Genomic DNA, 113156 nt, shown 5'->3' with positions numbered 1-113156 from the left:
TTGATTTTCACGATGCTGCTTCCTTAGGTCGGTTCGACCGGATGATGCGGGTTGGACGTGACGGTTTTTCTGCATGCAGAAAAAAGGCCAGCCCATGATGGCGAGCCGCTCTGAATCGCGCGCCGTGGCGTTTGGTCGCACCCGTGCAGCGCCTCACCTGACAAATGCCGAAACCGGTCTACATTGAAAAGCCACTATCCAAAAGACAGGGTTTCGCTTATCCTTTAGCTGTATATAGATACAGTAGTCGAAATCGACAACCAATGTGAAGGCATGTGAGGTGGTGAATGGCCGTCGAAGTGGTATACCGCAGCAGCCGAGATCTGGAGCGCTTGTTCATGGATAAAGCCGAAGCTGACCGTCATGACAAAATGCTCGAACTGGCCGAACTGCTGGCTGAAGTGTTGCAAAAAGCCGTTCCGTCCCTGACCGAGCAGCAAGTGGAAGAAGCCGGGATCTACATGGCGAAGAATCGCGATGTGTTCGCCAAGGCGTTCAAGAGCCAGCCGGACGCCCTGTCCGAACTGCTCAGCGCACCGGTTGAAGTCGCACAACCTGTTGCAGCGGTCGAGGCCGTTGAGGCCGTGGAGCCGATCACCCCGGCCAAGCCTGCCAAGGCCCCCAAAGCCGCCAAGTAAGCAAAGCCAAAATTGAACAGGCCCTGAGTCAAATGACCCAGGGCCTTTTTCATGCCTGTGGAAAACTCATCCGATTCACCAGTACAACACTTTCTCTGCCAACTCATCGGCCACCCGTGCGGGGGAGCGTTTTTCTGCCTGGGCGTGGGCGAACACTTCGGTCAGGCGCGAACTGATTTTCGACAGGTGTGCGGTGATGGTCGACAGTTCTTCGCCGCGATGCTTGAGCGACACGTAAATCAGCCCGCCGGCGTTGATCACGTAATCCGGCGCATACAGGATGCCGCGGCGTTCCAGTTGGTCGGCGATATCCAGATGCGTCAGCTGATTGTTCGCCGAACCGGCCACCGCCGAGCAGCGCAATTGCGACACGGTATGGCTGTTGAGCACACCGCCCAGCCCGCAAGGCGCGAGGATGTCGCAAGGTGTGCTGAGCAGCGCATCGTTGGCAATCGGGTGCGCGCCGAGTTGCTCCATGGCCAGTTGCACCTTGCCGTGATCGATGTCGCTGACCAGCAGTTCGGCACCGGCGGCGTGCAGTTGTTCGGCCAATGCATAGCCGACATTGCCCAGGCCCTGGATAGCCACGCGCAGACCTTCGAGGTTATCGCTGCCGAGCCGGGCCATGGCGGTGCTGCGGATGCCGGTGAATACCCCCATTGCCGCGTGTGGCGCAGGGTCGCCCGCCGAGGTGGTGCTGGTGACGTGTTGGGTTTGCTGGGCGATGCAATCCATGTCCGCCACGGAAGTGCCGCTGTCGATGGCGGTGATGTAGCGGCCTTCGAGTTGTTCGATGCAGCGTCCGAACGCTTCGAACAGTGCCGCGCGGTTTTCCACATGGGCCGGACGCACGATCACCGCCACGCCACCACCCTGGGCCAGGCCGGCCAGCGCGGCTTTGTAGCTCATGCCTTGGGCCAGGCGCACAGCGTCTTCGACCGCTGATTCGTCGCTGGGGTAGGCAAGGTAACGACAACCACCCAGGGCAGGCCCCAGACGGCTGTTATGAATGGCAATGACCGCCTTCAACCCGGTGACCGAGTCAACGCTCAGATGCAGCGATTCAAGGCGGGTGCTTTGCATGAGAGCGAACATCGTAAGGCTCCCGAATCACTTCTTGTAGTCGCCAGTATAGGCTTGCGCCCAAAAATTGCAGAAGCGCACCGGAATAAGAACGGCCCCGATGCAGGCTTTCGGAAATAACCTGTGATCGCCCTTGTGCGGCACTGGACGAATGCCGGAGAGGGGGCTAAAACGAGGCATTGCCCGGAGATTTTGATGACCCCGCGCCAATCGTTCTTCGCCTGCCTGCAACGTTCACCGCCCGCGCTGTTCGAGGCGGCACTGTGGATTGCGGCCGAGCACGACAGCGAGGTGGAGCCGCAAGCACAGTTGGCCAATTTCCGGGCGTTGCAACAACGGGTCAGCGGCGGCTTGCCGATGCTGCCGGTCAGTGAACTGGCCCAGCCGCTGCTGCGGCGCTTGAATGACCTTGGCTTCGCCCAGGACGACTTCACACCCTTGCGCCCGCAAGTGGCACTGCTGGACAAAGTACTGGAGCGCCGACGAGGGCAACCCTTGACGCTGGGGCTGATTGCGCTGGAGTTGGCCAGGGGCCTGGAGATTCCCATGGTCGGGGTCAACTTCCCCGGACATTTCCTGCTGCGGGTACCGGGCGCCGATCATTTGCTCGACCCCTGCGGCGGCCGCCGGCTTTATCCGAACGATTGTCGGGAACTGCTGCACCGCCAGTATGGCCCGAACATGAAGCTCAGCGCCGAACACCTGGTAACCGCCGAGCCGGCGCAGATGCTGCAACGGCTGTCGCGCAACCTGCGCCAGTTGTACCTGTCCCACGACGATTGCATCAATGCCCTGATCGACGCCGAGCGCGTCCTGGAACTGGGCAATGCCACTGCCGCCGACTATCTGGCCCGGGCCAGCCTGTACCAACGGCTGGACTGCCCGAACGCCGAGCGTTTTGACCTGGAGCATGCGCTGCTGCTCAGCGAAGATCCGATCCAGCGGATTCGCCTGACGGAACGGTTGGGGCATTTGCCGCCGAACGCCATCGTTCACTGATCACAAATCATTGTGGGAGCGAGCCTGCTCGCGAAGAGGGAGTGTCAGTCAAATCAATGTGACTGACATACCGCTATCGCGAGCAGGCTCGCACATTGGGATAGTGTGAGTTGTTATGGCGTGTCTGGCTGGTTCGCCGGATGCGCCTTGATGAAAGCCGGGTGCGTCGCCGCCAATGCCGCCACTCGCCGGATGCGTGGATAAGCTTCAAGGGAAACATTGAAACGCTCGGCCGCGTACAACTGAGGGATCAGGTAGACGTCCGCCAGTCCAGGCTCGGGGCCGAAGCAATAACCGTCATCACCGATCAGCTGCTCCACCGTGGCCAGCCCTTGGCCGATCCAGTGACCGATCCACTCCACCACCTGCGGTTCGTCGTGACCCAACTGACGCAGCCGATTGAGCACGCTGACGTTGTGCAGCGGGTGCACATCGCAGCCGATCACTGCCGCCACGCCGCGCTCGTGAGCACGGGCAGCCAGGTCCCCGGACAGCAGTGGCACCTGTGGATAACGTTCCTCCAGGTACTCGATGATCGCAGGAGACTGGATCAGCAACTCACCTTCATCGGTGCGCAAGGCCGGCACACGGCCCTGCGGGTTGATGCCCAGATAAGGCGGCTGTCGATGCTCGCCGCCCTGCGGTGCGATCAGGTTGACCGGCAAGGATTGATAATCCAGGCCCTTGAGCGCCAACGCGATACGCACCCGGTACGACGAAGTCGAACGGTAGTAGGTATAGAGTTCCATGCCCCGCTCCTGTTAGCGCGCCGGCAGCACTTTGCCGCGGCATTCGCCGAAACCGATGGAGGCAAAACCGTCGCGGCGGCAACGGCCGCGCAGGATGATTTCGTCACCGTCCTCAAGGAATTTACGCACCTCGCCCGAGGCCAGTTCGATCGGTTTTTTACCGCCTTCGGTGATTTCCAGCAGGCTGCCGAACTGACCGCTCTCCGGTCCCGACAAGGTGCCCGAGCCGAACAAGTCACCGGCCTGCAACTGGCAGCCGTTGACGCTGTGGTGCGCGACCATTTGCGCCACGGTCCAGTACATGTGCCCTGTGTTGCTCAGGGTCAGGCGATGGGCTGGCAGGTTCTGTTCGCGCATGGCCTCGGTGAGCAGCAACACTTCCAGTTCGATGTCGAATGCGCCAGCGGCCTGATCGCGCTTGTCGAGCAGGTACGGCAGCGGCTGCGGATCGCCTTGTGGACGCTCAGGCTGGGCACGACGGAACGGCTCCAGCGCTTCGGCGGTGACCACCCACGGCGAGATGCTGGTGATGAAGCTTTTCGAAAGGAACGGCCCCAAAGGCTGGTATTCCCAGGCCTGGATGTCCCGTGCCGACCAGTCGTTGAGCAGGCAGAAACCGGCGATGTGGTCGGCGGCGTCGCCAATGGCAATCGAGTCGCCCATTTCATTGCCCTGGCCGATCCAGATGCCCAGCTCCAGTTCGTAGTCCAGCCGCGCGCAAGGGCCAAAGGTCGGCTCGGTATGACCGGCCGGCAAGGTCTGGCCTTTCGGGCGACGTACATCGGTACCGGACGGGCGAATGGTCGACGCACGACCGTGGTAGCCAATCGGTACGTACTTGTAGTTCGGCAGCAACGGGTTGTCGGGACGGAACAGTTTGCCAACGTTCTGCGCGTGCTCGATGCCAACGTAGAAGTCGGTGTAATCGTTGATTTTCGCCGGCAGGTGCATCTCGCAATCCGCCGCCAGCGGCAGCAGTTTTGCGCCCTGGGCTTCGATCTTGCCGTGCAGGGTGCTGCCCTCGGCGAACAGTTCCAGCAAACGCTCGCGCAAGGCGACGCGAGCTTCGCGGCCCAGTTCGAAGAACGCATTCAGCTGACCGCCACGGGTCGCTTCGACCGCTGTTTTCGCGGCGCCATCGAACAACTCGGCCTCAAGGGCCGCTTGCAGGTCAAAGATATGTTCGCCAATGGCCACGCCACAACGCGGTGCCGAGCCGTTGAGACTGAACACGCCCAGCGGCAGGTTTTGCAGGGGGAAATCCGCATGGTCGTTGGCGGATGCAACCCAGCTGCGAGTGATGGAAGTCTGCGTCATGGGTTATCTCCGGGTCGGGTCGAAAGTGGCGGGCAGCGTAGCCCAGCAGGCGTCGTAAGTGTTTTGCAGTTGCGGGCAATCGAGGGCGAAACGGCTTGGGCGCAACACCTGGCTGGTCTCGAACATGAACGCCATGGTGTTGTCGATTTTCGCCGGCTTGAGGTCAACGTTGATCGCTTTGGTGCAAGTCTCTCCATCGGGGCCGTGGGCGCTCATGCAGCTGTGCAACGAAGCACCGCCGGGCACGAAGCCTTCGGCCTTGGCGTCGTATTCGCCCTGGATCAACCCCATGAATTCGTTCATCAGGTTGCGATGGAACCAAGGTGGACGGAAGGTGTTCTCCGCCACCATCCAGCGTGGCGGGAAGATCACGAAGTCGAGGTTGGCCAGGCCGTGGACGCTGGTAGGCGAGGTCAGCACGGTGAAGATCGACGGATCGGGGTGATCGAAACTGACGGTGCCGATGGTGTTGAAACGGCGCAGGTCATATTTGTACGGCACGTTATTACCGTGCCAGGCAACCACGTTGAGCGGCGAATGATTGAGCTCACAGGCCCACAACTCGCCGAGGAACTTCTGCACCAGCGAGGTGGATTGTTTCAGGTTTTCGTAGGCCGCCACCGGAGTCAGGAAGTCCCGCGGATTGGCCAGGCCATTGCTGCCAATCGGCCCCAGGTCCGGCAGACGCAGCGGCGCACCATGGTTTTCGGCGACGTAACCACGGGCTTGCGGGTCGAGCAGTTCGATGCGGAATTTAAGGCCGCGAGGCAGTACGGCAATTTCCAGCGGTTCCAGTTCAAGCACGCCGAGTTCGGTGGCAACGCGCAGGCGCCCCAGTTCAGGCACCAGCAACATCTCGCCGTCAGCATTGAAGAACACGCGCTCCATGGAACGGTTGGCGCGGTAGTTGTAGATGCTGATCCCGGCCGGTTTTTCTGCGCCCGAGTTGGCGGCCATGCTTACCAGTCCGTCGATGAAATCGGTCGGCTCGGCGGGAATCTCCAGCGGGTTCCAGCGCAGGCGGTTGGGAGTCACTTCTCCCAGCGGACCGCCGGCGAGTTGCCGATCCAGTTTGACGAATGCTGGATGATTGGCCGACGGCTGAATGCGGTACATCCAGGTCCGCCGCGCTTCGCTGCGCGCCATGGTGAAGGCCGTGCCGGAGAACAGTTCGGTGTAAAGGCCGTACGGGGCTTTTTGCGGGGAGTTCTGGCCGACAGGCAGTGCGCCGGGCAACGCTTCGCTGCTGAATTCGTTGCCGAAGCCTGACAAGTAGGCCAGCGCTGGCGTCGTTGAATCGGGGTTCATGGAGCCTCCTGAACAGGGAGTCGGCAGTGGCCGCTCGCTCTGTTGCAGAGGTCGAGGCGCGCCTGGGTTATTTTTATCGTAATTTGATTACGCATAACGTAATTTGATTGGTATTGACCGTCAAGCTATAAAGACGCCCATTCGTCCCGGGATCCCTGCCACCATGGAAAAAACCAGCGACAACAACGGTAAACAGAAAGTCCGCTCGGCCGAGGTTGGCACCGACATCCTCAAGGCTCTGGCCGAACTGTCGCCCTCGACTTCGCTGTCACGCCTGGCCGAACACGTGCAGATGCCGGCGAGCAAGGTTCACCGCTATTTGCAGGCCTTGATCGCCAGCGGATTCGCCGAACAGAACGCCGCCACCAACCATTACGGCCTGGGCCGCGAAGCCTTGCGCGTAGGGCTGGCGGCACTCAACAGCATGGACGTGCTGAAAGTCGCCGCCCTGCCCCTGGCCGAATTGCGCGATGACTTGAACGAAACCTGTTTTCTGGCGGTGTGGGGCAATCAGGGCGCGACCGTGGTGCATATCGAACCGGCGGTGCGTGCGGTGACGGTGGTGACACAACTGGGCTCGGTGTTGCCTTTGCTCAGTTCTTCGACGGGACTGGTGTTTGGCGCCTACCTGCCGAAACGCGAAACCGAGGATCTGCGCGTGCAGGAATTGCAGTCCCACGCAGCCCACGCGCTGGCAGACGATCAGGCCTATGCGGCCCAGTGCGAACAAATCCGCGCACGCGGTTTGCACCATGTACATGGTTTGCTGCTGCCAGGGGTGGATGCCTTGTCGGCACCGGTGTTCAACGCGATGGGCAGAGTGGTTGCCGTGCTGACGGTGGTGGGGCCGACATCGTTGTTCCATGCCGATGAAAACGGTCCGGCGGCGCAGCGCCTGTTATCCGCCAGCCATGCGGTCAGCTGGCGCATGGGTTTTGAACCCGCCGTATCCGCAACCTGATTGCGGCAACTGTGCCAACCACGGGGTTGGCACAACTACTTTGATAGAACCACCAATCAGCTCAGTAAATCCCGGGCAATTGCTGCACCCATTTCATTGAGCTCATCAAGTTTCACACCATCGAAACGATATTTCTGGTCAAACGTGTACGGCTCGGAAAAGATCCCCAAATTCTCACTGGCGAATTTTGGAACTTCACCATCCTGTAACTTAAGAAAAAATGCCGAGACCAGTGACTGAGAGTAAGTAACCGTCGAATCGTTAGCCGACGCAATTGCATTGACATATACCTTATCGACATCAATTCCGCGACCGCCGAGCCTTGCGTGCAGCTTGGCCCGCACCAACTCCTTTGTCAGTTGTTCCATACCTTAAAACTCCATAATTGAATGGGCTACGAAAGTCCCTGAATATCAGATCAGGAAATCCGGAGCAATTTCGATCACCAGGTCACTGATTTCCTTGATCGTGAGTTGCGGATGCAAATCAGATTCCCTGGAACTGTAGGCGATCGAATAAACGCCCAGCCCTTCACCGTGATAGTAAGGAATTTCATTATGTTGAAAATAAGCAAAGATATCTTCGGCCAGACTTCGGGATTGAAGTATCTTTCGCCCTCCCGGCTCCGTCACAAAACTGGTCAAGTACACGTTATCAATATTGATTTCCGGGATCTGGTACTTTAACGCTGCGTGGACCTGCTCGATGCCAGAAACCTTGATCGAGCGTTTTGAAAGGTTGATTGAGGGCGCATCGGTCAACCAACGGACGGTATCCATTACTATTCTTTCAAACTCTATCAGATCCAGCCCTTTAACCTGATGCTCCGGCTTGTAAGAAAACCTCAGATTGAAGACACCGTTGATCCCCTGAACATAAGTTGGAGAAATCTCTTTCTCAACCCACGCCAGCGTCTCATCGAATAACGTCCTGGACTCGCTGACATCAGTGCCAAGAATATCAACCAGCGTATTCAGATAGGTCTTGTGCGGGTTGATCCCGAGTTTCCCCAGGCGTTCAACCAACAGCACCTCGACTGCGAAATCCGCACGAATACGCTTCAATCGCGAAATCTTACTATAAGAAAAAAAACTGTCACCCATACAGACTTCCTGTCACGTTAAATAGCCGAGCATCCTGCTCGACCTTGTCGTTAAATGTACTGACAACGCAACCAATTGCTTATTTGTCAGCGCCGACGACCATACTAATCAACACGGTTATTTATGCACACAATCGTATGTTTTAATTCGTTTCAAAACCAAAACAAACAACTACCAAATCTGCATTATCAACCCCAACTTCTTCGCCATGGCAACTGCCTGTGTACGCCGCTCCACACCCAACTTGCTGTGAATGCGCCGGGCATGGGTTTTCATCGTATGCAACGAAATGAACAGCTGCTCGGCAATTTGCTGATTGGAATTACCCTGGGCAATCAGGCCGAGCACTTCCAGCTCCCGACTGCTCAGCAGGCTGGCATCCAGGGCCAGCGCGGTCACCGTCTCCTCGCCTTGTAAACGACAGATCAGATTCGGCTGGCGCAAGTTCAAATCACGCAATGCCTGTTGCCCCTGGCAACGCATCACCAACGCCAGACCGGCCTCCAGTGATGCGTGGGCCATTTCCGGCTCGCCCGTCAGGTCCGCCACTTCGCAGATGGCCAATTGCAAGTCCGTTTCCAGCGCCAGCATGGCGTTTTGTTGCGCGTGCCCGAGTAACGCCTTGAGCCGATCCAATGGATGTTGCGCCAGTTGCAGTTGAGTCTCGGCCAACACCAACGGGTATTCGATACGCGCATTCAGCTGCAGCGTGGCCGGCGGTGCCTGGCGCGCGTGGGCCCCGCGATAATGACGCAAGACCCGGGTCAGCGCTTCCAAGGCCAACTCCGGGCGCCCTTGCTGCAACCAGAAATGGCTGCTGATTTGCAGCAGCACCCCGCGATACACCGTGTCGGGGATCTGCCATTGCTGCATCAACAGTTCAGCCTCGCGCAGACGATCAAACGCACCGGGTTGATGCTGTTGATCGAGTTGCCGATAAAGGTGCTCTCGCCCCAACTGACCACCTGCTTGCCGGCGCGGACCGTGCCCGGCAAATCGGCGAGGGAGTAGTTGTGATAGACGAAAGCGTCGAGGATTTGCCCGTCTGAAGACTTGGCGCCTTCTTTGCGATTGTGATCGCTGATGTCCTTGAACGGGCGGCTTTCATCCTTCAGTTCAAAGTCGTACCAATACTTGCCACGCACGAACACACCGGTGTCGCCGTACTTCAGTTCGAGGTCGTGAATACCCTTGAAGATCTTCGAGAAGGTTTCACCCTTCTTGAAATTCAATCGCCCGTCGTCGCCGGTCGAGGACTGGCCGGAACCGCCGTTGACGGTGCCCACCAGGGCGTTATCCGCATCACGCATGCCCCAGCTCGCGCCGACCGACAGCGAGGAGTCGAACGTCCCCTCGATTTCCCCGATGTTGAACGAAATGGCCTGTGTCTGGGCACAGCAACCCAAGGCGACCGCAGCCGCCAGTGCCTGCGGTGTGAAGATGGCGCGCATTGTTGTTTTTGTCATGCGTCTTCCCCGGTGAGTGACAGAAGGCCTCACCCTACTGCCGGGCATCGGGGTCGATAAGCGCACCAAGGAGGTATTCGTGGTGTACCTCTAAAGGATGACTGGTACAGGGTCATCACCCAGACGACGAGCACCCGAATCCTGACTGTTGCCGGGGTTGCAACAGTGCATGTCCGTAATTGGTATTTTTCCAACGACACCAAGGGCTTATTCTTACTTGGCTGTCACGGTAAACCACCGCAGGCACGAAGTACCGGTCTGCGCCGTGATGAAAGATTTCAGATGAATTGAGGATTCGGTTCATCGCCCCGTGTTCACTGACGTTGATTTGTAGCTCCTGATCCAACGTCTTACCTTGGCCGCTGCGTTTGCAGCGGCCTTTTTTATGGTTCTTCACGCAATCCCGGGAAACTGTAGGAGCCAGCTTGCTGGCGATGGACTCAAGTACGCCGCGTTTATCCGGTTCACACGCGTTATCGTTATCGACCATCGCTGGCAAGCCAGCTCCTACAAAGGAGCGTGCCCAGGCTTTTTTTTGGTTCTTCACGGAATCCCGGGAAACACAGAAACAAGAACGCCGATTTGATTGATGATGTTCGTGCGAGCAAACACATCTAACAAACCGGCGTTCTTATGCGTGATATTAATACTTTCCTTCCCTTTTGGGAGGGCTTTTCTGTCGTTACGATCAAGCCCGATGGCGATGCTCTACAGATCGACCTGACGCCCCACGCCACCCAATTCCCCTCTTGTGGCGGCTGCCAAAAACCGTGCTCAACCACGCATGAGTACTGCCAGCGAGTCATCCGTGATCTGCCCATTCTCGGCCGTGCGGTGCGCCTCAGCGTTTTGCTCCGACGTGTCGGGTGTCGCGACTGTGGCAAACGCATGGAAGCGGTCAGTTGGCTGGATCGCTATGCCCGCATGACGCGCCGCCTGGCCGATGCGGTCATTCAAGCCTGCGAACGCCTGCCCACGCTGCACGTGGCTCAACTGTTCGGGCTGCATTGGGACAGCGTTCGTCTGCTGGAGCGTCGAGCCTTGCAAGCGGCGTTGAGTGTTTTGCCAAAGGCGCAGCCACGGCGCTTGGTCATGGATGAATTCGCGCTGTTCAAAGGTCATCGTTACGCCAGCGTGGTGCTGGACGCCGATACCCGGCGAGTGCTGTGGATCGGCGAAGGTCGCAGTCGTGCGGCGATCAGGCCATTCTTCGAGGAACTGGGGCCAGAGGGTTGCGCTCGCATCGAAGCGGTGGCGATGGACATGAACACCGCCTTTGACCTGGAGGTTCGTCAGCACTGCCCAAAGGCGCGCGTGGTCTACGACCTTTTTCATGTGGTGGCCAAATATGGCCGGGAGGTGATTGATCGAGTCCGCGTCGATGAAGCTAATCGGCTACGTCATGACAAGCCTGCCCGAAAGGTCATCAAGCAAGCGCGATGGCTGTTGCTGCGCAACCCGCAGAACCTGAAAACGCCGGAGCAACAGGTCCGTTTGGAGGATCTGCTGGCGGCCAACCAAGCGTTGATGACGGTCTATTTGATGAAGGCTGAACTCAAAACGCTTTGGACTCCGAGCACCGCCTGGGGCTGGCGATCAGCCTGGCAGCAATGGCTGCGCCATGCGCATGAAAGTGACATACCGCCTCTAATCCAGTTTGCCAAACGACTGAAGGGTTACTGGCGGGGCATCGTCAGCCGGGTTCGTTGGCCGATGCATACGGGCCAGTTGGAAGGCATCAACAATCGAATCAAGGTCATCAAGCGCATGGCGTACGGTTACCGGGACAGCGAATTCTTTTTCATGAAGATCAAGAGCGTCTTTCCCGGTAATCCGTGAAGAACCTTTTTTATGGGCGATGGTTTTTGGTGAGTAACAGCCGTCGGTCAGCAACCCCTGAGCATCCTCACAAAACTTCGGATACCTACATTTCTTTCAGAAAGTACCTACAAGCATAGGTAAACACCAAAAGCACTCCAGCCAGTAAGTTGAACAGCAAGTCGGCGCACGACTTTTATCTTCGTCCGGCTTCAAACTTACTTATTGCGAGTGCAACCATGAAACCCATCAACTACAACCAGTATCGCTCAACCCGAAGTTTCAACAGTCGAATACGCTTTCTGATTCTTCACTACACGGCCGCTAACTTTTCAAGTTCTGTCAGTGCCCTGACCGGCCCGAGTGTCAGCGCGCACTATCTGATTCCAGATATCACTGACCCCAGTTACCTGAAAGCCGGCCATACCGTGCAGGAAGTTTTCAGCCTGGTGGATGAAACCTATCGCGCGTGGCACGCAGGTGTCAGTCAGTGGGGTAACCGCAGCAATCTGAATGACACATCCATCGGCATTGAAGTCGTCAACCTGGCGACCGACAACAAAGGCGACTTCACCTTTCCGCCGTATCACCCCGAGCAGATCGCTGCGATTGAACAACTGGCGCTGAATATCCTCAAGCGCTACCCGGATATCACACCGACGCAGGTTTTGGGCCACTCCGATGTTTCAATCGGCCGCAAAAGTGACCCGGGGCCGATGTTTCCCTGGCAGGCGCTGTACTTGAAAGGCGTCGGCGCCTGGTTCGATGAAACCACTCGGAACGAGTATCTGCGTAAATACAACACATCGGGCGTTCCAGCCCGAAGCGAATTGCTGGGGTTGTTCAAATCCTATGGATACGATGTTTCGGGGGCGTCAACGGAAGGCGGTTTTCAACAGTTGGTGCGGGCATTCCAGATGCATTTTCGCCCGGATAACTTCGATGGAAAAATGGACGTGCAAACAGCCGCCAATCTGAAGGCCCTGGTAGTCAAATACTTTCCCGGTTGATCGGTAACAAATGGCTCCCAGCCGACAAATGCAACAACCGGCAAGGTCAATCAATGTGACCTTGCCGGCGCTATCAGAGCGTATACCTCTGCAAATTCCCCATCATTTCCTTCAACGCCTCGATGTTGTCCTTCGGATGCGCCGCACCTTCGAAATCACAGATCTGCTGCCAGTGCGCCGCCACGTCTTCCGGGGAGAAACCTGTCCGTGGATCGAACCCGGCACCGAGGCTGCGCTCCCAGCGGACCTTGCCCATCCAGCCGCCACCGACTTCGAACAGACCGGAGGTTTCCTGGCAGTTCTCGCTGGCCAGGTAAACCACCAGCGGGCTGACCAGTTCCGGCTTGAGCTGTTCGAAGACTTGCGGCGGGATCAAGCCTTCGGTCATGCGCGTGCCGCCGGTGGGGGCGATGGCATTGACCAGGATATTGTTCTTGCGGCCTTCGATGGCCAAGGTGCGGGTCAGACCATAGAGACCGAGCTTGGCCATGCCGTAGTTGGACTGGCCGAAGTTGCCATAGATGCCCGAGGTCGACGCGGTGAAAATAACCCGGCCATAGTTTTGCTCGCGCATGTGCGGCCAGGCGGCGCGGGTGACTTTGTAGGCACCTTCGACGTGGACGCGGTAAACCAGGTCCCAGTCGGCGTCATCCATTTTGTGGAAGGTCTTGTCACGCAGGATCCCGGCGTTGTTGACCACCACGTCGACGCGACCGAAGACGTCCAGGGCGTGCTGGACCAGTTTGCCACCGTCAGTGACCGAGTCGTGGTTGGCCTCGGCGATGCCGCCAGCCTCGCGAATGTCCGCGACAACGCGGTCGGCAGCCGAGGCGTTGGCGCCCTCGCCCTGGGCCGTGCCGCCAAGATCGTTGACCAGCACCCTGGCGCCCTGTTTGGCGAACAGCAGTGCATGCGCCCGTCCCAGGCCGCCACCGGCTCCGGTGATGATCACGACTTTATCTTCGAAGCGCACAGACTCATTCATCGGGGGGACTCCAGCAGGCCAGGGGACAGTGAGTCCGAGTTTCAGGCACGGCGCAGCAGGTCACAATGAACAGGGGGAGGCTGAATGGTGGGCGATAAGGCTGGGGGATGATTGATAGGGAAATGGTCACAAAAAAAACACTGCAGGTTGAACGCTGCGAATCAGGAGCAGGCCACCTTGCGCGGCGGCAAGAGCAATTGATCGCGAAACGCCAGGTAGTGCTTGAGCACCTCGCAGGGCGCTTCGATCTGTGGGTAGTGGCCAATGTCAGGCAACACCACCGTGTCCGCCTCCGGGATCAGCTCCCGGTAACGCTCGACCATGTGCGCGCCGGAGATCGGATCGACCCCGCCATCGATCACTCGCAGCGGCACTTCACCGCGTTGCATCGCGCTCACCCAGCGGTTGCGCCAGACGCGTCGCTCCGGGATGTAGGCGATCAATTTGTGCATGATCCTTGGCCCGCTATGACTTTCGACCAGGCTCCAGAAATCATCCATCTGGCTTTCACTGGGACGGGTTTGCGGACCGAAAATCTGCCGAAAGCTTCTCACCAGGCCATCACGGCTGAAGGCGCGGCCAATCATCCAGCCCAAAGGACTGAGCAAGAGTTTTTGCATCAGTACCGGGCGGTGGGTTTCCGGAAACAACCCGCCGTTGAGAAACACACAACTGGCCAGCTCCACCCGCGACTCGTAATGCCGGGCCAGCAGTTCCTGGGCCACGCTGTCGCCGTAATCGTGGGCGAACAGGTGCACCGGCTGCTCGACATTCAGGTGTTCAAGCAGTGCCTGTTGCAGATCCGCTTGTTCCAGCAGGCTGTATTCATGATTCGCCGGTTTGGCCGAATCGCCGAAGCCCAGCATGTCGCAAGCGATCACGCGAAAACGCTGGGTCAATGGCTGCCACAGGTAATGCCAGTCCCAACTGGCGGACGGAAAGCCGTGAATGAGCAGCAGTGGCTCACCCTGCCCTGCTGTCCAGTAACGGATGCTCTGGTCACGAAAAATGAACGTCTGGCTGCGCTTGCGCCAGACACACAGAGGGATCTCGGCGAGTTCCATTAGAGTTTATAACCCGGGTCCAGTTTATCGAGTTTACGCAGCAGCGCCGGCCAGGCCAGCGCTCCGCCCATTCCTTGAGCACTTCTGGTGACACCCGCGATCATGGCTTTGGCGCCAGCCAGAATCTGCGGTTCGATGGCGATCAGTTCAGCGGCACCGTTTTGCGCCATGACCTGAATGTCGCAAGCACGCTGAAAGGTGAACATCATCAGGAACGTATCGGCGATGGTGCTGCCGCAGGTCAGCAGACCGTGGTTATGCAACATCAGGAAATTGTTTTCACCGAGGTCGGCCTGCAGCCGCACTTTCTCTTCATGGTTGAGCGCCACGCCTTCATAGGCGTGGTAGGCCAGGCTGGAAAGCACGAACAACGACTGTTGGCTGATCGGCAAAACGCCCTGCTTCTGTGCCGACACCGCAACCCCCGAAGCCGTGTGGGTGTGGAGCACGCAGACGACATCGTGACGAACTTCATGCACGGCGCTGTGGATGGTGTAACCCGCCGGATTGATCTCGTAAGGACTGTCCATCAGCTTGTTGCCGGCCTGATCCACCTTGACCAGGCTCGATGCGGTCATTTCGTGAAACATCAACCCGAACGGGTTGATCAGAAAATCTTCGGTGCCGGGCACTTTGGCGGAGATATGGGTGAAGATCAGGTCATCCCAGCCATGTTGGGCGACCAGGCGGTAACAGGCCGCCAGGTCGACGCGGGTCTGCCACTCGGTAGCACTGACCTGGTCTTTGACACTGTGTGGCGATTGGACGGGAGCGACAGTCACGGCAAGGAACCTCGGTGTTTTTATGATGGAGTGTTTCCTATGTTTACCGAGTCTAGTCAGCCCTTGAGGTTCGTGTAGTTGCATTGGCAGCCAGCTTGATGGCCGAGCGAGTCAGCCGCCGTGCTGCCCTGGATCCATGTCAAATGACCGGCGCCCGCGAGGGTCTGACAGGCAGCTTTTACCGCACTGTCAGAACCCTGACTGGCATGGGTGCCATGGCAACGATCATGCGCGCAGTGCGTTGATCAGGTCCGCCAGCCATGGCTCGGCGTCCGTTTCGGGGGTCACAGTTTCACTGGCATCCAGGCGCAGCATTGGCAGTACTTCGCGAATGCCCAGTTCACCGAACAGTTCACGCATCTGCTCGCCGCCGCCACAAAAAGTATCGCCATAACTCGCATCGCCCAATCCGATCACCGCGCCTGGCAAACCGCGCCAGGCCACTGGCAATTGGTCACGAATGGTCGAATACAGCGGTTGCAGGTTGTCCGGCAACTCACCCATGCCGGTGGTCGAGGTCACCGCCAGAAAGGCTTCGGGGCCAAACGCCTGGACATCGGCGAGGGTCGCACGCGGGTTGTGCCAGGTTTCGAAACCGGCGGCTTTCAACAGGCTGGCGGCGTGGCGGGCGACTTCTTCGGCCGTGCCGTATACCGAGCCGGAAATGATGGCGACTTTCATCAATCTGATCCTGAATCCGAGTAAAAGACCCGGATATTAACAGCACGGTCGTGATTGTTCTTTTAGAATGCAATCGACAATCAATCAGGAAAGGATACTCCGATGATTAACGCACAACTGCTGCAAATGGTGATCAACGCCTCCAACGACGGTATCGTGATTGCCGAAAAGGAAGGTGATCAGGACAAAATCCTCATCTACGTCAACCCCGCGTTCGAACGCCTGACGGGGTACTCCAGCGAAGAAATTCTCTATCAGGATTGCCGCTTCCTGCAGTCGGGGGACCGCGACCAGGAAGCCCTGCCGCTGATTCGCGACGCCTTGAACGGTGAAGGATGCTGCCGGGAAATACTGCGAAACTACCGCAAGGACGGCACACCATTCTGGAACGAGCTGTCCCTTTCAACGGTGAAAAATCCGGCGGACGGGCAAACCTACTTTGTCGGTGTGCAGAAAGACGTCACCGTGCAGGTCAAGGCGCAACAGCGCGTGGCTCAGTTGGAGGGGCAGTTGGCTGAACTCCAGGCCGAGCTTGCCGCGTTCAAGGCGACGAACGGTAAAAACAAAATTCAGAATTAATGGTCAGTAACTACAATCACCAATGACTTTGTAACTCTATCTTTCGAGCTGGCCATGCAACGCGACGCGCTCCTGACCCAGGATGAGCTGGATTTCATCCAGGCCATGCAACACAACCCGCAACTCAATGTGCGGGACGCGACGTCGAGCCTGCTCGTCAACGGTGGGTCGCAAATCCGTGACCTGCTCACCCGCTTGGCGGCCCATGAGCAGGTCACCATTCAAGCCAGCTTCGAAAACCAGCAAATGACCTTCCCCCTGCACTTGGTGGAAGACGAGTTTCATGCGCTGCATTTGCGCCTCGGTGTGCCGAGCATCTATGAAGACGGGCCGATGGCCCGGCCTTGGCGCTTGGTTCTGGATGAACCGGTAGCGCTGGAAAACGCCAAGGGACAACCCGGCACCCTGTGGGTACACGAAGTGTCGTGCAAAGGGGTTCTGCTGGAGGTTCGCAACAAGACCAAGCCGCCAAAGCATTTCGCCTTGTGGTTCAGTCCGTCAGGCTATGAGCGGATTGCCTTGCGTGGCACTTTCGAGAAAGAAAACGAACAGGGTTTCTTTGCCTATCAGCTGAGCCAGAACGATACGGATGAAACCGAGCGACTGCGCCAGTTCATCCTGCAACAGCATCGGTTGACGCATCCAGCGCTGCATCTCTGAACTTCAAGTATCCAGATTACCCGCCAGGAACTGCTTCAGACGCTGGCCCATGACCTCCCCTGCATTGCCCAGGCAACCGATCGATGACCCGGCCAGGCTCTCCTGTGCCAGGTCGCAAGCATCACCGGCCAACAACAATCGGCACTCCAGACTCATGGCCAGACGATTCAAGCGCCGTGGCAACTCGGCAGTCGGCGCATGATTGGAAAACAGCACCAACGCCAAGGGCTTGATTCTTTCACACGTCAGCGCCAGCTCCTCGAACGGCTGGCCCATGTTCAGCACGCGAACAGCCACTGGCCCGGAACTCAGGAACAGGGCGGCGACCAGCAGCTCCAGCTCCCGGCATTGGCCAACCAGGGCACAGATGACCACACGACGCGGCTGTTTGTCGCGCAGCAACAACAGACGCTGCACCACCCGGGAACGCAGAAAACCATCCAGGAACAGCCACTCGCTGGTTCCACCGAACTGGTCCTGGCGTTGCAACAACTGCTTCCAGACGGGGATCAGAATGTCCTGGAACACCACCGGCAGGGAGTAACTGGAAAAGACTTGCCCGTAGACCTGCTCGAGCCGAATGTCGTCAAACCCGTTGACCGCCGCAAGGACCTGCTGCTGCCACTGCGCGTAATCGGCTTCCACGAGGCTGTTGGGGATGATGTGCGACAACCCCTGGAGTGGCTCGGTCCTGGCCAGGATCTTGCCGATCCTGCTGACCGCAACACCGCGCTCGATCCAGCCGAGGATGCTACGGACACGCTCAATATCGGACATCGAATACAGTCGATGCCCGCTATCGGTGCGTGTTGGAACAATCAGGCCGTATCGTCGTTCCCAGGCTCGAAGCGTGACCGGGTTGACACCTGTCAGTCGCGCCACCTCGCGAATGGGAAAGAGTTCTTCCTGTTCAAGAGAGACGGCCTGCGCGGAGCCTGAAGCGACGTCTGTAAGTATGGGCATCCTGTTGAAACATCTCTGTATCGTCCGAGCGTTATTCTAACGCCCCTGCCCCGTAAAGTTTCCGTAAAAAAATTCCATGCCACGAATGAGCGAAAAACGTCGCAGACGCGATTGACTGAATCAGGAATAATCCTCGCTTGTTTCGAGTCTCAGCCCACCACCCCGGCGCTGTGCCTGGCGAAGTTCCTATCCGGAGCGACGCAAGTGCCTTACGGAGATACACAATGTCTACCCCACCCGTCACGCTGATGGTTGCGCGCCGCGTTGCCAATGGACGCTATCAAGACCTGATCGCCTGGTTGCGCGAAGGCGAACAACTGGCCACCGACTTTCCCGGCTACCTCGGCTCCGGCGTGCTTGCTCCGCCGCCCGGCGATGACGAATTCCAGATTATCTTCCGCTTCGCCGACGAGCAGACCCTGCACGCCTGGGAGCATTCAGCTTCGCGCAGCGCGTGGCTCGGACGCGGCAGCGACCTGTTCGCCCACCCGACAGAACATCGGGTCAGCGGTATCGAAGGTTGGTTCGGTGCCGTCGGTCAACGCCCGCCGCGCTGGAAACAGGCCGTGGCGATCTGGCTGGCGTTCTTTCCGGTTTCGCTGCTGTTCAACTTTGTGCTGGGGCCGCTGTTGAGTGAAATGGCGCTACTGCCCCGTGTGTTCATCAGCACCCTGTGCCTGACGCCGCTGATGGTTTACCTGTTCATTCCGTTGTCGACCCGTGTGCTGGCAAATTGGCTGAACAGTGCGCCAGCGCGACCCCTGCCCGCAGAGCCCACCGTCCAAAATCGCTGATAACCCCTGTGGGAGCGGGCCCGTTTTGCACAATAGGTAGAGCGCTCCCATCGCTGGTATAGTTTTGCTCTCACCGCGATGCGAGCCGTTCATGACTTCTTCCGCAGCCCCTATCCTCATTACCGGCGCAGGCCAGCGTGTCGGCCTGCACTGCGCCCGACGATTGCTGGAAGATGGCCATCGGGTGATTTTCAGCTACCGCAGCGAGCGTCCCGGCGTACAAGCCCTGCGCGATCTGGGGGCCACCGCGGTGTTCGCGGACTTCGCCAGCGAGACCGGGATCCTCGCCTTCATCAGCGAACTGAAAACCCACACCGACTGTTTACGGGCGATTGTCCACAACGCCTCCGAATGGCTGGCCGAAACGCCGGACACCGACGCAGCAGCATTCACCCGTATGTTCAGCGTGCACATGCTGGCGCCCTACTTGATCAACCTGCATTGCGCCGACCTGTTGCAACGCTCAAGCCCCGCCGACATCGTGCACATCAGCGATGATGTGACCCGCAAGGGCAGCAGCAAGCACATCGGCTATTGCGCCAGCAAAGCCGGACTCGACAGCCTGACCCTGTCCTTCGCCGCCAGGTACGCGCCGGCCATCAAGGTCAACGGGATCGCGCCAGCCCTGCTACTGTTCAACCCTGAAGACGACGCGGCCTACCGCGCCAAAGTGCTGGCAAAATCCGCACTGGGTATCGAGCCCGGCAGCGAAGTGATCTACCAGAGCCTGCGCTATCTGCTCGACAACCCTTATGTCACTGGCACCACCCTGACCGTCAACGGCGGAAGGCACATCAAATAAGTGCCCCGCGAGGATTTTCCATGACGTTATCCCTGCCCCAGAATTATCGAGAGATCCTCATCGGTCTCGGCGAAAACCCCGACCGCGAGGGTTTGCTCGATACGCCGACGCGTGCAGCCAAAGCCATGCAGTACCTTTGCCATGGTTACGAGCAAAGTGTCGAAGAGATCGTCAATGGCGCGCTGTTCGCCTCCGACAACGATGAGATGGTGATCGTCGACAACATTGAGCTGTACTCGCTTTGCGAACACCACATGCTGCCCTTCATCGGCAAGGCGCATGTGGCTTACATTCCAACCGGCAAGGTGCTGGGCCTGTCAAAGATTGCGCGGCTGGTGGACATGTTCGCCAGGCGCCTGCAAATCCAGGAAAACCTCACCCGGCAAATCGCCGACGCCGTGCAACAAGTGACCGGCGCGGCCGGCGTCGCAGTGGTCATCGAAGCGCAGCACATGTGCATGATGATGCGCGGCGTCGAAAAACAGAATTCGACCATGAACACCTCGGTGATGCTCGGCGCCTTCCGCGAGTCGAGCAACACCCGCCAGGAGTTCCTGCAATTGATTGGACGGAGCAAGTAGCAATGCCACAACTTCAACCAGGCATGGCACGCATCCGGGTCAAAGACCTGTGCCTGCGTACCTTCATCGGTATCAATGAAGATGAAATCCTCAACAAGCAGGATGTGTTGATCAACCTGACCATTCTGTACGCAGCCCAGGAAGCGGTCCGGGACAACGACATCGATCACGCGTTGAACTACCGGACCATTACCAAGGCGATCATCGCCCATGTGGAAGGCAACCGCTTTGCGCTGCTCGAACGCCTGACCCAGGAAATTCTCGACCTGGTGATGGCCAACGCATCGGTGCTCTACGCCGAGGTCGAGGTCGACAAGCCCCACGCGCTGCGATTCGCCGAGTCGGTGTCGATTACACTCGCGGCAAGCCGCTAAGCTTCAAGCTTCAAGCTTCAAGCTTCAAGCGGTAAGCTACAGGTCACCGAACATCCATCTTGCAGCTTGAGGCTTGCAGCTTGAAGCTGTCTCAGAGAGACCTATGACCGATCAACAACGACTGGAACTCGAAGCCGCCGCCTTTCGCCGGCTGGTGGCCCATCTGGACAGCCGCAAGGATGTGCAGAACATCGACCTGATGAACCTCTCGGGTTTTTGCCGCAACTGCCTGTCCAAGTGGTACAAGGCCGCGGCCGACGACCGCCAGATCGAGGTCAGCCTCGACGAAGCCCGCGAAGTGGTTTACGGCATGCCGTACGCCGAATGGAAAGCCCAATATCAGCAAGAAGCCAGCGCCGACCAGCAAGCGGCGTTCGCCAAAGGAAAACCCAATGAGTGATTTGAACACCCTGCGCGCCAGCCTCAAGACCGGCGAACACGCCTTCGCCGACACACTCGCGTTCATCGCCGCCGGTTACGACTACCAGCCTCAGGCCTTCAACAACGGTGGTGTGGAAAGCGCGGCAGGGCAGAACGAAGGCTCGTGCAAGACCCTGGGTCTGGCGCTGCTCGAAGGCTTGAGCGATGAAGAAGCCCTGCTGGCTTTCGGCGAGCATTACCGCTCGGTGCTGGCGACGCCTGAAGGCAGCGACCACGGCAACATTCGGGCGCTGATTGCCCATGGCCTGGCTGGTGTGAATTTCACCCAACAGCCGCTGACCCGCCGCTGATTTAAATTGTAGGAGCAGCCGGTCGACGCACGACTGCTCGCGAAAAACTCAAGAGCACTGCTGGGCCTCTGGTTTACGCGTAATCGTTCACCACCATCGCGAGCAGGCTCGCTCCTACAGGTTCTGCGTTCACCGCGCGGAACTGATCAGAAACACATCCAGACTTTTAAGATTGACCCGGCAACTTTATTTCGTTTGCCCCGTACCACCGCTCACGGCTTAGATAAAAAGAAGTCCTCCTTTTTCCGAGCCGGTCATTCATGCGCAGCGAAACCATCAGCCAGTCGATCAACATCGTTCACCCTGTCACGCTCAGCCACGGCAAGAATGCCGAGGTCTGGGACACCGATGGCAAACGCTACATCGACTTTGTCGGCGGCATCGGCGTGCTGAACCTCGGCCATTGCCATCCGCGCATCGTCGAGGCCATTCGCGAACAGGCCACCCGACTGACCCACTACGCGTTCAACGCTGCACCCCATGTGCCTTACCTCGAACTGATGGATCGCCTCAGCGCGTTCATGCCGGTGGGTTACCCGGTCAGCGGCATGCTCACCAACAGCGGCGCGGAAGCGGCGGAAAACGCCCTGAAGATTGTCCGCGGGGCCACCGGACGCAGCGCGGTCATCGCCTTCGACGGCGCCTTCCACGGCCGCACGCTGGCCACCCTCAACCTCAATGGCAAAGTCGCACCCTACAAACAGAAAGTAGGCGTGCTACCGGGGCCGGTGTTTCACCTGCCCTTCCCCAGCCAGGACAACGGCGTCACCTGTACCGAGGCCCTCAAAGCCATGGAGCGCCTGTTCAGCGTCGAGATTGATGTTGAAGACGTCGCCTGTTTTATCGTCGAACCGGTGCAGGGCGAAGCGGGCTTTCTGGCCATGGAGGTCGAGTTCGCCCAAGCGCTGCGCAAGTTCTGCGACGACAAGGGCATTGTCCTGATCGCCGATGAAATCCAGTCCGGTTTCGGCCGTACTGGCCAGCGCTTCGCGTTCTCGCGACTGGGCATCGAGCCGGACCTGATCCTGCTCGGTAAAAGCATCGCCGGCGGCGTGCCACTGGGTGCGGTGGTCGGGCGCAAGTCGCTGCTCGACAACTTGCCCAAGGGCGGACTCGGTGGCACTTACTCCGGCAATCCCATCGCCTGCGCAGCGGCACTGGCAACCCTGGACGAAATGACCGATACCAACCTGCATGCCTGGGGCACCCAACAGGAAGAAGCGATTGTCGGCCGCCATGCAACCTGGCGTGCGAACAACCTGACGCCGTACCTGGGACGCCTGACCGGTGTCGGTGCCATGCGTGGTATCGAGCTGATCAACGCCGATGGCTCGCCCGCACCGGCTCAATTGACCCAACTGCTGGCCATGGCGCGGGATGCGGGTCTGCTGCTGATGCCCAGTGGCAAATCTCGTCATATCATCCGCCTGCTGGCGCCGTTGACCATTGAGGCTGCGGTGCTGGAGGAAGGGCTGGATATTCTTGAGGCGTGCCTGGCAAAACTGATTTGAACGCACAATCCCTGTAGGAGCGAGCCTGCTCCGGGCGGCGTTCCGACGATGGCGATTTTTCATTCAACATTGATGTCGACTGAATCACCGCAATCGCGAGCAGGCTCGCTCCTACAAGGTCATCGCATTTTTCGAAGGCACAAAAAAACCGACCGAAGCCGGTTTTTTCATTTCGACGAAAGCAGAATCAAGCGTTCTGCAGATCGTCGAGGTAACGCTCGGCATCCAGTGCCGCCATGCAACCGGCGCCAGCGGAGGTGATGGCCTGACGGTACACGTGGTCAGCCACGTCACCGGCGGCGAAGATACCTTCGAGGTTGGTGGCAGTGGCGTTGCCGTCACGGCCGCCCTGCACAACCAGGTAGCCGTCCTTCAGGGTCAACTGGCCTTCGAACAACGAAGTGTTCGGAGTGTGGCCGATGGCGATGAACACGCCGTCGACTTTCACTTCGTCGAAGCTGCCGTCGTTGTTCTTCAGGCGGGCACCGGTCACGCCCATGTTGTCGCCCAGCACTTCGTCCAGGGTCGCGTTCAGCTTCAGCTCGATCTTGCCTTCGGCAACGCGGGCATTCAGCTTGTCGATCAGGATCTTCTCGGCGCGGAAAGTCTCGCGACGGTGGATCAAGGTCACCTTGCTGGCGATGTTGGCCAGGTACAGGGCTTCTTCAACAGCGGTGTTGCCGCCGCCGACCACGGCAACCGGCTTGTTGCGGTAGAAGAAACCGTCGCAGGTCGCGCAGGCCGAAACGCCTTTGCCCATGAACGTTTCTTCGGACGGCAGGCCCAGGTAACGAGCGCTGGCGCCGGTGGCGATGATCAGGGCATCGCAGGTGTAGGTCGCGCTGTCACCGGTCAGGGTGTACGGCTTGGCAGCGAAGTCGACAGCATTGATGTGATCAAACACGATCTCGGTTTCAAAGCGCTCGGCGTGCTCGCGCATCCGCTCCATCAGCGCCGGACCGGTCAGGCCGTGGACGTCGCCCGGCCAGTTGTCGACTTCGGTGGTGGTGGTCAGTTGACCGCCGGCTTGCATGCCGGTGATCAGCAGTGGCTTGAGGTTGGCACGGGCGGCATAGACTGCGGCGCTGTAACCGGCAGGGCCGGAACCGAGAATAATCACTCGCGAATGACGGACTTCAGACATGACCTGCTCCTGTTGACCGGCCCGGAATACCTGGCGCGGAACGCCGGATTGCCGGCTGGAATAAAAAAGAACGGTTGAAAGCACTTGGGGAAGGCTTGAACCCGACCGTCCTGTAAAAAGATTGGGTGCAGCGTATCGAGGGGGCGAAGATTAAGGAAATACGGTTTAACAATCCAGCTCATAGGTGGTCTCTATGCCATCTGACCGACGATATCGACGTCTTTGTTACAGTGAATGTCGATACCACTGCCGCGCTTTCGCCTGTGAAGCAAAGCCGGTAAGGTCGGCGCGTTTTCCCTCTGCTCGGAGCCTCTTATGCCCGCCCCTGTTCTGTCCGGCCCGCAATACCTGCGCGAAGGCCTCAAGCTGGTGCTGAGCCCCAGCCTGCGTTTGTTTGTGCTGTTGCCGCTGGCGATCAACCTGGTGCTGTTCGTCGGATTGATCTACCTGGCCGGTCATCAATTCAGCCTGTGGGTCGACACCTTGATGCCGTCCCTTCCCCACTGGTTGAGCTTTCTCAGCTACATCCTCTGGCCATTGTTCGTGGTGCTGGTGGTGTTGATGGTGTTCTTCACCTTCACCATGCTCGCCAACGTCATTGCCGCGCCATTCAACGGCTTCCTCGCGGAGAAAGTCGAAGTGGTGGTGCGCGGCACCGATGACTTCCCGGCCTTCAGCTGGGGCGAGCTGATCGCGATGATCCCGCGCACCCTGTCCCGGGAAATGCGCAAGCTCGGCTACTTCCTGCCCCGGGCAATCGGGCTGTTCATCCTCTCGTTCATCCCGGTGGTGAACATCATCGCCGCGCCGCTGTGGCTGTTGTTCGGGGTGTGGATGATGGCGATCCAGTACATCGACTACCCGGCGGACAACCACAAGCTGGGCTGGAACGAGATGCTCGCCTGGCTGCGGCAGAAGCGCTGGCAGAGCATGAGCTTCGGCGGCAGCGTGTACCTGGTGCTGCTGATCCCGGTGGTCAACATCCTGATGATGCCGGCGGCCGTGGCCGGGGCGACGCTGTTCTGGGTGCGTGAACGCGGCGCGGAAAACCTGGTGACCCAGCGCTAAGTCACAAATCCATCATCCTGACGTCACACTGACGACATGGCCCCGGTCGACACTGGGGTCATGACGACAGCTCTGCATATCACCCTGATCACCGAAACCTTCCCACCGGAAATCAACGGCGTGGCCAATACCCTGGGTCGCTTGTGCGACGGTTTACGCGCACGCGGGCATCAAGTGGAGCTGGTGCGACCGCGTCAGGGCTGCGATCAGCAGTTGGGCAGCGACGATGAATTGCTGCTGTGCCGCGGCTGGCCACTGCCGGGCTATCCCGGCCTGCAATGGGGTCAGTCGTCGATGCACAAACTGCTGCGGCGCTGGACGCGTCACCGCCCGGATGTGCTCTACATCGCCACCGAGGGCCCGCTGGGTCTCTCTGCGTTGCGTGCGGCACGGCGACTGGGGATTTCCGTGGTCAGCGGTTTCCACACCAATTTCCAGCAGTACTCCAATCAGTACGGGCTAGGTTTACTCACGCGCCTGCTGACTCACTACCTGCGCTGGTTCCACAACCGCTCGACCATGACCCTGGTGCCCAGCGTCAGCCAGCGCATGGAACTGGAGCGACGCCATTTCGAGCGACTGGCGTTGCTATCCCGAGGGGTCGACAGCGAATTGTTTCACCCGGCCAAACGCTTGAATGCCCTGCGTGAGCAATGGGGACTGGCCGAGGCAGACATCGCCGTCATTCATGTCGGACGCCTGGCCCCGGAAAAGAATCTCGGCCTGCTCAAGCGCACCTTCAATACCCTCAAGGCGAGTTATCCCCAGCGCATGCTGAAACTGATCGTGGTCGGCGACGGCCCGCAGCGCCAGGAACTGGAAAACGAAATGCCCGAGGCGATTTTCTGCGGCGCCCAACGGGGTGAAGCCCTGGCGTGTCACTACGCCTCGGGTGACGTGTTTCTGTTTCCGAGCCTGACTGAAACCTTCGGCAATGTGGTGCTTGAAGCACTCGCCTCGGGGCTCGGCGTGGTGGCCTACGATCAGGCGGCGGCGGCCCAGCATATTCGTCATGGCTACAACGGCGTGCTGGCGATGCCAGGGGATGAAGAAGCGTTCTGCGATGCAGCGGCATGGCTGCTGGAGGAAAGGGAAGCCTTGCGTAATGTGAGGCTCAATGCGCGCCAGCATGCCAGTCGCCAGGGTTGGGCGACGATTATCGAACAGTTCGAGGGACAGTTGCGCGGGGCGTGTGCCGGGGAGATGGTGGTGCCGAATACACCGATTGTTCCCTGATTTTGCAGTGTTCTTGAGTCAGTCTTCGCGGGCAAGCCCGCTCCCACATTGGTTCTGTGTCGTACACAAATCCCCTGTGGAAGCGAGCCTGCTCGCGATAGCGTCAGCCCAGTCGCCGCTTAAACCAGCGTCATCAACGCCTCACGGCTGAACGGCAGAATGTCTTCCTCACGGCCGTCGCGCACTTTCTGCGCCCAGTCCGGGTCCACCAGCAAGGCACGACCGACCGCCACCAGGTCGAACTCGTCGTTGTTCAGGCGCTCCAGTAGTTTTTCCAGGCTGGCCGGCTGCGCGACCTTGTCGGTGTTGACCATGAATTGCAGGAACTCGCCATCCAGGCCGACGCTGCCCACGGTGATGGTCGGTTTGCCGGTGAGTTGGCGGGTCCAGCCGGCAAGGTTCAGCTCGGAACCGTCGAACTCCGGCTCCCAGAAGCGGCGGGTCGAACAGTGGAAAATATCCACGCCCGCGTCGGCCAACGGCTTGAGGAACTCGCCCAAGGCTTCCGGGGTTTGCACCAGACGTGCGGTGTAGTCCTGCTGCTTCCACTGGGAGAAACGGAAGATGATCGGGAAACCTTCACCGACCGCGGCACGCACGGCCTGAATCAATTCAATGGCGAAGCGCGAACGGTTGGCCAGGTTGCCGCCGTATTCGTCGGTGCGCTGGTTGCTGCCTTCCCAGAAGAACTGGTCAATCAGGTAACCGTGGGCACCGTGGATTTCCACGCCGTCCATGCCGATGCTCTGGGCATCCTTGGCGGCCTGGGCGAACGCGGCGATCACATCCTGGATGTCTTGTTTGGTCATGCCGTGCACCACGACCTGACCTTCCTTCACTTTTTCCGACGGGCCATAACCCGGCACGCTGGCGTCCGGCTCGGTGCCGATACGGCGCACGCTGCCCACGTGCCACAGCTGCGGAACGATCTTGCCGCCTTCGGCGTGAACGGCGTCGACGACTTTCTTCCAGCCGGCCAGGGCCGCTTCACCGTAGAAATGCGGAACGTTTGGATAACCATTGGACGCCTTGTGACCGACGGTGGTGCCTTCGGTGATGATCAGGCCGACGCCCGCAGCGGCGCGACGACGGTAGTATTCGATCACTTTGGAATTAGGCACGCCGCCCGGGGAAAAGGAACGGGTCATCGGCGCCATGACGACGCGGGTTGGCAGTTCGAGGGTGCCGAGGTGGAACGGTTTGAACAGGGCTTTGACGGGCATGGGACGCTCCACGGGAAGTAACTTTATGACGGTGATAATATGGAGTGAGCGTCGCTTTGAACAGCACTATTGATTGCAGTGATTAAGGACCAAAAGATAGGAAATATTGTAGGAGCGAGCTCGCTCGCGATGGACTGGAGAACGCCGCGCCGTATCAGGCTTGCAGCGTTATCGTTGACGTCCATCGCGAGCAGGCTCGCTCCTACAGGGGGGAATCAGCTCAGCGCTTTTTCAATCGCGTGAACGATGGTCGGATCATCCGGCGCCGTACGTGGCGAGAACCGAGCCAGTACACGGCCGTCCTTGCCCAGCAGGAACTTCTCGAAGTTCCAGGTGATGTCGCCGGGAAATTCCGCGCCCTCGCCCGCCAGCAAGCGGTACAACTGATGACGATCATGCCCGTTGACTTCCAGTTTGCTGGACAACGGAAACGTCACGCCATAGTTGAGGCTGCAGAAATCCTTGATCTCTTGTTCGGTCCCCGGTTCCTGCCCGGCAAACTGGTTGCACGGCAAGCCCAGCACGCTGAAGCCTTTGGTCTTGTATTGCTGATAGAGGTTTTCCAGCGCCGCGTACTGCGGGGTCAAGCCGCATTTGGAGGCGACGTTGACCACCAGTACGACTTGGCCTTTGAAAGGCGCCAGAGGTAGCTCCTGTCCATCCAGGGCTGTCAATTTAAGGTCGTGAAAAGCACTCATGGCGTACTCCAGATTCCCGTGTTCTTCTCGAAACAGCCACTTGGCGGTGTCGTCAGGGACAGCCGCAGACTAAAAAGGCGCCCACAGGGCGCCTCTCCAGTTATCTGAGCTTAGCGCAGAAATCAGTGGTGATGGCCACCTTCGCCATGGACGTGACCATGAGCGATTTCTTCCTGGCTGGCGTCACGGATGTCGATGATCTTGACCTGGAAATTCAGGCGCTGACCGGCCAACGGGTGGTTGCCGTCAACGGTGACGTCGTCGCCGTCCAGATCACGGATGGTCACGATCTGCATCTGGCCGTCCGGAGCGGAAGCGTGGAACTGCATGCCCACTTCCAGCTCGTCGACGCCTTCGAACATGCTGCGGCTCAGGGTGCTGACCAGTTCGGCAGCGTATTCGCCGTAAGCGTCTTCCGGTTCAACGGCTACGGTCAGCTCGTCGCCGACAGCCTTGCCTTCCAGAGCCTTTTCCAGGCCCGGGATGATGTTGCCTGCGCCTTGCAGGTAGACCAGCGGCGCGCCGCCGGCGGAGCTGTCGATGACCTCACCAGCGTCGTTGGTCAGGGTATAGTCGATGGAGACAGCCTTATTGGCGGCGATCAGCATGGGGCGAGACCTTTTGCATAAGAAGATTGAAAGGCCAAGTTTAGCGAAGCAATCGTCCGAAAGCGAACACAACCCGGACAGACGGGATTCGACGATCACAGGCTTCCATCAGGACGAGGACGGCCACTGGGTGGCCGAGCTTTCCTGCGGCCACACCCAACACCTGCGGCACCAGCCGCCATGGCAATCACGCGCCTGGGTCATGGACCCTGCGCAGCGCCAGGAAAAAATAGGCCAACCCTTTGATTGTGGTTGGTGCGCACAAGGCTCGGTTAGCGATAACCTTGGCGACTGAATTTCGGTAGATCGTCAGATATAGATGATCGCCTTTGCCATGCTCCTTCAGAGAATCCGCATGCAAACTTTTTTTATCGCGCCCACCGATTTTGGCGTGGGTCTGACCTCCATCAGCCTTGGGCTGGTGCGTACCCTTGAGCGGGCCGGGCTCAAGGTCGGCTTTTTCAAGCCGATTGCCCAACCACATCCGGGCGACACGGGCCCGGAGCGTTCCACCGAACTGGTGGCGCGTACCCACGGCTTGAAACCGCCTCAGCCGCTGGGCCTGGCCCATGTCGAGCGCATGCTCGGCGACGGTCAGCTCGATGAATTGCTCGAAGAAATCATCGCCCTTTATCAGCAGGCGGCCATCGGCAAGGACGTACTGATCGTCGAAGGCATGGTGCCGACCCGCAGCGCCAGTTACGCCGCGCGGGTCAACCTGCACCTGGCCAAGAGCCTCGACGCCGAGGTGATCCTGGTCTCGGCACCGGAAAATGAAGTGCTGACCGAACTCTCCGGCCGCGTCGAGTTGCAGGCGCAATTGTTCGGCGGCCCGAAGGACCCGAAAGTCCTCGGCGTGATCCTCAACAAGGTCAAGACCGACGAAAGCATGGAAGCCTTCGCCACCCGCCTGAAGGAGCATTCGCCGTTGCTGCGCAGCGGCGATTTCCGCTTGCTCGGCTGCATTCCGTTCCAGCCGGAACTGAACGCCCCGCGCACCCGCGACGTCGCCGACCTGATGGGTGCGCAAGTGCTCAACGCCGGCGATTACGAAACCCGGCGCATGACCAAGATCATCATTTGCGCCCGCACCATGCGCAACACCGTGGAGTTGCTCAAGCCCGGCGTGCTGGTGGTGACCCCCGGCGACCGCGACGACATCATCCTCGCCGTCAGCCTCGCGGCCTTGAACGGCGTGCCGCTGGCCGGCCTGCTGCTGACCAGCGACACCCTGCCCGACCCACGCATCATGGATCTTTGCCGCGGCGCCCTGCAGGCCGGGTTGCCGGTGTTGTCGGTGAGTACCGGCTCCTATGACACCGCCAACCTGCTCAATGGCCTGAACAAGGAAATCCCCATCGACGACCGCGAGCGCGCCGAAATCATCACCGATTTCATCGCCGGCCATCTCGATGCCAACTGGTTGCATCAGCGCTGCGGCACGCCACGGGAGATGCGCCTGTCGCCAGCGGTTTTCCGCTATCAATTGATCCAGCGCGCCCAGGCGGCCAACAAGCGCATCGTGCTGCCCGAAGGCAGCGAGCCGCTGACCGTACAGGCCGCCGCGATCTGCCAGGCCCGTGGCATCGCTCGCTGTGTGTTGCTGGCCAAGCCCGAGGACGTGCAGGCCGTCGCCCGCGCACAGGGCATCGAGTTGCCACCGGGACTGGAAATCATCGATCCGGACTCGATCCGCGAACGCTATGTCGAGCCGATGGTCGCGCTGCGCAAAAGCAAAAGCCTCAACGCGCCGATGGCCGAGCAACAACTGGAAGACACCGTGGTGATCGGCACCATGATGCTGGCCCTGGATGAAGTCGACGGCCTCGTGTCGGGCGTGATCAACACCACCGCCAACACCATCCGCCCGGCCCTGCAGCTGATTAAAACGGCGCCGGGCTGCACCCTGGTGTCGTCGGTGTTCTTCATGCTGTTCCCGGAAGAGGTGCTGGTCTACGGCGACTGCGTGATGAACCCGCATCCGAGCGCCAGCGAACTGGCCGAGATCGCCCTGCAAAGCGCTGACTCGGCCGCCGCCTTCGGCATCACGCCACGGGTGGCGATGATCAGCTACTCCAGCGGCGAGTCGGCCAGCGGCGAAGAAGTCGAGAAGGTCCGCGAAGCAACCCTGCTCGCCCACGAACAACAGCACTCGCTGCTGATCGACGGCCCCTTGCAGTACGACGCCGCGGCCAACGAAAGCGTGGCCAGGCAATTGGCGCCGAACAGTCAGGTGGCCGGTCGTGCCACGGTGTACGTGTTCCCCGACCTCAACACCGGCAACACCACCCACAAAGCCGTGCAGCGCAGCGCCGACTGCGTCAGCCTCGGGCCGATGCTGCAAGGCCTGCGCAAACCGGTGAACGATTTGCCACGCGGCGCGCAGGTCGATGACATCGTCTACACCATCGCCCTGACCGCGATCCAAGCCGCCAACCGACCTATGGATGTGTAGATGCTGGACTTCCTACCTGCTCCGCTGCGGGGCGTGATCGCCTCGCTGCTGTTGGCACTGAACACGATTCTGCTCTGCTCGTTCCTGTTCTGCGTGGCGCTCGTCAAGGTACTGCCGTTCGCCCTCACCCAGCGCCTCGCGGGCTGGCTGATGAGCCATACCCACGAAGCCTGGATCAGCCTCAACAAAGGCTGGATGAACCTGGTACGCCGCACGCGCTGGCACATCAGCGGCCTGCAAGGCCTCGACTATCAACACTCGTACCTGATCACCAGCAACCACCAGAGCTGGGTGGACATCCTGGTGCTGCAATACGTGCTCAACCGGCGCATTCAGCCGCTGAAGTTCTTTCTCAAGCAGGAGCTGATCTGGGTTCCGGTGATCGGTCTGGCGTGGTGGGCGTTGGGCTTTCCGTTCATGAAGCGCTACTCCAAGGCCTATCTGGAGAAGCACCCGGAGAAGAAAGGCAAGGACCTGGAAACCACCCGCAAGACCTGTGCGAAATTTCGCGACAACCCGGTGGGCATTTTCAACTTCGTCGAAGGCACGCGCTTCACCGAGGGCAAGCATGCCCAGCAGCAGTCACCGTTCAAGTATTTGCTCAAGGCAAAGGCCGGTGGCATTGCCTTTGTGCTGGATGCGATGGGCGAGCAGCTTGAATCCCTGGTCAACGTGACCATCCACTACCCAGCCGGGCGTCCTGGTTTTTGGGATTTGTTGTGCGGGAACGTTGCGGACGTCGTGGTGCACTTTGAAGACCTGAAGATTCCGCCGCAGTTCATTGGCAAAAACTACGACCAGGACGGCGAGTACCGCCTGCAGTTTCAGGGCTGGATCAACCAGTTGTGGCAGGACAAGGATGCGTTGCTGGAACAGATGCATCGCGAGTATCCAAAGCAACACTGACCCCCTGTGGGAGCGAGCTTGCTCGCGATTGCTGGCTGGCATTCTATATCGATGTCGACTGATCCGCCGCTATCGCGAGCAAGCTCGCTCCCACAGGTTCAGTGTTTGTTTTGACTGATTTCCAGACACAAAAAAACCCGCCGATGATCACTCATCGGCGGTTTTTTTATTACTGGCTAACGCTTAGATCGCACCACGCTCACGCAGCAGGCCCAGCACTTGCTTGACGCCTTACTCCACCGAAACCGAACTCAATTCCACGCGGCAAAGCTGACGATCACCCACACACCAGCGCACTCCTAAGTCCAGCCTGACCCAGGCTTAGCTCTCAAGACTGAAAAGTACGTATTAAATTTTTACTGAAAATCGGAAGACAAAAACAAAGAACAGATATCTATATATGGGTACCGCTACACATAACCATCGCTCCCTCCAGTGCAGCATCCATACTCATCGCCGTTATCGTCTGCGCCAGCATTTCCATTACCAAACTCAAGGGGACCAATGGTAACTGTTGGAACTATCTCGGGAGGAGGAACCGGAAGCACCGGATTTGTGGGCGGAACAAAACCCCCACCCCCACTATTTTCACTGACTGTAGAAAATGCCGAAGGCACCAACTCCCCGGTCTCAGACGACCAATTGAATGAAAGCATATGATTATTGTATGACGCTCCCATGATATCTCTATGCACGAGTTTCATATCGGGCGCCCAGACATAATCAGCGTAGCTATCCGCAGGGTTATCCCTAAAGAAGTCCGCAGCATTTAGCGAGAGACTTTCAAACACTTTTGACTGGTGAATAGAATACAGACCAGCCCCTATCGAAAAAAAACTTGCACCCGCAACAACTACAAACGGTGCGGCTGCCAAAACAGCCATGGTGGCGATTACACCTGCTACATTCCCCACAAGACTTATAACATCGCCTTTTTCAAACCCCGCACCATCCCTGATATCCACACCTATTTTTAGAAAGGTAATGGTACCCGCAACTACATTGGCAGGCATACTCACAATCGGCACATATGGACCTGCTAGCTTGGTGACTGACGTCACGCTGGCTATTACAGCACCCGTTTGCGCAGCTTGGTTTAACAACACCATCCCGGTTGCGTTAACCAAGAACTGGTCTGATATCGCAGTTGCACCTGAACCTACAGTCACTCCATCGCTTACGACGCCTACAAATATCTCGGCTTTCCCAGCCATATATCACCCCTTTATCACAGTTTTAAACGCAAGTGTCATTCTCACCTGATCACACTTCACGGAAGGTGATCGTGCAGAGTGTGGAATTCGCCCATCGAATATAACTACTCGACGAGATTTCGGTAGTACAGCCTTAATAATGTTTTCTTTCGTGTCATCATAGAAAACGAGCTCGCCGCCCCAGGAGGTTGGCCAGTGCTCGTTACCGAAAATAATGACAGTCAGCCCTGGATGAGTCTTGTTATCGCGATGAATAATGGTGTCCTGCCCAAACGTCTGGCCATTTGCATAAACACCTAACAATGTAATATCAAAATCATGTAAGTTCGAAACACGCTCCCAAAAACCGATCAGAAAGCGCCACGATTCATTGTCACTCAATTCCTCCAGGCAGGATTGGCGCTCCGGACGGCCTTTACCCGCTATGAATACGTGCCAACACGGTCTAACGAAAGGAAGCACCTCATAATTCGGCCAGTTGTATCTCCAGACAGCACCTTTAAGCTGAAGATTTATACCAACCTCTTCGCTTGCTGTGAGAAAATCGTCAATTACATATATCTCACCCTCAATCTTCTCTATTTTCATACGCTTTCCTTTTCGCCACAACTCTACTCCAAACACCGTTCCGAAAAATTATCAAAACAAAATATAGCGATGATACAGCCCACCAAATAGCCACTAAGTAGCTTCCACCATTGCTATACCTCGCCCAACCCACTATATCCTTACGACTAATAATTACACTGGTATCAAAATCATAAACCCACCAAACAAACGGATCCCTTCGCTCTGAGTCAATAGCAACCCAAAGCTTTCTTGACTTATTCAAATCCAAATACCGTATATCACTACTACGAGCAACAATAGTGTAATTGTACGCATCATCACCCAGCCCAACTGTCAGATACAAATATGATTCATTCCTTGACTGCGAAACACCCCTATAAATATAAGCACTCTCCAAAACAAGATTTTTTGGCAACGGAGGAACATCCCTTACTTGGCGAAGCATATAAACCGAGGCAAGAACCAGACAAAAAAACATGACCACACAAAAAACAACCTCACCCAAGCTAGCAACATATCCTGGAGGGAAAATTTTAGTACGCATACACCCCCACAAAAATTTACCAACGGCGACTCATCTGACACTTGATCCAATCGACTTCTTTCTGCGCAATATGTGGCGTAATTTTCAAGCAAATCAAAACCACTAACGCGCACAGCAAATGCAGCACGGCTATTTCCAGTATCTATTCATGCGCAGTCGATTCATTAAAACTCAGACGACTTCAGCCTCGCATCTACTAAAGACAATATCCCTCAATGCAAATAAATATAACTTACCCATTTCCGATATCCCTGTAGTCCCTTTCCCAAGCGCTAAAGCCGCTGGCAATTCACACCTAATTGCCGAATGCTTTCGCGGCGCGCATTGGGAATATCCAGCCAGCAAGTGAGTTGGTTGCAAGGGTCTCATCGCGATCCGACTTGTCCGCGAAAGCGTCGGAACAGACACAAAAAAGCCCGCAGACAATCACTTGTCTGCGGGCTTTTCCTTGCAGCTTGAAGCTAGAAGCTTGCCGCTGCTATTGCCTTAGATCGCACCACGCTCACGCAGCAGAGCCAGCACTTGCTTGACGCTTTCCTCCAGCGACACGGACTGGGTGTCGATCACCAGGTCGGCATCCAGCGGCACGTCGTACGGGAAGGAGTCGCCCGGGATGTTATCCCCGGCTGCCGCGTACAAACCTTGCGGATCACGCTCGGCGCAGACCGTCGGCGAAGCCTGGACGTAGACCGTCAGCAGACGGTCCTTGCCGATCAGTTCCCGGGCCTGTTCACGACCTTCGGCACTCGGGGCAACGAACGCAGCGAGGGTCAGCAGACCAGCTTCGTTGAACTGACGCGCAACGTGCGCGGCACGACGCCAGTTCTCGGTACGCCCGGCGCGATCCTGTGGCAGACCTTTGTTCAGGTCGTGACGCAGGTTCTGGCCATCGAGTACGAACACCGCACGGCCCAGGTCGAACAACTTGCGTTCAACCGCATACGCCAGGGTGCTTTTGCCCGCGCCCGACAAGCCGCTGAACAACACGGTGGCCGGTTGCTGGCCGAAGCGCTGTGCGCGCTCTTCGGTGGCGACGTGGGCCAGTTTGCCGTGGTGCGTGCTGGTGCCATGGGCCAAAGGCTGGGCGACGATCATGCCCGCGCCAACGGTGCCGTTGGTCAAGCGGTCGATGATGATGAAGGCGCCGGTGGTGCGGTTGCTGTCGTAACCGTCGAGGGCAATTGGCGCATCGAGCGCGATCTTGACCTTGCCGATTTCGTTCAGCTGCAACGCGCTGGCCGGACCTTCTTCCAGGGTGTTGACGTCGACCTTGTTGACGATGCTGGCGATGGAGCCCGGCACGTAACTGGTGGCGCGTTTGATGTCGTATTTCTTGCCCGGCAGCATCGGCTCTTCAGCCATCCACACCAGCATCGCTTCGAAGCTGTCGGTCACCGGCGGCACGTTGTCGGCGTGAACCAACAGATCGCCACGGGAGATATCGATTTCGTCTTCCATGGTCAGCGTGACAGCCTGACCAGGACCTGCGTGCTCCAGCTCACCTTCGAAGGTGACGATGGACTTCACGCGGCTGCTCTTGCCCGACGGCAGCACCACGACTTCGTCGCCTTTCTTGACGATGCCGCTGGCCAGGGTACCGGCGAAGCCACGGAAATTCAGGTTCGGACGGTTGACGTACTGCACCGGGAAACGCAGGTCGGTGAAGTTGCGATCGCCCGCCACTTCAACGGTCTCGAGGATTTCCATCAGCGACTGGCCGGTGTACCACGGCGAACGCTCGGACTTGTTCACCACGTTGTCGCCCTTCAAAGCCGACATCGGCACGAAGTGCATCGTGGTGGGCTTCATCTTCAAGCCTTCGGCAAACTGCAGGTAATCGGCCTTGATCGACTCGAACACGCCCTGGTCGAAGTCCTTGAGGTCCATCTTGTTGATGGCCACGACGATGTGCTTGATGCCCAGCAACGAGGCGATAAAGCTGTGGCGACGGGTCTGGGTCTGCACGCCGTAACGGGCGTCGACCAGGATGATCGCCAGGTCACAGGTGGAGGCACCGGTGGCCATGTTGCGGGTGTACTGCTCATGGCCGGGAGTGTCGGCGATGATGAATTTGCGCTTGGCGGTGGAGAAGTAGCGGTACGCGACATCGATGGTGATGCCCTGCTCACGCTCTGCCTGCAGGCCGTCGACCAGCAATGCCAGGTCGATGTCTTCGCCGGTGGTGCCGACTTTTTTCGAGTCGCGGGTGATCGCTTCCAGGTGATCTTCGTAGATCATCTTGGAGTCGTGCAGCAGGCGCCCGATCAGGGTGCTCTTGCCGTCGTCGACGTTACCGCAGGTCAGAAAGCGCAGCAGCTCTTTACGTTCGTGCTGGCCCAGGTAGGCGAGGATGTCCTCGCTGATCAAATCAGATTGATGCGACATGACAGCCCCTTAGAAATAACCTTGACGTTTTTTGTCTTCCATCGAGCCTGCACCATCGTGGTCGATGACACGGCCCTGGCGCTCGGAAGTTCGCGTCAGGAGCATTTCCTGAATGATGTCCGTGAGGCTTTCGGCCTCGGACTCCACCGCGCCCGTCAATGGGTAGCAACCAAGGGTACGGAAACGCACTTTCTTTTTGACGATGCGCGCTTTGTCTTCATCGCTCAGGTGTTCGAGGATGCGCTCGTCGTCGATCATGATCAGCGTGCCGTTCTTCTCGATGACTTCACGCTCGGCGGCGAAGTACAGCGGAACGATCGGGATGCCTTCAAGGTAGATGTACTGCCAGATGTCCAGCTCGGTCCAGTTCGACAGCGGGAAGACGCGGATCGACTCGCCCTTGTTGACCTTGCCGTTGTAGACGTTCCACAGCTCGGGACGCTGGTTTTTCGGATCCCAGCGGTGCTTGCTGTCGCGGAACGAGTACACCCGCTCTTTGGCGCGGGATTTCTCTTCATCGCGACGGGCGCCGCCGAATGCTGCGTCGAAACCATACTTGTCGAGTGCCTGCTTCAGGCCCTCGGTCTTCATGATGTCGGTGTGCTTGGCGCTGCCGTGGGTGAACGGGTTGATGTCCTGCGCCACGCCGTCCGGGTTGACGTGGGTGATCAGGTCGAGGCCCAGCTCGGCGACCATCTTGTCGCGGAAGCTGTACATCTCCTTGAATTTCCAGCGAGTGTCGACGTGCATCACCGGAAACGGCAGCTTGCCCGGGAAGAACGCCTTGCGTGCCAGATGCAGCATCACGGCGGAGTCTTTACCGATGGAGTACAGCATCACCGGGTTGTCGAACTCGGCGGCCACCTCGCGGATGATGTGGATGCTTTCCGCCTCCAGCTGTTTCAGATGCGTCAGTTTGTCGACCATGGCTACTCACGAAAGCTTTCTTATGAACGGCCAGCGGGCCGTGTTCGAGCGGGGATCCTAGCACAGCGACCTCTTCTAATCAGGACACCAACTAGATCGAAAGAGCATATGAATATGCCCCCGCGTTTGGGCGAAACGCGTTCCCCTGTAGGAGCGAGCATGCTCGCGATGGTCGTCAACGATAACGCTGGGAGCCTGACACCCCGCGGTGTTCTCAGGTTCATCGCGAGCGAGCTCGCTCCTACAGGGATGGCGTTTCGTCAGATCGGATTCGGGCAATCGATGAAGATGTGCTCCAGCGCAAAGCGCCGCGCCAGATAATCCCCCAGCGCCTGAACGCCGTAGCGCTCGGTGGCATGATGACCGGCGGCAATGAAGCTGATGTCGTTTTCCCGGGCACTGTGGAAAGTTTGCTCGGAAGCCTCGCCACTGAGGTACAGATCGACGCCGGCCAGAATGGCCTGATCGATGTAACCCTGGCCACCACCGGTGCACCAGCCGACGCGGCGGACCATGGCACTGCCTTCGATCAACAGCGGCTCACGCCCCATCACTTCCTGGACGCGGCGGGCGAAATCCCGGGGCATCATCGGCTCGTTCAGCGAGCCGACCAGGCCGACAATCTTCAGGTTGCCCGGGTCCAGCGGACCTTCGACGGTGATGTCGAGTTGCCGCGCGAGCTGCACGTTATTGCCGACGTCCGGGTGCAGGTCCAGCGGCAGGTGATAGGACAACAGGCTGATATCGTGCTTGAGCAGGGTCTTCAGGCGGCGCTGCTTCATGCCGGTGATGCACGGGTTCTCGCCTTTCCAGAAGTAGCCATGGTGCACCAGCACCAGATCGGCATTGGCCTCCACGGCCGCATCGAGCAAGGCCTGGCTGGCGGTGACCCCACTGACAATGCGCATCACTTGCGGCCGCCCCTCGACCTGCAGGCCGTTGGGGCAATAATCGGCGATTCTGGCGCTGTTGAGGTAGCGGTCGGCTTCTTCGACCAGGGTGCTCAGGGCGACGGCCATGAAAGACTCCTAAATATCCCGTTCAGAGGCGCGTGCGGCCTCGTATAATGCGCGTCATTATGAGCGGTCTCATACCGCCTGCAACTCTCTCAGGAACTGCTTAATGCTCAAGGCGCTGCGTTTTTCCGGCTGGCCGCTGTTGGCTGGCGTGCTTGTCGCTCTTTTGATTATCCAGCGTTACCCGCAGTGGGTCGGGCTCCCGAGCCTCGACGTGAATCTGCAACAAGCGCCGCAAACCACCAGCATGCAGCAGGGCCCGGTGTCTTATGCCGAAGCGGTATCCACCGCTGCGCCGTCGGTGGTGAACCTGTACACCACCAAAGTCATCAACAAACCCAACCATCCGTTGTTCGAAGATCCGCAGTTCCGTCGTTTCTTCGGCGATAACTCGCCCAAGCAGAAACGCATGGAGTCGAGCCTCGGTTCCGGCGTGATCATGAGCCCGGAAGGCTACATCCTGACCAACAACCACGTGACCAGTGGCGCCGACCAGATCGTGGTAGCGCTCAAGGACGGCCGGGAAACCCTGGCACGGGTGATCGGCAGCGACCCGGAGACTGACCTCGCGGTTCTGAAAATCGACCTGAAAAACCTGCCGTCGATCACCGTGGGCCGTTCCGACAACATCCGCATCGGCGACGTCGCGCTGGCCATCGGCAACCCGTTCGGCGTCGGCCAGACCGTGACCATGGGCATCATCAGCGCCACCGGGCGCAATCAATTGGGCCTGAACAACTACGAAGACTTCATCCAGACCGATGCAGCGATCAACCCGGGTAACTCAGGCGGTGCGCTGGTGGATGCCATCGGCAACCTGACCGGCATCAACACGGCGATCTTCTCCAAGTCCGGGGGCTCCCAGGGCATTGGTTTCGCGATCCCGGTGAAGCTGGCGATGGAAGTGATGAAGTCGATCATCGAGCACGGCCAGGTTATTCGTGGCTGGCTGGGTATCGAAGTGCAGCCGCTGACCCAGGAACTGGCCGAGTCGTTCGGCTTGTCCGGGCGCCCTGGCATTGTCGTGGCGGGGATTTTCCGCGATGGTCCGGCACAGAAGGCCGGCCTGCAACTGGGTGATGTGATTCTTGCCATCGATGGCGAACCGGCCGGTGATGGCCGTCGCTCGATGAATCAGGTGGCGCGGATCAAGCCGACCGACAAGGTCGCGATCCAGGTGATGCGCAACGGCAAGGAGCTCAAGTTGACGGCGGAAGTCGGCCTGCGTCCGCCGCCGGCTCCGGTCAAGGATAAAGAAGAAGAGTAAGCCGCTGAGACAAGCCCCTGTAGGAGCAAGCTCGCTCCTACACGGGTCAGCGGTGGTTTAGAGGTCGCCGAGGCCGTCGATCAGCGCCTGATTCTGCTCTGGCGTGCCGATGGAGATCCGCAGGAACTGGGCGATCCGCTGCTGCTTGAAGTGCCGGACGATCACGCCTTGCTCGCGCAACTTCGCCGCAAGCCCCGCCGCATCGTGCCGGGGGTGACGGGCGAAAATGAAGTTCGCCGCCGATGGCAGCACTTCAAAACCTTTCTCCTTTAGCTGTGCAACGACCTTCTCGCGATTCTCGATCACCAACCGGCAGGTCTTGTCGAAATACTCGCGATCCTCGAACGCCGCGGCAGCACCGACATTCGCCATGCGATCCAGCGGATAGGAGTTGAAGCTGTTCTTGATCCGCTCCAGCGCCTCGATCAGGTCCGGATGGCCGACCGCCAGACCCACCCGCAGACCGGCCAGGGAACGGGACTTGGACAGGGTCTGGGTCACCAGCAGGTTTGGATAACGATCGACCAGAGTGATTGCCGTCTCGCCGCCGAAATCGATGTAGGCCTCGTCGACCACCACCACCGAATCCGGGCTGGCCTTGAGAATCTGCTCCACCGCCTCCAGCGCCAACAGGCAACCGGTCGGGGCGTTCGGGTTGGGGAAAATGATCCCGCCGTTCGGCCTGGCATAGTCCGCCGGGTTGATCTGGAATTGCTCGTCCAGCGGCACCGCGTCGAAGGTGATGCCGTACAACCCGCAGTAGACCGGGTAGAAGCTGTAGCTGATGTCCGGGAACAGCAGCGGCTGATCGTGCTGCAGCAAACCGTGGAAGATGTGCGCCAGTACTTCATCGGAACCGTTGCCGAGGAACACCTGATTGCCTTGCACGCCGTAGTACCTGGCAACGGCTTGCTTGAGCAGGTCGCTGTTCGGGTCCGGGTACAGACGCAGGTTGTCATTGAGTTCGGTTTGCATCGCCGCGAGGGCTTTTGGCGATGGGCCGTACGGGTTTTCGTTGGTGTTGAGCTTCACCAATTTCGCCAGTTTCGGCTGTTCGCCCGGCACGTAAGGCACCAGATTTTTGACGAACGGGCTCCAGAATTTACTCATGTTCATTTCACCTGCTTGTCGTCAACGATGCGGTATTCGGCGCTGCGGGCATGGGCGGTCAGCGACTCACCTCGGGCCAGCACGGCAGCGGTTTTGCCCAACTCGGAAGCGCCCTGCTCGGAACAGAAAATGATCGACGAACGTTTCTGGAAGTCGTACACACCCAGCGGCGAGGAGAAACGGGCGGTGCCGGAAGTCGGCAACACGTGGTTGGGGCCTGCGCAATAGTCGCCCAGGGCTTCGGAGGTGTGACGGCCCATGAAGATCGCGCCGGCGTGGCGGATCTGCGGCAGCCAGGCTTGTGGATCGGCAACGGACAATTCGAGGTGCTCCGGCGCGATGCGGTTGGCCACTTCGATGGCTTGCTCCATGTCGCGAACCTTGATCAGTGCACCACGGCCATTGATCGAGGTTTCGATGATCGCGGCGCGCTCCATGGTCGGCATCAGCTTGGCGATGCTGGCGGCGACCTTGTCGAGGAACTCGGCGTCGGGGCTTACCAGAATCGCCTGGGCGTCTTCGTCGTGCTCGGCCTGGGAGAACAGGTCCATGGCGATCCAGTCCGGATCGGTCTGGCCGTCGCACACCACGAGGATCTCTGAGGGACCGGCGATCATGTCGATACCGACCTGGCCAAACACGTGGCGCTTGGCGGTGGCGACATAGATGTTGCCCGGGCCGACCACTTTATCGACCTTCGGCACGCTTTCAGTGCCGTAAGCCAATGCGGCAACGGCTTGAGCGCCACCGATGGTGAACACGCGGTCGACACCGGCGATGCAGGCAGCGGCCAGCACCAGCTCGTTGATTTCACCGCGCGGGGTCGGCACCACCATGACCACTTCGGTGACGCCGGCGACCTTGGCTGGAATCGCGTTCATCAACACCGACGACGGGTACGACGCCTTGCCGCCTGGCACGTACAGACCGGCGCGGTCCAGCGGCGTGACTTTCTGGCCCAGCACCGTGCCGTCGGCCTCGGTGTAGCTCCAGGAATCCTGCTTCTGTTTTTCGTGGTAGCTGCGCACGCGGGCGGCGGCAACTTCCAGGGCTTCACGCTGAGGCACGGAGATGCGGGTCAGCGCCAGCTCCAGACGCTCGCGCGGCAGGATCAGGTCGGCCATGGACTTCACGTCCAGGCCGTCGAACTGGCGGGTAAAGTCCACTAGTGCCGCGTCGCCGCGCTCACGCACGGCCTTGATGATGTCCAGCACCCGCTGATTGACCGAGTCGTCAGACACACTTTCCCAGCTCAGCAGATGATCCAGATGATGCGCGAAATCCGGGTCAGCAGCGTTGAGTCGGCGAATTGCAGTCGGTGCGGTCATAGCGAGAGCCTCATAGGAATGGCAAAAACTCAGGCGCCCGAAGGTGCGCTGACGTTTAACAACGATCGCGTTGGTACTGTGGTCGTGCCAGGCAAGGCGCGGGACGAAGGTAAGGGTTGTTTCCTTACCGAGTCCCGCAACGCAGCATGGCGCGGGCACAGTGCCAACCCGCAGGGCCTTGCTCCAAAAGGCAGGACACTGCGCGATCTTTATTTCTGAGTAATTTTTTCTACTACTGAAAATTGCCTTTTGGAGTAAGGCGCGGTCGTTATTAAACGTCAGCGCACCTTCCCCTGTCAGTCGTTTCCGCTTGGGCACCTGAGAATTCTGGCTATGAGGCGGATAGACGGGCGCGACTTAACGTCGCGCAGGTGAATCAGCCGCGGTGTCGAGACTCCACTGCCTTGCGCAGGGTGTCGATCAACGCCTGGATACGGGCGTGCTGCATCTTCATCGAAGCTTTGTTGACGATCAGCCGGGAGCTGATGGCAGCAATGAAATCCTGTGGCTCCAGGCCGTTGGCCCGCAGCGTGTTACCGGTGTCGACCACGTCGATGATCTTGTCGGCAAGGCCGATCAGCGGTGCCAGCTCCATCGAGCCGTACAGCTTGATGATGTCGACCTGACGACCCTGTTCAGCGTAATAACGCTTGGCAACGTTGACGAACTTGGTGGCGATGCGCAGACGACCCTTGGGCTCGACCGCACCGACCTTGCCGGCCGTCATCAACTTGCACTGGGCAATTTGCAGGTCCAGTGGCTCGTACAGGCCCTGGCCGCCATATTCCATCAGCACATCTTTACCGGCGACACCGAGGTCGGCAGCACCATGTTCGACATAGGTCGGCACATCGGTGGCACGCACGATCAGCAGGCGTACATCTTCCTGGGTCGTGGGAATGATCAGCTTGCGGCTCTTGTCCGGATTCTCGGTCGGCACGATGCCCGCTTCAGCCAGAAGCGGCAGGGTGTCGTCAAGGATGCGGCCCTTGGACAGTGCGATGGTCAACATGGGAAACGTCAGTCCTTATCAAGGTACTCATGCCCGGTCGCAAATGGCGCCGGACACACATCGAGCCGAAAACGGCTCGACTTCAACAAATCAACGGGCACGTCCTTATGCCCATGCAGCAGGTACTAGCCCGGAACGCGACGGATCTTGGCGCCCAGCATCTGCAGTTTTTCTTCGATGCACTCGTAGCCACGGTCTATGTGGTAGATGCGGTCGATCAGCGTGTCGCCGTCGGCGATCAGGGCCGAGATCACCAGGCTGGCCGAAGCACGCAGGTCGGTCGCCATCACTGGCGCGCCCTTGAGTTTCTCGGTGCCGGTGACGATGGCGGTGTTGCCTTCAACCTGGATCTTGGCGCCCATGCGGTGCAGCTCGTAGACGTGCATGAAGCGGTTTTCGAAGATCGTCTCGATCACAGCACCGGTGCCTTCGGCAATGGCGTTGAGGGAGATGAACTGCGCCTGCATGTCGGTCGGGAACGCCGGGTACGGAGCGGTCCGCACGTTGACGGCTTTCGGACGCTTACCGTGCATGTTCAGCTCGATCCAGTCTTCGCCGCAGGTGATTTCGGCACCGGACTCACGGAGCTTTTCCAGAACGGCTTCGAGGATGGTCGGATCGGTGTCCTTGACCTTCACGCGGCCGCCGGTCACTGCAGCGGCAACCAGGTAGGTACCGGTTTCGATACGGTCCGGCATCACCTTGTAAGTGGTGGTGTGCAGACGCTCGACGCCATCGATGGTGATGGTATCGGTGCCGGCGCCGGAAACCTTGGCACCCATGGCGTTCAGGAAGTTCGCCAGGTCGACCACTTCAGGCTCGCGCGCGGCGTTAGCCAGGACGCTGCGGCCTTTGGCCAGCGCTGCGGCCATCATGATGTTTTCGGTACCGGTCACACTGACGGTATCGAAGAAGAAGTGCGCACCGCGCAGGCCGCCTTCAGGCGCCTTGGCCTTGATGTAGCCGCCTTCTACGTCGATGACTGCACCCATGGCTTCCAGGCCACGGATGTGCAGGTCAACCGGACGCGAACCGATGGCGCAACCGCCAGGCAAGGCGACTTCGGCTTCACCGAAACGGGCAACCATCGGACCGAGCACCAGAATCGACGCACGCATGGTTTTAACCAGCTCGTACGGTGCGACCAGGGTCTTGATGGTGCGCGGATCGATTTCGACGGAGAGTTTTTCGTCGATCACCGGCTCGATGCCCATGCGGCCGAACAGCTCGATCATGGTGGTGATGTCGTGCAGGTGCGGCAGGTTGGCCACGGTCACCGGGCCATCGCACAGCAAGGTGGCAGCCAGGATCGGCAGGGCGGAGTTCTTTGCCCCGGAGATGCGGATCTCGCCATCAAGACGAGGACCGCCAGTAATAATCAATTTATCCATAAGAATCTCGACGCCCTTGGGCTCAGGTGCGCTCGGCCCAGGCCGCGCTGCTGAAAAATTTCATAGTGACCGCATGGATGCTGCCATCGACGATCCACGGGTTCAAATGGGCATAGACCTGCTGCTGACGCTTGACCGGGCTCAATGCCGCCAGTTCATCGCTAATCACGTTCAGCTGGAAATTGCAGCCTTCGCCCTCGACTTCTACTTTCGTTCCGGGCAGCTTTCCTTCAAGAAAGCTCTTAACTTCGTTGGCCTGCATGCTCAACCTCAATCGGCGCCCTGTGCGCGCGGGTCGGACATCATACAAAAAAGCCCCGCGCCTGCGAACCCCGCCAAGCAGGACTCGGACGGGGGGCTTCTTTATAGATGCGGGTTAGGGATGCGCCAACAGCTCGGTCATCTCGCTGACCTGAGCGATTTCACGCATGTCTTCCGGCATCCCACGGATGCTCAGGGCCTTGCCGGCCGCCTGCGCATCGCGGATGAAACACAGCAGCAACGACAAACCGACACTGCTGGACTTGGTCACCGCCGAGCAATCGACCACCAGCGCCGCAGCCTTGCAGGCCTTGATCAGCGCCTTGCCCTGTTCACGCAGGCCAGGGCCGGTGCGGTAATCCAGCACGCCACTGAGTCGCAGCTCGCCCGCTTCGTCCATCTGGACTGCCGACTCACTCATTGGGTTGACTGCCCTGGTTTCTTGTCAGTGGCTTCCTTGGCCTTGGCGACTTCCCCGGCCCAACCATTGATGGTCTTGTCCAGGTCGTTGCCATTGCGCTGCATCGCATCGGCGAACTGATCGCGGAACAGCTTGCCGATGTTGATGCCGTTGATGATGACGTTACGCAGTTTCCACTCGCCGTTGATCTTTTCCAGCGTGTAGGACACTGGATAGATCGCGCCGCTGCTGCCCTTGACGGTCATGCCAACGCTGGTACGGTCGCCCGACTCGTCTTTGGCCGGATCAACGGTGATGCCCTGGTTGTTGTACTCCAGCAAGGCATTGCCATAGAACTGGAACAGACCCTTCTTGAAGTTTTCTTCGAAGGTCTTCATCTGCGCCGGGGATGCTTTCTTCGAGTATTTGACCGTCATGATGCTCTTGGAAATACCCTCGGCATCCACAACCGGCCCGACGATGGTGTTCAGCGCCGCATAAAAGTCTTTCGGATCCTGCTTGTACTTTTCTTTATTGGCCGCCAGATCGGCCAGCATCCGATTAGTGGTGTCCTGTACCAAATCGTGCGCCGAAGGCGCTGCCACGGCGTTGGCTAGCAGCGGCAGCGCCGCGAGCAATACCAAAAGGCCACGTCGCAAGATAGAGATCATTTAACAGTTCCTCATTTAGCTTCTTTGCTAACGGTATTGAGCAGGAATTTACCGATCAGGTCTTCGAGCACCAGCGATGACTGCGTGTCATGGATGGTTCCACCATCCTTGAGCAGGGTGTCTTCCCCGCCCACGCTGATACCGATGTACTTCTCGCCCAACAGGCCAGCGGTCAGGATAGATGCAGTAGAGTCCGCAGGCAGATTATCAATGCGTTTTTCCAGCTGCATGGTCACCCGACCGGTGAAACTGTCGCGATCCAGATCGATGGCCGTGACCTTGCCGATGGTCACACCGGCCATGGTCACCTTTGCTCTGACCGTCAAACCGGCGATATTGTCGAAGTAGGCGTAAAGTTTATACGTGTCGGTGCTCGGAGTCGGGGACAGGCCACTGACCCGCAACGCCAACAAGAGCAAAGCCAGGATGCCAGCCAGCAAGAAAAGGCCGACACCGATTTCCAGGGTGCGGTTTTGCATCAGAAATCTCCAAACATCAAGGCGGTCAGAATAAAGTCCAGGCCGAGTACTGCCAACGAGGCATACACAACGGTCTTGGTAGTGGCACGACTGATCCCCTCGGAAGTGGGTTCGCAGTCATAGCCTTGGAATACGGCGATCCAGGTCACGACAAAGGCAAAGACGATACTTTTGATGATCCCGTTGAGCACATCGTCAGTGAACGTCACGCTGTTCTGCATGTTCGACCAGTAGGAGCCTTCATAGACCCCCAGCCAGTCGACAGCTACCCACGAGCCGCCCCAGATACCCACGACGCTGAAAATCATCGCCAGCACCGGCAGGGAAATGAAACCGGCCCACAAGCGTGGCGCGATAATGTACTTGAGCGGGTCGACCCCGATCATTTCCAGGCTGGACAACTGCTCGGTGGACTTCATGTTGCCGATTTCGGCGGTCAACGCCGAACCTGCGCGCCCGGCGAACAGCAAGGCAGTCACCACCGGCCCCAGTTCACGCAGCAGCGTCAGCGCCACCATCTGCCCGACAGCCTGCTCTGAACCATAGCTGGAAAGAATGTTGAAGCCCTGCAGCGCCAGCACCATGCCGATGAATACCCCGGAGACCACGATGATCACCAGGGACATCACGCCCACCGAATGCAACTGCTTGATCAGCAGCCCGAAACCGCCACCGATGCTGCCCCGGCCGAGCAAGGCATGGAACAGGAACAAGCTCGAACGCCCGAACACCGCCAACACATCGATGCCGGCCTGGCCAAAGCGGCGAACGCGCTCTACTAATGAAATTCTGCGCATCAGCGCTTCCCCAGAAGATCTGCGCGGTAATCCGTCGCTGGAAAGTGGTACGGAACCGGGCCGTCGGGTTCACCGGTCATGAACTGACGAATGCGCGGTTCATCCGAGTTCATCAACTCGTCCGGCGTGCCCTGCCCCAATACCTGACCATCGCCCACCACATAAATATAATCGGCAATGCTCGCGGTCTCGGCCAAGTCGTGGGATACCACGATGCTGGTGATGCCCAGCGCATCGTTGAGCAAACGAATCAGGCGCACCAGAACGCCCATTGCGATGGGGTCCTGGCCGACAAAGGGCTCGTCGTACATGAGGATCTGTGGATCGAGCGCGATCGCTCGGGCCAGTGCAACACGGCGCTTCATGCCGCCGGAAAGCTCGTCGGGCATCAGTTCAATGGCACCGCGCAAGCCCACGGCCTGCAGCTTGAGCAGGACGATGTCGCGGATCATTTCTTCCGGCAGCTGCGTGTGAACCCGCAGCGGAAAAGCGACGTTCTCGAAGACATCGAGGTCGGTAAACAGTGCGCCGCTCTGAAACAGCACGCCCATATGCTTGCGCGCATCGAACAGGTCGCTGCGCGACAGCTTTGGCAGGTTCTGACCGTTGACCCAGACTTCGCCCTTGGTGGGCCGCAACTGGGCGCCCATCAGACGCAAAAGCGTGGTCTTGCCACACCCGGAAGGCCCCATGATGCCGGTGACCTTGCCGCGCGGGATACGGATATCGACATTATTGAAAATGCTGCGCGCACCGCGCTTGAAGGACAGTCCCTTCAGCTCGACCGCGTAGGCGTTATCGGCACTCATCTAAACTCCTTGCGATGCAGCCTCTCACTCGGACGCCTGGCTTTCTGACGAAAGCACATACCTCCCGGGCAGGCCGAACTGGCGGCGAACTATATCACTGCAAAGGCTGCGCGCCCAAGGCCAAAGCCAGGCCATGTTCAACTGCATGAAAGGTTGAAAGCCCCGTTTAGAAGGTTTCCGGGGACAAGGATGACAATGCGCGACGAACTAGCGTGAGGGATTCGATCATAACCGCTATAATCGCCGCCTTTTCATCAGGCTATACGATTTCTGACATGAGCCAATCCAGCGACCTGATTCAATCAGCACAACGCACCATCCGCCTCGAGGTAGAAGCCGTGCAAGGCTTGCTACCCCACATCGACGCAGATTTCGTACGCGCTTGCGAGATGATTCTGGCCAGCAAAGGCCGCGTGGTCGTGGTCGGCATGGGCAAGTCGGGGCACATCGGCAACAAGATTGCCGCGACCCTGGCCAGCACCGGCACCACGGCATTTTTTGTGCACCCCGCTGAAGCCAGCCACGGTGACATGGGCATGATTACCCGCGACGACATCATTCTGGCGCTCTCGAATTCCGGCTCCACCAATGAAATCGTGACCCTGCTGCCACTGATCAAGCGCCTGGGCATTCAGTTGATCAGCGTGACCGGCAATCCTGACTCCGCGCTGGCCAAGGCCGCCGAGGTCAACCTGAATGTTCACGTCGAACACGAAGCCTGCCCGTTGAACCTGGCACCCACCTCGTCGACCACCGCCGCCCTGGTGATGGGCGACGCCCTGGCAGTCGCGTTGCTGGAAGCCCGTGGCTTTACCGCCGAAGACTTCGCCTTTTCCCACCCCGGTGGCGCCTTGGGCCGACGCCTGCTGCTGAAAGTGGAAAATGTCATGCACGCCGGGCAAGAGTTGCCGCAAGTACAGCGTGGCACCCTGCTGAAGGACGCACTAATGGAAATGACCCGCAAAGGCCTGGGCATGACCGTGGTCCTGGAAGCCGATGGAAAGCTGGCCGGGATCTTTACCGACGGTGACTTGCGTCGCACGCTGGACCGTAGCATCGACATCCATAGCGCTACCATCGACCAGGTCATGACTGCACACGGCAAGACTGCCCGCGCCGAAATGCTCGCCGCCGAAGCGCTGAAAATCATGGAAGATCATAAAATCAACGCGCTGGTCGTGGTCGACCGTGAAGACCGCCCGGTCGGCGCCTTGAACATGCACGACTTGCTTCGCGCGGGAGTAATGTAATGAGTGCAGACCTGCTGCAACGCGGCAAACAGATCAAGCTGGCTGTGTTCGATGTCGACGGCGTGCTGACCGACGGGCGCCTGTACTTCCTCGAAGACGGCAGCGAATTCAAGACGTTCAACACACTCGACGGCCAGGGCATCAAGATGCTGATGGCCGCCGGCGTGCAGACCGCCATCATCAGTGGCCGCAAGACTCCAGTGGTCGAGCGGCGAGCCAAAAACCTCGGCATCCCGCATCTCTATCAGGGTCGCGAGGATAAACTGGTGGTACTCGACGAACTGCTGGCCCAACTCAACCTGAGCTATGAACAGGTGGCCTACCTCGGCGATGACCTGCCGGACCTGCCGGTGATTCGTCGCGTAGGCCTGGGCATGGCCGTGGCCAATGCCGCCAGTTTCGTGCGTGAACACGCCCACGGCATCACCCTCGCCCGTGGCGGCGAAGGTGCCGCTCGCGAATTCTGCGAACTGATCCTGCGTGCCCAGGACCGCCTCGACGCGGCCAATGCGGCGTACCTGTGAGCCCATTATGCTGAGCAAAAAGTTTCGCAACACCCTGATGTACAGTTGCATCGCGGCGATATTCGCCGCGGCTGGCTACTGGAACATCAGCCCGGAACGCTTCCTCGACAAGCCGGTAACGCCGATCGATGAAAGCATGATCGACTATTACGCCATCAACGCCCACAGCGTGCAGTACCTGCCGGACGGCAAGCTGCAATATGATCTGGTGTCCGACAAGGTCGAGCACCTGAAAGCGACCGAGGTGACATTGCTGACCAACCCCGACCTGAATGTGTTCCGCGGCACTGAATTCCCGTGGCACGTCCAGAGCTTGCACGGCGAGGTCAACCCTGATGGCACACAGGTCGAACTGATCGATGACGTGCGCATCACGCGCTTCGACGAGAAAAACCGTAAAACCCTGATCACCAGCACCCGTATGACCGTGTTCCCGCAGCAGCAATATGCGCAGACAGAGCAAGACGTTAGAATCGACGGCGCTGGCGGTGTATCGACTGGCAAGGGAATGAAGGCGTATTTGAAAGAAAGCAGGATACACCTGCTATCGAACGTAAGAGGACAGTATGAGGCTCGTTAAAACCCTCCCGATTTTGCTCAGTCTGGGCGCAGCACTGGGAAGCGTGAGCGCCTGGGCTCTGCCGGAAGATCAACAGCAGCCTATCCGCATTCAGGCCGACGATGCCCAACTGGACGACAAGCAAGGTATTGCTACCTATAAGGGTGACGTGATCATCACCCAAGGCTCGATGAAGGTGACAGGCAACACCGTTACCATCACCCGCACCCCGACTGGCGACATCGACGTAGTGACCTCGGTGGGCAACCTGGCGTACTTCGAGCAATTGCAAACGGCTGGCGATACCAAGCCTGTTCAGGGCTGGGGCGTGACGATCCAGTATCACGCCGCGCAAAATCGCGTCGTACTGATCGACAAGGCCAAAGTTGTCGACAAGGACAACAACGTCACCCAAGGCGAAAAAATCGTCTACGACACGGTCAAGAAGCTCGCCAGCGCCGGTCGCGCCACGGGCAGCAAGGTCACCGAGGCGCGTCCGCGCATCGACATGGTGATCCAGCCGAAAAAGAAAACCGACGAGCAAAAGGCCCAGTAATGGCAACTCTGAAAGCTCAGCATCTGGCCAAGAGCTACAAGAGCCGCCAGGTCGTGCGCGACGTCAGCCTGTCCATCGACAGCGGCCAGATCGTCGGCCTGCTTGGCCCAAACGGCGCCGGCAAGACCACCTGCTTCTACATGATCGTCGGCCTGGTGCAAGCCGACCAGGGCCGCGTCCTGATCGATGACCTGGACGTCAGCCACCAGCCAATGCACGGTCGCGCAAAGGCCGGTATCGGCTACCTGCCGCAAGAAGCATCGATCTTCCGCAAACTGTCGGTGGCCGACAACATCATGGCCATCCTCGAGACCCGCAAGGAACTCGACAAGGCCGGTCGTCGCAAGGAGCTGGAAAGCCTGCTGCAGGAATTCCACATCAGCCACATCCGCGACAACCTCGGCATGAGCCTGTCCGGTGGCGAGCGCCGTCGCGTGGAAATCGCCCGCGCCCTGGCCACCAACCCGAAATTCATCCTCCTCGACGAACCCTTCGCCGGCGTGGACCCAATTTCGGTCGGCGACATCAAGCAGATCATTCACCACCTCAAGGCCAAAGGCATTGGCGTGCTGATCACCGACCACAACGTCCGTGAAACCCTGGATATCTGTGAAACCGCCTATATCGTCAACGACGGTCAACTGATCGCCGAAGGCGACGCTGAAACCATCCTGGCCAACGACCTGGTGAAGGAAGTGTACCTGGGCCACGAATTCCGCTTGTAAGACACCGAGGTGCCAGAGCAGTCGACGAGCGCTTGTCTCGATAAAAAATCAACTCTTTTTTATTGTTAAAGCGCTCTAGGCAAACACGACACTTCAAAGATGTTCGGGAGCCAGCTGGAGCATCCTGTCAACAAAACTTTGCAGATTTTTATTGTTACAGCGCTCTAGGCAAACACGACGCTTCAAAGATGTTCGGGAGGCCAGCCGGAGTAACCTGTCAACAAAACTTTGCAGGTTTTTATTGTTACAGCGCTCTAGGCAAACACTTCAGTTTCAGGCATATAATTTGCTTATGATTGGCGCCCCGGCGCCCTGTAGTGGATGGCGCATGTGCGCCGGCGAATAAGGTGTTAAGCCCCTGCCATGAAACCATCGCTAGTCTTGAGAATGGGCCAGCAGCTGACGATGACACCGCAGCTGCAACAGGCCATCCGCCTGCTCCAATTGTCGACCCTGGACCTGCAACAGGAAATCCAGGAGGCCCTGGAGTCCAATCCGATGCTCGAACGCCAGGAAGAAGGCGACGACTTCGACAATTCCGACCCCTTGGCCGACAACGCCGAACAAAAGCCCAACACTGAAATCCAGGAGCCCTCCTACCAGGAAAGCGCCCCGACGGTTGATAACCTCGATGAAGGTGACTGGAACGAGCGCATCCCCAACGAACTTCCCGTCGACACCGCGTGGGAGGACGTTTACCAGACCAGCGCCAGCAGCCTGCCCAGCAATGATGATGACGAGTGGGACTTCACCACCCGCACCTCGGCCGGCGAAAGCCTGCAGAGCCACTTGCTGTGGCAACTGAACCTGGCCCCGATGTCCGACACCGATCGCCTGATCGCCGTGACCCTGATCGACTGCATCAACAATCAGGGCTACCTGGACGAAACCCTCGAGGAAATCCTCGAAGCCTTCGACCCGGAGCTGGACATCGAACTGGACGAAATCGAGGCCGTCCTGCACCGCATCCAGCAGTTCGAGCCCGCCGGCATCGGCGCCCGCAACCTGGGCGAATGCCTGCTGCTGCAATTGCGCCAGTTGCCTGCCAAGACCCCTTGGCTGGCCGAGGCCAAGCGCCTGGTCACCGATTATATCGACCTGCTTGGCAGCCGCGACTACAGCCAGTTGATGCGCCGCATGAAGCTCAAGGAAGATGAACTGCGCCAGGTCATCGAGCTGGTCCAGAGCCTCAACCCGCGCCCGGGCTCGCAGATCGAGTCCACCGAAGCCGAGTACGTCGTTCCTGACGTCATCGTGCGCAAGGACAACGAGCGCTGGCTGGTGGAGCTGAATCAGGAGTCGGTGCCACGGCTGCGGGTCAACGCCCAGTACGCCGGTTTCGTGCGCCGCGCCGACACCAGCGCCGACAACACCTTCATGCGCAATCAGTTGCAGGAGGCCCGCTGGTTCATCAAGAGCCTGCAAAGCCGCAATGAAACCCTGATGAAGGTTGCCACCCAGATCGTCGAGCATCAACGCGGCTTTCTGGAGTACGGCGACGAAGCCATGAAGCCGCTGGTCCTGCATGACATCGCCGAGGCGGTCGGCATGCATGAGTCGACGATTTCACGGGTGACCACCCAGAAGTTCATGCACACCCCCCGGGGCATTTACGAACTGAAGTACTTTTTCTCCAGTCACGTAAGCACCTCCGAAGGCGGCGAATGCTCGTCCACGGCGATCCGGGCGATCATCAAAAAACTGGTTGCCGCGGAAAATCAGAAAAAGCCGTTGAGTGACAGCAAGATCGCTGGTTTACTGGAGGCACAAGGCATTCAGGTGGCTCGCCGCACCGTCGCCAAGTACCGCGAATCCCTCGGGATCGCGCCTTCGAGCGAACGCAAGCGGTTGATGTAGAGCCACGCCACAGCGTTCCAGTGGTAGATCATCTGATCTACCGCTTTATGCACTGGCAACGAAGGAGAAGCTGTATGCAAGTCAACATCAGTGGACACCAACTGGAAGTGACCGAACCTCTTCGCACCTACATCGGCGAAAAACTCGAACGATTGGAGCGACATTTCGACAAGATCACTAATGTGCAGGTCACGATGACCGTCGAAAAGCTGAAGCAGAAAATCGAAGCCACGCTGCATATTCCCGGGAATGAAGTGGTCGCAAACGCGGAACATACTGATATGTACGCCGCGATCGACGCACTCACCGACAAGCTGGATAAACAACTCAAAAAGCATAAGGAAAAGACCCAGAGCCTCCTCCAGGGCGCAACCGGTCGTTAACACTCCCAACCCATGATCCGACTTGAAAGTATCCTGACCCCCGGCCGTTCCCTGGTGAACGTGCCGGGAGGCAGTAAAAAGAAAGCCCTCGAACAAATTGCCAATCTGATCGCCCGCGAAGTGCCGGCCCTGGAGATGCAAGATGTCTTCGAGGCACTGATTGCCCGTGAAAAACTCGGCTCCACCGGTTTTGGCAATGGCATCGCTATTCCACATTGCCGTCTCAAAGGCTGTGTTTCGCCCATCAGTGCATTGATGCACCTGGACGCCCCTATCGATTTCGACGCCATCGACGGCGCGCCGGTTGACCTGCTGTTCGTACTGCTGGTCCCGGAAGCCGCCACCGATGCGCACCTTGAGCTGCTGCGACAGATCGCCAGCATGCTCGACCGCAAGGAAGTACGTGAAAAACTGCGTAATGCTGCAAGCAACGAAGCCCTGTATCAGGTTGTCCTGAACGAGCAAAACGGTCAGTAATCATGCGCTTGATCATCGTCAGTGGCCGTTCCGGCTCAGGTAAAAGTACCGCCCTCAACGTTCTTGAGGACAACGGCTACTACTGCATCGACAACCTGCCTGCCGGCCTGCTGCCGGAGCTGGCCGAACGTGCCTTGATTCATACCGAGCTGTTACAGCCGCTGGTCGCCGTTTCCATTGACGCGCGCAACCTGCCCAGCCACCTGTCACGCTTCCCCGACCTGCTCGAAGAGGTCCGCAACCGCCACATCCAGTGCGATGTCCTGTACCTGGACGCCGACGAAGAAACCCTGCTCAAGCGCTTCTCGGAAACCCGCCGACGTCACCCCCTGACCAACGCCAACCGCTCGCTGGCCGAAGCCATCAGCGTCGAGAGCGACCTGCTCGGGCCGATTGCCGACCTCGCCGATCTCAAGATCAACACCACCAGCCTGAACCTGTACCAACTGCGCGACGCCATCAAGCTGCGTCTGTTGAATCAGCCCGAGCCGGGCACTGCGTTCCTGGTGGAATCCTTCGGGTTCAAGCGTGGCATGCCGGTGGACGCCGACCTGGTGTTCGATGTGCGCTGCCTGCCCAACCCTTACTGGAAACCGGAATTGCGCGAGCAATCCGGGCTCGATCAACCGGTTGCCGAATATCTGGCGGCCCAGCCGGATGTCGAAGAGATGTTCCAGGACATTTCCACATACCTGCTAAAGTGGCTGCCTCGTTTTGCCGCCAGCAACCGCGCCTACGTCACCATTGCCATTGGCTGCACTGGCGGACATCACCGTTCCGTCTACCTGACCGAGCGTCTGGGGCAGGCGCTGCAAAAAACCCTGAAGAACGTCCAGGTTCGCCACCGCGACCTCAGCTAAAGGATTCACACCGCGATGCCTGCTCTGGAAATCGAAATCATCAACAAACTGGGCCTGCATGCTCGCGCTTCTGCAAAATTCGTTGGGGTGGCGGGTCAGTTCCCGTGCCAGATCCGGGCCGGTCGTACACCAGAGTCCATGGTCGATGGCAAAAGCATCATGGCGATGATGATGCTGGCCGCCGGCAAAGGCACCACGATCCACTTGAGCACAGAAGGCGAGCAGGAACAGGAAGCGCTGAATGCGCTGGTGGCGTTGATCAACAACTTCTTCGACGAAGGCGAGTAACAGTCACGGCTTTGTGGCGAGGGGGCTTGTCGGAACGCCGCATCGCCCTGTTCGGCTGCGTAGCAGTCGTAAATCCGACGAACACAGCATCCACGTTGAATCTCGATTGCAGTTTTTGGGGCGGCTTCGCCACCCAGCGGGGGCAAGCTCCCTCGCCACAAAGGCTCTTTGCCACAAATCAAGCCAGCGCCGTATCCATCACCATCATCAAACAGAACCCCATCAGCAGCCCAAGGCTGGCAAGCTGGTCATGACCATTGCCGCGCGATTCGGGACAAGGTCAATAAAAAAGGCGCGCCCCCATTGAGTAGCGCGCCTTTTTGTACAGCGGCCCTGGCTTAGCTGCCCGCCACCGTCATCCGTTCGATCAGCACCGAACCGGTGCGAATGTTGCTGCGCAACTCAAGATCGTTACCCACGGCAACGATCTGCTTGAACATGTCGCGCATGTTGCCGGCAATGGTCACTTCCTGGACCGCGAACTGGATTTCGCCGTTCTCGACCCAGTAACCCGCTGCACCGCGGGAGTAATCACCGGTCACCATGTTCAGGCCTTGGCCCATCAACTCTGTCACCAGCAAACCGCGGCCCATGCGGCGCAGCAAGGCGGCCTGGTCTTCATCGCCATGGGTGACGAACAGGTTGTGCACGCCCCCGGCATTGGCGGTGCTCGGCATGCCGAGCTTGCGACCGGAGTAGGTGCCGAGGATGTACGACACCAACTCGCCTTTTTCGACGAACGGTTTGGCATAGGTTGCCAGGCCATCGCCATCGAACGCCGCACTGCCCAACGCCCGCATCAGATGCGGGCGCTCGTCGATGGTCAGCCACTCCGGAAACAGCTTCTGACCGAGAGTGCCCTCAAGGAACGACGACTTGCGATACAGGCTGCCACCGGAAATCGCCGACAGGAAACTGCCGAACAGCCCCCCAGCCAACTCGGCGGAAAACAGCACCGGCACCTCGCAAGTCGGCACCGGACGCGCGCCCAGACGGCTTGCCGCCCGTTGCGCAGCGCGCTGGCCGATGCTGACCGGGTCGGCCAGCAGATTGCCCTGGCGGTTCACGTCGTACCAGTAATCGCGCTGCATCTGGCCATCGGCCTCGGCGATCATCACGCAGCTCAAGCTGTGACGAGTCGACGCGTAACCGCCGATAAACCCATGGCTATTGCCATAAACGCGGCAACCTTGATGGGTACTGAGGGTGGTGCCGTCGGCGTTCTTGATCCGGCTGTCGGCGGCAAACGCCGCGGCTTCGCAGGCCAGGGCCTGTTCGATGGCTTGTTCCGGAGTGATGTCCCATTGGTGGAACAGGTCGAAATCCTGAATATCCCGCGCCATCAGCGCGGCATCCGCAAGGCCCGAGGCTCCGTCTTCCGAGGTGTGCTTGGCGATGGCCAGTGCAGCGGCGACTGTTTCGCGAATCGCCTCCGGTCCACTGGCCGAGGTGCTGGCGGAGCCTTTGCGCTGGCCAACGTACAAGGTGATGCCGAAACCCTGATCGCGGTTGAATTCAACGGTTTCGACTTCACGCTGGCGCACCGTGGTCGACAAGCCCTGCTCCAGGGACACTGCCACTTCACAGGCACTGGCGCCCTGGCGTTTGGCTTCAGCGATGATCTGCTCGACTTGTTCCTGCAGTGCCGGCAACGCTTGTGGGCCGACGCTTTCAACTGCACTCATGCTGTTCTCCACTCAAATTCTGCTTTCGGTAACGGTCATCGAGCGACCGGGCCGGACAAGCGGCCCCCGACTGGTTATCATGGCGGCGTTTCTTTGCGGACGGCCACCATGGTTGATTCTTACGACGACTCCCTCGATACGGGAGAAAAAAGCAAATCCCAGGTTAAACGCGAGCTGCATGCTCTGGTTGACCTTGGCGAGCGCCTTACAACACTCAAGCCTGACTTGCTGGCAAAACTGCCCTTGACCGACGGAATGCGTCGGGCTCTGGCCGATGCGCCCAAGCACACCGCGAACATCGCGCGTAAACGGCACCTTCAGTTCATCGGCAAGCTGATGCGCGATCAGGACACTGCCGCGATTCTGGTTTTGCTCGATCAACTCGATGCCTCCACTCGCCAATACAACGAACGCTTCCATAACCTGGAGCGCTGGCGCGATCGTCTGATTGCCGGCGACGATGCCGTTCTGGAAAAATTCGTCGTCGACTACCCGGACGCGGACCGCCAGCAATTGCGTTCCCTGATCCGTCAGGCCCAGCATGAGGTTGCGCAAAACAAGCCTCCTGCTTCCAGCCGTAAAATCTTCAAGTACATCCGTGAGCTGGACGAGACTCAACGCGGTCTGCGTTAATTCTCGAATCGGGTGAGCTGCCTCGCAGCTCACCCGCAGCCTCACTTCTTACGACCCCGTGCCACCCACGGTGATCGCATCAATCTTCAGCGTTGGCTGGCCGACACCCACCGGCACCGACTGCCCATCCTTGCCGCACGTGCCCACACCGCTGTCCAGCGCCAGATCATTACCGACCATCGACACTTTGCTCATGGCTTCAGGCCCGTTGCCGATCAAGGTCGCGCCTTTGACCGGAGCGGTGATCTTGCCGTCCTCGATCAGGTACGCCTCGCTGGTGGAGAACACGAACTTGCCGCTGGTGATGTCCACCTGACCGCCACCCAGGTTGGCGCAGTAGATGCCGCGTTTCACCGAAGCGATGATTTCCGCCGGGTCGCTTTCGCCGGCGAGCATGTAGGTGTTGGTCATGCGCGGCATCGGCAGGTGCGCGTAGGATTCGCGACGACCGTTACCGGTGCGGGCCACGCCCATCAGGCGCGCGTTGAGCTTGTCCTGCATGTAGCCTTTGAGCACGCCGTTTTCAATCAGCGTGGTGCACTCGGTCGGCGTGCCTTCGTCATCGACGCTCAACGAGCCACGGCGACCGGCCAGGGTGCCGTCATCGACAATGGTGCAAAGCTTCGACGCAACCATCTCGCCCATGCGCCCGCTGTAGGCCGAACTGCCCTTACGATTGAAGTCGCCTTCCAGACCATGACCGACGGCTTCGTGCAACAGCACGCCCGACCAGCCGGAACCGAGCACCACCGGCAAGGTACCGGCCGGTGCCGGAATGGCTTCGAGATTGACCAACGCCTGGCGCAACGCTTCACGGGCATAGCCCATGGCGCGGTCTTCGCCGAGGAAGTAACGGTAATCGGTCCGACCACCACCGCCATGGCCGCCACGCTCGCGGCGACCGTTCTGCTCGACGATCACACTGACGTTGAAACGCACCAGCGGTCGTACGTCCGCCGCCAAACCGCCGTCAGTGGAAGCCACCAGAATCCGCTCCCAGACACCGGCCATGCTCACGGTGACTTGCTGGATGCGTGGGTCGAGGGCGCGGGTCGCGGCGTCGACTCGCTTGAGCAAATCGACTTTCTCGGCACGGGTCAGCACTTCCAGGGGATTGTCCGGCGCATACAACTGCGCGACATCCTGACTGGTGAATGCCTGTACGGTGCCGTGCTGCCCGGCCCGGGAAATCGAACGGGCGGCACGCGCCGCCGCGCCCAAGGCTTCAAGGGTGATGGCATTGCTGTAGGCAAAACCGGTTTTTTCACCCGATTGCGCGCGCACGCCCACACCTTGGTCAAGGTTGAAGCTGCCTTCCTTGACGATGCCGTCTTCCAGCGCCCAGGACTCGGAGATCTGCCCCTGGAAATACAGGTCGGCCGCATCGATGCCCGGCCCGGCCAAGTCGCCGAGCACGCCTTGCAGGCTCTCGATCGTGACGCCACCGGGCGCCAGCAGGTGTTCACTGACTGAGGACAACAACTCGCTCATATGCTTTACGCCTTAAATTCGTCGTTCTGATGCAGGTCGCTGGGCGCCCTGCGAGAAAAAGCGCCGGTGACTGGACACCGGCATCCGCGCCCGAATGGACGCCTGTTCGCTGCAGTCGCGTTCGGCCAGCAGCACGGCCTCGCCTTGATCCTGTTGCGCCAGCACACGCCCCCACGGGTCGATGATGGCGGCATGGCCAAAGGTTTCCCGCGGCCCCGGATGCGTCCCGCCCTGGGCAGCCGCGAGCACGTAACATTGCGTCTCGATGGCTCGCGCACGGATCAGCACATCCCAATGCGCTGCACCGGTCACCGCCGTGAAGGCCGAAGGGGCGGTAATCAGTTCCGCGCCGGCCGCGCGCAATTCGCTGTACAGTTCGGGAAAGCGCAGGTCATAGCAGACCGTCAGGCCGACCCGGCCGACGGGCGTGTCCGCCACGACCACCCCGTTGCCATAAGCATAGTCATCGGATTCACGATAACGGCCACGATTGTCCGCCACGTCCACGTCGAACAGGTGCAGCTTGTCGTAGCGCGCCACCGTTTCGCCCTGGTCATCGACCAGCAATGAACAGGCATGGGCTTTGGCCGTCGGCTGATCCACCGGCGGCAACGGCAATGTGCCGGCCACAATCCATAACTTGAGGTCGCGTGCGGTCTGTTTCAACCAGGGCAGGATCGGGCCTTCGCCCAGTGCTTCGGCGCGCCCGATGTCGGCAATGTCGCGCCGGCCCATGGCGGCGAAGTTTTCCGGCAATACCGCGAGCTGCGCGCCACCGGCGGCCGCTTGCTCGAGCAAGCGACGGGCCTGGGCCAGATTGGCCGGCACATCGCTCTGGCTGACCATTTGAATCACCGCTACAGACATGGCGCACTCCTGGAATCGTATGCGGCCATGCTACTCCATAGGCTTGCCGAGTGCCTTTTCAAAAGGATCTCAAAAAGCCTTGTCGAAGGTGATTTTCGGTTCTTTCCACGGCCCCTGGACGGTGTACTTCACACTGGCGAAACGGGAGACACGGTCACCGATCAGCTTGTCGATCAGGAATAGCGCCCCGCCGACCGCGGGTGCACCGACGATCAGTGCGGCGATCGGCAAGTTATTGGTCACTGGCAAGGTCACCAGCAGTTTCGCATCGATCTGATCGGCCACCATGTTCAAGGTGCCGTCGAGTTCGATGGTGCTCGACGGGCCGGTCAGCCGGATCGGCTCACGGGTGACATACACTCCATTGGTCCCAACCAGCAGCCCCTTGACCCGGTCATAACTCAGGCCTTTGCCGAACAGGTCGGTGAAGTCCAGGCGCAGGCGCCGGCCGATGGAGTTGAAGTTGAGCAAACCAAATACCCGCAACGCCTGGGCACTGCCTTCGACCTCGACGAACTGGCCCTGATTGAGCGTCGCATCGAGCGAGCCGGAGAAACGTTTGGTCGCCACCCAGGCTGGCGAGCCGGGCCAGCGGCCATCGACATCCATATAAAAGTCCTGACTGGTGACGCTCGGCGCAAACCCCCAGCCCTTGAGCACATCGGCGAGGTTCTTGCCGCTGATACGGCCCTTGTACCAGCTTGTGCTGGCGCCGGGCACGCCTTCCCAGCCACCGCTGCCCACCAACAGCATGCCCTTGAGGCCCAGGTCCAGCGAGTTGAACACGATACCCTTGGGCGTCGGACGAATCTTCAGTGACCAGCCCCCCACCAGATCCTGGCCCTGGAATAGCTGATTGATGATGATGTCCATCGCGGGGATTTTCGTCGGATCCACCGACGCCAGCGGATCCGGCGAGTTTTCATCGGCCAGCACGGCCGGGTCCGGTGCGGGCAGGCGCACGGTTTGCAGATTGATCGTGATTGGCGTGGCCTTCGAATCGGGAAGGCTGGCGCTGCCCTTGATCTGCTGGCTGTCGAGTTGCAGCGCCCAGGCGGAAGGCTTGCGCGCCAGCTGGATCGAGGCCTGATCGAGCGTGGTACCGATACCACTGAGCTTGCCCACCTTGAAATCCGCGCCGCTGAGTAATTGCTTGGCGCTGCCGCCGGGGTCCTGCCCGGCGTATTTATCCACCAGGTCCTTCCACGGGCCAACGTCCAGTTCCGACAGCACGCCCCGTATCCGCAAGCCTTTGGTGCCAGGCAACACGGCCTCGCCGCCACCGAGGAACAAGTCCCCGCGACCGTCGGCGAAATTGCTGGCCGGGGCCGCGAACGTGAAACTCGCCAGGTCCGCGTAGTTGACCCAATAGCGCCGCTCGTCGCCCTGCAAGGTCATGCGGAACGTCGTGTCGCGCCCGGTATCGGCGGCCATGCCGAACGGTGCAGGCAAATCGACGGCCACGCCCTTGAGGTTGGAATTGACCCTCAATTGGCTGTCCGCACCGTCCAGGGTCAGTTGCAGTTGATACGGGATCACGCCGCTCACCGGCAGAGGCTGGGTCACCTTCAGCCAGTCGGTCAGTTTCTTGACCTCGACCTGGCCCGACGCATTCACCCGGGTATTGAGTTTACCCGGGCTGCCATCGGCAAAAATCTGTGCAGTGACCGGCTTGTCGAACGCCCGTGCGCTGATGTTCTGCCCGCTCAGGCCTTTGGCGCTGTCGAATCGGAAATCACCTTTGAGCTGGGTCAGTTCCAGTACAGGCTCGGCCAGCTTCAAGCGTGCCTTGGCCGTCTTGAAGTCGACGAGGATCTTCGGCTCCTCGCCTTTTGCCAACGGAATATCCAGCTTCAACTTGCCTTGCAGGTCTCCCTCGCCTTCCCAGCCAGCAAAGGTTGCCCCGGTGCCGATCGGCGCCTCCTGGAGGATTTTCAGGCCATCGCCCAAACCGCCGGCAAATCCGCCATCGAGGAACAAATGAACGTTTTGTCCCGCCGGCACATGGGGAATGTTGACGTAGATATCGCTGACCTGCGTGTCAAGCAACTGGCCCTTGCTGGCCAGAATCCGCACCCCGCTGTCCTCGACAAACACATCACCGCTGACCTTGCTGACATGGGGCCAGCCCGGCTGGAAGGCCAGTTCGGCATCGTGAACCTTGAAGAACAGGCTGATGCTGCGATCGACGTCCGCGGCACCATGGCTGAGCGACCCTTGATACTGGAAGAAGCCTTGGTCCACCGCGCCCTTGAGAATCGCCGTGCGCAGCCATTCATCCAGTGCCGGGCTGAGGACTGCCGGCAGGTACTTCGCGGTGTAGCGACCGTCACCGTCCACCATGCCGACCCGCAGGTCCATGTAGTCTTCCTGAGTGCGATCGAAATGCAGGCGAATCAGAAAGTCGCCGGCGATCTTGCCTTCCTCGCCCAGCACTTTCAGGTACGGCGCGATCAGGGTGAAACTTTCTTTATCGAGTTTCCAGGTCAGCCGCGCATTGGCCTGAATGTACTGCCACGGCTTAGCGAAAATCGGGTCCAGGTGCAGCATGAAATCCTTGCTGTCCATGCGCAACTCGCCTTGCCCCAGGTCACCGCTGATGCTGCCGCTGACATTCCGCGCCGCCGGCGCACCGTGATAGGCATCGAAGCCTACCTGGTCGAGGTTGGCGGCAAAGCCGAACTTGCTGTCGTCGGTGGCATTGGGGCGGAAGTCGACCAGCACGTTACGCAGGCCACCCGTGACTTTGAGCCGCTCGACGACCGTGGCAAAACCTTCTGGCAGCGGCGCAAGGGCATTGAGCAGCGGCGTGAGCGGGGTCAGGTCGACGCGGTCGGCTTGCAGATGCCACAGTTCTTCGGTCTTGTCGGTGGCCGCTCTTTGCTTGAGCTGCAAATGCGTTTCCCAGCGGGTCTCGCCGAGGTTCATCGCCAGGGAATCGAGAGTCACTGACGCGCCTTCGGCATTGCGCTGAAAGTATCCATTGAGCGCCAGGTTATTGATCTGGATCGGCTTGCGCTCGGCGTAGGCACCCTTGAGTTGTGGCGCGTTCAAGCGCACCGCAGCGCTTTGCAAGGTGCCCTTGCCCCAGGTCAGCCAAAGCTCGCCACCGGCTTTGATCTCAGAGAAACTCCACTCTTGGGTCACTCGCTCGGGCAACCACTTCGACCAGTCGCTTTGCGGCAGGCTTAGATAGACCTCGGCTTCACCATCCCTCCATTGACTGGCTCGAATGCGGGTGCGCAGACTCATGGCCACCGGCTGCCCGTCAGGCAGCGTCAGCCGTGCGTCGAGCCGCTGCCGCGACTCCCCGGTTTTCAGATTGAGGCCGACGTAGGTCAGGGTCAGCGGCGACTGTGCAAACGGCTGCAAAGTAACCTGGCTGTCGAGTACCGACAGTTGCTGGATCATCTGCATACGATTGAGCAACTGTTCCGGATCGCTTGGTTGATCCTGTTGCACCGGCAAACCTTCCAGCGCCCATTGACCGTCGTCGCCCTCCTTGACGCTGATTTTCAGGCCACTGAGTTGCAGATGAGCAATGCGTACCTGACGGGCCAGCAGGCTGGCCCAAATGTCCGGCACTGCGCGCACCTGATCCAGGTGCAAGGCATTGGCGCCCTCGCCGACCGTCACGTCGTGCGCCATCAGTATGGGGGCGAATCCACTCCAGTTGCCTTCGAGCTCGCCGATCTGCAACGGCATGCCCAAGGCACCGCTGGCTTTGGTTTCGATGTCGGCACGGTACTCGGCGACCAACGGCGTCAGCTCCCGGCCCAGGCTGACGTAGAGCGCCATCAGCACCAAAACCAACGCGCACAGGCCCAGACCCCAGCGGGTCAGTGCGACCAAAATGCGTGTCAGACGGTCCATGTCAGGTGGCCCCCATGGCAAAAAATTTGCAAAAAGCTGAGGCCAGCCATTCTCGAACAATCAAAACGATACGCTTCAGAGCAGTACCACGTCGTATTGTTCCTGGGAATACATGGTTTCGACCTGAAAGCGGATGGTGCGCCCGATAAACCCTTCCAGCTCGGCGACATTGCCCGACTCTTCGTCGAGCAGGCGGTCCACCACTTTCTGGTTTGCCAATACACGATAGCCTTCCGCCTGATAGGCGCGAGCCTCCCGCAGGATTTCACGGAAGATTTCGTAGCAAACGGTTTCCGGGGTCTTGAGCTTGCCGCGTCCCTGACAGGCATTGCACGGCTCGCACAACACTTGCTCAAGACTTTCGCGGGTGCGCTTGCGGGTCATCTGCACCAGACCCAGTTCGGTGATACCGATGATGTTGGTCTTGGCGTGATCGCGCTCCAATTGCTTTTCGAGCGTGCGCAACACCTGGCGTTGGTGCTCCTCATCTTCCATGTCGATGAAATCGATGATGATGATTCCGCCCAGATTACGCAGGCGCAATTGACGGGCGATGGCCGTTGCGGCTTCGAGGTTGGTCTTGAAGATGGTTTCTTCGAGGTTGCGATGGCCGACGAACGCCCCGGTGTTGACGTCGATGGTGCTCATGGCTTCCGCCGGGTCGACCACCAGATAACCGCCGGACTTGAGCGGGACCTTGCGCTCGAGAGCCTTCTGGATTTCGTCTTCGACGCCATACAGATCGAAAATCGGCCGCTCGCCCGGGTAATGCTCCAGACGGTCGGCAATCTCGGGCATCAACTCGGCAACGAATTGCGTGGTTTTCTGGAAGGTTTCCCGGGAGTCGATGCGGATCTTCTCGATTTTCGGGCTCACCAGGTCACGCAGGGTGCGCAGCGCCAGACCGAGATCTTCGTAGATCACGCTGGGCGCACTGATGGTTTTGATCTGGGCGCTGATCTGATCCCAGAGCCGGCGCAGGTAGCGGATGTCCATGAGGATTTCATCGGCGCCGGCGCCTTCGGCTGCCGTACGCAATATGAAACCGCCGGCTTCCTTGATCCCTTCCTTGGCCACACAATCGGTGACCACTTGCTTGAGGCGCTCGCGCTCGGCCTCGTCTTCGATCTTCAGGGAAATACCGACATGGGCCGTGCGTGGCATATACACCAGATAACGCGAAGGGATCGACAGCTGGGTGGTCAGGCGTGCGCCTTTGGAACCGATCGGGTCCTTGGTCACTTGCACCACCAGGCTCTGGCCTTCGTGCACCAGTGCACTGATGCTCTCGACCGCCGGGCCTTCGCGCAGGGAAATTTCCGACGCATGAATGAATGCGGCGCGATCCAGGCCTATGTCGACGAATGCCGCCTGCATCCCCGGCAATACCCGCACGACTTTGCCTTTATAGATGTTGCCGACGATCCCGCGCTTTTGTGTGCGCTCGACATGGACCTCTTGCAGGACACCGTTTTCGACCACCGCCACGCGCGACTCCATCGGCGTGATGTTGATCAGGATCTCTTCACTCATGGCAGGGTCTCGTTCAGGCATGTTCACGATAATGGCCGCATCTGTTCAGGAAGACGCTTAAAGCGCGTTCCGGGGTTGCCAACAGGGTATGCCGAAATGGCCGAGCAGTTGCGCGGTTTCGCAAAGCGGTAGTCCGACCACCGCTGAATAACTTCCATTGAGCCCGGCGACAAACACCGCACCCAGTCCTTGAATGCCATAACCGCCCGCCTTGTCCCGTGGTTCGCCGCTGGCCCAGTAGGCCGCGGCTTCATCGAAACTGATATCACGAAATCGCACCCGACTGGTGACAACCCGGGACTCGCAACGTTCGCCATCGAGCACGGCAATCGCGGTCAGGACCTCATGCTCACACCCTGACAACATCATCAGCATGGCGCACGCATCCGCTTGATCAACCGGTTTGCCGAGTATTTTTCCATCGAGTACCACGGCGGTATCGGCACCGAGTACGCAGAACGGTTTGTCACACACGACGCCGCCGCGCCCGGCCTCGGCCTTGCCGCGCGCCAGACGCTCGACATAGGCCGATGGGGATTCTTGGAATACAGGGGTTTCATCGATATCCGCACTGACGGCGGAGAACGCAACGCCGATCTGCGTGAGCAATTCACGCCGACGCGGCGAGCCAGAGGCGAGGTACAACCGTTTCATCAAGACCTCTCCCTGTCTAATGCCTGAGCGAATTAATTGATTTTGTAGCGTCGACGCAATCCGCGCAAACCGAAACTGATCCAGGGCCAGAGCAATGCACTGACCAGCGCCGGCAGCACCAGCGCCAGCGTTGGCTGACGATTGCCGGTCAAGGCACTGAGCCAAAGTTGTACCAGCTGCGCGAGGCCGAAGATCACCAGGATCACCAGGCTCTGCTGCCACATCGGGAACATCCGCAGGCGTTGCTGCAGCGCCAGCACCAGATAGGTGATGAGGGTCAGGATCAAGGCGTTCTGCCCCAGGAGGGTGCCGTAGAGTACGTCTTCAGCCAGCCCCAGACAAAACGCCGTCACCATCCCGACGGTCTGCGGCAGGTTCAACGCCCAGAATGCCAGCAACAAGGCCAGCCACAGCGGGCGCAGGATTTCCATGAATTGCGGCAGAGGCGAAACGCTCAGCAGCAGACCGACGGCAAACGTCAGCCAGACTATCCAGCCATTTCGGGATGCTTTTACACCGCCCATTATTCTCTCCCCACTGGAGTGGCCGGCGCGGAGACTGGCGGTTTGGCGGCAGGCTTCGCGGCAGCGGGTTGCGTCGCTGGCGGTTTAGCCGCCACAGGATGCGTGGCCGCAGGCTTGGCTGGCGTAGTGGTTGGCTTGGCTGGCGCCGTGGCCGCAGGTGCCACCGTGGCAGGAGCCGCTGGTGCTGCGGCTGGTGCGGCGGGGACCACGGGGCTTACCAGCTTCGGAACCGTCGCCGGAATGATCGGCCCACCGCCCTGCGCGTCCAGGCTTTCCTGGGCCTGGGCCGCGTCGTTGGCGCGCTCTTCGGCAGTCCGGTTGTCGCTGAACACCAGCAGCAGGTAACGGCTACGGTTCAAGGCGGCGGTCGGAATGGCGCGGACAATGGCAAACGGCTGGCCGGAATCGTGAATCACTTCCTTGACCGTCGCCACCGGATAACCGGCCGGGAAACGCTGACCGAGGCCGGAGCTGACCAGCAAATCGCCTTCCTTGATGTCGGCGGTATCGGCCACATGCCGCAACTCGAGACGCTCCGGGTTGCCGGTGCCGCTGGCAATCGCCCGCAGACCGTTACGGTTAACCTGCACAGGAATGCTGTGGGTGGTATCGGTCAGCAGCAAGACGCGGGAGGTGTAGGGCATCAACTCGACCACCTGGCCCATCAGGCCACGGGCATCGAGTACCGGCTGACCGAGGACCACGCCGTCGCGCTCGCCTTTGTTGATGATGATGCGATGGGTGAAGGGGTTGGGGTCCATGCCGATCAACTCGGCCACTTCGACCTTCTCGTTGACCAGGGCCGAGGAGTTCAGCAACTCGCGCAGCCGAACGTTCTGCTCGGTCAGGGCGGCAAGCTTCTGCATGCGCCCCTGCAACAGCAGGTTCTCGGTCTTGAGTTTTTCGTTTTCGGCGACGAGTTCGGTCCGGCTGCCAAACTGACTGGCAACGCCTTCCCACAGTCGTCCGGGCAGGTCGGTGATCCAGTAGGCGTCCATCAGCACCAGCGACATCTGGCTGCGTGCAGGCTTGAGCAGACTGAAGCGGGCATCGACCACCATCAGCGCGGCCGATAGCACAACCAGCACCAACAGGCGCACGCCCAGTGAAGGGCCCTTGGTGAAAAGCGGTTTAATAAGCCGCTCCTCCCAGGCAAATGTTCTGTTTATTCATACGGCAGCAATCCGGCCTGGATGCAGACTGACAGAAGATAAACGCGAACAGGCAGCACTGCAAAGTGCCGCCTGCGCGCTCAACAGCATAGAGGCAATCCGGCGACTTATTCGCTGGAAAGCAGGTCCATGGTGTGTTTATCCATCATTTCCAATGCACGGCCACCGCCGCGAGCAACGCAGGTCAACGGGTCTTCGGCAACGATCACCGGCAGACCAGTCTCCTGGGCCAGCAATTTGTCCAGGTCACGCAGCAAGGCGCCACCACCGGTCAGTACCAGACCGCGCTCGGCGATATCGGAAGCCAGTTCCGGAGGCGATTGCTCCAGGGCGCTTTTCACGGCCTGAACGATGGTTGCCAGGGACTCTTGCAGAGCTTCCAGCACTTCGTTGGAGTTCAGGGTGAATGCCCGTGGAACGCCTTCGGCCAGGTTACGGCCACGAACGTCGACTTCGCGAACTTCGCCGCCCGGGTAGGCGGTACCGATTTCCTGCTTGATGCGCTCGGCGGTGGATTCACCGATCAGGCTGCCGTAGTTACGACGCACGTAGGTGATGATCGCTTCGTCGAAGCGGTCGCCGCCCACACGTACGGATTCGGCGTAAACCACACCGTTCAGGGAGATCAGCGCGATTTCGGTGGTACCGCCACCGATATCCACGACCATCGAACCGCGAGCTTCTTCAACCGGCAGGCCGGCACCGATCGCAGCGGCCATTGGCTCTTCGATCAGGAACACTTCACGAGCACCGGCGCCAAGGGCCGATTCACGGATCGCACGACGCTCAACCTGGGTGGATTTGCATGGAACGCAGATCAACACGCGAGGGCTAGGCTGCAGGAAGCTGTTTTCGTGAACTTTGTTGATAAAGTACTGCAGCATTTTTTCGCACACGCTGAAGTCAGCGATCACGCCATCCTTCATCGGACGAATGGCAGCAATGTTGCCTGGTGTACGGCCGAGCATGCGCTTGGCTTCGGTGCCGACAGCAACGACACTTTTCTGGTTACCGTGTGTCCGAATGGCCACAACGGAGGGCTCATTCAGGACGATACCGCGCTCGCGCACGTAAATAAGGGTGTTGGCAGTGCCCAGGTCAATGGAAAGATCGCTGGAAAACATGCCACGCAGTTTCTTGAACATGGGAAAGGGACCCTAGGCAACGCGTGGGTAAAAAAGTGCGGCAAACTCTAACAACGACAGGGATTTTGGGCAAGGCGCCAATATGTTAAATTGGCCGCTTTTCTGTGCACCAAGCCCCACAATCGCGGCCTTATGACCGTAGAAGTGCGGTAGTGTTCCGACAATCTAACACACGGACGCCGTCCGTTTTGTTTTCCACTGGAGAATCCCAATGGCGCTTGAACGCTCCGACGTGGAAAAAATCGCTCATCTGGCCTGCCTTGGCCTCAATGATGCCGATCTTCCACACATCACTTCGGCCCTCAACAGCATTCTCGGGCTGGTCGACGAAATGCAGGCGGTCAATACCGACGGTATCGAACCGCTGGCCCACCCACTGGAAGCCAGCCAGCGCCTGCGCGCAGACGTCGTGACCGAGACCAATCACCGCGAGGCCTACCAGTCCATCGCACCAGCGGTCGAAAACGGCCTGTACCTGGTTCCGAAAGTCATCGACTAATAGGGAAAGAGCCTGCAATGCATCAATTGACTCTGGCCGAGATCGCCCGCGGACTCGCCGATAAAAAGTTTTCCTCCGAAGAGCTGACCAAGGTCCTGCTGGCGCGCATCGCCCTGCTCGATCCGCAGCTCAACAGTTTCATCAGCCTCACCGAAGACCTGGCGCTGACGCAGGCGAAAGCCGCTGACGCCCGCCGGGCCAATGGTGAGAGCGGCGCCCTGCTCGGCGCGCCGATCGCCCACAAAGACCTGTTCTGCACCCAGGGCATTCGCACCAGCTGCGGCTCGAAGATGCTCGACAACTTTAAAGCACCGTACGACGCCACCGTCGTCGCCAAGCTGGCCGCAGCCGGGGCCGTGACCCTGGGCAAGACCAACATGGACGAATTCGCCATGGGTTCGGCCAACGAGTCGAGCTACTACGGCGCGGTGAAAAACCCGTGGAACCTGGAACATGTGCCGGGCGGTTCGTCCGGCGGTTCGGCTGCGGCGGTTGCCGCTCGTCTGTTGCCGGCGGCAACCGGTACCGACACTGGCGGTTCCATTCGTCAGCCTGCGGCCCTGACCAACCTCACCGGCCTGAAACCGACCTACGGTCGTGTTTCGCGCTGGGGCATGATTGCCTACGCGTCCAGCCTCGACCAGGGCGGCCCGATGGCACGCACCGCCGAAGACTGCGCGATTTTGTTGCAAGGTATGGCAGGCTTCGATCCGAACGACTCCACCAGCATCGATGAGCCCGTGCCGGACTACAGCGCCAGCCTCAACGGTTCGCTGCAAGGCCTGCGCATCGGCGTGCCGAAGGAATACTTCAGCGCCGGTCTCGACCCGCGCATCGCCGAGCTGATCCACAACAGCGTCAAGGAGCTGGAAAAGCTCGGCGCCGTGATCAAGGAAATCAGTCTGCCGAACATGCAGCACGCGATTCCTGCGTACTACGTGATCGCCCCGGCGGAAGCCTCGTCCAACCTGTCGCGTTTCGACGGCGTGCGCTTCGGCTATCGCTGCGAAGATCCGAAAAACCTCGAAGACCTGTACAAGCGCTCCCGTGGCGAAGGCTTCGGCCCGGAAGTACAGCGCCGGATCATGGTTGGTGCCTACGCGCTGTCGGCCGGTTACTACGATGCCTATTACCTGAAGGCGCAGAAGATTCGTCGCTTGATCAAGAACGACTTCATGGCAGCCTTCAATGAGGTCGACATCATCCTCGGCCCAACCACGCCGAACCCGGCCTGGAAGCTTGGCGCCAAGAACAGCGACCCGGTCGCTGCGTACCTGGAAGACGTCTACACCATCACCGCCAACCTCGCGGGTCTGCCGGGCTTGTCCATGCCAGCAGGTTTTGTCGACGGTCTGCCGGTCGGCGTGCAGTTGCTCGCTCCGTATTTCCAGGAAGGTCGCCTGTTGAACGTTGCCCACCAGTATCAGCTCAACACTGACTGGCACACCCGCACCCCAACCGGCTTCTGAGGAGACACACATGCAATGGGAAGTCGTGATCGGGCTGGAGATTCACACCCAGCTCACCACCCGGTCGAAAATCTTTTCCGGTAGTTCCACCACGTTCGGTTCCGAGCCGAACACCCAGGCCAGCCTGATCGATCTGGGCATGCCTGGCGTGCTGCCGGTGCTGAACCAGGAAGCAGTGCGCATGGCGGTGATGTTCGGTCTGGCGATTGATGCCGAGATCGGCCAGCACAACGTGTTCGCCCGTAAAAACTATTTCTACCCGGACCTGCCCAAGGGCTATCAGATCAGCCAGATGGAATTGCCGATCGTCGGCAAGGGTCACCTGGACATCGCCCTCGAAGACGGCACGGTCAAACGTGTCGGCATCACCCGCGCGCACTTGGAAGAAGACGCCGGCAAGAGCCTGCACGAAGAATTCAGCGGCGCCAGCGGCATCGACCTGAACCGTGCCGGCACACCGCTGCTGGAAATCGTTTCCGAACCGGACATGCGCAGCGCCAAGGAAGCCGTGGCTTACGTCAAGGCGGTCCACGCGCTGGTGCGTTACCTGGGGATTTGCGACGGCAACATGGCCGAAGGCTCGCTGCGTTGCGACTGCAACGTGTCGATCCGTCCGAAAGGCCAGGTCGAGTTCGGCACCCGCTGCGAGATCAAGAACGTCAACTCGTTCCGCTTCATCGAGAAGGCGATCAACAGCGAAATCCAGCGTCAGATCGAACTGATCGAAGACGGTGGCAAGGTGATCCAGCAAACGCGCCTGTACGATCCGAACAAGGACGAAACCCGTCCGATGCGCAGCAAAGAGGAAGCCAACGACTACCGTTACTTCCCCGATCCGGACCTGCTGCCGGTGGTCATCGAGAACTCGTTCCTCGACGACGTGCGCGCCACCCTGCCGGAGTTGCCGCCGCAGAAGCGCGAGCGCTTCCAGGAACAATTCGGTCTGTCGGTCTACGACGCCAGCGTCCTGGCCACCAGTCGCGAACAAGCCGATTACTTCGAGAAAGTCGCGAGCGTCGGCGGCGACGCCAAACTGGCGGCGAACTGGGTGATGGTCGAGTTGGGCAGCCTGCTCAACAAGCAAGGCCTGGACATTGAAGAGTCGCCGGTTTCCGCCGAGCTTCTGGGCGGCATGCTGCTGCGCATCAAGGACAACACCATCTCCGGCAAGATCGCCAAGGTGGTGTTTGAAGCGATGGCCAACGGCGAAGGCAGCGCGGACGAAATCATCGACAAGCGCGGCCTCAAGCAAGTGACCGATACCGGCGCCATCTCGGCGGTGCTGGACGAAATGCTCGCGGCCAACGCCGAGCAGGTCGAACAATACCGCGCGGCAGACGAAGCCAAGCGCGGCAAGATGTTCGGCTTCTTCGTCGGTCAGGCCATGAAAGCCTCCAAAGGCAAGGCCAACCCGCAACAGGTCAACGAACTGCTCAAAAGCAAGCTCGAAGGCTGATGAGAATGGAGCCAGCTCTAAAATCTGGCTCCATTCTCCTGTGGGAGCGGGCTTTTGTGGCGAGGGGGCTTGTCGGAACGCCGCATCGCCCCGTTGGGTCGCGAAGCGGCCCCAATTTCCGGATTCGATTTGCATCTGACAAATCGTGTTTCGAAATTTTGGGACTGCTGCGCAGTCCAACGGGGGCAAGCCCCCTCGCCACATTGGCTCTATCCCACATTTTTTCGGGAAACCCTGAATGAAACGTCTGTTCGGCGCCTGCGCCCTCCTCTCCCTCCTTGCCGGTTGCGCCAGCACCGACACCGTCGACCCGCACGGCTACGACAAAACCGGCGTGGCTTCGTATTACGGTGCCAAACACCAAGGCAAACGCACCGCCAACGGCGAGCGTTTCGACAAGAACTCCATGACCGCCGCCCATCGCCAGCTACCCTTTGGTACACGGGTGAAGGTCACCAATCTGAATAACGACAAATCCTGCGTGGTACGCATCAATGATCGCGGGCCCCACACCCGTGGCCGCCTGATCGACCTGTCTCATGAAGCTGCCGCACGCCTGGGCATGCTCAAAAGCGGCACCGCACGGGTTCGCGTACAAGCCCTCGACGACTGACCGATGGAGCCCCGACCATTTTCGGATTAGCCGATTTACCCCTGATCAGCGTGATCGAATTGCTCAGCGGGTTGCTCCTGCTGATTGTCGGCGCCGAATTGATGGTGCGCGCCGCCGTACGCATCGCCGCGCGGTTGCACGTACGACCACTGATCATCGGCCTGACCATCGTCGCCCTCGGCAGCAGCGCACCGCAGATGGCGATCAGCCTGCAAGCGACCCTGGCGCACAATGCCGACATCGCCGTCGGCAGCGTGATCGGCAGCAGCATTTTCAACATCCTCGTCACCCTCGGGTTGTCTGCGCTGATCATTCCTTTGCGGGTTTCCCGGCAATTGGTGCGCCTGGATATTCCGTTGATGATCGGCGCCAGCCTATTGGTGTTCGTACTCGCCTGGAATGAAGAACTGACCCGTGCCGACGGCGTGATGTTGCTGACGGCACTGGCGATTTACCTGGGGTTGTTGCTGCGCCAGTCGCGACACTCGGCACGCCCGGTATCGAGCCATGAACACAACGTGCAAGCGTCATGGCTGAGCAGCGTGCTGATGATCATCGCCGGGCTGGCGATGCTGGTGTACGCCGGGCACTTGCTGCTGGGTGCGGCGGTTGCGGTCGCCACCGATCTTGGGTTGTCGGAGCGGATCATCGGCCTGACCATCGTCGCCGTCAGCACATCACTGCCTGAGCTGGCCACTTCGTTGATCGCGGCAATGCGCGGTGAGCGCGAGATTGCCGTGGGCAACGTGATTGGCAGCAACCTGTTTAACCTCCTGGGCGTACTCGGCTTTACCGCGCTGGTGGCGCCGTCGCCGCTGTCGGTGTCACCCAACGCCCTGGATTTCGACCTGCCGGTGATGCTAGGCGTCGCGGCGCTGTGCCTGCCGGTATTCTATTCCGGTTACCGGGTGACTCGCGCCGAAGGCCTGCTGTTTCTGGGTTTGTACCTGGCGTATGGGCTGCACGTGGTGTCGTTCACCACCGGCATGCCACTGGCCGGCAAGCTGGAACACTTGATGCTGTTTTTCGTCCTGCCGGCATTGGTGGCGTTTTTGCTGTTCACGTCGCTACGCGCCTGGCATCGCCAACACCATAAGAAGGAAGTCCCATGACCGAGAATAAAAAAACCGGCGTTGAAGTCCGCCGCCAAGTGATGGGCGACGCCTTCGTCGACCGCGCACTGGGCAATGCCACCGAATTCACCCAGCCGCTGCAGGATTTCGTCAATGAACACGCCTGGGGCGGTGTGTGGAATCGCGAAGGCCTGCCGCTGAAGACCCGCAGCCTGATCACTCTTGCCGCCCTGACTGCACTGAAGTGCCCGCAGGAGTTGAAAGGTCACGTGCGCGGTGCGCTGAACAACGGCTGCACTGTGGATGAGATTCGCGAGGCGCTGCTACATTGCGCGGTGTATGCCGGCGTGCCGGCGGCGATCGATGCGTTCAGGGCGGCGCAGGAAGTGATCGACAGTTACCAGAAGCCAGAGTGACTGATCTGACGCTTTCGCGAGCGGGCTCGCTCCCACAGGGGAATGCATTCCAAATGTGGGAGCGAGCCTGCTCGCGAATGGTTCTAAAGAACACTGCCTGAGTCAGGCTAGATCCACCCACCCCACTGCAAAAAGAAGATCCCGATATTGGTGGTGACCGCCGCCATCAGCGTGGTGATCACGATAATCGCCGCCGCCAACTCGTGATTGCCGTCTGCCGCCCGGGCCATGACGAAACTGGCAGCGGCGGTCGGGCTGCCGAAGTACAGGAACAGAATCCCCAACTCCGCCCCACGAAAGCCCCACAACCACGCCCCCAGTGTCGCCAGTACCGGCAAGCCGATCATCTTCACCAGGCTTGAACTCAGCGCCATGTTGCCGCTTTTTCGCAGTGCCGCCAGGGACAGCGTGCCGCCGATGCAGATCAGCGCCAGCGGCAAGGTGGTTTGCGCCAGGTACCGGCCGGAGGTCTCCAGCCAGCCGGGCAAGCCGATCTGGAAATAGGCGAACGGGGCGGCCGCAATCACGCTGATGATCAGCGGGTTGCTGAACACGCTTTTGCAGATGCTCCACGGATCGGACTTGATCACCGGGCTGTACACCGCCAGCACGATGGTCGAGAGGGTGTTGTAGAACAGGATCACCAGCGCCGCGAGGATCGCCCCGAGGGAAATCCCGTAATCACCGTACATGCTTGCCGCCAGCGCCAGGCCGATGACCCCGTTGTTACCGCGAAAGGCACCCTGGGTGTAGATCCCCCGATCTTCCCGCGGGCACTTCCAGATCGCCCATCCCCAGGCGATGGCAAAACACACCAGGGTCGCGAGGGAGAAATAGATCAGCAGCGCCGGCTGCAACGCCGCGTGCAGGTCGGCATGCAAGATGCCCAGAAACAGCAACGCCGGCATGGTGACGTTGAACACCAGGGCCGACGCGGTGTGGATGAAGTTGTCGTTGATCCAGTCGATGCGCTTGAGCAGCACACCCAGAAACAGCATGGCAAACACCGGCGCGGTGATGTTCAGGGTTTCGAGGAAAATTGCCAGCATGCCGGGGGTAACCTTGGGGTGGGTGTCGTTAGTTAGCTAATGATAAGCCACTGGACACATCGGCGCCTGCTAGATCGCCCTCTTGAACGGGCAATGAAACACATGTGGCGAGGGAGCTTGCTCCCGCTGGGTCGCGAAGCGGCCCCAAAAGATGGGACTGCTACGCAGTCCAGCGGGAGCAAGCTCCCTCGCCACAGTCTTAAGTGATCGGCGCCGGGTTGAACAGAGTGATGTCGTTATGCAGCTTGTGCTGCTCGGCCCAGGTCTGTTTCTTGCCGCTGGCCACGTCCAGGTAGTAGTGGAACAACTCCCAGCCCAGCTCCTCGATCGATGCACGGCCGGTGGCAATGCGCCCGGCGTCGATGTCGATCAGGTCCGGCCAGCGTTGCGCCAGTTCGGTCCGGGTGGACACCTTCACCACCGGCGCCATGGCCAACCCGTAAGGCGTGCCGCGACCGGTGGTGAACACGTGCAGGTTCATCCCTGCCGCCAACTGCAAGGTCCCGCAGACAAAATCGCTGGCCGGGGTCGCACAGAAGATCAGGCCTTTTTTCTTGAAACGCTCGCCAGGGCCAAGCACGCCGTTGATCGCGCTGCTGCCGGACTTGACGATCGAGCCCAGGGACTTCTCGACAATGTTCGACAACCCGCCCTTCTTGTTGCCAGGCGTGGTGTTGGCACTGCGATCCGCCTCGCCCTTGGCCAGGTAGCGGTCGTACCAGTCCATTTCCCGCACCAGTTCCTGGGCGACGTCCTGATTTTCCGCGCGGGAGGTCAGCAGGTAAATGGCATCGCGCACTTCGGTGACTTCAGAAAACATCACCGTCGCACCGGCCCGCAGCAGCAGGTCCGAGGCATAACCGAGCGCCGGGTTGGCGGTGATGCCGGAGAACGCATCACTGCCGCCGCATTGCATGCCGAGGATCAGCTCGGACGCCGGCACGGTTTCCCGACGACGTTGATCGAGCTTCTTCAAGCGCGTCTCGGCCAGCGCCAGGATCTGCTCGATCATCTCGGTGAAGCCGTGGCTGGAGTCCTGCAAGCGGTACAACCAAGGCTCGCTGAGATCCACCGAACTGTCGTTGTCGTGCATGACTTGCCCGGCCTGCAACTTCTCGCAGCCCAGGCTGATCACCAAGGCTTCGCCACCCAGATTGGGGTTGCGCGCCAAGTTGCGCACGGTGCGGATCGGGATGTACGCGTCGGTGGCGGTGATCGCCACGCCACAGCCGTAGCTGTGGGTCAGCGCCACCACGTCATCGACGTGCGGGTACTTGGGCAGCAACTCATCCTTGATGCGTTTTACCGCATGATCCAGCACCCCGGTCACGCACTGCACCGTGGTAGTGATGCCCAGAATGTTGCGCGTGCCGACGGTGCCGTCGGCGTTGCGATAACCCTCGAAGGTGAAGCCTTCCAGCGGTGCCTGCGCGGCCGGCACGTCGGTGGACAGCGGCAGGCTGTCCAGCGGTGGCGCGGTCGGCATGCGCAGTTGATCTTCCTTGACCCAACTGCCGCGGGGAATCGGCTGCAAGGCATAGCCAATGACCTGGCCGTAACGAATCACCTCGCCACCTTCGGGAATGTCTTCCAGGGTGACCTTGTGGCTCTGCGGCACGAAATCCACGGTAACCAGGCCGTCCGCAAACTCGGTGCCGGCCGGTACACCCTGATCATTGACCACGATCACTACGTTATCCCGCTCGTGCAGGCGGATGTAGCGCGGCGAGTCGGAATGTTCAATCAACTGCATGACGCCGCTCCTCAGGAATGCGCTTGAGACAATTTGCCAGGGGCTTCAGTACCGTTCGCTGGTGGCTCTTTGAGCACCACGCGTTTGATCGGGCCCACGATGACCAGATAGCTGAACACCGCGACCAAAGCGTTGCAACCGACGAACACCAGCGCCCACTTGAACGAACCGGTGGAGCTGATGATGTAGCCGATGACGATCGGGGTAGTGATCGAGGCGATGTTGCCGAACATGTTGAACAGGCCGCCACTCAGACCGGCGATCTGCTTCGGCGAGGTGTCGGAGACCACGGCCCAGCCCAGCGCGCCCACGCCTTTGCCGAAGAACGCCAGAGCCATGAAGCCCACGACCATCCATTCGATGTCCACATAGTTGCAAGCCACAATGCTGCTGGAAACCAGCAGGCCGGCAATGATCGGCGCTTTGCGGGCGAATGTCAGGGAATGGCCTTTGCGCAGCAGGTAATCGGAAATCACCCCGCCGAGCACACCACCGATGAAGCCGCAGATCGCCGGCAAGGAGGCGATAAAACCGGCCTTGAGAATGGTCATGCCGCGTTCCTGCACCAGGTACACCGGGAACCAGGTCAGGAAGAAATAAGTGATGGCGTTGATGCAGTACTGGCTCAGGTACACGCCCAGCATCATGCGGTTGGTCAGCAACTGGCGCACGTAGTCCCATTTCGGACCTTCGCTGCGTTTGGCCGAACCTTTGGCCTTGTCCTGATCCATGTCGACCATGCCACCATTGTCGGCGATGTGCTTGAACTCGGCATCGTTGATCATCGGGTGTTGGCGCGGGCTGTGGATAACTTTCAGCCAGATCAGCGAGAACACAATGCCGATCACGCCCATGACAATGAACACGTGCTGCCAGCCGAAGGTGAAGACGATCCAGCCCATCAGCGGTGCGAACAGCACGGTGGCGAAGTACTGCGCCGAGTTGAAGATCGCCGAGGCAGTGCCGCGTTCAGCGGTCGGGAACCAGGCCGCCACGATGCGCGCGTTGCCGGGGAAGGATGGCGCTTCGGCCAGGCCCACCAAAAAGCGCAGCATGAACAGCGCAACCACTGCGGTGGACATGCCGAACTCGCCGACATAACCCTGCAGCACGGTGAACAGCGACCAGGTGAAGATGCTCAGTGCGTAGATTTTTTTCGAACCGAAACGGTCCAGCAGCCAGCCACCGGGGATTTGCCCGGCCACGTAAGCCCAACCGAATGCGGAGAAGATGTAGCCGAGGGTAACGGCATCAATGCCCAGGTCTTTCTGCAGGCTGGAGCCGGCGATTGCGATGGTAGCGCGGTCGGCGTAGTTGATCGTGGTCACCAGAAACAGCATGAGCAGGATCAAATAGCGGACGTGAGTCGGCTTGGTCGATTGCATGTAGATGTACTCCCACTGATTATTTTTATGCGCGGGTGAATCTTTTGTGTCCCCTGTAGGAGCGAGCTCTGCTCGCGATGGTGGTCAACGATGACGCGGGGCATCAGGTTTACCGCCGCGACCTCAAGACCATCGCGAGCAAGCTCGCTCCTACAGGGGTGTTGCGTTACGAGCCGATGTAACTGGTCTTCACGACCGTGTAGAACTCTTGCGCATAGCGACCTTGCTCACGTGATCCATAGGATGAACCTTTCCGCCCACCGAACGGAACGTGGTAATCCACACCGGCGGTCGGCAGGTTGACCATCACCATCCCGGCCTGGGAGTGGCGTTTGAAATGGTTGGCGTACTTCAGCGAGGTGGTGGCAATGCCCGCCGACAGCCCGAACTCGGTGTCGTTGGCCATGGCCAGCGCGGCTTCGTAATCGGCGACGCGAACGATGTTGGCCACCGGGCCGAAGATCTCTTCCTGGCTGATGCGCATCGAAGCTTCGCTGTCGGCAAACAGGGTTGGCGCGAGGAAGTAGCCCTCGGTGTCGCACGTCACCAGACCACCGCCGCTGACCAGACGCGCACCTTCGGACTGGCCGATGTCGATGTACTTCATGTCCTGTTCAAGCTGAGCCTGGGAAACCACCGGACCAATGTCGGTGCCGGCTTTCAGCGCATGGCCGACCTTGATCGACTTCATGCGCTCGGCCATGGCTTCGACGAACTGGTCGTGGATGCCAGCGGTGACGATAAAGCGGCTGGAAGCGGTGCAACGCTGGCCGGTGGAGTAGAACGCGCTCTGTACCGACAATTCGACCGCTTGCTTGAGGTCGGCGTCGTCGAGAATGATCTGCGGGTTCTTGCCGCCCATTTCCAGCTGGACCTTGGCCTGGCGCGATACACAGCTGACGGCGATCTGACGACCGACGCCCACGGAACCTGTGAAGCTGATGCCGTCGACTTTCGGGCTGTGGACCAGTGCATCGCCCACCACACGACCGCTGCCCATCACCAGGTTGAACACACCGGCCGGGAAGCCTGCGCGGGAGATGATTTCAGCCAGGGCCCAGGCGCAACCCGGAACCAGGTCCGCGGGTTTCAGCACGACGCAGTTGCCGTAGGCCAGGGCCGGGGCGACTTTCCACGCAGGAATGGCAATCGGGAAGTTCCACGGGGTGATCAGACCGACCACGCCCAAGGCTTCGCGAGTGACTTCAACGTTGACGCCCGGACGCACCGACGGCAGGTAGTCGCCAGACAGGCGCAGGCATTCGCCGGCGAAGAACTTGAAGATATTACCGGCGCGGGTCACTTCGCCGATGGCTTCAGGCAGGGTCTTGCCCTCTTCCCGGGCCAGCAGGGTGCCGAGCTCTTCGCGACGGGCGAGGATCTCAGTACCGACTTTGTCCAGGGAATCGTGACGAGCCTGAATGCCCGACACCGACCAGGCCGGGAACGCAGCACGGGCGGCATCGATGGCGGCGCGGACCTGGGCCAGATCAGCCTTGGCGTAGTCGCCGATGGCATCGCTCAGTTCGGACGGGTTGATGTTGGTCGAATAGTCGCCACCGGCAACCCATTCGCCGTTGATGTAGTTATCAAAACGCTTTGAATCAGCCACTTGAAGGTCTCCTCACGCAAAAGGCCGCTGATTGCTCAGCGGCCTTACTTAATCGGATGTGTTACTGCGCGCCCTGCTTGTCGATCAGCGCGGCGAGCATTTCGTACTCTTCGCCGGTCAGATCGGTCAGCGGTGCACGCACAGGACCTGCGTCGTAACCGGCAATTTTTGCCCCGGCCTTGACGATGCTCACGGCATAACCGGCCTTGCGGTTACGGATGTCCAGGTACGGCAGGAAGAAGTCGTCGATGATCTTGCCGACGGTGGCGTGATCTTCACGAGCGATGGCGTGGTAGAAATCCATCGCGGTTTTCGGGATGAAGTTGAACACCGCCGAGGAGTAGACCGGCACGCCCAACGCCTTGTAGGCCGCGGCGTAGACTTCGGCGGTCGGCAAGCCACCCAGGTAGCTGAAGCGATCACCGAGGCGGCGACGGATCGACACCATCAACTCGATATCACCCAGGCCATCCTTGTAGCCGATCAGGTTCGGGCAGCGCTCGGCCAGACGTTCCAGCAGCGGCGCGGTCAGGCGGCAGACGTTACGGTTGTAGACCACCACGCCGATGTTGACCGATTTGCACACGGCTTCAACGTGGGCGGCAACGCCGTCCTGGCTGGCTTCGGTCAGGTAGTGCGGCAGCAGCAGCAGGCCTTTGGCGCCCAGACGCTCGGCTTCCTGTGCGTATTCGATGGCCTGGCGGGTCGAACCGCCCACACCGGCCAGGATTGGCACGCTGGTGGCACAGGTGTCGACGGCAGTCTTGATGATTTCCGAATACTCGCTGGCCGCCAGAGAGAAGAACTCACCGGTGCCACCCGCGGCAAACAGCGCCGAGGCTCCGTATGGGGCCAGCCATTCCAGACGCTTGATGTAACCCGCGCGATTGAAGTCGCCCTGAGCATTGAAATCGGTGACCGGGAAAGACAGCAGACCGGCAGAGAGGATGGACTTCAGTTCTTGTGGATTCATTATTCGAACACCCTGGATAGCGACGTTGTGTGAGAAAACCGTTCAGCTCGCGCTGAGGTTGTAGGTCATCGTACAACTTAAAATACAACCGTCAACTGCATTTCATCGCCAGTGCGGTTTTTGTGTAAAAAAGAAAGATCCACGGCGGCAAAGAAAGCCCAGAGCACAAGGGATTCAAAGGGTATTCGAGGACGATTCGAAAGAAAAATTTTCAGCAGTCTTTATGGCATCGAGCCGAAAACGATCCGTCAATCCAAGTCATACGTTGTCGTAAGCCGTAGTTGGACAGAGGGAAATCGCCACCGAACCGCTCGTCGCAACTGATATTTCTAACAGTTTCGAATGAGGTGACCGAGAGGGATAAGGGTCCTGCGAGACCCGGCTTCAGCCAGATACCTCAAACCCAGGGAGACTCATCATGACACTTTCAGCCCCCACGCTTGAAGGATTCACCAGTAACGTTGTAGAGCTATCGAAACTGAAGGACTCATTAAAAGTCCTCATCCCGAATTCGGCTACGATTTCCCCGCTGGACGACATCTGGGCTGCATTGGGGGAGAACGAAGAAACTCCCGACTGGTGCGGCGCCAAGGTCCAGGCCGGAGAATGGAATGATGAAACTGAAGACGTGGAAAGAAAACAGGACCTCAGGCTGGACGTGCCCAAGACAGCCTTGGAGAAATATCTGAAAAAAACAGTGACGCTGCGCTACCAAACCAGTGGGGAATCCAATTTGGTGGCCAGTTCATCTCCTCTTTCCTTGCGCATAGAACCGTAGTTCGCACCAGCTGGTCTCAGACCCGCTGCGCCTCAGCCTCTTCATGGGCATGACGCAACCGCTCACGGCTGTTGGTCAGGTGCAAACGCATGGCGGCACGGGCCGCATCGGAATCCTGGCGGGCAATGGCGTCGTAGATTTCCTCATGCTCACGGCTCAGGCGACTCATGTAGTGCTGCTGGTCGTCATGGGCCAGGCGCGCGGAATTCAGCCGTGTGCGTGGAATGATGCTGGTGCCCAGGTGGGTCATGATGTCGGTGAAGTAGCGGTTGCCTGTGGACAGCGCGATTTCGAGGTGGAAGGCGAAATCCGAAGCCACGGCGTCACTGGCGTGAGCGGCACTTTCATTCAACGCATCAAGGGCGGCGCGCATGTTGGCCAACTGTTCCGGACTGCGACGTTGCGCCGCCAGCCCGGCAGACTCCACTTCCAGGCTGATACGCAGTTCGAGGATCGCCAGTACATCGCGCAAGGTCACCACGGTCGCCGGGTCGATACGGAACCCGCTCGGGCTCGGCGTGTCGAGCACGAAGGTGCCGATACCGTGGCGGGTCTCCACTTGCCCTGCCGCCTGCAAACGGGAAATCGCCTCGCGCACCACCGTGCGGCTGACGCCATGGGCATCCATGATGGCCGACTCGGTGGGCAACTTATCGCCACGCTTGAGATGGCCGTCGCGGATCTGCTCGGACAGCACCGTCACCAGTTCCTGAGCGAGGCTGCGGCGCTTGCGTGGGAGGCGTGGTGCGTCGTTCGGGATTTCCATGGTGAACATCTGTCTCGAAAAATTCGGCGGCTGAAAGCGCATCATAGCGCAACGCGGTTGTACGATCACCTCACCCTTGTAGGAGCGAGCTTGCTCCGGGCGGCGCTCCGACGATGGAGGCTAACGATAACGCGTGTTTTCTGAATAAGCACGGCGCGTTCAAGTCCATCGCGAGCAAGCTCGCTCCTACAAGGAACCGGGATGTTTATGCAGTCACAGCCTGGTCCACCAGATGGCCATTCTCGATACGAATGTGCCGCGGGTGGAAGCGCTTCAGGCTGCTGCGATGGCCGACGCTGACAATGCTCAGCCCCGGCAACTCATCGATCAGCGCCTGGTACAACGACGCTTCATCCTCTTCGTCCATCGCCGAGGTCGCTTCGTCCATATACAGCCATTGCGGTGCATAAAGCAGCGCACGGGCAAAGGCCAGGCGCTGCTGCTCACCTGGCGACAACATGCGCTGCCAGTGGTTGGCTTCGTCGAGACGGGCAATCAGGTGTGGCAAGCGGCAGGTTTCCAGCACCTGCGCGTAGCGCTCGTTCGGATAGGTATCGCCGGGCTGTGGATAACTCAGGACATCGCGCAGGGTGCCAATCGGCAAATACGGTTTTTGCGGCAGGAACAGGTAGCGCGCCGATGGCAGGCGAATGCTGCCGTGACCGGCCGGCCACAGATGCCCCATCGCCCGCAGCAGGGTCGACTTGCCGCTGCCGGAGCGACCGCTGAGCATCACACGCTCGCCCTCCTTCACGGTCATGTCGGCGTTGGTCAGCAGGTGACGACCTTCAGCCAGGTCGAGGCCGAGGTTGTGCACCTTCAGCATCGAGCCCGAATTCTGTACGTCGATGGCCGGCGCACGCTCTTCGTTGTCACGCATGGCCTGATGGAAACTCAGCAGACGATCGCAGGTGGCGCGCCAGGAAGCGAGGCTCTGGTACGCACTGATAAACCAGCTGAAGCTTTCCTGCACGTTGCCGAATGCCGAGCTGATTTGCATCAGTTCGCCCAGTTCGATCTTGCCGGAGAGGTAACGTGGGGCGGCAACCATGAAGGGGAAGATGATGGCGGCCTGACTGTAACCGGCGGTGAAGAACGTCAGGCGCTTGGACACTTTCATGATGTCCCAGAAGTTATGCCAGACCATCCCGAAGCGGCTGCTCAACCGACGATTTTCGTTCGGCTCGCCGTTGTACAACGCGATGCTTTCGGCATTCTCGCGAATTCGTACCATGGAGAAACGCAGGTCGGCTTCGAAGCGTTGCTGCTGGTTGTTCAGGCCGATCAGGCGACGACCGATCAAATGCGTCAACCAGCTACCGACCACCGCGTAAACCAGCACGCACCAGAACATGTAGCCGGGAATGGTGATGCCGAATACTTCAATGCTGCCCGACACGCCCCACAGAATGATCGAGAACGACACCAGGCTGACGATATTGCGCAGCAGCCCGATACCCAGTTCAAGGGTGTTGGAGGTGAAGTTATTGAGGTCTTCGGAAATCCGCTGGTCCGGGTTATCGGTGTAACCGCCCTGCTCCAGCTGGTAGTAATTCTTGTCGGCGAGCCAGCGTGCAAAGTGCTTTTCGGTGAGCCATGCCCGCCAGCGGATCGTCAGCATCTGCGTCAGGTACAGCCGGTACACCGCGCCGACGATCGCCACCGCCGCAATCGCGCAGAAGTACAGGATCAGTTGCCAGAACGCGGCCTCGTCCTTCTTTTGCAGGGCGTTGTAGAAGTCCTTGTACCAGGTGTTGAACCACACCGAGATCCCCACGCTGATCAGCGACAGCGCAATCACCGCGATCAGCAGCGTCCAGGCCTTGACCTTCTCTTCACTGCGCCAGTAAGGCGTGATCATCGCCCACACTTTGCGAAAAAACTGCCCGCGCACGGCGTCGTTGACCGCGGAATACTCAGCGTTCTGATTCATGGATAAGGCTCGATAAAGAAAAGTACGCACACGAACCGATCATAGATGATCGGTTCGGTTTGTCGCGAGATACGGCCCGCATTCGTTCAGCGCAGGTTCAGCGACGAACGGGACGCTTCTGCAGTTTGCGCTGCAGGGTGCGGCGGTGCATGCCCAAGGCACGGGCCGTGGCGGAGATGTTGCCTTCGTGCTCGGTCAGCACGCGCTGGATGTGCTCCCACTGCAGGCGGTCCACGGACATCGGGTTTTCCGGTACCAGGCTGTCGAGGTCGGCGTGTTCGGACAACAGCGCCGCCAGCACGTCGTCGGCGTCCGCCGGCTTGCACAGGTAGTTGCAGGCACCACGCTTGATCGCCTCGACGGCGGTGGCGATGCTCGAGTAACCGGTGAGGATCACCACGCGCATTTCCGGGTCCATTTCCAGCAATTTGGGCAGCAGCACCAGGCCGGAATCGCCGTCCATCTTCAGGTCCAGGGCGGCGTAATCCGGCAGATCGGCCTTGGCCAGCTCCAGGCCTTCCTCGGCGGAACCGGCAGTGCTGACGCGAAAACCGCGGCGGGCCATGGCGCGGGCCATGACGCGGGTGAATGTGGCGTCGTCATCGACCAGCAACAAATGCGGCAGTTCTTCGCCTTCGACTTGGATCTCTTCACTCATGTTCGTCTCCTCGGGCGACACGGGGCAGGCGCAGCTCGGTGAGCGTGCCACCTTCCTCATGACTGTAGAGTTTCACTGAGCCGCCGGCGCGTGTCACGCTGGCCTTGCTCAAAAACAGGCCCAGGCCGAAGCCTTTGCCCTTGGTGGTAAAAAACGGCTTGCCGATTTGCTCGGCGATGGCCAGCGGCACACCGGCGCCATGGTCACGAATGCTGATGGTGAGGTTTTCCCAATCCCAGTCCAGCGTCACTTGCAGCCCTTCGGGGCAGGCATCGGCAGCGTTGTTCAACAGATTCAGCAAAGCCTGGGTCAGGTCTGGCGGCGGCGCCATGCGCGGTACTGCGCCCTGGCCAAGGCGCTGGAAGCGATAACTGGCTTCCGGGCGCATCAGGTGCCAGCGATTGAGGGCTTCATCAAGCCAATCGGTGACGTCCTGCATCTCCACCGCCAACCGGCGATTGGCCTCGGCGGCGCGCACCAGTTGCTGCAAGGTTTGCTTGCACAGTTTGACCTGATCCTGCAGCACGCTCAGGTCGTCCTGCAACATCGGATCATGATGATCCTGACGCATTTCCTTGAGTAGCACACTCATGGTCGCCAGCGGCGTGCCCAGCTCATGGGCCGCACCGGCGGCTTGGGTGGCGACGGCCAGCAGTTGCTGATCGCGCAGGCCTTCTTCGCGACGAATGGCGCGCAACTCTTCCTGGCGACGCAGCTCTTCGGCCATGCGTGCGGCGAAGAAGGTGATCACTGCGGCGGCAAGGGCAAAGCTCAACCACATCCCGTACACCTGCAGGTTTTCCCGAGCGATCGGGAAGGTTTGCAGCGGGTAGAACTGCGCCAGCAACAGCGTGTACATCGTCAGCGCGATACCCGACAGGATCACCGAATAACGCCATGGCAACGTCACCGCAGCGATGGTCAGCGGCACCAGGTAATAGGAGACGAAGGGGTTGGTCGAGCCACCGGAGAAATACAGCAGCGCACTGTGGATAAACAGGTCGCAGGCCAGTTGCACGGCGTATTCGAGCTCGGTCACCGGCCACGAGGTGCGCAGGCGAATGGCCGTGAACACGCACAGCAGCATTGAACAACCGAGGGTCGCAGCCAGTTGAAACCAGGGCAGCGGCAGCAATTCGAGCCAGTAGGCCAGGCCAACGGAACCGGCCTGGGCGGCCAGCACCAACGTGCGGATGAACGTCAGCCGCCAGAGGTTCTGGCGAGTGGCGGAAGTGATTTGAACGGGGGCGAGCATGAGCTCTCCTGATGAGCGCTCCAGGCGGATCGCAGGGAGTATAACCAAGCGCGGGGGCTGACAGGCAAAAGTGCGGCAAACGGCCACATGTAGGAGCTGGCTTGCCAGCGATGGACGTTAACAATAACGCGCGCATTCAGGATAAACGCGGCGCCCGCGACTCCATCGCTGGCAAGCCAGCTCCTACAAACAGCGAGCAGCAGCCATGCATCTGTATAGAAGTTGTAACTGTGCGAACCGGAGCATAAAAGCTAGAGTCTGATGGTTTCACGCAGGCCCGGACCATACCCCTGCGCACCTTTCAAGGAGCCTTCATGCACACATTCCGCCGCAGCGCCGCCCTCCTCGCCCTGAGCGTTGGCACCGTCGCCAGCCTCCCGGCCCTGGCCGCCGACGAGCTACATTACAACCAGATTTCCCTGCGTGCCGAAGTCAGTCAGGAAGTGGCCCGCGACCTGATGATCGTGACCCTTTACACCGAAGAACAGAACACCGACCCGGCCAAACTCGCCGCCGACGTCAGCACCACCTTGAACAAGGCGCTGGCCCGGGCCAAGCAAGTCAAGGACATCACCCTGCGTCAGGGCAGCCGCAACAGCTACCCGATCTACGACACCAAGGGCCAGAAAATCACCGGCTGGCGCGAGCGTGCCGAATTGCGCCTGGAAAGCTCGGACTTCGCGGTGCTGTCGAAGCTGACCGGCGAACTGCTCACCGACCTGAAAATGGGCGGCATGGACTTCGCCATCGCCACCCCGACCCGCAAGGCCAGCGAAGACGCCCTGCTCAAGGACGCCGTGACCGCCTTCAAGGCCCGCGCCCAGCTTGCGACTGATGCTCTGGGCGGCAAGAGCTACAAAATCGTCAACCTGAACCTCAACAGCAACGGTTATCCACAACCTTACCTGCGCGCGCCGATGATGATGAAAGCCGCCGCCATGGACGCCGCACCAGTGACGCCGGATGTTGAAGCCGGCACCAGCCAGGTCAGCATGACCGCCGATGGTTCGATTGAAGTGCTGATGCCTTGATTCGGTAGCCCCTGAACAAAAAACGGCGATCACTCAGATGATCGCCGTTTTTTTTGGGGTAGTTTTCAGGCATGAGCTATAACTGGAGAGTCCACCGGGAAAAGCCGGTAGTTGCACCGGGTGCAACTGAGATTGATTGGCCACTATCGGTGCAACAATAACCACTCTTATTCACGCCATACCCACCGCACAAAACGGGGTATAAATAAGTAACACCCCGCCCTGATCGGGAGCACCCAGCGCTCAGGACGCACCGTGAAAGTGCGTCGTTTGCACCGTAAAAATGCCGCGCAAACGGTTAAATGCGGCAGAATTTATACAAATGCGACATTAAGGTACGTTCGTACCACCGTTTAAGGCTTGTAGTCACTCTGGATCTTGCATTGGGTATGGCCCCTGCATAAGTATCCGCAGGCACGACTCACGAGGTCGTCCTCTAATTCCAAAAATGACAACAAATCATGAGGCCACCATGCTTAAACACGCGGTCATTCCGTTTTTAGTTGGCGCAAGCTTGCTAGCCAGCGCACCGTTCGCCCAAGCAGCGACTAACCTGGTGTTCTGCTCCGAAGGGAGCCCGGCCGGTTTCGATCCAGGTCAATACACCACCGGAACCGACTTCGACGCCTCAGCAGAAACCATGTTCAACCGCCTCACCCAGTTCGAGCGCGGCGGCACCGCCGTTATTCCTGGGCTGGCGACCAAGTGGGACATCTCCGATGACGGCCTGAGCTACACCTTCCACCTGCGTGAAGGCGTCAAGTTCCACACTACCCCGTATTTCAAGCCGACTCGTGAGTTCAACGCCGACGACGTACTGTTCACCTTTAATCGCATGATTAACAAGGATGACCCGTTCCGCAAAGCGTACCCGACCGAATTCCCGTACTTCACCGACATGGGGATGGATACCAACATCACCAAGATCGATAGAGTCGACGACCACACGGTCAAGTTCACCCTCAAAGACGTTGATGCCGCGTTCATCCAGAACATGGCCATGAGCTTCGCCTCGATCCAGTCCGCCGAGTACGCTGCCCAGCTGCTCAAGGAAGGCAAGACCGCCGACATCAACCAGAAGCCGATCGGCACCGGCCCGTTCGTGTTCAAGAGCTACCAGAAAGACTCCAACATCCGCTACACCGGGAACAAGGACTACTGGAAGCCTGACGACGTGAAGATCGACAACCTGATCTTCGCCATCACCACCGACCCGTCGGTACGTATCCAGAAGCTGAAGAAGAACGAGTGCCAGGTCACCCTGTTCCCTCGTCCGGCCGACCTGAAGGCGCTCAAGGAAGACAAGGACCTGAAACTGCCTGACCAGGCCGGTTTCAACCTGGGCTACATCGCCTACAACGTGATGCCAAAGGTCAAGGGGCAAACGGATGCGAACCCGTTGGCCGACCTGAAGGTGCGTCAGGCAATGGACATGGCGGTCAACAAGCAACAGATCATCGACTCCGTGTACCAGGGCGCCGGTCAACTGGCCGTCAACGCCATGCCGCCGACCCAGTGGTCCTACGACACCACCATCAAGGATGCGCCGTACAACCCTGAGAAAGCCAAAGAGCTGCTCAAGGAAGCCGGCGTGAAAGAGGGCACCGAGATCGTTCTGTGGGCGATGCCGGTACAGCGTCCATACAACCCGAACGCCAAACTGATGGCAGAAATGCTGCAGTCCGACTGGTCCAAGATCGGCCTCAAGGTCAAGATCCAGAGCTACGAGTGGGGCGAGTACATCAAGCGCTCCAAAGGTGGCGAGAACCAGGCGATGCTGATTGGCTGGAGCGGTGACAATGGTGATCCGGACAACTGGCTGAACGTGCTGTTCGGCTGCGACTCGCTGGAAGGCAACAACTTCTCCAAATGGTGCGACAAGAAGTTTGACGACATCGTCAAGCAGGCCAAGCGCACTTCGGACCAAGGCAAACGCACCGAACTGTACAAGCAGGCGCAACACGTCCTCAAGGATGCTGTGCCGATGACACCTATCGCTCACTCGACGGTGTTCCAACCCATGCGCGCCAACGTGCAGGACTTCAAGATCAGCCCATTTGGCTTGAACTCCTTCTACGGCGTCAGCGTCAGCAAATAAGGTTTTGCAACGGCGACGTTTCTGACGTCGCCGTTGCTTTATCTACCGAGAAAGCAGGAATTCGCCTACATCCAAATCCGCAGCTGACTACAGCATCGGGCGAGGACGCGTTGCCATTTCCTACGAGTCTTTAGGACTCTACGCATTTACTGCCGGACCCGTGGCTCATACCGTCGGGATCCGACCAGTGCATGCGTGGGTCATCGGTTACTGCTGCGTGCATGGCTTGAAATCAGTGATGCCTCTACGTCTGCGTACGGGACGGCGGCTCATTGACAACACTTTGAGAGAAAAGGGAGCGTTATGCGCCATACCTTGGTTTTATCCGCATTGCTGGGCACCGGCCTGTTGGCCGCCACTTCCATCAGCCAGGCCGCCAACAACAGCCTGGTGTTCTGCTCCGAAGGCAGTCCCGCCGGTTTCGACACGGCGCAGTACACCACTGCGACCGACAACGACGCTGCCGAGCCGCTGTACAACCGGTTGGCAGAGTTTGAAAAAGGCGCGACCAATGTCGTACCGGGCCTGGCCACGAGCTGGGATATTTCCGAGGACGGCCTCAAATACACCTTTCACCTGCGCGAAGGGGTGAAGTTTCATACCACCAAGTACTTCACGCCGACCCGCGACTTCAACGCCGATGACGTGCTGTTCACCTTCAATCGCATGCTCGACCCGCAACAACCTTTCCGTAAGGCCTATCCGACAGAGTTTCCGTACTTCAACGGCATGAGCCTGAACAAGAACATCGCCAAGGTCGAAAAGACCGGGCCGCTGACCGTAGTCTTTACGCTCAATAGCGTGGACGCCGCGTTCATCCAGAACATCGCCATGAGCTTCGCCGCCATCCTTTCGGCCGAGTACGCCGACAAGCTGCTGGCCGAAGGCAAGCCGAGCGACATCAACCAGAAGCCGATCGGCACCGGGCCGTTCGTGTTCAAGAGCTACCAGAAAGACTCGAACATCCGTTACACCGGTAACAAGCATTACTGGGACCCGAGCCGGGTCAAGCTCGACAACCTGATTTTCGCCATCAACACCGACGCCTCGGTGCGCGTGCAGAAACTCAAGGCCGGCGAGTGCCAGATCACCTTGCACCCGCGCCCTGCCGATGTGACCGCACTGAAGAACGACCCGGCCCTGCAACTGATCGAGAAGCCGGGTTTCAACCTCGGCTACATTGCCTACAACGTGCGCCACAAGCCATTCGACCAGCTCGAAGTACGCCAGGCGCTGGACATGGCAGTGAACAAGCAAGGCATTCTCAATGCCGTCTACCAGGGCGCGGGGCAACTGGCGGTCAACGCCATGCCGCCGACCCAATGGTCCTACGATGACACGATCAAGGACGCCGCCTACAACCCGGAAAAAGCCAAGGAGCTGCTCAAGGCTGCCGGCGTCAAGGAAGGCACCGAAATCACCCTCTGGGCCATGCCGGTCCAGCGTCCGTACAACCCCAACGCCAAGTTGATGGCCGAGATGCTCCAGGCTGACTGGGCGAAGATCGGCCTCAAGGTCAAGATCGTCAGCTATGAGTGGGGCGAGTACATCAAGCGCACCAAGAATGGCGAGCACGACATCAGCCTGATCGGCTGGACCGGTGACAACGGTGACCCGGACAACTGGCTGGGCACGCTCTATAGCTGCGACGCCATTGGCGGTAACAACTACTCGATGTGGTGTGATCCGGCTTACGACAAGCTGATCAAGCAGGCCAAGGTCGTCACCGACCGCGACCAGCGCACCCTGCTCTACAAACAGGCGCAGCAGTTGCTCAAGCAGCAAGTGCCGATCACGCCCGTCGCCCACTCAACGGTCAACCAGCCGCTGAGCGCCAAAATCGAAGGGTTCAAAGTGAGCCCGTTCGGTCGCAACGTTTTCTCGGGTGTCAGCATAGAAAAATAACCGATTAGCCAGAAATGCCGGGGGGCGGATTTTCCGCCCTCACGCAGACGCTTTGCCGTCTTTTGCCAATTTGGCTGACAGCAAACGTTTGCGATGCCGTGAATGAGTTCTAAACCAATAGCCGGATCACAAAAAAAGACCGGCATAAAAAAAGAAAGTAAGGAGCTTTACCCATGAAACTGAGCAGCACCGCGTTATTGGCCTTGGCCATAAGCAGCGTAACCGCCACGGCTTACGCAGAAACCCAAAGCCAGGCTTTCACCCCGGTTACCGTGAACGAGAAAAGCGCCCAAAGTGAAGCCACCGGCTTTGTCGAAGGCCAGTCGATCACCGGCACCACTCGTAACTGGTACGCCAACGAGCAACTGCAACGCGGCGCCAAGTTCGCCTACAAGAAGGACGGCGTTTCGACCCCGACCGATCGCCGGATCAACTGGGTCCAGGGCACCATCCTCAAGTACAACTCGGGCTTCACCGAAGGCACCGTCGGTTTCAGCACTGAAGTCGCCGCCTACAACGCCGTTGCCCTGGACCGGGACCGCAAAGACCTGGCGTCCAACAACGGTGGCGCGCCGGGCTCTCGTCCAGGCGCGGGCAACAACCGTACCCTGACCAAGGAAGGCGGCGACGCTCAAGGCCAGTGGAGCAAACTGGGCCTGGCCAACGTCAAGGCCCGTATCTCCAACAGCACCCTGACCGCCGGCCGCATGAACTTCAGCAGCCCGATGGTCGACGTGATCGGTAACCGTGCGCTGCCTTCGAGCTTCCAGGGCGTGGCCATCCACAGCGAAGAGCTGAACAACCTGGCCTTCGACCTGGCCACCTTCGACCGCAACTCACCGCGTACCGAAGAAAGCCAGCGCAAATTCCGCACCGAATACGCCAACGGCATCGTCGAAACCGACCACATCTACACCGGCGGTATCACTTACAACCCGCTCGCCAGCCTGACCACCAGCCTCTGGGCGACCCAGGCTGAAGACATCTGGAACCAGTACTACTTCGGCGCCTCCCACGTACTGGGCGACAGCCAGGTACTGAGCCTGACCACCGGCCTGAACTACTACAAAACCAAGGAAACCGGTAAAGCCCTGATCGGCGATATCGACAACGACACCTACTCGTTGTCGTTCGGCCTGACCCACCAGGCCCACACCCTGACCTTCTCGTACCAGGAAGTGAACGGTAACGAGTACTTCGACTACCTGCACGAAACCAACGGCATCTACCTGGCCAACTCCCTGCTGTCGGACTTCAACGGCCCGAACGAAAAATCGTTCCAGGTTGCCTACGGTCTGAACATGGCCGAATACGGCGTGCCGGGTCTGAAATTCAACATCTACCAGGCTCGCGGCTGGGGTATCGACGGTACTCACTACACCGGCAACGGCGGCGTGGCAGGCAAGGGTTACGACGGCATCCAGTCCCAGGATGGCGAACACCACTATGAATACGGCATCGGTGCAACCTACGCCGTGCAGAGCGGCCCGCTCAAGGCCACCACGATCCGCGGCACCTACACCGCTCACCGCGCCAGCGAAAACCAGGCTGACGGCAGCATCAACGAGTTCCGTCTCGTGACCACGGTTCCGTTCAACATCCTGTAATGCCCGTGCCGAACGGCTGATTCAATGACGAATCGGCCGTTCGGCTTTTGTCCTTTAACTGATTGCAGAGGGTTCTTGATGAAAATGCTTCCCCTACGTGCGGCCATCGCGGCCGCGTTGCTCAGTGTCGCTGTCGGCGTTTCGGCCAAACCCCTGGTGGTTTGCACGGAAGCCAGCCCTGAGGGCTTCGACATGGTCCAGTACACGACTGCAGTCACCGCCGATGCCGTGGCCGAAACCATCTTCAATCGCCTGGCAGACTTCAAGCCCGGTACCACCGACGTGATTCCGGCACTGGCCGACTCCTGGGACATCAGCGAAGACGGCCTGAGCTACACCTTCCATTTGCGTAAAGGCGTCAAGTTCCACACCACCGAATACTTCAAGCCGACCCGCGACATGAATGCCGACGACGTGGTCTGGAGCTTCCAGCGTCAGCTGGACCCGAATCATCCGTGGCACAAGCTGTCGAGCGTAGGCTTCCCGTACTTTGAAAGCATGGGCTTCAAGGAACTGCTCAAGAGCGTCGAGAAAGTCGACGACAACACGGTCAAGTTCACCCTGACCCGCCGCGAAGCACCGTTCCTGGCCGACATCGCCATGGCGTTCTCCTCGATCTATTCCGCCGAGTATGCCGACCAGCTGCTCAAGGCCAACAAGACCGGCGACCTCAACAACAAGCCAGTCGGCACCGGCCCGTTCGTCTTCCAGCGCTACAACAAGGACGCCCAGGTACGCTTCAAGGCCAACCCGGAGTACTTCCGTGGCAAGCCACCGGCAGACTCGCTGATCCTGGCCATCGCCACCGACAACAACGTGCGCCTGCAGAAGCTCAAGGCCAACGAGTGCCAGGTCGCGCTGTATCCAAAACCGGATGACATCCCGAGCATCAAGAAAGACGACAAGCTGAAAGTCGATGAACTGAACGCGATGACCGTTTCGTACATCGCCATGAACACCACGCACAAGTACATGAGTGACGTGCGGGTGCGCAAAGCCATCGACATCGCCTTCGACAAAGAGGCGTACGTCAATGCGTTGTTCGGCAAAGGCAATGCAACCGCTGCGGTCAACCCGTATCCGGACACCCTGCTGGGCTACAACCACAGCCTGAAGAACCCGGCCCATGACCTGGACAAGGCTCGCGCCCTGCTCAAGGAAGCCGGCGTACCGGAAGGCACCACCTTCACCCTGTTCACCCGCAACGGTGGCGGTCCGACCAACCCGAACCCGATGCTCGGCGCGCAGATGATGCAAGCCGACCTGGCCAAGGTCGGGATCAAGATCGACATCCGCGTGATGGAATGGGGCGAAATGCTCAAACGCGCCAAAAACGGCGAACACGACATGGTTTCCGCCGGATGGGCGGGCGATAACGGCGACCCGGATAACTTCCTGACGCCTATGCTCAGTTGTGAAGCGGCCAAGAACGGAGAAAACTACGCTCGCTGGTGCAATGACAAATTCCAGGCGCTGATCGACCAGGCCCGGGAAAAAACCGATCCGGCCGAACGTGCAGCGCTCTACGAACAGGCCCAGGTTATTTTCAACCAGGACCAGCCGTGGATCAGCATGGCGCACACTAGAATGTTTACCGCAATGCGCAACAACGTAGAGGGCTACAACATTAGCCCACTCACCACCAATAACTTCGCCACCACCCAGGTGAAGTAGATAAGAAAACTCCCGGCATGCCTGACCCAGGCATGCCGGGCACGCCTAACCGGCTGATGAGGTACACCTTACGATGTTTAGTTTTATTGCCCGCCGACTGGGGTTACTGATCCCCACGTTTTTCGGCATCACCTTGCTGACTTTCGCGTTGATTCGCATGATCCCTGGCGACCCCGTGGAAGTCATGATGGGCGAACGCAGAGTCGACCCGGAAATGCACGCTCAGGCAATGGAACGCCTAGGTCTGAACAAACCCCTGTATGCCCAGTACCTGGATTACATCGGCAAACTGGCCCACGGCGATCTCGGTGAATCCCTGCGAACCCGTGAAAGCGTCTGGACCGAATTCACCTCTCTATTCCCCGCGACCCTGGAACTGTCCTCGGCCGCGCTGTTGTTCGCCGGTGTCCTGGGCCTCTTGGCCGGGGTGATCGCGGCACTCAAGCGAGGATCCCTGTTCGACCATGGGGTGATGGGTGTCTCCCTGGCGGGATACTCGATGCCGATCTTCTGGTGGGGCCTGATCCTGATCATGTTCTTCTCGGTGAGCCTGGGCTGGACCCCGGTGTCCGGGCGCATCGACCTGCTCTACGACATCGAGCCACGCACCGGCTTCATGCTGATTGACACCTTGCTGGCCGGCGAGCCGGACGCCTTCTTCGACGCCCTGCACCATCTGATCCTGCCGGCCATCGTGCTGGGTACCATCCCGCTGGCGGTGATCGCGCGGATGACCCGTTCGTCGATGCTCGAAGTACTGCGCGAGGACTACATCCGCACCGCCAAGGCCAAGGGCCTGTCGCCGTCGCGCGTGGTGTTCGTGCACGGTCTGCGTAACGCGTTGATTCCGGTACTGACCGTGGTTGGCCTGCAAGTCGGCACATTGCTCGCCGGTGCGGTCCTGACCGAAACCATCTTCTCGTGGCCGGGCATCGGCAAATGGCTGATCGAAGCCATTGGCGCCCGGGACTACCCCGTCGTACAAAACGGCATCCTGTTAATCGCCTGCCTGGTGATTGTGGTCAACTTCGTAGTGGACATCCTCTACGGCTTTGCCAACCCACGCATCCGTCATCAGCGCTGAGATCATGACCATGACCACTCCAATTCCATCGGTAGCAGTCGATCAAAGCCTGCTGTACCCGTCTCCGTACAAAGAATTCTGGCAAGCGTTCTCCAAGAACAAAGGCGCCGTCGCCGGCCTGATGTTCATGCTGCTGGTGATTTTCTGCGCCATCTTCGCCCCGTGGGTTGCCCCCCACGATCCGAGCGAGCAGTACCGCGATTTCCTGCTGACCCCGCCAGCCTGGCTGGAAGGTGGGCAACTGCAATTTCTGCTCGGTACCGACGAACTGGGCCGCGACCTGCTGTCGCGCCTGATCAATGGTTCGCGCCTGTCGTTGCTGATCGGTTTGTCGTCGGTGGTGATGTCGCTGATTCCGGGGATTCTCCTGGGCCTGTTCGCCGGGTTCTACCCGCGGATTCTCGGCCCGACCATCATGCGTCTGATGGACATCATGCTGGCCCTGCCGTCGCTGCTGCTGGCCGTGGCGATTGTCGCCATCCTCGGCCCTGGCCTGATCAACACCATCATTGCCATCGCCGTGGTTTCGTTGCCGTCCTATGTTCGTCTGACCCGCGCCGCGGTGATGGGCGAGCTGAACCGCGACTACGTGACCGCCGCGCGCCTGGCCGGTGCCGGCCTGCCACGCCTGATGTTCGTCACCGTGCTGCCTAACTGCATGGCGCCGCTGATCGTTCAGGCCACCCTGAGCTTCTCTTCGGCGATCCTCGATGCCGCTGCACTGGGCTTCCTCGGCCTTGGCGTACAACCGCCAACCCCTGAGTGGGGCACCATGCTGGCTTCGGCCCGCGACTACATCGAACGCGCCTGGTGGGTCGTGAGCCTGCCTGGTTTGACCATTTTGCTCAGCGTGCTGGCAATCAACTTGATGGGTGACGGCCTGCGCGATGCGCTGGACCCGAAACTCAAGAATGCCGCCTGAGGAGATTCCCATGTCACTGCTAGAAATCAAGAATCTCAACGTTCGCTTCGGCGACAAAAACGCCACGCCAGTAGTCGATGGCCTCGACCTGCAAGTGGACAAGGGCGAAGTGCTGGCCATCGTTGGCGAATCGGGTTCCGGCAAGTCCGTGACCATGATGGCGCTGATGGGCCTGATCGAGCATCCGGGGATCGTCACTGCCGACGCCCTGAATTTCGACGGCAAGAACATGCTCAAGCTCAACAATCGCCAGCGTCGGCAGATCGTCGGTAAAGACCTGTCCATGGTCTTCCAGGATCCGATGACCGCGCTGAACCCGAGCTACACCGTCGGCTTCCAGATCGAAGAAGTGCTGCGCCTGCACCTGAAAATGTCCGGCAAGGCGGCCCGCAAGCGTGCCATCGAACTGCTGGAAAAAGTCGAGATCCCGGGTGCCGCCAGCCGTATGGACGCCTACCCGCATCAACTGTCCGGTGGTATGAGCCAGCGTGTCGCGATTGCCATGGCGATTGCCGGCGAACCGAAACTGCTGATCGCCGACGAACCGACCACCGCACTGGACGTCACCATTCAAGCGCAGATCATGGACCTGCTGCTGGCGTTGCAGAAAGAGCAGAACATGGGCCTGGTGCTGATCACCCACGACCTCGCCGTCGTGGCCGAAACCGCCCAGCGCGTGTGCGTGATGTACGCCGGCCAGGCGGTCGAAGTCGGTCAGGTGCCGCAACTGTTCGACATCCCGGCACACCCGTACAGCGAAGCGCTGCTCAAGGCGATTCCGGAACACAGCCTGGGGGCCGCGCGCCTGTCGACCCTGCCGGGCATCGTGCCCGGTCGCTACGACCGCCCGCAGGGTTGCCTGCTGTCGCCACGCTGCCCGTACGTGAAAGACAACTGCCGTCAACAACGTCCGGCCCTTGACCAGAAAAGCAACAGCCTCGCTCGCTGCTTCTACCCGCTGAACCAGGAGGTGGCGTAATGGCCGTCGTTCTTACCGCCCGCGACCTGACCCGTCACTACGAGGTGTCCCGAGGCCTGTTCAAGGGGCACGCCACCGTACGCGCCCTCAACGGCGTGTCGTTCGAACTGGAAGCCGGCAAGACCCTCGCTGTCGTAGGCGAGTCGGGTTGCGGCAAGTCCACCCTGGCCCGTGCCTTGACCCTGATCGAAGAGCCGTCCTCCGGCTCCTTGAAAATCGCCGGACAGGAAGTCGCCGGTGCCGACAAGGCCCAGCGCAAGCAACTGCGCAAAGACGTGCAGATGGTGTTCCAGAGCCCGTACGCCTCGCTGAACCCACGGCAGAAAGTCGGTGATCAACTAGGTGAGCCGCTGCTGATCAACACCAACCTGAGCGCCGCGGAACGTCGTGAGAAAGTCCAGGCGATGATGAAGCAGGTGGGCTTGCGTCCCGAGCACTACCAGCGTTATCCGCATATGTTCTCCGGCGGTCAGCGCCAGCGGATCGCCCTGGCCCGCGCGATGATGCTGCAACCGAAAGTGCTGGTGGCGGACGAACCGACTTCGGCACTGGACGTGTCGATTCAGGCGCAGGTACTCAACCTGTTCATGGATTTGCAGCAAGAGTTCAACACCGCCTACGTGTTCATCTCCCACAACCTGGCGGTGGTACGCCACGTTGCCGACCATGTGATGGTGATGTACCTCGGTCGCCCGGTGGAAATGGGCACGAAAGAGGACATTTACTCCCGTCCCCTGCACCCCTACACCCAGGCGCTGCTGTCGGCGACACCGGCCATCCATCCGGATCCGAACAAGCCGAAAATCAAGATCGTCGGCGAATTGCCCAACCCGCTGAACCCGCCGTCCGGCTGCGCCTTCCACAAGCGCTGCCCGTATGCCACCGAGCGATGCAGTACTGAAGAGCCGGCCCTGCGCCTGCTCGCCGGCCGCCAGGTGGCTTGCCACTACGCCGAGCAATTCCTCGACGGCGCGGCATAAAAAACTGTGGGAGCTAGCCTGCTCGCGAAGGCGTCATGCCAGTCAGTATCAATGTCGACTGACAGATCGCTTTCGCGGGCAGGCTCGCTCCCACAGGGATTGAGTTGTCCAATTAGTTGAAGTTAACCCGACCCCTTCCGCCTCGATTGCGCATCAGTCAGGTAGAAGGGGTTTTCTTTTGCCCGCCATCGAGCGACTACGTCTGGCTGTCGCCCTCTTCCTCATCGGAGTCCGGCTCGTCGGTGGTCGAGTCATCGTCGTTGTCAGCACCACCCTGCCCCTGATCTCCCGGTTCCGATTCGGACTTGGCGAGCATCAGCCCCGCATAACCCGCCTGCCCGCTCGAAGCCTGCTCACCGTGGTTGGTGCACTCGGCCCACGCCATCGAAGTCCCGAGCGAGAGCATCACCAACACCTTCAACAGCAGTAAAACGCGAAACAACCTGTTCATAGCCGATTCCTTCCTTTCGTTGAGTGCCTGTCTGGCGCTGAGTCAAATCTAGTTCCGATCAGCCGGGTTCTCCAGATTGGACGCTGTCGAGCGGGGGAAAATGCAGTGGGTTTGGAGATTGGTTTGGAATAGGGGTTATTCACAATTCCACTAACACCGAGGAACCCTGTGGGAGCGAGCCTGCTCGCGATGGATGCTAACGATGACGCGCTCTGTCTGGATAAACGCAGCGCGGCTGGAATCATCGTCGGATCGCCGCCCGGAGCAAGCTCGCTCCTACAGGGAATTGCAACAGGATCGAGTAGGAGGCGGGGTTGCCCCCGCCGTCCTCTCACACCACCGTACGTACGGTTCCGTATACGGCGGTTCCTGCCTACTGACAAACAACGTCAGCGAGCTTGGTTCCGTTGATGTGTCGCCTGCGGTATCTAAGCGCCCAGACCGGCCCTCGGAGCTTCCGGCTCCTACCTCCTAATGGTCTTGACCTCCGCTACGCGGAGTTTCTGCTTTACGCTCCAACAGAGATCACACCCGACTATCCACTCATGGCAGGTTCAGCCCTTCATCACTCCGGTTTCGAGCAACTACTACGGCCTCTGCTGACTTCTGTCGCCCATCCCGTCATCTCGCGACGCCGGTAGCACATGGCAGGCTAAACAGATCTCCCAGGGTAATTCGCGCGACCTTCCTGCTTATGCCTGTCGGATCTACGTCGCAGCGTTCCGTGCAAGTATCGGGCTTTGAAGATATTGGCCTTCTTACCCCGCTGCGCCGCCTCTATCCGCTTCCTGTTCGTCAGGCCAGCATTTTGCCTCGGGCTTCCTTCAGATTCGCAGTCACCCGCGACACCCTTGCCTCTGGCTAACACTTCCCCTTGCCGGGTGTGTAGAGGACTTTCACCTCCAAGTCACCAGCGTGGCCACCACAGCCAAGCTGGTTGCGCTTACGCGCAACGCGCCATGCCTGGCGCACCAATAAAAAACCCCGCTGCTTTCGCAAACGGGGTTTTGGGTATTTCAACTCAGCGCTTAATGATGCTCGCGCGTCGCACGGAATTTCACGTCCGGCCAGCGCTCTTCCATCAGGGCCAGGTTGACCCGCGTAGGCGCGAGGTAGGTCAGGTGACCACCGCCGTCCAGTGCCAGGTTTTCCACAGCCTTGTTGGAGAATTCCTCAAGCTTCTTCTTGTCACTGCATTCGATCCAGCGTGCCGAGTAAACGGTGATCGGCTCGTAGGAGCACTCGACCTTGTATTCCTCTTTCAAACGGCTGGCGACCACATCGAACTGCAGCACACCGACGGCACCGAGGATGATGTCGTTGCTGCGTTCCGGGAAGAACACCTGGGTCGCGCCTTCTTCGGCCAGTTGTTGCAGGCCCTGACGCAGCTGCTTGGATTTCAGCGGATCTTTCAGGCGCACGCGGCGGAACAGTTCCGGGGCGAAGTGCGGGATACCGGTGAAGCCCAGGACTTCGCCTTCACTGAAGGTGTCGCCGATCTGGATGGTGCCGTGGTTGTGCAGGCCGATGATGTCGCCGGCAAACGCTTCCTCCAGTTGCTCACGCTCGGAGGAGAAGAACGTCAGGGCATCGCCGATGCGCACGTCCTTGCCAGTGCGCACGTGACGCATCTTCATGCCTTTTTCGTACTTGCCGGAGCAGATACGCATGAAGGCGATACGGTCGCGGTGTTTCGGGTCCATGTTCGCCTGGATCTTGAAGATGAAGCCCGAAAACTTCTCTTCCACCGGCTCCACGGTGCGCTCGTTGGCCACGCGTGCCAGTGGGCGCGGAGCCCAATCGACCACGGCGTCGAGGACGTGGTCGACACCGAAGTTGCCCAGTGCCGTACCGAAGAACACCGGGGTCAGTTGACCGTCGAGGAACTCCTGCTGGTTGAACTCGTGACAGGCGCCCTGCACCAGTTCCAGCTGCTCGATGAAACGCTCGTACTCGTCGCCCAGGTGGGCGCGCGCTTCATCGGAGTCGAGCTTCTCGATGATCTTGGTTTCGGTGCGCTCGTGGCCGTGACCGGCGGTGTACACGATGATGTAGTCATCGGCGAGGTGATACACGCCTTTGAAGTCACGGTAGCAACCGATCGGCCAGGTGATCGGCGCGGCCTTGATCTTCAGGACCGCTTCGATTTCGTCGAGCAGTTCGATCGGGTCGCGGATGTCACGGTCGAGTTTGTTGATGAAGCTGACGATCGGCGTGTCACGCAGACGGCAGACGTCCATCAGGGCGATGGTCCGTGGCTCTACACCTTTACCGCCGTCGAGCACCATCAACGCCGAGTCCACCGCGGTCAGGGTGCGGTAGGTATCTTCGGAGAAGTCTTCGTGGCCCGGGGTGTCGAGCAGGTTGATCATGTGTTCGCGATACGGGAACTGCATGACCGACGTGGTAATGGAGATACCACGCTGCTTTTCCATTTCCATCCAGTCGGAGGTGGCATGGCGATCGGATTTACGAGATTTCACCGTACCGGCTACCGCAATCGCCTTGCCCATCAGCAAGAGCTTCTCGGTGATGGTGGTCTTACCGGCATCGGGGTGGGAAATAATGGCGAAAGTGCGGCGTTTCGCGACTTCGGCGGCCTGTTTGGTCATGGGAAATCGCCTGGCAGGTGATTCAAAAAAGGGCGCAGATTATAGCCCAAGTTGATCCAAGAACCGAACCGTTGAGCACATTAGGGGTGGCCAAATGCTGCCGCAGATGGGAACCTTTTAAAGCACGGAGACGTCCACTCCCCCGTTACGACCACTCGTCGGGGGCCTGAAACACCTGCAATTCGGCCTGACGAGGCTGTGTTCATGGCTCGAAAAGCTGTGTGCCTACCCTCTGTAGGAGCGAGCTCGCTCGCGATGGACGTCAACGATAACGCTGGGCACCTGAATGTACGCGTTGCCTGGACGTTCATCGCGAGCAAGCTCGCTCCTACAGTGGAACGCGCTCGGCATGAGCTGCTTCTCGCGATCACTTTTTCGGCAGCCAGGAATGGCCTTGCCACACGAAAAAGTGTTCGCCGACTGAAAAAAGGAGTCCGCCTGTGGCTATCCACTATGGCAAAGGGCTGATAGGAGGCGCGCTGGTATTCGCCCTTCTGGCCCTGCTGATCCAATGGATCGGCATCAACACGATCGAACACTACCGCGACGATTTATTGTTTTACCTGCAAGCTCATCTGGTTCTCGTCCTTGCTTCCATGCTGGCCGCCCTTGTCGTGGGCATTCCTGCCGGCATCCTCCTCAGCCGCCCGTCCATGGTCGGCCGCGCCGAACGCTTCATGCAGCTCTTCAACATTGGCAACACCGTTCCGCCCCTGGCCGTCCTGGCCATCGCCCTGGGCATCCTTGGCATCGGCAGCGGCCCGGCCATCTTCGCCCTATTCCTCGCCTCCTTGCTGCCTATCGTGCGCAATACCTACGAAGGCCTGAAAAACGTTCAGGGTTCGCTCAAGGAAGCCGCAGTCGGCATCGGCATGACCCCGTTCCAGGTGCTATGGAAAGTCGAATTGCCGAACGCCGTGCCGATCATCATCGGTGGTGTGCGCGTGGCATTGGCGATCAATGTCGGGACAGCGCCGTTGGCGTTCCTGATCGGCGCCAACAGTCTCGGCAGCCTGATCTTCCCCGGCATCGCCCTGAACAATCAGCCGCAATTGCTGCTCGGCGCGGCCTGCACCGCCCTGCTGGCCTTGTTGCTCGACGGCCTGGTGACACTCGCCAGCCGCCTCTGGCTCGAACGCGGCTTGCGCCCGTCTTAAGCCCCGGCAAAGGAATCGTCATGAAAACTTCAAGCTTTTTACTAGGCTGCGTCCTGCTGTGCGCAGGATTTGCCCAAGCCGCTGACAAACCGGTGATCCGCATCGGCGCCCGGGTGTTCACAGAACAGACCCTGCTGGCGGAGATCACCGCCCAATACCTGCGAACCAAAGGTTACGACGCTCAGGTCACCGGTGGATTAGGCAGCAACCTGGCCCGCAGTGCCCAGGAAAGCGGGCAACTGGACATGGTCTGGGAGTACACCGGCGTATCGCTGGTTTCCTACAACCATGTCACGGAAAAACTCGACAGCCAGCAGTCATTGGCACGGGTCACCGAGCTGGACGCGAAGAAAGGCCTGACCTGGCTTTCACCGTCGAAATTCAGCAACACCTATGCATTGGCGCTGCCGGCGAACATCGCCGCCGAGTACCCCCAGGTCCACACCATCAGCGACCTCAATCGCACATTGCGCGCCGAGGCCAAGGACAATCCGCTGGTGGCGCTGGACACCGAGTTTGCCAACCGCTCCGACGGTCTGGCCGGCATGGTCAAGCGCTACGACATGGACCTGACCCGTAAAAATATCCGGCAGATGGACGCTGGCCTCGTCTACACCGCCCTGCGCAACGGCCAGGTATTTGCGGGCCTGGTCTACACCACTGACGGACGCTTGAGCGCGTTCAAGCTCAAGTTGCTGGAAGACGACAAGCACTACTTCCCCGACTACACCGCCGCGCCGGTTGTCCGCCAGGCCTACCTCGATGCCCATCCGAAACTCGCCGAACAGCTCAAACCATTGGCGGACCTGTTCGACGACGAAACCATGCGCCAGCTCAACGCGCGGGTTGATGTCGATCACCAAAGCCCTTCATCCGTTGCCGCAGATTTCCTGCGCCAGCATCCGTTGAACTGAGGAGCAGACGTTATGGATTTTCTCAACGCCTTTTCCCATCTCGACTGGGCACAAGTGCTTCATTTGACCTGGCAACACATCACGCTGGTTGGCATCGCCGTGACCCTGGCGATTCTGGTTGGTGTGCCGCTGGGCATCCTGATGACACGCTTCCCCAGCCTCGCCGGGCCATTGCAAGCCAGCGCCACGGTGCTGCTGACCGTGCCATCGATTGCCCTGTTCGGCCTGCTGCTGCCGTTCTATTCCAAGTTCGGCCAGGGCCTGGGGCCGATGCCGGCGATTACCGCGGTTTTCCTGTACTCGCTGCTGCCGATCATGCGTAACACCTACCTGGCCCTGACCAGCGTCGAACCGGGCATACGCGAAGCCGCCCGCGGCATCGGCATGACTTTCGGCCAGCGCCTGCGCATGGTCGAACTACCCATCGCCGTGCCGGTGATCCTCGCCGGCGTGCGCACCGCCGTAGTGATGAACATCGGCGTCATGACCATCGCCGCCACCATCGGCGCCGGCGGCCTCGGCGTGCTCATCCTCGCCTCCATCAGCCGCAGCGACATGTCGATGCTGATCGTCGGTGCCGTACTGGTCAGTGTGCTGGCGATCATCGCCGACCTGATCCTGCAAGTGCTGCAACGCTCGCTGACTCCAAAAGGACTCCTGAAATGATCGAACTTCAAAACCTCAGCAAGACCTTCCAAAGCAACGGCAAAGATGTGAAAGCCGTGGACTCGGTAAGCCTGACCGTCAATGAAGGCGAAATCTGCGTGTTCCTCGGGCCATCGGGTTGCGGCAAAAGCACCACGCTGAAAATGATCAACCGCCTGATCAAACCGACCTCGGGCAAGATCCTGATCAATGGCGAAGACACCACCGGCCTCGACGAAGTGACCCTGCGTCGCAACATCGGCTACGTGATCCAGCAGATTGGTCTGTTCCCAAACATGACCATCGAGGAGAACATCGTGGTGGTGCCGAAACTGCTCGGCTGGGACAAGCAGAAATGCCACGACCGCGCCCGCGAGTTGATGAGCATGATCAAGCTTGAACCCAAGCAATACCTGCATCGTTATCCGCGGGAGCTGTCCGGTGGCCAACAACAGCGGATTGGCGTAATTCGCGCACTGGCCGCCGATGCGCCACTGTTGCTGATGGACGAACCCTTCGGTGCGGTCGACCCGATCAACCGCGAGATGATCCAGAACGAATTCTTCGAAATGCAGCGGGCGCTGAACAAGACCGTGATCATGGTCAGCCATGACATCGACGAGGCGATCAAGCTCGGCGACAAGATCGCCATCTTCCGTGCCGGCAAACTGCTACAGATCGATCACCCGGACACTCTGCTCGCGCACCCGGCGGATGAGTTTGTCAGTAACTTCGTCGGCCAGGACAGCACACTCAAGCGCCTGCTGCTTGTAAAAGCCGAAGACGCGGCGGACAACGCACCCTCCGTCAGCCCGCAAACCCCGGTGGCCGAAGCGCTGGAGTTGATGGACGAGCATGACCGACGCTATGTGGTGGTCACTTGTGCCGAGAACAAAGCCCTGGGTTACGTGCGACGTCGCGACCTGCACCGTCAGACCGGCACCTGTGCGCAGTACCAATGCGAGTTCAACGCCACGGCGGCGTACGACGAACATTTGCGCATCCTGCTGTCGCGCATGTACGAGTTCAATCGGGCGTGGCTGCCGGTGATGGATGCCGAGCGGGTGTTCCTTGGCGAGGTCACTCAGGAGTCGATTGCGGCTTACCTGAGCTCAGGCCGCTCCCGCGGCGCCAAGACCAGTATTGTTTCACCGGCTGAAGTAGCACTCACTTGATAGATTATCTTCCATAGTCCATTTCGCTTGGCCCATCACCACCTCAAGAGGAAAAACGGAGATAGGGTCAAGTGCTGGTGCTATGTAAATTCGCAATCGTTAACAAACGAACATTAAAGACTATCAAAAGTGATTGGTCCGCTATTGCCTGGAAAAAGTTCTACTCAATCGGGAGCACAGCTACACGCTCTCACAAATAAACTTACCTGGTTATAGAGGTCACCCATGAAAACCAACAATTCGACATCACCTGCCACACCGACACCCGAGGCCAACTCCGTGGAGCCAAAGGTCATGGCTGGTCCACCCACACAAATCGTCATAGGAGGCCTAGCAGACCCGCAACTTGTCAAAAAAGGGGGAAACTTCAAACTGGTGATCGCGGCAAAACTCGTCGATAAAGACGGCAGGGAAATTCCAGGCGTTACCTCCGCGTGGACGACAACTACAGCTGGCGCCACTATCAATCGAGGTCCTGGAAACATGAACGGGACATTCACGTTAAACAATGTGCAACAAAACACCATTATTCAATTTACCGTTACCACGCAGCAGTACCCAGCCATTCGCAAGAGCGTAAGCCTTAGGCTTAACGTCTACTGATCGGCGACCGTTCCCGTATTTCGCGGTCGATTAGTGTCACTCTGATCGACCTTGCTCTTGTTCGGGAGCGCAGCAGCCGTAGTCGCCTGACAGCTCATATGGCTCGGTAAAAATGCAAAACCTGTGGGAGCGAGCTTGCTCGCGATGGCATTTTCACAGCCAACAACGTCGTTGACTGACATTACGCTATCGCGAGCAAGCTCGCTCCCACAGGTTCTGTGCGTTTTTTCAGAGACTCACAGGCCGGAAAAAAATATCAACAGTAGCGCCTGCAAAAGCTATCCAGAAATACCTTCTTAAATAGCCAAATCCCCTCTCAGCTCACCTTCTGGCAGCCAACGTCGCCGATTTTGACGCCATCGTAGTTATCGGCGACTTGGCACACAAAAGCGTCGAACGTGCAGATATGTTTAACACTTCAAAATTCTTCGGGAACATCCGACTGTCATCTGTGTCGGTTACAAAGAGCAATGCCCGTAACGCGCGTCAGAAGAGTGCAAAAACGCGACATTTTTTGTTGATCTCAAGCCCCTCACGCCCTAAAGTTCGCGCCGAACGTCCATGCTGGAAACGATCCATCCGGCTCAAGTACTGACGACGAGACAGCAAGGCCAAGGGCGCAGCGCTCCCATGGCCTTTTTGCTTTCGGCGACATGCCTTGGGAAGTAGGCGAACCAAAGTGGGGATACGGAGGACGTTCATTTGCACCCATTGATAATTTTAGTTTGCCAGTAGGAGTTCCCAGCATGTCGATCCAGGTCGAAGACTATTTCGCGCGTGAAACCTTTCAGAAAATGAAGGCATTCGCCGACAAACAGGAAACCCCGTTCGTGGTGATCGACACCGCGATGATCAGCCAGGCCTATGACGACCTGCGCGCCGGTTTCGAATTCGCCAAGGTCTATTACGCGGTCAAGGCCAACCCGGCTGTCGAGATCATCGACCTGCTCAAGGAGAAAGGCTCGAGCTTCGACATCGCCTCGATCTATGAGCTGGACAAAGTGCTGGATCGCGGCGTCAGCGCCGACCAGATCAGCTACGGCAACACCATCAAGAAGTCCAAGGACATCCGCTACTTCTACGAGAAGGGCGTGCGCCTGTTTGCCACCGACTCCGAAGCCGACCTGCGCAACATCGCCAAGGCCGCACCGGGTTCGAAAGTCTACGTACGTATCCTGACCGAAGGCTCGACCACTGCCGACTGGCCACTGTCGCGCAAGTTCGGCTGCCAGACCGACATGGCCATGGACCTGCTGATCCTCGCTCGCGACCTGGGCCTGGTGCCTTACGGCATCTCCTTCCACGTCGGCTCGCAGCAGCGCGACATCAGCGTCTGGGACGCGGCGATCGCCAAGGTCAAAGTGATCTTCGAACGCCTGAAGGAAGAGGACGGCATTCACCTGAAGCTGATCAACATGGGCGGCGGCTTCCCGGCCAACTACATCACCCGTACCAACAGCCTGGAAACCTACGCCGAGGAAATCATTCGCTTCCTGAAGGAAGACTTCGGTGATGACTTGCCGGAAATCATCCTGGAGCCAGGCCGCTCGTTGATCGCCAACGCCGGCATCCTGGTCAGCGAAGTGGTGCTGGTCGCGCGCAAATCCCGTACTGCGGTAGAGCGCTGGGTGTACACGGATGTGGGCAAGTTCTCCGGCCTGATCGAAACCATGGACGAAGCCATCAAGTTCCCGATCTGGACCGAGAAGAAAGGCGAAATGGAAGAAGTGGTCATCGCCGGCCCGACCTGCGACAGCGCCGACATCATGTACGAAAACTACAAGTACGGCCTGCCGCTGAACCTGGCCATCGGTGATCGCCTGTACTGGCTCTCGACCGGTGCGTACACCACCAGTTACAGCGCTGTTGAGTTCAATGGTTTCCCGCCGCTGAAGTCGTTCTACGTTTAAGCATTGCGCTTGAAGCCAGATAAAACCCGTGACTGCTCACGGGTTTTTTTATGCTGGCTAATCGCACAGGTGCTCCTTAAACGAGCTTGCGTGACATCACCAACAGTTGATCGGACATGTCGCTGACCTCCAGAAGCGGACCTTCGGCCATTGTCAGTAGCGCATTGGATCGCGCCCATGTGGACCGAGGATGGTTGCTTGTCAACTTGCTCTGGGATAGCGCCAACAGGTACTGGAGCCGATAACAAAAGTCGGTGAGGTTATCCACCGCACTGGCCGCATTCGTCCGTATGTTGTTCAATCGGGCCAGGTACTGGCGCGCATTCTGTTTCCTTTCTTCTTGGGAATAATACCGATTGGGGTCATGTTCCATGCCGGGCAAGTCGATTTTTCCAACCGCATAGTAGGACTCGATCTTGGTGATCGGCTCATGGCAACTGCACAGGTGGATAGACAACGACTCAATGAACCGCACAAAAATATTGTGCAGCGTTGTGCCAATTGAAATCACGGCCTGTTCAAAGGCCTGGATGACCGTTTCAGATTGCGCCAGCCGCCGCCCGACTTCAAACATTAGATCACCCACATCCCTAGGCATACCCGCGCCCCACCCTGGCGACTTCGCCAGGGTGAACTTCATAGGATCAATATCGGCGATCTTTAATTGCAACCTCTGTTCGCCCTGGGTCAATACGCGAAACTCATCAATAAACGAGCGAGCATCAGCTATAGAGTGGCGACAGGCATTACCCAGCATAGGGACAGAAGTTTTTATCGCCTGCCAGGCAAGGTTATTAGCCTCCCCGGCTTTTACCAGCAGCAGTGCGTCAGGAGGAAGTAGCATCTTGTGTCCTGAGCGCGCAATGAGCTCCGTGTATTTCGTTATCTCTTCCAACGCCAGCGAAAGACTGCCCAGGAAGCCGATATAGCTCTTGAGAGAGTCAAAACCATCCTCATCCAACAAATAATTCTGCATACGGTGTACGCCTCTACAACGAAGTGAACGCAGGATGCCAGCAGCCTCTATGCACCGCCTGGCATCCTTTTTTGAATCAAAAAAATCATGCGCCCCTTATGACTCACAAATTAGGGCGTGAAATCGGTAGTAGGTAGGCAATAAACGCCTCGATTTCAATCAGGATCTTATCAGCCTCAGCCTCGCTGTAACCTCCAACACTCGCCACCTTCGACATGAACAGGGAGACCGCCTCAATTACCTTTTTATATTCTGGTTTGATCAACAAGTGCTGCTCATCAAGACCGTGAACAACGTCGATGAACTCTTGTTTTTTACCTGCTACACGAACACTTTCCTCCTGCTCGACAATTTTCGAACGCAGGGCGGCAACCATCTCTCGCAACTCTCTGCTTCGGTCCAACATGAATAAAAACGAAATATTCTTAACGACCCCTTCCACTGCTTTTTTCAGTTGCTCGATGGCCAACAACACCAACTGGGCTTCGACGGGGGCAAGGCGCATATCATTGACTTTATCAATGGTCAAACTGACTTCCTTGCCAATCTCTTCGATACCCGCCTTCTCGATGATTTGAATGGCTTCCTGGATCAGCGTCTGATCCTTAAGAGCTTTTTCTAGTTGCCCATCCAACGTTGACTTGACTGCCTGTGCAGCTTTAATATCGACCGCCAACTTCGCATGAATATCAGTGGTCACCCGGCGATCAAAAACATAATCAATGCGGCCATAACTCCTGGATAGGGAGGACAGTTCCTGCGCAACGGACTCCTGCACATCACGCAACAGTTGCGTACCGTCGGCGACTATTTCCTCAATGGTTTCTTCATCGCCCGCACCATTGATTTCTCGTGCCAGTTCTTTTTTTACCTGCGCCAACTGATTGCGAATACTCTCAAGTCGCTGTTTGCTCCCGACTGCCGATACTTGTAATACCCGAGAACTGTCGAACACATTGTCAACCAACCGCTCAAACCTGGCATTGACTTCAGGTAAATACTGATACAGCTCGGACAGTACTGTCGCCCTGGAGAAATCAATGCGCATCTGTTTTTTTGCGTTGGACAACAGCGAAATATCCAGCGTTGCGTAGCCTTGACCCTCTACCGACTCACCACTTCGAAACGCCGAAATTTTCGCCACGCTACCCACTCCTTGAGATTGATATTCTTTATCTGCCTCAGCAAAGATTCGCACCAATTCACCCGCATCGATTTCTACCTTTACCCACGACTCAACGACCCGAGCAAATGTTGTCATAAACTTATAAAGCTTTAACCCATCATTAATCTTTTCCATTTCCTCAACAGACTGGCTGACATAGTGATCAATCACATTCCAGACATGGCGCAGATTGTTAGTCGCCACTTCCGCATTGAGCGAGGCCACCTTACAGTTCTGTAAGTCCTGCTCCACTCGCTTCAAAGATCCCAGCGTAATATTTTTACTATAGAGGTTGTTGATATCCGCCTCCTGCGCTTTATTCTGCCTATTCCTTTCTGCCCGAACGTTTTCGGCCTCCACTCCCAAGTAAATAGCCATGCCCAAACCGATAATATTGAGCGTTGCCGCAGAGGCCAGCGATTTTTCTACCAGTGCCTTGTATTCATTATTTAGTTTTTCAATAACCTCCGCGCGCTCTGATATTTTCTTATCTAGCAAGGCAACTTCGTGAGGGTATTTATTGGTACTGATAAACTCCAAACGTCTCTTTATTTCCGGGATGATCGTCTTTTCCAAGGCATTACCAAACTCATCCAGGTCCAGCTTTATTTTGTTGACGCTGAGTTGATAAGCATTTATTTCATCGCGAATATCTTTCAAGTAGTCAGCCAAGCCGACCACTGTCTCTTGTTCCAACGCTATACCGGGAAATACACCTTTCCACTCACGCTCAAACTTTTCTAAATCCTCATAGGTTTTGATACTGTGTTTTTTTATCAACTGTATCGCTTCATCGCTGTCATAAAAACGTGCCATTTCTCGCCCCCAAATACGCATGGAGGCACCAAAGTATTGAAGGTCCGTGCCCGTCAACATGATGCGCTCACGCAAGGGAGTCCAAGTTGATGCGTGATTACGAATCAGTTTGAACGTTGATAAAAAGTCATTGGGCGTCAACCCTGTACCGCCATCGTCTTCAGCACCATAACGCAGGAAATCCTTGACGTTTTGCAGACTCGTCGGGAATGAAAAACCGATAGAGACATATCGCTTTAGGCTAATAATCTCTTCCTTTGTCAACAGCAACCCTGGCCCCCGGATCACACCTTCTCCCTGACCGGTTGATACGTCAGCCAGGACTTTTGGAACGTCTACCGCAAGGTCCGATACTTTCTCATAATCCGCACCTCCTAACATGTCATCCCATAGCGCTTCATTACTCATAATTCAATCCATTTAATTAATATTATCCAGCTCGCAGTTCAGTGCTGCGACAATGCAAACCACTAACTCACGAGATTTTTAATATAAATCAACTGACATAATCCCGTCAAAAAACAACCATTAGAAGATAATAACAACACCAACTTACAAGCACTTTAAAAATCCATAATTCGATCCGCCGCCCACCCTTGAACCACGCGACACGGCCAGAATTCATATATAACGAAGATTAAATAAAACAACGACAGCCGTATCCTAATTAAACCCAAAGCGGCTAACGCCGGTCAGTTAAGGCGCTAAATCGGTGGGTGCGAGCTTGCTCGCGAAGAGGTCAGCACATTCACTATCAATGTTGGCTGATCCGCCGCTATCGCGACGGTGTGGCGATCCGACAAGCTTGCTCGCGCATGGGTTTCGCTTAACTGACCGGCATGACCCAAAGCGGCCTGTTTTTTTGTACGCAAACGTGCAGTGCGCCTATGAGGTCAACACCTGTGCCTGCTCAAGGTAGGCCTCGGCCAACGCTAGCAAGCCGACATGCCGCAAGGTTTGGGCTGCTTTGCGCAAGAACTTGGCATTGCCGCCTGTCAATGCCCTGTGCAACCAGACCAGCGCCTGGTCCGACTGCCCTTGCTCGAACAAGCAGGCGCCATAACTGAACTGGCCGCGAAAGTCCCCGCCTTCAGCCGAACGCCGATACCACTCAAGTGCACCTTTTGGGTCCGCCGGGCAGTACCGACCTTCTTCCAAATACCGGCCCAGCAGGTTCATCGACTTGGCATGGCCCAAGTGCGCGGCACGGTGATAACACGCCAGTGCCTG

At 59.0% G+C, this 113156-nt stretch carries 109 protein-coding genes and 4 pseudogenes (2 of these 113 running past the window's edge); 54 read left to right on the top strand and 59 right to left on the bottom strand.

Translation table 11 applies throughout. From position 1 onward, the window contains the following. Window positions 1-11: the 5' end (the start) of a phosphate-starvation-inducible protein PsiE gene (locus AC3ITY_RS04430; protein ID WP_489307822.1), read on the bottom strand. 490 nt of this gene lie to the left of the window's left edge; the window shows 11 of its 501 coding nt (coding positions 1-11); it begins with the start codon at window positions 9-11; its stop codon lies off the left edge, out of view. Window positions 12-287: 276 nt separating this feature from the next. On the opposite strand from AC3ITY_RS04430, the pseudogene AC3ITY_RS04425 reads away from it, so the two are divergent. Continuing rightward, window positions 288-527 (top strand): annotated as a pseudogene (locus tag AC3ITY_RS04425) (YebG family protein); the annotation flags it as partial. A 186-nt stretch (window positions 528-713) separates the two neighbouring features. Here the strand turns inward: AC3ITY_RS04425 and AC3ITY_RS04420 are convergent. Next, the gene (locus AC3ITY_RS04420; RefSeq protein ID WP_489307820.1) at window positions 714-1733 is read right to left on the bottom strand and encodes a Glu/Leu/Phe/Val dehydrogenase family protein; all 1020 of its coding nucleotides are present in this window, start codon (window positions 1731-1733) and stop codon (window positions 714-716) included. Window positions 1734-1916: 183 nt separating this feature from the next. On the opposite strand from AC3ITY_RS04420, the gene AC3ITY_RS04415 reads away from it, so the two are divergent. Beyond that, complete coding sequence (locus AC3ITY_RS04415) at window positions 1917-2720, top strand: SirB1 family protein (protein ID WP_489307819.1); 804 nt, start codon at window positions 1917-1919, stop codon at window positions 2718-2720. Between the two features lie 113 nt (window positions 2721-2833). Here AC3ITY_RS04415 and maiA read toward each other — a convergent pair whose 3' ends face one another. Genes maiA through hmgA form a run of 3 tightly spaced genes read right to left on the bottom strand, consistent with a single transcriptional unit; the run spans window position 2834 to window position 6094 of the window. Next, a complete protein-coding gene (maiA, locus tag AC3ITY_RS04410; RefSeq protein ID WP_489307817.1) occupies window positions 2834-3469 on the bottom strand; it encodes a maleylacetoacetate isomerase in 636 nt (211 codons plus the stop codon). A 12-nt stretch (window positions 3470-3481) separates the two neighbouring features. Continuing rightward, window positions 3482-4786, bottom strand: a complete 1305-nt coding sequence (gene fahA, locus AC3ITY_RS04405; RefSeq protein WP_489307816.1) for a fumarylacetoacetase — start codon at window positions 4784-4786, stop codon at window positions 3482-3484. Window positions 4787-4789: 3 nt separating this feature from the next. Then, window positions 4790-6094, bottom strand: coding sequence for a homogentisate 1,2-dioxygenase (gene hmgA, locus AC3ITY_RS04400; RefSeq protein ID WP_489307815.1), 1305 nt, complete (start codon window positions 6092-6094; stop codon window positions 4790-4792). A 163-nt stretch (window positions 6095-6257) separates the two neighbouring features. Between hmgA and AC3ITY_RS04395 the strand changes: the two genes are divergently transcribed. Next, window positions 6258-7055, top strand: a complete 798-nt coding sequence (locus AC3ITY_RS04395) for an IclR family transcriptional regulator (protein ID WP_223448061.1) — start codon at window positions 6258-6260, stop codon at window positions 7053-7055. Between the two features lie 56 nt (window positions 7056-7111). On the opposite strand, the gene AC3ITY_RS04390 is transcribed toward AC3ITY_RS04395, so the two are convergent. From AC3ITY_RS04390 to AC3ITY_RS04370, 5 genes and pseudogenes are all read right to left on the bottom strand, one after another. After that, window positions 7112-7423: a hypothetical protein gene (locus tag AC3ITY_RS04390; RefSeq protein ID WP_489307814.1), complete on the bottom strand. Its 312-nt coding sequence runs from the start codon at window positions 7421-7423 to the stop codon at window positions 7112-7114. Window positions 7424-7468: 45 nt separating this feature from the next. Further along, window positions 7469-8158: a hypothetical protein gene (locus AC3ITY_RS04385; protein WP_489307812.1), complete on the bottom strand. Its 690-nt coding sequence runs from the start codon at window positions 8156-8158 to the stop codon at window positions 7469-7471. 171 nt (window positions 8159-8329) lie between these two features. Continuing rightward, window positions 8330-9064 (bottom strand): annotated as a pseudogene (locus AC3ITY_RS04380) (response regulator transcription factor); the annotation flags it as partial. Next, window positions 9064-9624, bottom strand: a pseudogene (locus tag AC3ITY_RS04375) (DUF1302 domain-containing protein); the annotation flags it as partial. The pseudogenes AC3ITY_RS04380 and AC3ITY_RS04375, both read right to left, overlap by 1 nt. Window positions 9625-9739: 115 nt before the next feature. Continuing rightward, on the bottom strand, window positions 9740-10114 hold the full coding sequence (locus AC3ITY_RS04370) for a hypothetical protein (RefSeq protein WP_489307811.1): 375 nt from the start codon (window positions 10112-10114) through the stop codon (window positions 9740-9742). Between the two features lie 143 nt (window positions 10115-10257). On the opposite strand from AC3ITY_RS04370, the gene AC3ITY_RS04365 reads away from it, so the two are divergent. Together AC3ITY_RS04365 and AC3ITY_RS04360 are read left to right on the top strand one after the other, a co-directional pair. Next, entirely contained in the window at window positions 10258-11463 is a 1206-nt protein-coding gene (locus AC3ITY_RS04365) for an ISL3 family transposase (protein ID WP_489307809.1), read from the top strand. Between the two features lie 218 nt (window positions 11464-11681). Continuing rightward, window positions 11682-12452, top strand: coding sequence for an N-acetylmuramoyl-L-alanine amidase (locus AC3ITY_RS04360; RefSeq protein ID WP_489307808.1), 771 nt, complete (start codon window positions 11682-11684; stop codon window positions 12450-12452). Window positions 12453-12525: 73 nt separating this feature from the next. Here AC3ITY_RS04360 and AC3ITY_RS04355 read toward each other — a convergent pair whose 3' ends face one another. From AC3ITY_RS04355 to AC3ITY_RS04340, 4 genes are all read right to left on the bottom strand, one after another. Then, entirely contained in the window at window positions 12526-13437 is a 912-nt protein-coding gene (locus tag AC3ITY_RS04355; RefSeq protein WP_489307807.1) for an SDR family oxidoreductase, read from the bottom strand. A gap of 161 nt (window positions 13438-13598) precedes the next feature. After that, window positions 13599-14501 carry an alpha/beta fold hydrolase gene (locus tag AC3ITY_RS04350; RefSeq protein WP_223455611.1) on the bottom strand — a complete coding sequence of 301 codons (903 nt, stop codon included), beginning with the start codon at window positions 14499-14501 and terminating at the stop codon, window positions 13599-13601. After that, complete coding sequence (locus AC3ITY_RS04345; protein WP_489307805.1) at window positions 14501-15283, bottom strand: class II aldolase/adducin family protein; 783 nt, start codon at window positions 15281-15283, stop codon at window positions 14501-14503. The genes AC3ITY_RS04350 and AC3ITY_RS04345 overlap by 1 nt, the downstream gene beginning before the upstream one ends. Before the next feature lie 225 nt (window positions 15284-15508). After that, a complete protein-coding gene (locus AC3ITY_RS04340; protein WP_489307803.1) occupies window positions 15509-15964 on the bottom strand; it encodes a flavodoxin in 456 nt (151 codons plus the stop codon). 102 nt (window positions 15965-16066) lie between these two features. On the opposite strand from AC3ITY_RS04340, the gene AC3ITY_RS04335 reads away from it, so the two are divergent. Further along, window positions 16067-16543, top strand: coding sequence for a PAS domain-containing protein (locus tag AC3ITY_RS04335; protein ID WP_150727403.1), 477 nt, complete (start codon window positions 16067-16069; stop codon window positions 16541-16543). Between the two features lie 54 nt (window positions 16544-16597). Beyond that, window positions 16598-17203 carry a hypothetical protein gene (locus tag AC3ITY_RS04330; RefSeq protein ID WP_150727404.1) on the top strand — a complete coding sequence of 202 codons (606 nt, stop codon included), beginning with the start codon at window positions 16598-16600 and terminating at the stop codon, window positions 17201-17203. A 3-nt stretch (window positions 17204-17206) separates the two neighbouring features. Here AC3ITY_RS04330 and AC3ITY_RS04325 read toward each other — a convergent pair whose 3' ends face one another. Beyond that, entirely contained in the window at window positions 17207-18166 is a 960-nt protein-coding gene (locus tag AC3ITY_RS04325) for a MerR family transcriptional regulator (protein ID WP_489307801.1), read from the bottom strand. A gap of 224 nt (window positions 18167-18390) precedes the next feature. Between AC3ITY_RS04325 and AC3ITY_RS04320 the strand changes: the two genes are divergently transcribed. From AC3ITY_RS04320 to AC3ITY_RS04290, 7 genes are all read left to right on the top strand, one after another. Beyond that, entirely contained in the window at window positions 18391-18960 is a 570-nt protein-coding gene (locus AC3ITY_RS04320) for an antibiotic biosynthesis monooxygenase (protein WP_489307799.1), read from the top strand. A 91-nt stretch (window positions 18961-19051) separates the two neighbouring features. Further along, on the top strand, window positions 19052-19762 hold the full coding sequence (gene folM / locus AC3ITY_RS04315; RefSeq protein WP_489307797.1) for a dihydromonapterin reductase: 711 nt from the start codon (window positions 19052-19054) through the stop codon (window positions 19760-19762). Window positions 19763-19782: 20 nt separating this feature from the next. Further along, on the top strand, window positions 19783-20343 hold the full coding sequence (gene folE / locus AC3ITY_RS04310) for a GTP cyclohydrolase I FolE (protein WP_223455605.1): 561 nt from the start codon (window positions 19783-19785) through the stop codon (window positions 20341-20343). Window positions 20344-20345: 2 nt separating this feature from the next. Then, window positions 20346-20717, top strand: a complete 372-nt coding sequence (folX, locus tag AC3ITY_RS04305; RefSeq protein WP_007970304.1) for a dihydroneopterin triphosphate 2'-epimerase — start codon at window positions 20346-20348, stop codon at window positions 20715-20717. A gap of 103 nt (window positions 20718-20820) precedes the next feature. Further along, a complete protein-coding gene (locus tag AC3ITY_RS04300; protein WP_046040093.1) occupies window positions 20821-21117 on the top strand; it encodes a DUF1244 domain-containing protein in 297 nt (98 codons plus the stop codon). After that, window positions 21110-21448, top strand: coding sequence for a HopJ type III effector protein (locus AC3ITY_RS04295; RefSeq protein ID WP_489307795.1), 339 nt, complete (start codon window positions 21110-21112; stop codon window positions 21446-21448). The genes AC3ITY_RS04300 and AC3ITY_RS04295 overlap by 8 nt, the downstream gene beginning before the upstream one ends. Window positions 21449-21708: 260 nt before the next feature. Next, window positions 21709-22959, top strand: a complete 1251-nt coding sequence (locus tag AC3ITY_RS04290) for a 2-aminoadipate transaminase (protein ID WP_489307793.1) — start codon at window positions 21709-21711, stop codon at window positions 22957-22959. A gap of 187 nt (window positions 22960-23146) precedes the next feature. Here AC3ITY_RS04290 and trxB read toward each other — a convergent pair whose 3' ends face one another. Then, window positions 23147-24103 carry a thioredoxin-disulfide reductase gene (gene trxB, locus AC3ITY_RS04285; RefSeq protein WP_218429324.1) on the bottom strand — a complete coding sequence of 319 codons (957 nt, stop codon included), beginning with the start codon at window positions 24101-24103 and terminating at the stop codon, window positions 23147-23149. A 315-nt stretch (window positions 24104-24418) separates the two neighbouring features. Between trxB and cysZ the strand changes: the two genes are divergently transcribed. Together cysZ and AC3ITY_RS04275 are read left to right on the top strand one after the other, a co-directional pair. Then, window positions 24419-25171 (top strand): sulfate transporter CysZ, encoded by a 753-nt coding sequence (gene cysZ, locus AC3ITY_RS04280; RefSeq protein WP_489307791.1) that lies wholly within the window; start codon window positions 24419-24421, stop codon window positions 25169-25171. Window positions 25172-25207: 36 nt separating this feature from the next. Next, a complete protein-coding gene (locus tag AC3ITY_RS04275) occupies window positions 25208-26407 on the top strand; it encodes a glycosyltransferase family 4 protein (RefSeq protein WP_489307790.1) in 1200 nt (399 codons plus the stop codon). A gap of 119 nt (window positions 26408-26526) precedes the next feature. Here the strand turns inward: AC3ITY_RS04275 and AC3ITY_RS04270 are convergent, their stop codons facing one another. The 3 genes from AC3ITY_RS04270 to AC3ITY_RS04260 all read right to left on the bottom strand — a co-directional run bounded on the left by AC3ITY_RS04270 (window position 26527) and on the right by AC3ITY_RS04260 (window position 28936). After that, a complete protein-coding gene (locus tag AC3ITY_RS04270; protein ID WP_489307789.1) occupies window positions 26527-27630 on the bottom strand; it encodes an NADH:flavin oxidoreductase in 1104 nt (367 codons plus the stop codon). 215 nt (window positions 27631-27845) lie between these two features. Beyond that, on the bottom strand, window positions 27846-28328 hold the full coding sequence (locus AC3ITY_RS04265) for a glutathione peroxidase (RefSeq protein WP_489307787.1): 483 nt from the start codon (window positions 28326-28328) through the stop codon (window positions 27846-27848). Between the two features lie 122 nt (window positions 28329-28450). Next, window positions 28451-28936: an FKBP-type peptidyl-prolyl cis-trans isomerase gene (locus AC3ITY_RS04260; RefSeq protein WP_007901600.1), complete on the bottom strand. Its 486-nt coding sequence runs from the start codon at window positions 28934-28936 to the stop codon at window positions 28451-28453. Between AC3ITY_RS04260 and AC3ITY_RS04255 the strand changes: the two genes are divergently transcribed. From AC3ITY_RS04255 to yihG, 3 genes are read left to right on the top strand one after another with little or no spacing between them, the layout of a single operon-like run. Continuing rightward, on the top strand, window positions 28905-29231 hold the full coding sequence (locus AC3ITY_RS04255; RefSeq protein ID WP_150754392.1) for a DUF3565 domain-containing protein: 327 nt from the start codon (window positions 28905-28907) through the stop codon (window positions 29229-29231). The genes AC3ITY_RS04260 and AC3ITY_RS04255 overlap by 32 nt on opposite strands. A gap of 60 nt (window positions 29232-29291) precedes the next feature. Then, entirely contained in the window at window positions 29292-31391 is a 2100-nt protein-coding gene (gene pta, locus AC3ITY_RS04250; protein ID WP_489307786.1) for a phosphate acetyltransferase, read from the top strand. Further along, window positions 31392-32297, top strand: coding sequence for a 1-acylglycerol-3-phosphate O-acyltransferase, YihG family (gene yihG, locus AC3ITY_RS04245; RefSeq protein ID WP_489307784.1), 906 nt, complete (start codon window positions 31392-31394; stop codon window positions 32295-32297). It abuts the gene before it with no gap. A 410-nt stretch (window positions 32298-32707) separates the two neighbouring features. Here the strand turns inward: yihG and AC3ITY_RS04240 are convergent, their stop codons facing one another. The 6 genes from AC3ITY_RS04240 to AC3ITY_RS04215 form a co-directional block, all read right to left on the bottom strand. Continuing rightward, window positions 32708-33511: a hypothetical protein gene (locus tag AC3ITY_RS04240; RefSeq protein ID WP_489307782.1), complete on the bottom strand. Its 804-nt coding sequence runs from the start codon at window positions 33509-33511 to the stop codon at window positions 32708-32710. A gap of 3 nt (window positions 33512-33514) precedes the next feature. After that, complete coding sequence (locus AC3ITY_RS04235) at window positions 33515-34099, bottom strand: 2OG-Fe(II) oxygenase (RefSeq protein ID WP_489307780.1); 585 nt, start codon at window positions 34097-34099, stop codon at window positions 33515-33517. Then, window positions 34080-34625: a hypothetical protein gene (locus AC3ITY_RS04230; RefSeq protein ID WP_489307779.1), complete on the bottom strand. Its 546-nt coding sequence runs from the start codon at window positions 34623-34625 to the stop codon at window positions 34080-34082. The genes AC3ITY_RS04235 and AC3ITY_RS04230 overlap by 20 nt, the downstream gene beginning before the upstream one ends. A 486-nt stretch (window positions 34626-35111) precedes the next feature. Continuing rightward, entirely contained in the window at window positions 35112-37010 is a 1899-nt protein-coding gene (cysN, locus tag AC3ITY_RS04225; protein ID WP_489307777.1) for a sulfate adenylyltransferase subunit CysN, read from the bottom strand. A 9-nt stretch (window positions 37011-37019) separates the two neighbouring features. Continuing rightward, a complete protein-coding gene (gene cysD, locus AC3ITY_RS04220; RefSeq protein WP_008046199.1) occupies window positions 37020-37937 on the bottom strand; it encodes a sulfate adenylyltransferase subunit CysD in 918 nt (305 codons plus the stop codon). Window positions 37938-38197: 260 nt separating this feature from the next. Continuing rightward, window positions 38198-38956, bottom strand: coding sequence for a Nif3-like dinuclear metal center hexameric protein (locus tag AC3ITY_RS04215; protein ID WP_489307775.1), 759 nt, complete (start codon window positions 38954-38956; stop codon window positions 38198-38200). A 103-nt stretch (window positions 38957-39059) separates the two neighbouring features. Between AC3ITY_RS04215 and algW the strand changes: the two genes are divergently transcribed. Then, window positions 39060-40220, top strand: a complete 1161-nt coding sequence (gene algW / locus AC3ITY_RS04210; RefSeq protein ID WP_056728386.1) for a Do family serine endopeptidase AlgW — start codon at window positions 39060-39062, stop codon at window positions 40218-40220. Window positions 40221-40277: 57 nt separating this feature from the next. Here the strand turns inward: algW and hisC are convergent, their stop codons facing one another. Beyond that, entirely contained in the window at window positions 40278-41330 is a 1053-nt protein-coding gene (gene hisC, locus AC3ITY_RS04205; RefSeq protein ID WP_489307773.1) for a histidinol-phosphate transaminase, read from the bottom strand. Between the two features lie 2 nt (window positions 41331-41332). Then, window positions 41333-42658: a histidinol dehydrogenase gene (gene hisD / locus AC3ITY_RS04200; protein ID WP_489307771.1), complete on the bottom strand. Its 1326-nt coding sequence runs from the start codon at window positions 42656-42658 to the stop codon at window positions 41333-41335. Between the two features lie 18 nt (window positions 42659-42676). On the opposite strand from hisD, the gene AC3ITY_RS04195 reads away from it, so the two are divergent. Beyond that, the gene (locus AC3ITY_RS04195; RefSeq protein WP_460155700.1) at window positions 42677-42877 is read left to right on the top strand and encodes a hypothetical protein; all 201 of its coding nucleotides are present in this window, start codon (window positions 42677-42679) and stop codon (window positions 42875-42877) included. 157 nt (window positions 42878-43034) lie between these two features. Here the strand turns inward: AC3ITY_RS04195 and hisG are convergent, their stop codons facing one another. The 8 genes from hisG to AC3ITY_RS04155 form a co-directional block, all read right to left on the bottom strand. Beyond that, on the bottom strand, window positions 43035-43670 hold the full coding sequence (gene hisG, locus AC3ITY_RS04190; protein ID WP_008018703.1) for an ATP phosphoribosyltransferase: 636 nt from the start codon (window positions 43668-43670) through the stop codon (window positions 43035-43037). Between the two features lie 125 nt (window positions 43671-43795). Continuing rightward, window positions 43796-45061 carry a UDP-N-acetylglucosamine 1-carboxyvinyltransferase gene (gene murA / locus AC3ITY_RS04185; protein WP_489307769.1) on the bottom strand — a complete coding sequence of 422 codons (1266 nt, stop codon included), beginning with the start codon at window positions 45059-45061 and terminating at the stop codon, window positions 43796-43798. A 22-nt stretch (window positions 45062-45083) separates the two neighbouring features. After that, window positions 45084-45323, bottom strand: a complete 240-nt coding sequence (locus tag AC3ITY_RS04180; RefSeq protein ID WP_008046181.1) for a BolA family protein — start codon at window positions 45321-45323, stop codon at window positions 45084-45086. A gap of 114 nt (window positions 45324-45437) precedes the next feature. Next, window positions 45438-45743 (bottom strand): STAS domain-containing protein, encoded by a 306-nt coding sequence (locus AC3ITY_RS04175; protein ID WP_489307767.1) that lies wholly within the window; start codon window positions 45741-45743, stop codon window positions 45438-45440. Continuing rightward, window positions 45740-46393 (bottom strand): MlaC/ttg2D family ABC transporter substrate-binding protein, encoded by a 654-nt coding sequence (locus AC3ITY_RS04170; protein ID WP_223455586.1) that lies wholly within the window; start codon window positions 46391-46393, stop codon window positions 45740-45742. Before AC3ITY_RS04170 ends, AC3ITY_RS04175 begins: the two co-directional genes overlap by 4 nt. Window positions 46394-46404: 11 nt before the next feature. Continuing rightward, window positions 46405-46872, bottom strand: coding sequence for an outer membrane lipid asymmetry maintenance protein MlaD (mlaD, locus tag AC3ITY_RS04165; RefSeq protein WP_007970271.1), 468 nt, complete (start codon window positions 46870-46872; stop codon window positions 46405-46407). After that, on the bottom strand, window positions 46872-47669 hold the full coding sequence (gene mlaE / locus AC3ITY_RS04160) for a lipid asymmetry maintenance ABC transporter permease subunit MlaE (RefSeq protein WP_489307765.1): 798 nt from the start codon (window positions 47667-47669) through the stop codon (window positions 46872-46874). The genes mlaD and mlaE overlap by 1 nt, the downstream gene beginning before the upstream one ends. After that, window positions 47669-48478 (bottom strand): ATP-binding cassette domain-containing protein, encoded by an 810-nt coding sequence (locus tag AC3ITY_RS04155; protein ID WP_008001295.1) that lies wholly within the window; start codon window positions 48476-48478, stop codon window positions 47669-47671. The genes mlaE and AC3ITY_RS04155 overlap by 1 nt, the downstream gene beginning before the upstream one ends. 275 nt (window positions 48479-48753) lie before the next feature. Here AC3ITY_RS04155 and AC3ITY_RS04150 point away from each other — a divergent pair, with 275 nt between their 5' ends. The 10 genes from AC3ITY_RS04150 (at window position 48754) to AC3ITY_RS04105 (ending at window position 55957) form a co-directional block, all read left to right on the top strand. Continuing rightward, a complete protein-coding gene (locus AC3ITY_RS04150; protein WP_223455583.1) occupies window positions 48754-49728 on the top strand; it encodes a KpsF/GutQ family sugar-phosphate isomerase in 975 nt (324 codons plus the stop codon). Next, window positions 49728-50252 (top strand): KdsC family phosphatase, encoded by a 525-nt coding sequence (locus AC3ITY_RS04145; protein ID WP_008018712.1) that lies wholly within the window; start codon window positions 49728-49730, stop codon window positions 50250-50252. The genes AC3ITY_RS04150 and AC3ITY_RS04145 overlap by 1 nt, the downstream gene beginning before the upstream one ends. Before the next feature lie 7 nt (window positions 50253-50259). Beyond that, complete coding sequence (lptC, locus tag AC3ITY_RS04140; RefSeq protein ID WP_489307762.1) at window positions 50260-50832, top strand: LPS export ABC transporter periplasmic protein LptC; 573 nt, start codon at window positions 50260-50262, stop codon at window positions 50830-50832. Beyond that, entirely contained in the window at window positions 50819-51367 is a 549-nt protein-coding gene (gene lptA, locus AC3ITY_RS04135) for a lipopolysaccharide transport periplasmic protein LptA (protein ID WP_489307760.1), read from the top strand. Before lptC ends, lptA begins: the two co-directional genes overlap by 14 nt. After that, window positions 51367-52092, top strand: coding sequence for an LPS export ABC transporter ATP-binding protein (lptB, locus tag AC3ITY_RS04130; RefSeq protein WP_008054366.1), 726 nt, complete (start codon window positions 51367-51369; stop codon window positions 52090-52092). Before lptA ends, lptB begins: the two co-directional genes overlap by 1 nt. 363 nt (window positions 52093-52455) lie before the next feature. Next, complete coding sequence (locus AC3ITY_RS04125; protein ID WP_223455579.1) at window positions 52456-53949, top strand: RNA polymerase factor sigma-54; 1494 nt, start codon at window positions 52456-52458, stop codon at window positions 53947-53949. A gap of 74 nt (window positions 53950-54023) precedes the next feature. Beyond that, on the top strand, window positions 54024-54332 hold the full coding sequence (hpf, locus tag AC3ITY_RS04120; RefSeq protein WP_007941242.1) for a ribosome hibernation-promoting factor, HPF/YfiA family: 309 nt from the start codon (window positions 54024-54026) through the stop codon (window positions 54330-54332). A gap of 12 nt (window positions 54333-54344) precedes the next feature. Then, window positions 54345-54809 carry a PTS IIA-like nitrogen regulatory protein PtsN gene (gene ptsN, locus AC3ITY_RS04115; protein WP_458370681.1) on the top strand — a complete coding sequence of 155 codons (465 nt, stop codon included), beginning with the start codon at window positions 54345-54347 and terminating at the stop codon, window positions 54807-54809. Window positions 54810-54811: 2 nt separating this feature from the next. Continuing rightward, window positions 54812-55669, top strand: a complete 858-nt coding sequence (gene rapZ / locus AC3ITY_RS04110) for an RNase adapter RapZ (protein ID WP_489307758.1) — start codon at window positions 54812-54814, stop codon at window positions 55667-55669. Between the two features lie 15 nt (window positions 55670-55684). Continuing rightward, a complete protein-coding gene (locus AC3ITY_RS04105; RefSeq protein WP_046040042.1) occupies window positions 55685-55957 on the top strand; it encodes an HPr family phosphocarrier protein in 273 nt (90 codons plus the stop codon). Window positions 55958-56135: 178 nt separating this feature from the next. Here AC3ITY_RS04105 and AC3ITY_RS04100 read toward each other — a convergent pair. Continuing rightward, window positions 56136-56231 (bottom strand): annotated as a pseudogene (locus AC3ITY_RS04100) (ZIP family metal transporter); the annotation flags it as partial. 64 nt (window positions 56232-56295) lie between these two features. Continuing rightward, complete coding sequence (gene pmbA, locus AC3ITY_RS04095; RefSeq protein ID WP_489307756.1) at window positions 56296-57642, bottom strand: metalloprotease PmbA; 1347 nt, start codon at window positions 57640-57642, stop codon at window positions 56296-56298. A gap of 108 nt (window positions 57643-57750) precedes the next feature. Here pmbA and yjgA point away from each other — a divergent pair, with 108 nt between their 5' ends. After that, window positions 57751-58275 carry a ribosome biogenesis factor YjgA gene (gene yjgA / locus AC3ITY_RS04090; RefSeq protein WP_056728351.1) on the top strand — a complete coding sequence of 175 codons (525 nt, stop codon included), beginning with the start codon at window positions 57751-57753 and terminating at the stop codon, window positions 58273-58275. Between the two features lie 48 nt (window positions 58276-58323). On the opposite strand, the gene tldD is transcribed toward yjgA, so the two are convergent. The 8 genes from tldD to mreB form a co-directional block, all read right to left on the bottom strand. Then, window positions 58324-59766, bottom strand: a complete 1443-nt coding sequence (tldD, locus tag AC3ITY_RS04085) for a metalloprotease TldD (RefSeq protein ID WP_489307754.1) — start codon at window positions 59764-59766, stop codon at window positions 58324-58326. A 12-nt stretch (window positions 59767-59778) separates the two neighbouring features. After that, on the bottom strand, window positions 59779-60633 hold the full coding sequence (locus AC3ITY_RS04080) for a carbon-nitrogen hydrolase family protein (protein ID WP_489307752.1): 855 nt from the start codon (window positions 60631-60633) through the stop codon (window positions 59779-59781). 69 nt (window positions 60634-60702) lie between these two features. Next, window positions 60703-64506 (bottom strand): YhdP family protein, encoded by a 3804-nt coding sequence (locus AC3ITY_RS04075; protein ID WP_489307750.1) that lies wholly within the window; start codon window positions 64504-64506, stop codon window positions 60703-60705. Between the two features lie 75 nt (window positions 64507-64581). Then, on the bottom strand, window positions 64582-66039 hold the full coding sequence (gene rng / locus AC3ITY_RS04070; RefSeq protein WP_007970246.1) for a ribonuclease G: 1458 nt from the start codon (window positions 66037-66039) through the stop codon (window positions 64582-64584). Window positions 66040-66096: 57 nt separating this feature from the next. Continuing rightward, on the bottom strand, window positions 66097-66693 hold the full coding sequence (locus tag AC3ITY_RS04065) for a Maf family protein (RefSeq protein WP_489307748.1): 597 nt from the start codon (window positions 66691-66693) through the stop codon (window positions 66097-66099). A 32-nt stretch (window positions 66694-66725) separates the two neighbouring features. Beyond that, a complete protein-coding gene (gene mreD, locus AC3ITY_RS04060) occupies window positions 66726-67217 on the bottom strand; it encodes a rod shape-determining protein MreD (protein ID WP_007970244.1) in 492 nt (163 codons plus the stop codon). Next, window positions 67217-68353: a rod shape-determining protein MreC gene (gene mreC / locus AC3ITY_RS04055; protein ID WP_489310771.1), complete on the bottom strand. Its 1137-nt coding sequence runs from the start codon at window positions 68351-68353 to the stop codon at window positions 67217-67219. Before mreC ends, mreD begins: the two co-directional genes overlap by 1 nt. A 143-nt stretch (window positions 68354-68496) precedes the next feature. Beyond that, entirely contained in the window at window positions 68497-69534 is a 1038-nt protein-coding gene (mreB, locus tag AC3ITY_RS04050) for a rod shape-determining protein MreB (protein WP_002555108.1), read from the bottom strand. A 211-nt stretch (window positions 69535-69745) separates the two neighbouring features. Between mreB and gatC the strand changes: the two genes are divergently transcribed. The 6 genes from gatC (at window position 69746) to AC3ITY_RS04020 (ending at window position 75060) form a co-directional block, all read left to right on the top strand. Continuing rightward, window positions 69746-70033, top strand: a complete 288-nt coding sequence (gene gatC / locus AC3ITY_RS04045; protein WP_007901429.1) for an Asp-tRNA(Asn)/Glu-tRNA(Gln) amidotransferase subunit GatC — start codon at window positions 69746-69748, stop codon at window positions 70031-70033. A gap of 17 nt (window positions 70034-70050) precedes the next feature. Next, a complete protein-coding gene (gene gatA, locus AC3ITY_RS04040) occupies window positions 70051-71502 on the top strand; it encodes an Asp-tRNA(Asn)/Glu-tRNA(Gln) amidotransferase subunit GatA (RefSeq protein WP_347910609.1) in 1452 nt (483 codons plus the stop codon). Between the two features lie 10 nt (window positions 71503-71512). Beyond that, window positions 71513-72958 carry an Asp-tRNA(Asn)/Glu-tRNA(Gln) amidotransferase subunit GatB gene (gene gatB, locus AC3ITY_RS04035; RefSeq protein WP_489307745.1) on the top strand — a complete coding sequence of 482 codons (1446 nt, stop codon included), beginning with the start codon at window positions 71513-71515 and terminating at the stop codon, window positions 72956-72958. 238 nt (window positions 72959-73196) lie between these two features. After that, entirely contained in the window at window positions 73197-73571 is a 375-nt protein-coding gene (locus AC3ITY_RS04030) for a septal ring lytic transglycosylase RlpA family protein (protein WP_108218189.1), read from the top strand. Window positions 73572-73621: 50 nt separating this feature from the next. After that, window positions 73622-74683, top strand: a complete 1062-nt coding sequence (locus tag AC3ITY_RS04025; protein WP_489307743.1) for a calcium/sodium antiporter — start codon at window positions 73622-73624, stop codon at window positions 74681-74683. Beyond that, window positions 74680-75060 (top strand): carboxymuconolactone decarboxylase family protein, encoded by a 381-nt coding sequence (locus tag AC3ITY_RS04020; protein ID WP_007981449.1) that lies wholly within the window; start codon window positions 74680-74682, stop codon window positions 75058-75060. The genes AC3ITY_RS04025 and AC3ITY_RS04020 overlap by 4 nt, the downstream gene beginning before the upstream one ends. 107 nt (window positions 75061-75167) lie before the next feature. On the opposite strand, the gene AC3ITY_RS04015 is transcribed toward AC3ITY_RS04020, so the two are convergent. The 5 genes from AC3ITY_RS04015 to kdgD form a co-directional block, all read right to left on the bottom strand. After that, complete coding sequence (locus tag AC3ITY_RS04015) at window positions 75168-76109, bottom strand: AEC family transporter (protein WP_489307741.1); 942 nt, start codon at window positions 76107-76109, stop codon at window positions 75168-75170. A 199-nt stretch (window positions 76110-76308) separates the two neighbouring features. Further along, window positions 76309-77862, bottom strand: coding sequence for a galactarate dehydratase (gene garD, locus AC3ITY_RS04010; RefSeq protein WP_489307740.1), 1554 nt, complete (start codon window positions 77860-77862; stop codon window positions 76309-76311). An 11-nt stretch (window positions 77863-77873) separates the two neighbouring features. Continuing rightward, complete coding sequence (locus tag AC3ITY_RS04005) at window positions 77874-79247, bottom strand: MFS transporter (RefSeq protein ID WP_489307738.1); 1374 nt, start codon at window positions 79245-79247, stop codon at window positions 77874-77876. Between the two features lie 166 nt (window positions 79248-79413). Continuing rightward, on the bottom strand, window positions 79414-80859 hold the full coding sequence (locus AC3ITY_RS04000) for an aldehyde dehydrogenase family protein (protein WP_489307737.1): 1446 nt from the start codon (window positions 80857-80859) through the stop codon (window positions 79414-79416). 61 nt (window positions 80860-80920) lie between these two features. After that, on the bottom strand, window positions 80921-81832 hold the full coding sequence (gene kdgD, locus AC3ITY_RS03995; protein ID WP_007981458.1) for a 5-dehydro-4-deoxyglucarate dehydratase: 912 nt from the start codon (window positions 81830-81832) through the stop codon (window positions 80921-80923). A 418-nt stretch (window positions 81833-82250) separates the two neighbouring features. Here kdgD and AC3ITY_RS03990 point away from each other — a divergent pair, with 418 nt between their 5' ends. Then, window positions 82251-82610 carry a hypothetical protein gene (locus tag AC3ITY_RS03990; protein WP_489307735.1) on the top strand — a complete coding sequence of 120 codons (360 nt, stop codon included), beginning with the start codon at window positions 82251-82253 and terminating at the stop codon, window positions 82608-82610. Window positions 82611-82626: 16 nt separating this feature from the next. Here AC3ITY_RS03990 and AC3ITY_RS03985 read toward each other — a convergent pair whose 3' ends face one another. The 4 genes from AC3ITY_RS03985 to AC3ITY_RS03970 form a co-directional block, all read right to left on the bottom strand. Then, window positions 82627-83376 carry a FadR/GntR family transcriptional regulator gene (locus AC3ITY_RS03985; RefSeq protein WP_489307733.1) on the bottom strand — a complete coding sequence of 250 codons (750 nt, stop codon included), beginning with the start codon at window positions 83374-83376 and terminating at the stop codon, window positions 82627-82629. 205 nt (window positions 83377-83581) lie between these two features. Then, window positions 83582-85309, bottom strand: a complete 1728-nt coding sequence (locus AC3ITY_RS03980; protein ID WP_489307731.1) for an ABC transporter ATP-binding protein/permease — start codon at window positions 85307-85309, stop codon at window positions 83582-83584. A gap of 97 nt (window positions 85310-85406) precedes the next feature. Then, entirely contained in the window at window positions 85407-85967 is a 561-nt protein-coding gene (locus AC3ITY_RS03975; RefSeq protein WP_007973041.1) for a response regulator transcription factor, read from the bottom strand. Continuing rightward, window positions 85960-87222, bottom strand: a complete 1263-nt coding sequence (locus tag AC3ITY_RS03970; RefSeq protein ID WP_223454114.1) for an ATP-binding protein — start codon at window positions 87220-87222, stop codon at window positions 85960-85962. The genes AC3ITY_RS03975 and AC3ITY_RS03970 overlap by 8 nt, the downstream gene beginning before the upstream one ends. A 314-nt stretch (window positions 87223-87536) precedes the next feature. Here AC3ITY_RS03970 and AC3ITY_RS03965 point away from each other — a divergent pair, with 314 nt between their 5' ends. From AC3ITY_RS03965 to AC3ITY_RS03925, 9 genes are all read left to right on the top strand, one after another. Further along, a complete protein-coding gene (locus tag AC3ITY_RS03965) occupies window positions 87537-88253 on the top strand; it encodes an SIMPL domain-containing protein (RefSeq protein WP_489307728.1) in 717 nt (238 codons plus the stop codon). Between the two features lie 472 nt (window positions 88254-88725). Beyond that, complete coding sequence (locus AC3ITY_RS03960; protein ID WP_489307727.1) at window positions 88726-90351, top strand: ABC transporter substrate-binding protein; 1626 nt, start codon at window positions 88726-88728, stop codon at window positions 90349-90351. A gap of 303 nt (window positions 90352-90654) precedes the next feature. Next, entirely contained in the window at window positions 90655-92256 is a 1602-nt protein-coding gene (locus AC3ITY_RS03955) for an ABC transporter substrate-binding protein (protein ID WP_223454120.1), read from the top strand. A 173-nt stretch (window positions 92257-92429) separates the two neighbouring features. Then, complete coding sequence (locus AC3ITY_RS03950) at window positions 92430-93863, top strand: OprD family porin (RefSeq protein ID WP_489307725.1); 1434 nt, start codon at window positions 92430-92432, stop codon at window positions 93861-93863. A 78-nt stretch (window positions 93864-93941) separates the two neighbouring features. After that, a complete protein-coding gene (locus tag AC3ITY_RS03945) occupies window positions 93942-95537 on the top strand; it encodes an ABC transporter substrate-binding protein (RefSeq protein ID WP_489307723.1) in 1596 nt (531 codons plus the stop codon). 73 nt (window positions 95538-95610) lie between these two features. After that, complete coding sequence (locus tag AC3ITY_RS03940) at window positions 95611-96621, top strand: ABC transporter permease subunit (RefSeq protein WP_489307722.1); 1011 nt, start codon at window positions 95611-95613, stop codon at window positions 96619-96621. A gap of 10 nt (window positions 96622-96631) precedes the next feature. Then, complete coding sequence (locus AC3ITY_RS03935; RefSeq protein WP_223516079.1) at window positions 96632-97543, top strand: ABC transporter permease subunit; 912 nt, start codon at window positions 96632-96634, stop codon at window positions 97541-97543. 10 nt (window positions 97544-97553) lie between these two features. Next, window positions 97554-98522 (top strand): ABC transporter ATP-binding protein, encoded by a 969-nt coding sequence (locus AC3ITY_RS03930; RefSeq protein WP_008051721.1) that lies wholly within the window; start codon window positions 97554-97556, stop codon window positions 98520-98522. After that, window positions 98522-99502: a peptide ABC transporter ATP-binding protein gene (locus AC3ITY_RS03925; protein WP_489307720.1), complete on the top strand. Its 981-nt coding sequence runs from the start codon at window positions 98522-98524 to the stop codon at window positions 99500-99502. The genes AC3ITY_RS03930 and AC3ITY_RS03925 overlap by 1 nt, the downstream gene beginning before the upstream one ends. 196 nt (window positions 99503-99698) lie before the next feature. Here AC3ITY_RS03925 and AC3ITY_RS03920 read toward each other — a convergent pair whose 3' ends face one another. Beyond that, a complete protein-coding gene (locus tag AC3ITY_RS03920; RefSeq protein WP_223454129.1) occupies window positions 99699-99953 on the bottom strand; it encodes a hypothetical protein in 255 nt (84 codons plus the stop codon). 1028 nt (window positions 99954-100981) lie between these two features. Next, complete coding sequence (locus AC3ITY_RS03915) at window positions 100982-102565, bottom strand: peptide chain release factor 3 (RefSeq protein ID WP_060541686.1); 1584 nt, start codon at window positions 102563-102565, stop codon at window positions 100982-100984. 440 nt (window positions 102566-103005) lie between these two features. Here AC3ITY_RS03915 and AC3ITY_RS03910 point away from each other — a divergent pair, with 440 nt between their 5' ends. The 6 genes from AC3ITY_RS03910 to AC3ITY_RS03885 all read left to right on the top strand — a co-directional run bounded on the left by AC3ITY_RS03910 (window position 103006) and on the right by AC3ITY_RS03885 (window position 108969). Continuing rightward, window positions 103006-103722 carry an ABC transporter permease gene (locus AC3ITY_RS03910; protein WP_489307717.1) on the top strand — a complete coding sequence of 239 codons (717 nt, stop codon included), beginning with the start codon at window positions 103006-103008 and terminating at the stop codon, window positions 103720-103722. 20 nt (window positions 103723-103742) lie between these two features. Beyond that, window positions 103743-104636, top strand: coding sequence for a glycine betaine ABC transporter substrate-binding protein (locus AC3ITY_RS03905; protein WP_489307716.1), 894 nt, complete (start codon window positions 103743-103745; stop codon window positions 104634-104636). Between the two features lie 12 nt (window positions 104637-104648). Further along, entirely contained in the window at window positions 104649-105302 is a 654-nt protein-coding gene (locus AC3ITY_RS03900; protein WP_489307714.1) for an ABC transporter permease, read from the top strand. Next, entirely contained in the window at window positions 105299-106456 is a 1158-nt protein-coding gene (locus tag AC3ITY_RS03895) for an osmoprotectant ABC transporter ATP-binding protein OsmV (RefSeq protein ID WP_489307713.1), read from the top strand. The genes AC3ITY_RS03900 and AC3ITY_RS03895 overlap by 4 nt, the downstream gene beginning before the upstream one ends. Before the next feature lie 225 nt (window positions 106457-106681). Then, a complete protein-coding gene (locus tag AC3ITY_RS03890; RefSeq protein WP_489307711.1) occupies window positions 106682-107059 on the top strand; it encodes a hypothetical protein in 378 nt (125 codons plus the stop codon). 746 nt (window positions 107060-107805) lie between these two features. Beyond that, window positions 107806-108969, top strand: coding sequence for a type III PLP-dependent enzyme (locus tag AC3ITY_RS03885; protein ID WP_150727471.1), 1164 nt, complete (start codon window positions 107806-107808; stop codon window positions 108967-108969). Between the two features lie 76 nt (window positions 108970-109045). Here the strand turns inward: AC3ITY_RS03885 and AC3ITY_RS03880 are convergent, their stop codons facing one another. The 3 genes from AC3ITY_RS03880 to AC3ITY_RS03870 all read right to left on the bottom strand — a co-directional run. Next, window positions 109046-109945: a hypothetical protein gene (locus tag AC3ITY_RS03880; protein WP_489307709.1), complete on the bottom strand. Its 900-nt coding sequence runs from the start codon at window positions 109943-109945 to the stop codon at window positions 109046-109048. Between the two features lie 103 nt (window positions 109946-110048). Continuing rightward, entirely contained in the window at window positions 110049-112334 is a 2286-nt protein-coding gene (locus AC3ITY_RS03875) for an alpha-xenorhabdolysin family binary toxin subunit A (protein WP_489307707.1), read from the bottom strand. A gap of 477 nt (window positions 112335-112811) precedes the next feature. Next, a protein-coding gene (locus AC3ITY_RS03870) for a tetratricopeptide repeat protein (protein ID WP_489307706.1) crosses the window boundary here: on the bottom strand, window positions 112812-113156 show its final stretch. It continues 399 nt past the right edge of the window; only the last 345 of its 744 coding nucleotides appear in the window; its start codon lies off the right edge, out of view — the gene reads right to left on this strand; its stop codon occupies window positions 112812-112814.

The sequence above is a fragment of the Pseudomonas sp. GL_091 genome, assembly GCF_057837725.1.
Note: the sequence above shows the minus strand (reverse complement) of the source record. Positions and strands in the feature narration are given on the sequence as shown.

Excerpts from the sequence above, each read along its gene's own strand:
- AC3ITY_RS04420 (WP_489307820.1), bottom strand. The coding sequence starts at position 1,733 with ATGTTCGCTCTCATGCAAAGCACCCGCCTTGAATCGCTGCATCTGAGC.
- AC3ITY_RS04415 (WP_489307819.1), top strand. The coding sequence starts at position 1,917 with ATGACCCCGCGCCAATCGTTCTTCGCCTGCCTGCAACGTTCACCGCCC.
- maiA (WP_489307817.1), bottom strand. The coding sequence starts at position 3,469 with ATGGAACTCTATACCTACTACCGTTCGACTTCGTCGTACCGGGTGCGT.
- fahA (WP_489307816.1), bottom strand. The coding sequence starts at position 4,786 with ATGACGCAGACTTCCATCACTCGCAGCTGGGTTGCATCCGCCAACGAC.
- hmgA (WP_489307815.1), bottom strand. The coding sequence starts at position 6,094 with ATGAACCCCGATTCAACGACGCCAGCGCTGGCCTACTTGTCAGGCTTC.
- AC3ITY_RS04395 (WP_223448061.1), top strand. The coding sequence starts at position 6,258 with ATGGAAAAAACCAGCGACAACAACGGTAAACAGAAAGTCCGCTCGGCC.
- AC3ITY_RS04390 (WP_489307814.1), bottom strand. The coding sequence starts at position 7,423 with ATGGAACAACTGACAAAGGAGTTGGTGCGGGCCAAGCTGCACGCAAGG.
- AC3ITY_RS04385 (WP_489307812.1), bottom strand. The coding sequence starts at position 8,158 with ATGGGTGACAGTTTTTTTTCTTATAGTAAGATTTCGCGATTGAAGCGT.
- AC3ITY_RS04370 (WP_489307811.1), bottom strand. The coding sequence starts at position 10,114 with ATGGTCGATAACGATAACGCGTGTGAACCGGATAAACGCGGCGTACTT.
- AC3ITY_RS04365 (WP_489307809.1), top strand. The coding sequence starts at position 10,258 with ATGCGTGATATTAATACTTTCCTTCCCTTTTGGGAGGGCTTTTCTGTC.
- AC3ITY_RS04360 (WP_489307808.1), top strand. The coding sequence starts at position 11,682 with ATGAAACCCATCAACTACAACCAGTATCGCTCAACCCGAAGTTTCAAC.
- AC3ITY_RS04355 (WP_489307807.1), bottom strand. The coding sequence starts at position 13,437 with ATGAATGAGTCTGTGCGCTTCGAAGATAAAGTCGTGATCATCACCGGA.
- AC3ITY_RS04350 (WP_223455611.1), bottom strand. The coding sequence starts at position 14,501 with ATGGAACTCGCCGAGATCCCTCTGTGTGTCTGGCGCAAGCGCAGCCAG.
- AC3ITY_RS04340 (WP_489307803.1), bottom strand. The coding sequence starts at position 15,964 with ATGAAAGTCGCCATCATTTCCGGCTCGGTATACGGCACGGCCGAAGAA.
- AC3ITY_RS04335 (WP_150727403.1), top strand. The coding sequence starts at position 16,067 with ATGATTAACGCACAACTGCTGCAAATGGTGATCAACGCCTCCAACGAC.
- AC3ITY_RS04330 (WP_150727404.1), top strand. The coding sequence starts at position 16,598 with ATGCAACGCGACGCGCTCCTGACCCAGGATGAGCTGGATTTCATCCAG.
- AC3ITY_RS04325 (WP_489307801.1), bottom strand. The coding sequence starts at position 18,166 with ATGCCCATACTTACAGACGTCGCTTCAGGCTCCGCGCAGGCCGTCTCT.
- AC3ITY_RS04320 (WP_489307799.1), top strand. The coding sequence starts at position 18,391 with ATGTCTACCCCACCCGTCACGCTGATGGTTGCGCGCCGCGTTGCCAAT.
- folM (WP_489307797.1), top strand. The coding sequence starts at position 19,052 with ATGACTTCTTCCGCAGCCCCTATCCTCATTACCGGCGCAGGCCAGCGT.
- folE (WP_223455605.1), top strand. The coding sequence starts at position 19,783 with ATGACGTTATCCCTGCCCCAGAATTATCGAGAGATCCTCATCGGTCTC.
- folX (WP_007970304.1), top strand. The coding sequence starts at position 20,346 with ATGCCACAACTTCAACCAGGCATGGCACGCATCCGGGTCAAAGACCTG.
- AC3ITY_RS04300 (WP_046040093.1), top strand. The coding sequence starts at position 20,821 with ATGACCGATCAACAACGACTGGAACTCGAAGCCGCCGCCTTTCGCCGG.
- AC3ITY_RS04295 (WP_489307795.1), top strand. The coding sequence starts at position 21,110 with ATGAGTGATTTGAACACCCTGCGCGCCAGCCTCAAGACCGGCGAACAC.
- AC3ITY_RS04290 (WP_489307793.1), top strand. The coding sequence starts at position 21,709 with ATGCGCAGCGAAACCATCAGCCAGTCGATCAACATCGTTCACCCTGTC.
- trxB (WP_218429324.1), bottom strand. The coding sequence starts at position 24,103 with ATGTCTGAAGTCCGTCATTCGCGAGTGATTATTCTCGGTTCCGGCCCT.
- cysZ (WP_489307791.1), top strand. The coding sequence starts at position 24,419 with ATGCCCGCCCCTGTTCTGTCCGGCCCGCAATACCTGCGCGAAGGCCTC.
- AC3ITY_RS04275 (WP_489307790.1), top strand. The coding sequence starts at position 25,208 with ATGGCCCCGGTCGACACTGGGGTCATGACGACAGCTCTGCATATCACC.
- AC3ITY_RS04270 (WP_489307789.1), bottom strand. The coding sequence starts at position 27,630 with ATGCCCGTCAAAGCCCTGTTCAAACCGTTCCACCTCGGCACCCTCGAA.
- AC3ITY_RS04265 (WP_489307787.1), bottom strand. The coding sequence starts at position 28,328 with ATGAGTGCTTTTCACGACCTTAAATTGACAGCCCTGGATGGACAGGAG.
- AC3ITY_RS04255 (WP_150754392.1), top strand. The coding sequence starts at position 28,905 with ATGGAGACAGCCTTATTGGCGGCGATCAGCATGGGGCGAGACCTTTTG.
- AC3ITY_RS04260 (WP_007901600.1), bottom strand. The coding sequence starts at position 28,936 with ATGCTGATCGCCGCCAATAAGGCTGTCTCCATCGACTATACCCTGACC.
- pta (WP_489307786.1), top strand. The coding sequence starts at position 29,292 with ATGCAAACTTTTTTTATCGCGCCCACCGATTTTGGCGTGGGTCTGACC.
- yihG (WP_489307784.1), top strand. The coding sequence starts at position 31,392 with ATGCTGGACTTCCTACCTGCTCCGCTGCGGGGCGTGATCGCCTCGCTG.
- AC3ITY_RS04240 (WP_489307782.1), bottom strand. The coding sequence starts at position 33,511 with ATGGCTGGGAAAGCCGAGATATTTGTAGGCGTCGTAAGCGATGGAGTG.
- AC3ITY_RS04235 (WP_489307780.1), bottom strand. The coding sequence starts at position 34,099 with ATGAAAATAGAGAAGATTGAGGGTGAGATATATGTAATTGACGATTTT.
- AC3ITY_RS04230 (WP_489307779.1), bottom strand. The coding sequence starts at position 34,625 with ATGCGTACTAAAATTTTCCCTCCAGGATATGTTGCTAGCTTGGGTGAG.
- cysN (WP_489307777.1), bottom strand. The coding sequence starts at position 37,010 with ATGTCGCATCAATCTGATTTGATCAGCGAGGACATCCTCGCCTACCTG.
- cysD (WP_008046199.1), bottom strand. The coding sequence starts at position 37,937 with ATGGTCGACAAACTGACGCATCTGAAACAGCTGGAGGCGGAAAGCATC.
- AC3ITY_RS04215 (WP_489307775.1), bottom strand. The coding sequence starts at position 38,956 with ATGGCCGTCGCCCTGAGCACCCTGGTCGAAGAAGCCGACCGCTACCTC.
- algW (WP_056728386.1), top strand. The coding sequence starts at position 39,060 with ATGCTCAAGGCGCTGCGTTTTTCCGGCTGGCCGCTGTTGGCTGGCGTG.
- hisC (WP_489307773.1), bottom strand. The coding sequence starts at position 41,330 with ATGAGTAAATTCTGGAGCCCGTTCGTCAAAAATCTGGTGCCTTACGTG.
- hisD (WP_489307771.1), bottom strand. The coding sequence starts at position 42,658 with ATGACCGCACCGACTGCAATTCGCCGACTCAACGCTGCTGACCCGGAT.
- AC3ITY_RS04195 (WP_460155700.1), top strand. The coding sequence starts at position 42,677 with ATGGCAAAAACTCAGGCGCCCGAAGGTGCGCTGACGTTTAACAACGAT.
- hisG (WP_008018703.1), bottom strand. The coding sequence starts at position 43,670 with ATGTTGACCATCGCACTGTCCAAGGGCCGCATCCTTGACGACACCCTG.
- murA (WP_489307769.1), bottom strand. The coding sequence starts at position 45,061 with ATGGATAAATTGATTATTACTGGCGGTCCTCGTCTTGATGGCGAGATC.
- AC3ITY_RS04180 (WP_008046181.1), bottom strand. The coding sequence starts at position 45,323 with ATGCAGGCCAACGAAGTTAAGAGCTTTCTTGAAGGAAAGCTGCCCGGA.
- AC3ITY_RS04175 (WP_489307767.1), bottom strand. The coding sequence starts at position 45,743 with ATGAGTGAGTCGGCAGTCCAGATGGACGAAGCGGGCGAGCTGCGACTC.
- AC3ITY_RS04170 (WP_223455586.1), bottom strand. The coding sequence starts at position 46,393 with ATGATCTCTATCTTGCGACGTGGCCTTTTGGTATTGCTCGCGGCGCTG.
- mlaD (WP_007970271.1), bottom strand. The coding sequence starts at position 46,872 with ATGCAAAACCGCACCCTGGAAATCGGTGTCGGCCTTTTCTTGCTGGCT.
- mlaE (WP_489307765.1), bottom strand. The coding sequence starts at position 47,669 with ATGCGCAGAATTTCATTAGTAGAGCGCGTTCGCCGCTTTGGCCAGGCC.
- AC3ITY_RS04155 (WP_008001295.1), bottom strand. The coding sequence starts at position 48,478 with ATGAGTGCCGATAACGCCTACGCGGTCGAGCTGAAGGGACTGTCCTTC.
- AC3ITY_RS04150 (WP_223455583.1), top strand. The coding sequence starts at position 48,754 with ATGAGCCAATCCAGCGACCTGATTCAATCAGCACAACGCACCATCCGC.
- AC3ITY_RS04145 (WP_008018712.1), top strand. The coding sequence starts at position 49,728 with ATGAGTGCAGACCTGCTGCAACGCGGCAAACAGATCAAGCTGGCTGTG.
- lptC (WP_489307762.1), top strand. The coding sequence starts at position 50,260 with ATGCTGAGCAAAAAGTTTCGCAACACCCTGATGTACAGTTGCATCGCG.
- lptA (WP_489307760.1), top strand. The coding sequence starts at position 50,819 with ATGAGGCTCGTTAAAACCCTCCCGATTTTGCTCAGTCTGGGCGCAGCA.
- lptB (WP_008054366.1), top strand. The coding sequence starts at position 51,367 with ATGGCAACTCTGAAAGCTCAGCATCTGGCCAAGAGCTACAAGAGCCGC.
- AC3ITY_RS04125 (WP_223455579.1), top strand. The coding sequence starts at position 52,456 with ATGAAACCATCGCTAGTCTTGAGAATGGGCCAGCAGCTGACGATGACA.
- hpf (WP_007941242.1), top strand. The coding sequence starts at position 54,024 with ATGCAAGTCAACATCAGTGGACACCAACTGGAAGTGACCGAACCTCTT.
- ptsN (WP_458370681.1), top strand. The coding sequence starts at position 54,345 with ATGATCCGACTTGAAAGTATCCTGACCCCCGGCCGTTCCCTGGTGAAC.
- rapZ (WP_489307758.1), top strand. The coding sequence starts at position 54,812 with ATGCGCTTGATCATCGTCAGTGGCCGTTCCGGCTCAGGTAAAAGTACC.
- AC3ITY_RS04105 (WP_046040042.1), top strand. The coding sequence starts at position 55,685 with ATGCCTGCTCTGGAAATCGAAATCATCAACAAACTGGGCCTGCATGCT.
- pmbA (WP_489307756.1), bottom strand. The coding sequence starts at position 57,642 with ATGAGTGCAGTTGAAAGCGTCGGCCCACAAGCGTTGCCGGCACTGCAG.
- yjgA (WP_056728351.1), top strand. The coding sequence starts at position 57,751 with ATGGTTGATTCTTACGACGACTCCCTCGATACGGGAGAAAAAAGCAAA.
- tldD (WP_489307754.1), bottom strand. The coding sequence starts at position 59,766 with ATGAGCGAGTTGTTGTCCTCAGTCAGTGAACACCTGCTGGCGCCCGGT.
- AC3ITY_RS04080 (WP_489307752.1), bottom strand. The coding sequence starts at position 60,633 with ATGTCTGTAGCGGTGATTCAAATGGTCAGCCAGAGCGATGTGCCGGCC.
- AC3ITY_RS04075 (WP_489307750.1), bottom strand. The coding sequence starts at position 64,506 with ATGGACCGTCTGACACGCATTTTGGTCGCACTGACCCGCTGGGGTCTG.
- rng (WP_007970246.1), bottom strand. The coding sequence starts at position 66,039 with ATGAGTGAAGAGATCCTGATCAACATCACGCCGATGGAGTCGCGCGTG.
- AC3ITY_RS04065 (WP_489307748.1), bottom strand. The coding sequence starts at position 66,693 with ATGAAACGGTTGTACCTCGCCTCTGGCTCGCCGCGTCGGCGTGAATTG.
- mreD (WP_007970244.1), bottom strand. The coding sequence starts at position 67,217 with ATGGGCGGTGTAAAAGCATCCCGAAATGGCTGGATAGTCTGGCTGACG.
- mreB (WP_002555108.1), bottom strand. The coding sequence starts at position 69,534 with ATGTTCAAGAAACTGCGTGGCATGTTTTCCAGCGATCTTTCCATTGAC.
- gatC (WP_007901429.1), top strand. The coding sequence starts at position 69,746 with ATGGCGCTTGAACGCTCCGACGTGGAAAAAATCGCTCATCTGGCCTGC.
- gatA (WP_347910609.1), top strand. The coding sequence starts at position 70,051 with ATGCATCAATTGACTCTGGCCGAGATCGCCCGCGGACTCGCCGATAAA.
- gatB (WP_489307745.1), top strand. The coding sequence starts at position 71,513 with ATGCAATGGGAAGTCGTGATCGGGCTGGAGATTCACACCCAGCTCACC.
- AC3ITY_RS04030 (WP_108218189.1), top strand. The coding sequence starts at position 73,197 with ATGAAACGTCTGTTCGGCGCCTGCGCCCTCCTCTCCCTCCTTGCCGGT.
- AC3ITY_RS04020 (WP_007981449.1), top strand. The coding sequence starts at position 74,680 with ATGACCGAGAATAAAAAAACCGGCGTTGAAGTCCGCCGCCAAGTGATG.
- AC3ITY_RS04015 (WP_489307741.1), bottom strand. The coding sequence starts at position 76,109 with ATGCTGGCAATTTTCCTCGAAACCCTGAACATCACCGCGCCGGTGTTT.
- garD (WP_489307740.1), bottom strand. The coding sequence starts at position 77,862 with ATGCAGTTGATTGAACATTCCGACTCGCCGCGCTACATCCGCCTGCAC.
- AC3ITY_RS04005 (WP_489307738.1), bottom strand. The coding sequence starts at position 79,247 with ATGCAATCGACCAAGCCGACTCACGTCCGCTATTTGATCCTGCTCATG.
- kdgD (WP_007981458.1), bottom strand. The coding sequence starts at position 81,832 with ATGAATCCACAAGAACTGAAGTCCATCCTCTCTGCCGGTCTGCTGTCT.
- AC3ITY_RS03990 (WP_489307735.1), top strand. The coding sequence starts at position 82,251 with ATGACACTTTCAGCCCCCACGCTTGAAGGATTCACCAGTAACGTTGTA.
- AC3ITY_RS03985 (WP_489307733.1), bottom strand. The coding sequence starts at position 83,376 with ATGGAAATCCCGAACGACGCACCACGCCTCCCACGCAAGCGCCGCAGC.
- AC3ITY_RS03980 (WP_489307731.1), bottom strand. The coding sequence starts at position 85,309 with ATGAATCAGAACGCTGAGTATTCCGCGGTCAACGACGCCGTGCGCGGG.
- AC3ITY_RS03975 (WP_007973041.1), bottom strand. The coding sequence starts at position 85,967 with ATGAGTGAAGAGATCCAAGTCGAAGGCGAAGAACTGCCGCATTTGTTG.
- AC3ITY_RS03970 (WP_223454114.1), bottom strand. The coding sequence starts at position 87,222 with ATGCTCGCCCCCGTTCAAATCACTTCCGCCACTCGCCAGAACCTCTGG.
- AC3ITY_RS03965 (WP_489307728.1), top strand. The coding sequence starts at position 87,537 with ATGCACACATTCCGCCGCAGCGCCGCCCTCCTCGCCCTGAGCGTTGGC.
- AC3ITY_RS03960 (WP_489307727.1), top strand. The coding sequence starts at position 88,726 with ATGCTTAAACACGCGGTCATTCCGTTTTTAGTTGGCGCAAGCTTGCTA.
- AC3ITY_RS03955 (WP_223454120.1), top strand. The coding sequence starts at position 90,655 with ATGCGCCATACCTTGGTTTTATCCGCATTGCTGGGCACCGGCCTGTTG.
- AC3ITY_RS03950 (WP_489307725.1), top strand. The coding sequence starts at position 92,430 with ATGAAACTGAGCAGCACCGCGTTATTGGCCTTGGCCATAAGCAGCGTA.
- AC3ITY_RS03945 (WP_489307723.1), top strand. The coding sequence starts at position 93,942 with ATGAAAATGCTTCCCCTACGTGCGGCCATCGCGGCCGCGTTGCTCAGT.
- AC3ITY_RS03940 (WP_489307722.1), top strand. The coding sequence starts at position 95,611 with ATGTTTAGTTTTATTGCCCGCCGACTGGGGTTACTGATCCCCACGTTT.
- AC3ITY_RS03935 (WP_223516079.1), top strand. The coding sequence starts at position 96,632 with ATGACCACTCCAATTCCATCGGTAGCAGTCGATCAAAGCCTGCTGTAC.
- AC3ITY_RS03930 (WP_008051721.1), top strand. The coding sequence starts at position 97,554 with ATGTCACTGCTAGAAATCAAGAATCTCAACGTTCGCTTCGGCGACAAA.
- AC3ITY_RS03925 (WP_489307720.1), top strand. The coding sequence starts at position 98,522 with ATGGCCGTCGTTCTTACCGCCCGCGACCTGACCCGTCACTACGAGGTG.
- AC3ITY_RS03920 (WP_223454129.1), bottom strand. The coding sequence starts at position 99,953 with ATGAACAGGTTGTTTCGCGTTTTACTGCTGTTGAAGGTGTTGGTGATG.
- AC3ITY_RS03915 (WP_060541686.1), bottom strand. The coding sequence starts at position 102,565 with ATGACCAAACAGGCCGCCGAAGTCGCGAAACGCCGCACTTTCGCCATT.
- AC3ITY_RS03905 (WP_489307716.1), top strand. The coding sequence starts at position 103,743 with ATGAAAACTTCAAGCTTTTTACTAGGCTGCGTCCTGCTGTGCGCAGGA.
- AC3ITY_RS03900 (WP_489307714.1), top strand. The coding sequence starts at position 104,649 with ATGGATTTTCTCAACGCCTTTTCCCATCTCGACTGGGCACAAGTGCTT.
- AC3ITY_RS03895 (WP_489307713.1), top strand. The coding sequence starts at position 105,299 with ATGATCGAACTTCAAAACCTCAGCAAGACCTTCCAAAGCAACGGCAAA.
- AC3ITY_RS03890 (WP_489307711.1), top strand. The coding sequence starts at position 106,682 with ATGAAAACCAACAATTCGACATCACCTGCCACACCGACACCCGAGGCC.
- AC3ITY_RS03885 (WP_150727471.1), top strand. The coding sequence starts at position 107,806 with ATGTCGATCCAGGTCGAAGACTATTTCGCGCGTGAAACCTTTCAGAAA.
- AC3ITY_RS03880 (WP_489307709.1), bottom strand. The coding sequence starts at position 109,945 with ATGCAGAATTATTTGTTGGATGAGGATGGTTTTGACTCTCTCAAGAGC.
- AC3ITY_RS03875 (WP_489307707.1), bottom strand. The coding sequence starts at position 112,334 with ATGAGTAATGAAGCGCTATGGGATGACATGTTAGGAGGTGCGGATTAT.